Source organism: Martinezella sp. CNPSo 3959 (assembly GCF_057784355.1).
Window position 1 is genome coordinate 55,867 of sequence record NZ_JBXSOV010000008.1, and the last position, 108,371, is coordinate 164,237.

At 61.1% G+C, this 108,371-nt stretch carries 115 protein-coding genes and 1 pseudogene (2 of these 116 only partly in view); 45 read left to right on the plus strand and 71 right to left on the minus strand.

The features are described 5' to 3' along the window. The 3 genes from AC13RE_RS17905 to AC13RE_RS17915 all read right to left on the minus strand — a co-directional run. A protein-coding gene (locus tag AC13RE_RS17905; protein WP_132715574.1) for an aldo/keto reductase crosses the window boundary here: on the minus strand, positions 1-166 show its beginning. 785 nt of this gene lie to the left of the window's left edge; 166 of the gene's 951 nt are visible here — the first part of the coding sequence; the start codon lies at positions 164-166; its stop codon lies beyond the left edge, outside the window. 106 nt (positions 167-272) lie between these two features. Further along, positions 273-1,271: a GlxA family transcriptional regulator gene (locus AC13RE_RS17910; RefSeq protein ID WP_488563929.1), complete on the minus strand. Its 999-nt coding sequence runs from the start codon at positions 1,269-1,271 to the stop codon at positions 273-275. Further along, positions 1,268-1,837 (minus strand): isochorismatase family protein, encoded by a 570-nt coding sequence (locus AC13RE_RS17915; RefSeq protein ID WP_488563930.1) that lies wholly within the window; start codon positions 1,835-1,837, stop codon positions 1,268-1,270. Before AC13RE_RS17915 ends, AC13RE_RS17910 begins: the two co-directional genes overlap by 4 nt. Before the next feature lie 317 nt (positions 1,838-2,154). Between AC13RE_RS17915 and AC13RE_RS17920 the strand changes: the two genes are divergently transcribed. Next, positions 2,155-3,141 (plus strand): Gfo/Idh/MocA family protein, encoded by a 987-nt coding sequence (locus tag AC13RE_RS17920; protein ID WP_488563931.1) that lies wholly within the window; start codon positions 2,155-2,157, stop codon positions 3,139-3,141. A gap of 7 nt (positions 3,142-3,148) precedes the next feature. Here AC13RE_RS17920 and AC13RE_RS17925 read toward each other — a convergent pair whose 3' ends face one another. Beyond that, the gene (locus tag AC13RE_RS17925) at positions 3,149-3,535 is read right to left on the minus strand and encodes a GtrA family protein (RefSeq protein WP_132715578.1); all 387 of its coding nucleotides are present in this window, start codon (positions 3,533-3,535) and stop codon (positions 3,149-3,151) included. Continuing rightward, positions 3,532-4,545, minus strand: a complete 1,014-nt coding sequence (locus AC13RE_RS17930; RefSeq protein ID WP_488563932.1) for a glycosyltransferase — start codon at positions 4,543-4,545, stop codon at positions 3,532-3,534. Before AC13RE_RS17930 ends, AC13RE_RS17925 begins: the two co-directional genes overlap by 4 nt. Positions 4,546-4,784: 239 nt before the next feature. On the opposite strand from AC13RE_RS17930, the gene AC13RE_RS17935 reads away from it, so the two are divergent. Continuing rightward, positions 4,785-6,623 (plus strand): hypothetical protein, encoded by a 1,839-nt coding sequence (locus AC13RE_RS17935; protein ID WP_488563933.1) that lies wholly within the window; start codon positions 4,785-4,787, stop codon positions 6,621-6,623. A gap of 83 nt (positions 6,624-6,706) precedes the next feature. Here AC13RE_RS17935 and AC13RE_RS17940 read toward each other — a convergent pair whose 3' ends face one another. Beyond that, a complete protein-coding gene (locus tag AC13RE_RS17940) occupies positions 6,707-6,934 on the minus strand; it encodes a homogentisate export protein (RefSeq protein ID WP_132715581.1) in 228 nt (75 codons plus the stop codon). Positions 6,935-7,171: 237 nt separating this feature from the next. On the opposite strand from AC13RE_RS17940, the gene xseA reads away from it, so the two are divergent. Then, positions 7,172-8,788 (plus strand): exodeoxyribonuclease VII large subunit, encoded by a 1,617-nt coding sequence (gene xseA / locus AC13RE_RS17945; RefSeq protein WP_488563934.1) that lies wholly within the window; start codon positions 7,172-7,174, stop codon positions 8,786-8,788. Further along, positions 8,788-9,378 carry an NAD(P)H-dependent oxidoreductase gene (locus tag AC13RE_RS17950; RefSeq protein ID WP_488563935.1) on the plus strand — a complete coding sequence of 197 codons (591 nt, stop codon included), beginning with the start codon at positions 8,788-8,790 and terminating at the stop codon, positions 9,376-9,378. Before xseA ends, AC13RE_RS17950 begins: the two co-directional genes overlap by 1 nt. 73 nt (positions 9,379-9,451) lie before the next feature. On the opposite strand, the gene AC13RE_RS17955 is transcribed toward AC13RE_RS17950, so the two are convergent. From AC13RE_RS17955 to AC13RE_RS17965, 3 genes are all read right to left on the minus strand, one after another. Further along, positions 9,452-10,705 (minus strand): aminopeptidase, encoded by a 1,254-nt coding sequence (locus tag AC13RE_RS17955; protein ID WP_132715584.1) that lies wholly within the window; start codon positions 10,703-10,705, stop codon positions 9,452-9,454. 93 nt (positions 10,706-10,798) lie between these two features. Continuing rightward, the gene (gene ybaK, locus AC13RE_RS17960; RefSeq protein WP_488563936.1) at positions 10,799-11,272 is read right to left on the minus strand and encodes a Cys-tRNA(Pro) deacylase; all 474 of its coding nucleotides are present in this window, start codon (positions 11,270-11,272) and stop codon (positions 10,799-10,801) included. Positions 11,273-11,281: 9 nt separating this feature from the next. After that, positions 11,282-11,638 (minus strand): ArsC family reductase, encoded by a 357-nt coding sequence (locus AC13RE_RS17965; RefSeq protein ID WP_488563937.1) that lies wholly within the window; start codon positions 11,636-11,638, stop codon positions 11,282-11,284. A 127-nt stretch (positions 11,639-11,765) separates the two neighbouring features. On the opposite strand from AC13RE_RS17965, the gene AC13RE_RS17970 reads away from it, so the two are divergent. After that, positions 11,766-12,314: a MarR family winged helix-turn-helix transcriptional regulator gene (locus AC13RE_RS17970; RefSeq protein WP_488563938.1), complete on the plus strand. Its 549-nt coding sequence runs from the start codon at positions 11,766-11,768 to the stop codon at positions 12,312-12,314. 121 nt (positions 12,315-12,435) lie between these two features. Further along, positions 12,436-12,597 carry a hypothetical protein gene (locus AC13RE_RS17975; protein ID WP_165915179.1) on the plus strand — a complete coding sequence of 54 codons (162 nt, stop codon included), beginning with the start codon at positions 12,436-12,438 and terminating at the stop codon, positions 12,595-12,597. A gap of 6 nt (positions 12,598-12,603) precedes the next feature. Here AC13RE_RS17975 and AC13RE_RS17980 read toward each other — a convergent pair whose 3' ends face one another. The 3 genes from AC13RE_RS17980 to AC13RE_RS17990 all read right to left on the minus strand — a co-directional run bounded on the left by AC13RE_RS17980 (position 12,604) and on the right by AC13RE_RS17990 (position 16,207). Continuing rightward, on the minus strand, positions 12,604-13,665 hold the full coding sequence (locus AC13RE_RS17980; protein ID WP_488563939.1) for a M14 family zinc carboxypeptidase: 1,062 nt from the start codon (positions 13,663-13,665) through the stop codon (positions 12,604-12,606). Positions 13,666-13,783: 118 nt separating this feature from the next. Next, positions 13,784-14,965 carry an MFS transporter gene (locus tag AC13RE_RS17985; RefSeq protein ID WP_488563940.1) on the minus strand — a complete coding sequence of 394 codons (1,182 nt, stop codon included), beginning with the start codon at positions 14,963-14,965 and terminating at the stop codon, positions 13,784-13,786. 267 nt (positions 14,966-15,232) lie between these two features. Next, positions 15,233-16,207: a quinone oxidoreductase family protein gene (locus tag AC13RE_RS17990; RefSeq protein WP_488563941.1), complete on the minus strand. Its 975-nt coding sequence runs from the start codon at positions 16,205-16,207 to the stop codon at positions 15,233-15,235. A 91-nt stretch (positions 16,208-16,298) separates the two neighbouring features. Between AC13RE_RS17990 and AC13RE_RS17995 the strand changes: the two genes are divergently transcribed. Further along, a complete protein-coding gene (locus AC13RE_RS17995; protein WP_488563942.1) occupies positions 16,299-17,180 on the plus strand; it encodes a LysR family transcriptional regulator in 882 nt (293 codons plus the stop codon). Between the two features lie 89 nt (positions 17,181-17,269). Beyond that, entirely contained in the window at positions 17,270-18,913 is a 1,644-nt protein-coding gene (locus AC13RE_RS18000) for a SulP family inorganic anion transporter (protein ID WP_488563943.1), read from the plus strand. A gap of 22 nt (positions 18,914-18,935) precedes the next feature. On the opposite strand, the gene AC13RE_RS18005 is transcribed toward AC13RE_RS18000, so the two are convergent. Beyond that, a complete protein-coding gene (locus AC13RE_RS18005) occupies positions 18,936-19,547 on the minus strand; it encodes a 2'-5' RNA ligase family protein (RefSeq protein ID WP_488563944.1) in 612 nt (203 codons plus the stop codon). Positions 19,548-19,758: 211 nt separating this feature from the next. On the opposite strand from AC13RE_RS18005, the gene AC13RE_RS18010 reads away from it, so the two are divergent. Together AC13RE_RS18010 and AC13RE_RS18015 are read left to right on the plus strand one after the other, a co-directional pair. After that, positions 19,759-19,896, plus strand: a complete 138-nt coding sequence (locus tag AC13RE_RS18010; protein ID WP_162738229.1) for a hypothetical protein — start codon at positions 19,759-19,761, stop codon at positions 19,894-19,896. A 140-nt stretch (positions 19,897-20,036) separates the two neighbouring features. After that, the gene (locus tag AC13RE_RS18015) at positions 20,037-20,600 is read left to right on the plus strand and encodes a methylated-DNA--[protein]-cysteine S-methyltransferase (RefSeq protein WP_488563945.1); all 564 of its coding nucleotides are present in this window, start codon (positions 20,037-20,039) and stop codon (positions 20,598-20,600) included. A 297-nt stretch (positions 20,601-20,897) separates the two neighbouring features. Here the strand turns inward: AC13RE_RS18015 and mug are convergent, their stop codons facing one another. Beyond that, positions 20,898-21,479: a G/U mismatch-specific DNA glycosylase gene (gene mug / locus AC13RE_RS18020; protein WP_488563946.1), complete on the minus strand. Its 582-nt coding sequence runs from the start codon at positions 21,477-21,479 to the stop codon at positions 20,898-20,900. Positions 21,480-21,601: 122 nt separating this feature from the next. Beyond that, positions 21,602-23,106, minus strand: a pseudogene (locus tag AC13RE_RS18025) (FAD-dependent monooxygenase). A 322-nt stretch (positions 23,107-23,428) separates the two neighbouring features. Between AC13RE_RS18025 and AC13RE_RS18030 the strand changes: the two are divergent. Continuing rightward, positions 23,429-23,869, plus strand: coding sequence for a lipid-binding SYLF domain-containing protein (locus AC13RE_RS18030; protein WP_132715596.1), 441 nt, complete (start codon positions 23,429-23,431; stop codon positions 23,867-23,869). 121 nt (positions 23,870-23,990) lie between these two features. Here AC13RE_RS18030 and AC13RE_RS18035 read toward each other — a convergent pair whose 3' ends face one another. Further along, entirely contained in the window at positions 23,991-24,968 is a 978-nt protein-coding gene (locus tag AC13RE_RS18035; protein WP_488563947.1) for a LysR family transcriptional regulator, read from the minus strand. Between the two features lie 105 nt (positions 24,969-25,073). Here AC13RE_RS18035 and AC13RE_RS18040 point away from each other — a divergent pair, with 105 nt between their 5' ends. From AC13RE_RS18040 to AC13RE_RS18050, 3 genes are all read left to right on the plus strand, one after another. Then, positions 25,074-25,796 (plus strand): SDR family oxidoreductase, encoded by a 723-nt coding sequence (locus AC13RE_RS18040; RefSeq protein ID WP_488563948.1) that lies wholly within the window; start codon positions 25,074-25,076, stop codon positions 25,794-25,796. A gap of 19 nt (positions 25,797-25,815) precedes the next feature. Continuing rightward, complete coding sequence (locus AC13RE_RS18045; protein WP_488563949.1) at positions 25,816-26,925, plus strand: alkene reductase; 1,110 nt, start codon at positions 25,816-25,818, stop codon at positions 26,923-26,925. Between the two features lie 79 nt (positions 26,926-27,004). After that, on the plus strand, positions 27,005-27,382 hold the full coding sequence (locus AC13RE_RS18050) for a nuclear transport factor 2 family protein (protein ID WP_488563950.1): 378 nt from the start codon (positions 27,005-27,007) through the stop codon (positions 27,380-27,382). A 525-nt stretch (positions 27,383-27,907) separates the two neighbouring features. Here the strand turns inward: AC13RE_RS18050 and AC13RE_RS18055 are convergent. From AC13RE_RS18055 to AC13RE_RS18065, 3 genes are all read right to left on the minus strand, one after another. Continuing rightward, complete coding sequence (locus AC13RE_RS18055) at positions 27,908-28,768, minus strand: class I SAM-dependent methyltransferase (RefSeq protein ID WP_488563951.1); 861 nt, start codon at positions 28,766-28,768, stop codon at positions 27,908-27,910. Between the two features lie 26 nt (positions 28,769-28,794). Beyond that, entirely contained in the window at positions 28,795-29,595 is an 801-nt protein-coding gene (locus tag AC13RE_RS18060; protein ID WP_488563952.1) for an SDR family NAD(P)-dependent oxidoreductase, read from the minus strand. A gap of 79 nt (positions 29,596-29,674) precedes the next feature. Next, positions 29,675-30,568: an NAD(P)/FAD-dependent oxidoreductase gene (locus tag AC13RE_RS18065; protein WP_488564043.1), complete on the minus strand. Its 894-nt coding sequence runs from the start codon at positions 30,566-30,568 to the stop codon at positions 29,675-29,677. 285 nt (positions 30,569-30,853) lie between these two features. On the opposite strand from AC13RE_RS18065, the gene AC13RE_RS18070 reads away from it, so the two are divergent. Next, positions 30,854-31,501, plus strand: coding sequence for a TetR/AcrR family transcriptional regulator (locus AC13RE_RS18070; protein WP_488563953.1), 648 nt, complete (start codon positions 30,854-30,856; stop codon positions 31,499-31,501). 248 nt (positions 31,502-31,749) lie between these two features. Here the strand turns inward: AC13RE_RS18070 and guaA are convergent, their stop codons facing one another. The 4 genes from guaA to AC13RE_RS18090 form a co-directional block, all read right to left on the minus strand. Beyond that, positions 31,750-33,312, minus strand: a complete 1,563-nt coding sequence (gene guaA, locus AC13RE_RS18075) for a glutamine-hydrolyzing GMP synthase (RefSeq protein WP_488563954.1) — start codon at positions 33,310-33,312, stop codon at positions 31,750-31,752. Between the two features lie 162 nt (positions 33,313-33,474). Then, on the minus strand, positions 33,475-34,116 hold the full coding sequence (locus AC13RE_RS18080; protein WP_488563955.1) for a 5'-methylthioadenosine/S-adenosylhomocysteine nucleosidase: 642 nt from the start codon (positions 34,114-34,116) through the stop codon (positions 33,475-33,477). Further along, positions 34,113-34,574 (minus strand): PaaI family thioesterase, encoded by a 462-nt coding sequence (locus tag AC13RE_RS18085; protein WP_112336852.1) that lies wholly within the window; start codon positions 34,572-34,574, stop codon positions 34,113-34,115. The genes AC13RE_RS18080 and AC13RE_RS18085 overlap by 4 nt, the downstream gene beginning before the upstream one ends. Positions 34,575-34,813: 239 nt before the next feature. Beyond that, complete coding sequence (locus AC13RE_RS18090) at positions 34,814-35,611, minus strand: alpha/beta hydrolase (RefSeq protein ID WP_488563956.1); 798 nt, start codon at positions 35,609-35,611, stop codon at positions 34,814-34,816. 328 nt (positions 35,612-35,939) lie between these two features. Between AC13RE_RS18090 and AC13RE_RS18095 the strand changes: the two genes are divergently transcribed. Beyond that, positions 35,940-36,617, plus strand: coding sequence for a GntR family transcriptional regulator (locus AC13RE_RS18095; protein WP_488563957.1), 678 nt, complete (start codon positions 35,940-35,942; stop codon positions 36,615-36,617). A 21-nt stretch (positions 36,618-36,638) separates the two neighbouring features. On the opposite strand, the gene AC13RE_RS18100 is transcribed toward AC13RE_RS18095, so the two are convergent. From AC13RE_RS18100 to AC13RE_RS18140, 9 genes are all read right to left on the minus strand, one after another. After that, complete coding sequence (locus AC13RE_RS18100; protein ID WP_488563958.1) at positions 36,639-37,727, minus strand: DUF1513 domain-containing protein; 1,089 nt, start codon at positions 37,725-37,727, stop codon at positions 36,639-36,641. Between the two features lie 3 nt (positions 37,728-37,730). Next, positions 37,731-38,942, minus strand: coding sequence for an imelysin family protein (locus AC13RE_RS18105; RefSeq protein ID WP_488563959.1), 1,212 nt, complete (start codon positions 38,940-38,942; stop codon positions 37,731-37,733). Continuing rightward, on the minus strand, positions 38,942-40,501 hold the full coding sequence (locus tag AC13RE_RS18110) for a di-heme oxidoreductase family protein (protein ID WP_488563960.1): 1,560 nt from the start codon (positions 40,499-40,501) through the stop codon (positions 38,942-38,944). The genes AC13RE_RS18105 and AC13RE_RS18110 overlap by 1 nt, the downstream gene beginning before the upstream one ends. 45 nt (positions 40,502-40,546) lie before the next feature. Next, positions 40,547-41,836 carry an imelysin family protein gene (locus AC13RE_RS18115; RefSeq protein ID WP_488563961.1) on the minus strand — a complete coding sequence of 430 codons (1,290 nt, stop codon included), beginning with the start codon at positions 41,834-41,836 and terminating at the stop codon, positions 40,547-40,549. 248 nt (positions 41,837-42,084) lie between these two features. Beyond that, the gene (locus tag AC13RE_RS18120) at positions 42,085-43,374 is read right to left on the minus strand and encodes an RsmB/NOP family class I SAM-dependent RNA methyltransferase (RefSeq protein WP_488563962.1); all 1,290 of its coding nucleotides are present in this window, start codon (positions 43,372-43,374) and stop codon (positions 42,085-42,087) included. Between the two features lie 206 nt (positions 43,375-43,580). After that, the gene (locus tag AC13RE_RS18125; RefSeq protein ID WP_015338531.1) at positions 43,581-43,949 is read right to left on the minus strand and encodes a septal ring lytic transglycosylase RlpA family protein; all 369 of its coding nucleotides are present in this window, start codon (positions 43,947-43,949) and stop codon (positions 43,581-43,583) included. A 396-nt stretch (positions 43,950-44,345) separates the two neighbouring features. Next, positions 44,346-45,218, minus strand: a complete 873-nt coding sequence (locus tag AC13RE_RS18130; protein ID WP_488563963.1) for an SDR family oxidoreductase — start codon at positions 45,216-45,218, stop codon at positions 44,346-44,348. Further along, entirely contained in the window at positions 45,218-46,375 is a 1,158-nt protein-coding gene (queG, locus tag AC13RE_RS18135; protein ID WP_488563964.1) for a tRNA epoxyqueuosine(34) reductase QueG, read from the minus strand. Before queG ends, AC13RE_RS18130 begins: the two co-directional genes overlap by 1 nt. Before the next feature lie 12 nt (positions 46,376-46,387). Then, positions 46,388-47,080, minus strand: coding sequence for a glutathione S-transferase family protein (locus AC13RE_RS18140; protein ID WP_015338534.1), 693 nt, complete (start codon positions 47,078-47,080; stop codon positions 46,388-46,390). 151 nt (positions 47,081-47,231) lie between these two features. Between AC13RE_RS18140 and AC13RE_RS18145 the strand changes: the two genes are divergently transcribed. After that, a complete protein-coding gene (locus AC13RE_RS18145) occupies positions 47,232-48,029 on the plus strand; it encodes an undecaprenyl-diphosphate phosphatase (RefSeq protein ID WP_015338535.1) in 798 nt (265 codons plus the stop codon). A gap of 68 nt (positions 48,030-48,097) precedes the next feature. On the opposite strand, the gene AC13RE_RS18150 is transcribed toward AC13RE_RS18145, so the two are convergent. The 7 genes from AC13RE_RS18150 to dnaN all read right to left on the minus strand — a co-directional run bounded on the left by AC13RE_RS18150 (position 48,098) and on the right by dnaN (position 53,134). Beyond that, positions 48,098-48,262, minus strand: coding sequence for a hypothetical protein (locus AC13RE_RS18150; protein ID WP_165915182.1), 165 nt, complete (start codon positions 48,260-48,262; stop codon positions 48,098-48,100). Positions 48,263-48,550: 288 nt separating this feature from the next. Beyond that, positions 48,551-49,531: a complex I NDUFA9 subunit family protein gene (locus AC13RE_RS18155; protein WP_488563965.1), complete on the minus strand. Its 981-nt coding sequence runs from the start codon at positions 49,529-49,531 to the stop codon at positions 48,551-48,553. 113 nt (positions 49,532-49,644) lie between these two features. Further along, on the minus strand, positions 49,645-49,932 hold the full coding sequence (locus AC13RE_RS18160) for a DUF1330 domain-containing protein (protein WP_015338538.1): 288 nt from the start codon (positions 49,930-49,932) through the stop codon (positions 49,645-49,647). Positions 49,933-49,959: 27 nt separating this feature from the next. Then, positions 49,960-50,652 carry an orotidine-5'-phosphate decarboxylase gene (pyrF, locus tag AC13RE_RS18165; RefSeq protein WP_488563966.1) on the minus strand — a complete coding sequence of 231 codons (693 nt, stop codon included), beginning with the start codon at positions 50,650-50,652 and terminating at the stop codon, positions 49,960-49,962. A gap of 1 nt (position 50,653) precedes the next feature. Further along, entirely contained in the window at positions 50,654-51,241 is a 588-nt protein-coding gene (locus AC13RE_RS18170; protein WP_488563967.1) for a histidine phosphatase family protein, read from the minus strand. A gap of 19 nt (positions 51,242-51,260) precedes the next feature. Beyond that, positions 51,261-51,854 carry a phospholipid N-methyltransferase PmtA gene (pmtA, locus tag AC13RE_RS18175; protein WP_015338541.1) on the minus strand — a complete coding sequence of 198 codons (594 nt, stop codon included), beginning with the start codon at positions 51,852-51,854 and terminating at the stop codon, positions 51,261-51,263. 161 nt (positions 51,855-52,015) lie between these two features. Next, positions 52,016-53,134, minus strand: a complete 1,119-nt coding sequence (gene dnaN, locus AC13RE_RS18180; RefSeq protein ID WP_488563968.1) for a DNA polymerase III subunit beta — start codon at positions 53,132-53,134, stop codon at positions 52,016-52,018. A 252-nt stretch (positions 53,135-53,386) separates the two neighbouring features. On the opposite strand from dnaN, the gene rsmI reads away from it, so the two are divergent. From rsmI to AC13RE_RS18210, 6 genes are all read left to right on the plus strand, one after another. Further along, positions 53,387-54,295, plus strand: coding sequence for a 16S rRNA (cytidine(1402)-2'-O)-methyltransferase (gene rsmI, locus AC13RE_RS18185; protein WP_488563969.1), 909 nt, complete (start codon positions 53,387-53,389; stop codon positions 54,293-54,295). Further along, positions 54,288-54,668, plus strand: coding sequence for a YraN family protein (locus AC13RE_RS18190; protein ID WP_015338544.1), 381 nt, complete (start codon positions 54,288-54,290; stop codon positions 54,666-54,668). The genes rsmI and AC13RE_RS18190 overlap by 8 nt, the downstream gene beginning before the upstream one ends. Positions 54,669-54,768: 100 nt before the next feature. Continuing rightward, positions 54,769-55,764 carry an endonuclease/exonuclease/phosphatase family protein gene (locus tag AC13RE_RS18195; protein ID WP_488563970.1) on the plus strand — a complete coding sequence of 332 codons (996 nt, stop codon included), beginning with the start codon at positions 54,769-54,771 and terminating at the stop codon, positions 55,762-55,764. Positions 55,765-55,861: 97 nt separating this feature from the next. Further along, a complete protein-coding gene (locus tag AC13RE_RS18200; RefSeq protein WP_488563971.1) occupies positions 55,862-56,365 on the plus strand; it encodes a cupin domain-containing protein in 504 nt (167 codons plus the stop codon). A gap of 108 nt (positions 56,366-56,473) precedes the next feature. Continuing rightward, positions 56,474-57,421, plus strand: coding sequence for a glutathione synthase (gshB, locus tag AC13RE_RS18205; RefSeq protein ID WP_285175483.1), 948 nt, complete (start codon positions 56,474-56,476; stop codon positions 57,419-57,421). Positions 57,422-57,612: 191 nt separating this feature from the next. Beyond that, positions 57,613-59,145: a YifB family Mg chelatase-like AAA ATPase gene (locus tag AC13RE_RS18210; RefSeq protein ID WP_488563972.1), complete on the plus strand. Its 1,533-nt coding sequence runs from the start codon at positions 57,613-57,615 to the stop codon at positions 59,143-59,145. Positions 59,146-59,241: 96 nt separating this feature from the next. On the opposite strand, the gene cysK is transcribed toward AC13RE_RS18210, so the two are convergent. Next, the gene (cysK, locus tag AC13RE_RS18215; protein WP_488484279.1) at positions 59,242-60,210 is read right to left on the minus strand and encodes a cysteine synthase A; all 969 of its coding nucleotides are present in this window, start codon (positions 60,208-60,210) and stop codon (positions 59,242-59,244) included. A gap of 23 nt (positions 60,211-60,233) precedes the next feature. Next, positions 60,234-60,455, minus strand: a complete 222-nt coding sequence (locus AC13RE_RS18220; protein WP_488484278.1) for a hypothetical protein — start codon at positions 60,453-60,455, stop codon at positions 60,234-60,236. A gap of 129 nt (positions 60,456-60,584) precedes the next feature. Here AC13RE_RS18220 and AC13RE_RS18225 point away from each other — a divergent pair, with 129 nt between their 5' ends. From AC13RE_RS18225 to AC13RE_RS18235, 3 genes are read left to right on the plus strand one after another with little or no spacing between them, the layout of a single operon-like run. Continuing rightward, a complete protein-coding gene (locus AC13RE_RS18225; RefSeq protein ID WP_488563973.1) occupies positions 60,585-61,142 on the plus strand; it encodes a cysteine hydrolase family protein in 558 nt (185 codons plus the stop codon). Positions 61,143-61,166: 24 nt separating this feature from the next. Continuing rightward, the gene (locus AC13RE_RS18230; RefSeq protein WP_488484276.1) at positions 61,167-61,799 is read left to right on the plus strand and encodes a LysE family translocator; all 633 of its coding nucleotides are present in this window, start codon (positions 61,167-61,169) and stop codon (positions 61,797-61,799) included. Then, positions 61,799-62,425, plus strand: a complete 627-nt coding sequence (locus tag AC13RE_RS18235) for a hypothetical protein (RefSeq protein ID WP_488484275.1) — start codon at positions 61,799-61,801, stop codon at positions 62,423-62,425. Before AC13RE_RS18230 ends, AC13RE_RS18235 begins: the two co-directional genes overlap by 1 nt. A 2-nt stretch (positions 62,426-62,427) precedes the next feature. Here the strand turns inward: AC13RE_RS18235 and AC13RE_RS18240 are convergent, their stop codons facing one another. Further along, on the minus strand, positions 62,428-62,730 hold the full coding sequence (locus tag AC13RE_RS18240) for an NIPSNAP family protein (RefSeq protein WP_015338553.1): 303 nt from the start codon (positions 62,728-62,730) through the stop codon (positions 62,428-62,430). Then, the gene (locus AC13RE_RS18245) at positions 62,727-63,641 is read right to left on the minus strand and encodes a DMT family transporter (RefSeq protein ID WP_488563974.1); all 915 of its coding nucleotides are present in this window, start codon (positions 63,639-63,641) and stop codon (positions 62,727-62,729) included. Before AC13RE_RS18245 ends, AC13RE_RS18240 begins: the two co-directional genes overlap by 4 nt. A 108-nt stretch (positions 63,642-63,749) precedes the next feature. Here AC13RE_RS18245 and AC13RE_RS18250 point away from each other — a divergent pair, with 108 nt between their 5' ends. After that, complete coding sequence (locus tag AC13RE_RS18250) at positions 63,750-64,241, plus strand: Lrp/AsnC family transcriptional regulator (RefSeq protein ID WP_488564044.1); 492 nt, start codon at positions 63,750-63,752, stop codon at positions 64,239-64,241. Here the strand turns inward: AC13RE_RS18250 and AC13RE_RS18255 are convergent. Both AC13RE_RS18255 and dut read right to left on the minus strand, forming a co-directional pair. After that, entirely contained in the window at positions 64,213-65,106 is an 894-nt protein-coding gene (locus AC13RE_RS18255) for a GNAT family N-acetyltransferase (RefSeq protein ID WP_488563975.1), read from the minus strand. The two genes, AC13RE_RS18250 and AC13RE_RS18255, sit on opposite strands and share 29 nt — an antisense overlap. After that, a complete protein-coding gene (gene dut / locus AC13RE_RS18260) occupies positions 65,106-65,576 on the minus strand; it encodes a dUTP diphosphatase (RefSeq protein WP_132715627.1) in 471 nt (156 codons plus the stop codon). The genes AC13RE_RS18255 and dut overlap by 1 nt, the downstream gene beginning before the upstream one ends. A gap of 91 nt (positions 65,577-65,667) precedes the next feature. Between dut and AC13RE_RS18265 the strand changes: the two genes are divergently transcribed. Beyond that, entirely contained in the window at positions 65,668-67,251 is a 1,584-nt protein-coding gene (locus AC13RE_RS18265) for a peptide chain release factor 3 (RefSeq protein ID WP_488563976.1), read from the plus strand. Between the two features lie 46 nt (positions 67,252-67,297). On the opposite strand, the gene AC13RE_RS18270 is transcribed toward AC13RE_RS18265, so the two are convergent. Continuing rightward, positions 67,298-68,128 (minus strand): helix-turn-helix domain-containing protein, encoded by an 831-nt coding sequence (locus AC13RE_RS18270; RefSeq protein WP_488563977.1) that lies wholly within the window; start codon positions 68,126-68,128, stop codon positions 67,298-67,300. Positions 68,129-68,196: 68 nt separating this feature from the next. Next, positions 68,197-68,589, minus strand: a complete 393-nt coding sequence (locus AC13RE_RS18275) for a nuclear transport factor 2 family protein (RefSeq protein ID WP_488563978.1) — start codon at positions 68,587-68,589, stop codon at positions 68,197-68,199. Between the two features lie 305 nt (positions 68,590-68,894). On the opposite strand from AC13RE_RS18275, the gene AC13RE_RS18280 reads away from it, so the two are divergent. Both AC13RE_RS18280 and tsaA read left to right on the plus strand, forming a co-directional pair. After that, positions 68,895-69,920, plus strand: a complete 1,026-nt coding sequence (locus AC13RE_RS18280) for an iron ABC transporter substrate-binding protein (RefSeq protein WP_488563979.1) — start codon at positions 68,895-68,897, stop codon at positions 69,918-69,920. 23 nt (positions 69,921-69,943) lie between these two features. After that, positions 69,944-70,474, plus strand: coding sequence for a tRNA (N6-threonylcarbamoyladenosine(37)-N6)-methyltransferase TrmO (gene tsaA / locus AC13RE_RS18285; RefSeq protein ID WP_132715631.1), 531 nt, complete (start codon positions 69,944-69,946; stop codon positions 70,472-70,474). Positions 70,475-70,526: 52 nt separating this feature from the next. On the opposite strand, the gene betC is transcribed toward tsaA, so the two are convergent. Then, positions 70,527-72,041 carry a choline-sulfatase gene (betC, locus tag AC13RE_RS18290; protein WP_488563980.1) on the minus strand — a complete coding sequence of 505 codons (1,515 nt, stop codon included), beginning with the start codon at positions 72,039-72,041 and terminating at the stop codon, positions 70,527-70,529. Positions 72,042-72,061: 20 nt separating this feature from the next. Then, positions 72,062-73,009, minus strand: a complete 948-nt coding sequence (locus AC13RE_RS18295; protein WP_488563981.1) for a choline ABC transporter substrate-binding protein — start codon at positions 73,007-73,009, stop codon at positions 72,062-72,064. Between the two features lie 99 nt (positions 73,010-73,108). On the opposite strand from AC13RE_RS18295, the gene AC13RE_RS18300 reads away from it, so the two are divergent. Beyond that, complete coding sequence (locus AC13RE_RS18300; RefSeq protein ID WP_488563982.1) at positions 73,109-74,011, plus strand: choline sulfate utilization transcriptional regulator; 903 nt, start codon at positions 73,109-73,111, stop codon at positions 74,009-74,011. A 10-nt stretch (positions 74,012-74,021) separates the two neighbouring features. Here the strand turns inward: AC13RE_RS18300 and otsA are convergent, their stop codons facing one another. Then, positions 74,022-75,398 carry an alpha,alpha-trehalose-phosphate synthase (UDP-forming) gene (otsA, locus tag AC13RE_RS18305; protein WP_488563983.1) on the minus strand — a complete coding sequence of 459 codons (1,377 nt, stop codon included), beginning with the start codon at positions 75,396-75,398 and terminating at the stop codon, positions 74,022-74,024. 47 nt (positions 75,399-75,445) lie between these two features. Beyond that, positions 75,446-76,240, minus strand: a complete 795-nt coding sequence (gene otsB, locus AC13RE_RS18310) for a trehalose-phosphatase (protein WP_488563984.1) — start codon at positions 76,238-76,240, stop codon at positions 75,446-75,448. Positions 76,241-76,787: 547 nt separating this feature from the next. Here otsB and AC13RE_RS18315 point away from each other — a divergent pair. Then, a complete protein-coding gene (locus AC13RE_RS18315) occupies positions 76,788-77,603 on the plus strand; it encodes a class II glutamine amidotransferase (protein ID WP_488563985.1) in 816 nt (271 codons plus the stop codon). On the opposite strand, the gene coaBC is transcribed toward AC13RE_RS18315, so the two are convergent. Further along, complete coding sequence (gene coaBC, locus AC13RE_RS18320) at positions 77,590-78,801, minus strand: bifunctional phosphopantothenoylcysteine decarboxylase/phosphopantothenate--cysteine ligase CoaBC (RefSeq protein ID WP_488563986.1); 1,212 nt, start codon at positions 78,799-78,801, stop codon at positions 77,590-77,592. The two genes, AC13RE_RS18315 and coaBC, sit on opposite strands and share 14 nt — an antisense overlap. Positions 78,802-79,036: 235 nt before the next feature. On the opposite strand from coaBC, the gene AC13RE_RS18325 reads away from it, so the two are divergent. Next, the gene (locus AC13RE_RS18325; RefSeq protein ID WP_488564045.1) at positions 79,037-79,483 is read left to right on the plus strand and encodes a nuclear transport factor 2 family protein; all 447 of its coding nucleotides are present in this window, start codon (positions 79,037-79,039) and stop codon (positions 79,481-79,483) included. Positions 79,484-79,574: 91 nt separating this feature from the next. On the opposite strand, the gene AC13RE_RS18330 is transcribed toward AC13RE_RS18325, so the two are convergent. Further along, a complete protein-coding gene (locus tag AC13RE_RS18330) occupies positions 79,575-80,339 on the minus strand; it encodes an SDR family oxidoreductase (RefSeq protein ID WP_488564046.1) in 765 nt (254 codons plus the stop codon). A 119-nt stretch (positions 80,340-80,458) separates the two neighbouring features. Here AC13RE_RS18330 and AC13RE_RS18335 point away from each other — a divergent pair, with 119 nt between their 5' ends. After that, positions 80,459-81,415, plus strand: coding sequence for a LysR family transcriptional regulator (locus AC13RE_RS18335; RefSeq protein WP_488563987.1), 957 nt, complete (start codon positions 80,459-80,461; stop codon positions 81,413-81,415). On the opposite strand, the gene AC13RE_RS18340 is transcribed toward AC13RE_RS18335, so the two are convergent. Beyond that, on the minus strand, positions 81,416-82,291 hold the full coding sequence (locus AC13RE_RS18340) for a LysR family transcriptional regulator (protein WP_488563988.1): 876 nt from the start codon (positions 82,289-82,291) through the stop codon (positions 81,416-81,418). It lies immediately after the preceding gene. Positions 82,292-82,389: 98 nt separating this feature from the next. On the opposite strand from AC13RE_RS18340, the gene AC13RE_RS18345 reads away from it, so the two are divergent. The 5 genes from AC13RE_RS18345 to AC13RE_RS18365 all read left to right on the plus strand — a co-directional run bounded on the left by AC13RE_RS18345 (position 82,390) and on the right by AC13RE_RS18365 (position 85,378). Further along, positions 82,390-83,673, plus strand: coding sequence for an MFS transporter (locus AC13RE_RS18345; protein WP_488563989.1), 1,284 nt, complete (start codon positions 82,390-82,392; stop codon positions 83,671-83,673). Positions 83,674-83,688: 15 nt separating this feature from the next. Beyond that, positions 83,689-84,075: a VOC family protein gene (locus AC13RE_RS18350; protein ID WP_488563990.1), complete on the plus strand. Its 387-nt coding sequence runs from the start codon at positions 83,689-83,691 to the stop codon at positions 84,073-84,075. An 85-nt stretch (positions 84,076-84,160) separates the two neighbouring features. Then, a complete protein-coding gene (locus tag AC13RE_RS18355) occupies positions 84,161-84,502 on the plus strand; it encodes a metalloregulator ArsR/SmtB family transcription factor (RefSeq protein ID WP_132715643.1) in 342 nt (113 codons plus the stop codon). Next, positions 84,486-84,968 carry an SRPBCC family protein gene (locus AC13RE_RS18360; RefSeq protein ID WP_488563991.1) on the plus strand — a complete coding sequence of 161 codons (483 nt, stop codon included), beginning with the start codon at positions 84,486-84,488 and terminating at the stop codon, positions 84,966-84,968. Before AC13RE_RS18355 ends, AC13RE_RS18360 begins: the two co-directional genes overlap by 17 nt. 5 nt (positions 84,969-84,973) lie before the next feature. Further along, entirely contained in the window at positions 84,974-85,378 is a 405-nt protein-coding gene (locus AC13RE_RS18365) for a GFA family protein (RefSeq protein ID WP_488563992.1), read from the plus strand. On the opposite strand, the gene AC13RE_RS18370 is transcribed toward AC13RE_RS18365, so the two are convergent. The 11 genes from AC13RE_RS18370 to ubiE form a co-directional block, all read right to left on the minus strand. Beyond that, the gene (locus AC13RE_RS18370; protein ID WP_488563993.1) at positions 85,375-85,779 is read right to left on the minus strand and encodes a PIN domain-containing protein; all 405 of its coding nucleotides are present in this window, start codon (positions 85,777-85,779) and stop codon (positions 85,375-85,377) included. The genes AC13RE_RS18365 and AC13RE_RS18370 overlap by 4 nt on opposite strands. Continuing rightward, on the minus strand, positions 85,776-86,018 hold the full coding sequence (gene vapB, locus AC13RE_RS18375) for a type II toxin-antitoxin system antitoxin VapB (protein WP_132715647.1): 243 nt from the start codon (positions 86,016-86,018) through the stop codon (positions 85,776-85,778). The genes AC13RE_RS18370 and vapB overlap by 4 nt, the downstream gene beginning before the upstream one ends. Positions 86,019-86,083: 65 nt before the next feature. After that, positions 86,084-86,758, minus strand: a complete 675-nt coding sequence (locus AC13RE_RS18380) for a spermidine synthase (RefSeq protein WP_488563994.1) — start codon at positions 86,756-86,758, stop codon at positions 86,084-86,086. 125 nt (positions 86,759-86,883) lie between these two features. Further along, complete coding sequence (gene ertB / locus AC13RE_RS18385; protein WP_488563995.1) at positions 86,884-88,545, minus strand: thiourocanate hydratase; 1,662 nt, start codon at positions 88,543-88,545, stop codon at positions 86,884-86,886. 43 nt (positions 88,546-88,588) lie between these two features. Further along, positions 88,589-88,918, minus strand: coding sequence for a TfoX/Sxy family protein (locus tag AC13RE_RS18390; RefSeq protein ID WP_488563996.1), 330 nt, complete (start codon positions 88,916-88,918; stop codon positions 88,589-88,591). Between the two features lie 18 nt (positions 88,919-88,936). Then, positions 88,937-90,037 (minus strand): thiohydantoin desulfurase, encoded by a 1,101-nt coding sequence (gene ertC, locus AC13RE_RS18395; protein WP_488563997.1) that lies wholly within the window; start codon positions 90,035-90,037, stop codon positions 88,937-88,939. 3 nt (positions 90,038-90,040) lie between these two features. Continuing rightward, positions 90,041-91,315, minus strand: coding sequence for a Zn-dependent hydrolase (locus tag AC13RE_RS18400; RefSeq protein WP_488563998.1), 1,275 nt, complete (start codon positions 91,313-91,315; stop codon positions 90,041-90,043). Next, on the minus strand, positions 91,315-92,697 hold the full coding sequence (gene ertD, locus AC13RE_RS18405; protein WP_488563999.1) for a hydantoin-5-propionate amidohydrolase: 1,383 nt from the start codon (positions 92,695-92,697) through the stop codon (positions 91,315-91,317). Before ertD ends, AC13RE_RS18400 begins: the two co-directional genes overlap by 1 nt. A gap of 26 nt (positions 92,698-92,723) precedes the next feature. Then, the gene (locus tag AC13RE_RS18410; RefSeq protein ID WP_488564000.1) at positions 92,724-94,307 is read right to left on the minus strand and encodes an aromatic amino acid lyase; all 1,584 of its coding nucleotides are present in this window, start codon (positions 94,305-94,307) and stop codon (positions 92,724-92,726) included. Positions 94,308-94,516: 209 nt separating this feature from the next. Then, complete coding sequence (ubiB, locus tag AC13RE_RS18415) at positions 94,517-96,091, minus strand: 2-polyprenylphenol 6-hydroxylase (RefSeq protein WP_488564001.1); 1,575 nt, start codon at positions 96,089-96,091, stop codon at positions 94,517-94,519. A gap of 125 nt (positions 96,092-96,216) precedes the next feature. Next, entirely contained in the window at positions 96,217-96,993 is a 777-nt protein-coding gene (gene ubiE / locus AC13RE_RS18420; protein WP_488484251.1) for a bifunctional demethylmenaquinone methyltransferase/2-methoxy-6-polyprenyl-1,4-benzoquinol methylase UbiE, read from the minus strand. A 142-nt stretch (positions 96,994-97,135) separates the two neighbouring features. Between ubiE and mutM the strand changes: the two genes are divergently transcribed. The 4 genes from mutM (at position 97,136) to dnaA (ending at position 101,726) form a co-directional block, all read left to right on the plus strand. After that, a complete protein-coding gene (mutM, locus tag AC13RE_RS18425) occupies positions 97,136-98,026 on the plus strand; it encodes a bifunctional DNA-formamidopyrimidine glycosylase/DNA-(apurinic or apyrimidinic site) lyase (protein ID WP_488564002.1) in 891 nt (296 codons plus the stop codon). Positions 98,027-98,060: 34 nt separating this feature from the next. After that, the gene (locus tag AC13RE_RS18430) at positions 98,061-98,834 is read left to right on the plus strand and encodes an enoyl-CoA hydratase (protein WP_132715657.1); all 774 of its coding nucleotides are present in this window, start codon (positions 98,061-98,063) and stop codon (positions 98,832-98,834) included. Positions 98,835-99,027: 193 nt separating this feature from the next. Continuing rightward, the gene (rpsT, locus tag AC13RE_RS18435) at positions 99,028-99,303 is read left to right on the plus strand and encodes a 30S ribosomal protein S20 (RefSeq protein WP_132715658.1); all 276 of its coding nucleotides are present in this window, start codon (positions 99,028-99,030) and stop codon (positions 99,301-99,303) included. 872 nt (positions 99,304-100,175) lie between these two features. Beyond that, entirely contained in the window at positions 100,176-101,726 is a 1,551-nt protein-coding gene (gene dnaA, locus AC13RE_RS18440) for a chromosomal replication initiator protein DnaA (RefSeq protein WP_488564003.1), read from the plus strand. Between the two features lie 85 nt (positions 101,727-101,811). Here the strand turns inward: dnaA and gcvA are convergent, their stop codons facing one another. Further along, positions 101,812-102,708, minus strand: coding sequence for a transcriptional regulator GcvA (gene gcvA / locus AC13RE_RS18445; protein ID WP_488564004.1), 897 nt, complete (start codon positions 102,706-102,708; stop codon positions 101,812-101,814). Positions 102,709-102,863: 155 nt separating this feature from the next. On the opposite strand from gcvA, the gene AC13RE_RS18450 reads away from it, so the two are divergent. Then, positions 102,864-103,787 (plus strand): DMT family transporter, encoded by a 924-nt coding sequence (locus AC13RE_RS18450; RefSeq protein ID WP_488564005.1) that lies wholly within the window; start codon positions 102,864-102,866, stop codon positions 103,785-103,787. Between the two features lie 105 nt (positions 103,788-103,892). Here AC13RE_RS18450 and hemW read toward each other — a convergent pair whose 3' ends face one another. The 4 genes from hemW to rph are packed head-to-tail and all read right to left on the minus strand — an operon-like array spanning position 103,893 to position 106,905. Continuing rightward, positions 103,893-105,068: a radical SAM family heme chaperone HemW gene (hemW, locus tag AC13RE_RS18455; protein ID WP_488564047.1), complete on the minus strand. Its 1,176-nt coding sequence runs from the start codon at positions 105,066-105,068 to the stop codon at positions 103,893-103,895. Positions 105,069-105,104: 36 nt separating this feature from the next. After that, positions 105,105-105,749, minus strand: a complete 645-nt coding sequence (gene rdgB / locus AC13RE_RS18460) for an RdgB/HAM1 family non-canonical purine NTP pyrophosphatase (RefSeq protein ID WP_488564006.1) — start codon at positions 105,747-105,749, stop codon at positions 105,105-105,107. Between the two features lie 11 nt (positions 105,750-105,760). Continuing rightward, positions 105,761-106,177 (minus strand): VOC family protein, encoded by a 417-nt coding sequence (locus AC13RE_RS18465; protein WP_488564007.1) that lies wholly within the window; start codon positions 106,175-106,177, stop codon positions 105,761-105,763. Between the two features lie 11 nt (positions 106,178-106,188). Continuing rightward, the gene (gene rph, locus AC13RE_RS18470; protein WP_015338597.1) at positions 106,189-106,905 is read right to left on the minus strand and encodes a ribonuclease PH; all 717 of its coding nucleotides are present in this window, start codon (positions 106,903-106,905) and stop codon (positions 106,189-106,191) included. A 172-nt stretch (positions 106,906-107,077) separates the two neighbouring features. Between rph and hrcA the strand changes: the two genes are divergently transcribed. Continuing rightward, on the plus strand, positions 107,078-108,166 hold the full coding sequence (hrcA, locus tag AC13RE_RS18475; RefSeq protein WP_015338598.1) for a heat-inducible transcriptional repressor HrcA: 1,089 nt from the start codon (positions 107,078-107,080) through the stop codon (positions 108,164-108,166). A 135-nt stretch (positions 108,167-108,301) separates the two neighbouring features. Here the strand turns inward: hrcA and AC13RE_RS18480 are convergent, their stop codons facing one another. Further along, positions 108,302-108,371, minus strand: partial view of a GFA family protein gene (locus AC13RE_RS18480; RefSeq protein WP_488564008.1) — the 3' end only. It continues 365 nt past the right edge of the window; the window shows 70 of its 435 coding nt (coding positions 366-435); its start codon lies off the right edge, out of view — the gene reads right to left on this strand; the stop codon is at positions 108,302-108,304.

The following is a 108,371-nucleotide window of genomic DNA, read 5'->3' on the forward strand; positions in this document are numbered from 1 at the left end:
AGCGGGAATAGACATCGGCGGTATCGATGGTGTTGAAGCCGGCATCGAAGAAGGCATCGAGCAGTGCGTAGGAGGTTTTCTCATCGGCCGTCCAGCCGAAGACGTTGCCGCCGAAAACGATGGGGGCGACAAACAGATCGGTTCGTCCAAGCTTGCGCATGTCCATGATATCACTCCAAATCACTTGAGGGGCAGGCCGGCGAGCGGGCGCCGGTGCGAAGGGACAAGGCAAGGCTAGCGGCCTTTGCCGACAAAGACCACTAACGATTTCTTTATTCCGCCGTCGAACGCCTATAGTGGCTGGGCGGCAGCGCGTTGTATTTCGACCAGACACGCCGCATATGCCGCGGCGAGGCGAAGCCGGATTTTTCCGCCACGCGCTCCATATCCAGCCGCGAATTGGCAAGCACGTCGCGCGCCAGCGTCACACGCATCAGATTGACATAGGCCGTCACTGACAGGCCGGCATGTTCCTGAAACAGCCGCGAAATATGCCGCGCGCTCATGGCGCCGATGCCCGCAAGCTCGGTAAGCGACCAGCCATGGGCCGGATCGGCCATGATCGCATCCTGCACGCGATGGATGGCGGGGTGAACGTGGTTGCGGCCGCTGAGCCAGGGCGAGAGCTGCGGCTCGGCGCCGGTTCTGCGCATATAGACGACCATGTGACGTGCAATGGTCAGCGCCGTCACCGGCGAGGTCAGCTTGGAGGCGAGATGCAACATGAGATCGGTGCCTGTCGTGATGCCGGCGCTCGAATATCGATCACGGTCTTCGACGTAGAGCCGGTTGTCGAGAACCCTGGCCGTCGGTGCATATTGCGTGATTTCGTCGAGGCAGGCGGCGTGGCTGGTGCAGGCATAGCCATCCATCAGTCCGGCGCGGGCTGCGAGCACGGCACCCGAGCATATGGTGACGAGGGTGATGCCCGGCCGGATCGCACCTCTCAGCCATGCTGCAAGCGTGGCAATCTCCGGCTCGATATCTTCGGCATCGTCAGGCGGTGTGACGTTGCCGGACAAGATGACATAGGCGCCATCGGGAATGTGATCCGGCAACGGCCTGAGATCGGCAAGCGTCAGCCCAACCGAAGTCGTCTGCAACGGCTGGGCAGCGATGAACTGATAATCGAACAGGACGTCGTCCTGTTCGATATTGGCGCGACGCAACACCTCCACAGGCCCCGCCACGTCCATCAGCAGCGTATAAGGCGGCAGAAGCACGTAGACGGGAATGATCCGCCGATGGAGGCGCTGGTCGCTTTGAATCATGCGGCACTCCGGATCGATGCGTCGGCCAGCGCCTCTTCGACCGTTGCGATACGGGCGAAACGGCCCGACAGCACGAGCTCGCTGCGCTTCTTGATATCATCGACGCTGAAGACCGTGCCCGAGGCATGCGTCATCGGGAAGGTCAGCGTCGCCTCGGTGACATAGTCGACCTCATAGCCAAGATCGGAAGCGTGCCGGGTCGTCGTCTCGCAGCATTGCTCGGTACGGATACCCGAAACGATCACCTTGCGGATGCCGTTTGCCACCAGCCAGACATCGAGGCCTGAGCCGACGAGCGCCGAATGGCGGCGCTTGTGGAAGACGGCATCGGCCTCCAGCGAGATCTCATCGAGCTTGCGAACGAAGCCGCTCTTGAGGCTGAAATGCGCGTCGTTGTCCTCGACATGGAAAATCTGGACGACGGGAATGCCTTGCGCCTTGGCGCCGTCGATCAGCGCCTGCAGGCGGCTGGTGAAGGCTTGCAGGTCGTCCGTTCGCCAATAGGGACGCTGGCGAAAGGATTCCTGGACGTCGATGACGAGCAGTGCGGTATCCGTATGGGACATTTTCGTATCTCCTGTGCTTGAAGGATAGCTGAGATTAGGCGTCGCTTGAAAGCTTCGAAAGCCATCTGGCAGACAGAAAGGGGACAAATACGGACACGACGTGATGGTCATTACACCCTCCGGTTCGCGCCTGCGGGCCGTCTCGGGCGTTGCACCTTCGGCAAGGGCCGAATAAAGTTGACGTCGATTTCGTCCAGAGCGGAATGCCCTGTTTCGCTTTACCCCACCGTGTTCACAAAGGATCCCGCCGGAAAGGCCATGTTGCGATCATCGCCATGCGGCCGTCTGTTTGGGGACGATGCTTCAGGAGAAAGATCATGCTGCGTTTCGGAATTCTGTCGACGGCGAAGATCGGCCGGGATTTGGTCGTGCCCGCCATTCAGGATGCGGAAAACTGCGTCGTGGCTGCCATCGCCAGCCGCGATCTCGGCCGCGCCAGGCAGATGGCCGACCGCTTCTCCGTGCCGCATGCCTTCGGCTCCTATGAAGAGATGCTCGCCTCCGATACGATCGATGCCGTCTATATCCCGCTGCCGACTTCGCAGCACGTCGAATGGACGATCAAGGCTGCCGATGCCGGCAAGCATGTGCTGTGCGAAAAGCCGATCGCCCTCAAGGCGGATGAGATCGACAGCCTGATCGCCGCGCGGGATCGCAACAAGGTTCTGGTGACGGAAGCCTATATGGTCACTTATGCGCCGGTCTGGCGGAAGGTTCGCTCGCTGCTCGCCGATGGCGCCATCGGCCGTCTGCGCCATATCCAGGGTGCCTTCACCTATTTCAACCGCGATGCCGGCAACATGCGCAATATTCCCGCGCTCGGCGGCGGCGGCCTGCCCGACATCGGCGTCTATCCGACGATCAGCACCCGTTTCGTCACGGGCCGCGAACCGCTGCGCATTCAGGCGGTGACGGAGCGCGACCCCGAATTCGGCACCGACATCTACTCCAGCGTCAAAGCTGATTTCGGCGATTTCGAACTGACCTTCTATATCTCGACGCAGATGGCCAACCGTCAGGTCATGGTCTTCCATGGCACCGAGGGTTTCATTGAGGTGAAGTCGCCCTTCAATGCCGATCGCTATGGTGCTGAAGAGCTGGAGCTGACCAATCGCGGCCATTCGGAATCGCAGATTTTCCGTTTCCCCGACAGCCGCCAATACAGGCGCGAGGCTGAAGCTTTCGCCTCTGCCGCGCTTGGTAAAGGCGCCGAGGTCGTGTCGCTGGAAAGTTCGAAGCTCAACCAGAAGGTCATCGACGCCATCTACCGCGCCAGCGAGAAGGACGGCTGGGAGCCCGTTTGAGGGTTTGTCACAAATTCTGCCGGTGGCGGAAGACGAAGCGCGAATAGCCGAAGAAGCTGAACGCTGTCGCCGCCGCCGATGCCAGCGTCAGCGCAATGATCGGCCGCAATGACGGCTCGGTCATCAGCAGCGAGCTGAAGAGGGCGTAGTTCAGCAGAGCCGAGGTCAGCCCGACCGAACCGTAGCGAAAGCCCTCCGCCGCAAGCGAGCGGTCGGAGCGGCCGAAGGTGAAGTTGCGGTTGAGTACCCAGGTGGCAAGCAGCGCGCTCGGGATCGATATGGCGCGGCCGACGAAGGGTCCGAAAGGCGTGAACCAGAGCAACAGATGCAGCACGCCCGCATCGACCACGAAGCCGACACCGCCAGCGATCAGGAAGCGAAAGAGCTTCTTCATGCAGCCTTGGCCCTTTTCTTCCGGCTTGCCGGCTTGTCGATCTCAGCCATGTAAACCGTCCTGTCATCTTCGCTTTCGCGCGAGGAGGGCTTGGGCAGGCTCATATAGTGAATGCGCAACTGTTCGGCGCGGGCACGCGCCACGGAATCGAGGATGATACCAGCCGTGAACAGCATGAAGGCGATCATTGTCAGCGCTAGGGAGAGCATCCAACTCGGCATGCGCAAGACCTGTCCGGTTTCGAAATACTCGATGAAGACCGGAATGGAGAAACCAATGCTGAGCTCCATGGCGACGGCGCTCAGGATGCCGAAAAAGGCGAAAGGCCGCGTTTCCTTCATCAGCATCGCGAACATCCAGAGGATCCTCCCGCCGTCGCGGAAGGTCGAAAGCTTCGAATGCGAGCCTTCCGGCCGCCGTCCGTAGTCGAGTTCCAGCTCGCTGACGGGCAGCTTCAGCCTGGAGGCATGAACCGACATTTCCGTCTCGATCTCGAACCCGCCAGATACGGCAGGAAAGCTCTTGACGAAGCGGCGCGAAAAGGCGCGGTAGCCGGAAAATATATCGGTGAAATCGGCGCCGAAGATGCTGCGATAGAGCCAGTTGAAAATACGGTTGCCGAAGGCATGGCCCTGCCGGCCAGCGTCGTTGCGAACGTTGCGGCGAGTGCCGACCACCATGTCGGATCCCTCGGTCAGCAACGTGCGGATCAGCTCTTCGCCGTCTTCGGGCGCATAGGTGCCGTCGCCATCGGCCATCAGATAGATGTCAGCTTCGATATCGGCGAACATGCGGCGCACCACGTGCCCCTTGCCTTGCCGACGCTCGCGCACGACAGTCGCGCCGGCAAGCATGGCATGCAGCGCGGTGCCGTCCGTCGAATTATTGTCGTAGACATAGATCGCGGCCTGCGGCAGCGCCTTGCGGAAACCGCGCACGACCTCGCCGATCGTTGCGGCTTCGTTGTAGCAGGGCAGGAGGACGGCGATATTCAGCTTCTCATTCGACATGGTCTTGGCCGGTTGCTGCGTGTGAAGTTAAGTCGAGGCCCGATTGACGATCCGGACGAGAGCTTATCCCGCTGGCTGTTAATAAGACCCTATGGCTGCCCAATAAAAAAGGCGGGATACCGGCGCTGCGAAAAACATTATCGTGATAAAAGCGGCTGTAGGCAGCGGCTTTACTTTTTTTTGATCGGCAACCGTTAGCGTATCGCCCCGACTATCCTTCCAACATGGGGTTCATCGAGATGGCGCAAACGCTGGCAATGCCGCCCGAGGCAGCCGGAACGGCAGAAAAGAAGGCGCCTCTGCGTTGGTCTCATCCTGCTCTCACTGCTCTGGTCTATACCGCCATCGTCATCGTCGCGCAGCTCATCATTCATCGCAACCTCGCGGACTATGTCGGGCCGGATAATGACGACGCCATGCGTCTTGTCGAAGTGCGCGATTTTCTCGCGGGCCAGGGCTGGTTCGACATGATGCAGTACCGTCTCGGCCTCGCAGGCGGCACGCTGATGCACTGGTCGCGCTTCATCGATCTGCCGATCGCAAGCCTCATCCTCTTCTTCCGGATGTTCCTTTCACCGGAAGGCGCCGAGGCGGCCGCGCTGACGGTATGGCCTCTCATGCTCGTCCTGCCGCTGATGTTCTTCATGGGTCTTGCAGGTCGGCGCATCGCCGGCGTGGAAGGCATGCACTTCTCGCTGATCCTGACGGCGCTGTTTGTCCTGCTTTCGCCGCGCTTCGTGCCGGGCTCCATCGATCACGACAATGTTCAACTCGGCCTCGTTGCGCTTACCGTTGCAATGCTCGTCGATGAAAACTATCGCCCTCGCAATTTCGCCATTGCTGCTATCGCCCTTGCCATCCAGCTCGGTATCGGCGCGGAGACAACGCCCTTTGTCGCCGTCGCCTGCATGTCAGTTGCCTGTTTGTGGGCCTGGAAAGGCGAGATATTCGCACCCGCTGCCAAGGCTTTTGCCCTGACCCTGACGATCGCCGTCAGCGCCGCCTTCTTCTCGCTGGTGCCGCCGCGTCTTTATTCGATGGTCACATGCGACAATCTTTCGCTCGGCTTTTACGGCATCACCAGCGCAGGCTGCGTCGGGCTTCTCCTGTCGTCCATTTTTGCCAGCCGTCTGTCCCGGCCCTGGCGCATTGCAATTCTCGCGGTCAACGGCGCATTCGTGTTTGCGATAACCGTCGCACTTGCGCCGCAATGCCTGCGCAATCCGCTTTCCGATCTGGACCCCATGCTGGTGGATTTCTGGCTCAGCAGAGTGGCCGAGGCACAATCGATTATCTCCGTGGCCAACCGTCAGCCGGATACGCTCGGCGTCTTCTACGCAACGGGTCTTCTGGCGATGCTCGTCTGCGCCTTTCGTATCCTGCGAGGCACCCGGCCGAGCCTCCACGCAATGCTGATGGCGCTGATCGCGATCAATTGGGTGATCACGCTGGTGCAGGTACGCGGCACAGAATTCGCCAATCTCCTGGCCATACCGCCACTGGCATTGATGATCGCCGAATTGCGAAAAAACTACATGGCCGATCCCAAAAATCTGCGTGCGATCCTGCTTTATGCGGGGACATTATTGGCCTCTGTCCCAGCCGTTTGGGCCGTGGGCGGCGCGCTTGCAAGCAAGGGGGGCGTCAATGGTCTTATGGTCGCGGCGCCAGTCAAGGCGGAGGAGACTGCCAACTGTATATCCCAGCAGGCCCTGCGACCGATCGCGGGTCTTGCGCCGGGGGTGGTCGCGGCGGCTTCCAACCTGGGAGCGCCGCTTCTGCGCTTCACCCCCCATCGCACCCTTTCTGGTCCCTATCACCGCGATCCTGATGGAATGATGGCCGAGCTGCTTATTGGCCTTGCGGAGCCGCAACAGGCAGAAGCGCTTCTGCATGAGGCGAAGGTAACGATTGTTGCCTTCTGTAAGGGGGATCCGCAGGTGGAGTTAGTGAGTGAGCGGGCGCCGAAGGGACTTTATGCGCAGCTGACTGCTGGGCATATTCCCGTCTATCTGGAGCCGATTGCGGCGCCGGCGGAATCGGATGTGCAGTTCTTCCGCGTCAAGCCGCAGAATTGAGCTGGAGCTGTTCAGCTCTGCGCGGAATCTCCAAACCACGCCATTAGGAGCGAGAAGCCGCAGAATACTCTTAGATATTGTGTCTAAGCCCGGCGCTGTTCCAGCATATCGGCTGTCATGAGATAGCCGATAAAGCCGAGATTGTAGCCGCCGAGCGCGATAAACAATGTCGTTAGCGGCGGCGGAACGATCGATATCGCAACGGCCGCCATGAAGGCTATGCTCACCAATGCCACGCCGAACAGGGCGCCGATCGTCGAGCGCTGCAGGCCGGCGGCAATTCCGATGATCGTGGCGGTCACGAATATCATCGCTCCATATCCTCTTTACCAAGAACCAGTTTGCACAGGTTTACGCGCGGATGGCTAAGAAAGGCTTTGTCGATAAGGTTAACGCTTGATGATGCAATAGGCTCCGCGCCCTTTATGGGACATGCAAAGGAGGCGGCAGTACCTTAAATATGCGCACAATCCTGGCTTCGATCGATTCAGACTTAAGCGGTATGCGCAAGGCTCCGCATTTTCCGCGAGATCGGCTAGAAAGAGGACATGAGCAGCTTTTTTGAGAATGATTCGCCCTCGAACCTGACGGAATATTCCGTCTCGGAACTATCCGGATCGATCAAGCGCACAGTCGAAAATGCGTTCGATCAGGTGCGCGTGCGCGGGGAAATTTCCGGCTATCGCGGTCCACATTCCTCAGGCCATGCCTATTTCTCACTGAAGGACGATCGCGCCCGCATCGATGCGGTGATCTGGAAAGGCACATTTTCCAAGCTGAAATTCCGCCCTGAAGAGGGAATGGAAGTCATTGCAACAGGCAAGGTGACGACTTTCCCAGGCTCCTCGAAATACCAGATCGTCATCGAAACCTTGGAGCCTGCCGGGGCAGGCGCCTTGATGGCGCTGCTGGAGGAACGCAAGCGCAAGCTCGGTGCCGAAGGCCTCTTCGATCCCGAGCGCAAACGCCGGCTGCCCTTCATGCCCAAAGTGATCGGTGTCGTAACCTCGCCGACAGGCGCCGTCATTCGCGATATCCTGCATCGTATCTCCGATCGTTTCCCCGTGCACGTCCTCGTCTGGCCGGTGAAGGTGCAGGGCGAAGGCTCCGGCGATGAAGTGGCCAACGCCATTCGCGGCTTCAACGAATTTGGGGCCGGTGGCCCGATCCCGCGCCCGGACGTGCTGATTGTCGCACGTGGCGGCGGCAGCCTCGAGGATCTCTGGAGTTTTAACGACGAGGCGGTCGTCCGCGCCGCAGCCGCGAGCGAGATCCCGCTGATCTCGGCCGTTGGCCACGAGACCGACTGGACCTTGATCGACTATGCCGCTGACGTGCGCGCCCCAACGCCGACCGGTGCGGCGGAAATGGCCGTGCCTGTTCGGGCCGAATTGGAAGCGCAACTCGCAAGCCTTGCTGCCCGGCTGCAGGGAGGGATGACGAGACAGATGGATCAACGGCGGCAGGCCGTTCGCGCGCTGCTGCGCGCCTTGCCTTCCCTCGACCAGATCCTGGCCCTGCCGCGCCGGCGCTTCGACGAAGCGGCCGCCGGCCTTGGCCGCGGGCTGGGGCTGAATACGCTCAACAAGCGCCGCTCCTTCGAGCGCACCGCTTCGCAGCTGCGGCCGGATATCCTGTCGAACCGGATCACCGAGCGCCGGCAGCAGTTGAGCGAGCGAATGACCCGCGCGGAGCGAACCATCGAGCGCATGCTCGACCGCTCTCGTGCCCGTATCGAACGGGCCGATGCCGTTTTTGCTACCTTGCCGTCACGCCTCGAAGCGCAGACGGGCAGGGCGCGTGATCGCCTCGGCAATCTCGTCCGTCACGCCGATACGGCCATCCGTCATCAGCTGACGCGCTCCCGCAGCGAGCTTACGGCGCAGGAGCGTATTCTGCAGTCGCTCTCCTACAAGAACGTCCTGAAGCGTGGCTACGCCGTGATTCGTGACGAGGATGACCGCCCGGTGTCGTTGGCGGCAGCACTGTCGGCAGGTGCGGCTATTTCGATCGAGTTCGCGGATGGCCGCGTCGGGGCGGTCGCCGGCGGTGATGCCTCCCCACCTTCGTCTTCATCCACGTCATCAGGCGCTACGCCTGCGAAGAAGCGGGCAACCAAACCGGTAGAACCCACCGCTCCGCCGAAGCAGGGAAGCCTCTTCTGATGCGCATCCTGCTGGTGCTGGCTCATCCGCTGGAGGATAGTTTTGCCGCCGCCGTGGCGAAGATTGCACAGGAGACGCTTGTTGCCGGCGGGCACGAGGTCGCTCTGCTCGATCTCTATCGCGAGGGCTTCGATCCGCGTCTGTCCGAAGCCGAGCGGCGCGGCTATTTCGACCAGCCCTATGATACCTCTGGCGTCGATGCCATCGTCGCACGGCTGCAGGCGGCGGAGGGACTGATCCTCGTCTTTCCGCAATGGTGGTTCAATTTTCCGGCGATCCTCAAGGGCTTCTTCGACCGCGCCTTTGCGCCCGGCATTGCCTTCACCCACGATGTCGCCGGCGGGCGTATCGTGCCGAAGCTCACCAATATCCGCCTCTTCTGGGCGCTGACGACAACCGGTTCGCCCTGGTGGATCGTGCACCTCTATATGGGCAATCCGGTGCGGCGCCTATTGAAGCGCGGCATTGCCGCCTTCTGCGCCAAGCGGTTGAATTTCCGCATGCTGGCGCTGCATGACATGGATCGCGTAGCCGAGGCCGGACGCAAGGCGCATCTCGAACGCGTCAAGCGAGCGCTGGCGACGATCTGATCTCACGATTTCATAAAAAATATGCCGCGGCAGAGATACCGCGGCATGATCGCATTCGAGTGTCCGAAGTTGGTTATGCCCACTCGCCCTTGCGCATGACCGGCACGCGCGAGCCATCGGCATTGATGCCGTCGATATCGACCTTGTCGGAGCCGATCATCCAGTCGATATGGATCAGGCTGGAATTGCCGCCCTGCGCCTTGATCTGCTCCTGGCTAAGCTTGGCGCCGTCGATGAAGCACTTGGAATAGCACTGGCCGAGCGCAATGTGGCAGGAGGCATTTTCGTCGAAGAGCGTATTGTAGAACAGGATGCCGCTCGCCGAAATCGGCGAGGAATGCGGCACCAGCGCCACTTCGCCGAGCCGGCGGGCGCCTTCGTCGGTGTCGAGCACCTTGTTCAGCACTTCCTCACCGCGCGTTGCCTTGGCCTCGATGATCCGGCCGCCTTCGAAGCGTACCTGGATATTGTCGATGAGGGTGCCCTGATGCGACAGCGGCTTGGTGGAGGAAACATGGCCTTCGACGCGCAGCGCATGCGGCGTGGTGAAGACCTCTTCCGTCGGTATGTTCGGGTTGCAGGTGATGCCGTTCTTGGCCGTCGAGGCGCCGCCGTGCCATTCATGGCCGTCTGCAAGACCGACCGTCAGATCGGTGCCCGGTCCCTGGAAATGCAGGGCGGAAAAACGCTGGCCGTTCATCCAGGCCGAGCGCTTGTGCAGATTGGCATTGTGTTCGGCCCAGGCGGCGATCGGATCTTCGACGTCGACGCGCGAGGCCGAGAAGATCGCCTTGGCGAGCTTGGCGACTGCGATTGCCTCCGGGTCGTTCGGGAAGACGAGCTTTGCCCAGGACGGGTTCGGGTAGGAGACGATGTTCCAGTTGGTGTCGAAATTCGAGATTTTTTCCAGCGCCGGCTTGTAGGCGGCCGAGTTGGCGCGGTTGGCGCGCGCCACCTTGTTGGGGTCCTGGCTGGACAGGAGCATCGGATTGTCGCCGGAAATGGCGAGGCGTGCCGTATTGTTGGAGAAGGCCTTGGCCATGCCCTCATAGAGCCATGTGGCGGCGCGGTCGAAGCTCGCATCCTGGCCATATTCGTAGCGGGCGAGCGTGGTCTCTTCGTCGGAATAGAAGGTCGAGACGAGGCCGGCGCCGGCCTTGTAGGCTTCGCGCGTGATCAGCCGAACCAGCGGCATCGCTGCGACCGGCGCTGTTATCAGCAGATCCTGGCCTGCCTGCAGCTGCAACCCGACCTTTACGGCCACTTCCGCAAGCTTTTCCAGCTTGGCGTGATCGACGGGATGATGGTTGGGGGAGGCTGATGTCATGACAAAACCTGCTTGGCTGATATCGAAGATGGTCTGAAGACTTAGACCGGTTTGCGGCGAAATTGAAGGCGCTTTGTCCGATCTTGCAGATCGTCAGGCAATCAGGGGCGCAGCCTTGGCTTTGAGAGCAGCCAAGGCATCCTGGGGGCTGAGGCGCACCTGCAGCCCGCGCTGGCCGCCATTGATATAGACATAGGCCTCGGTCATCGCCTGCGCCTCGATCGCTGTGGGAACGAGCTTCTTCTGGCCGAAGGGGCTGATGCCGCCGACATGATAGCCCGTCAGGCGCTCGGCATCGGCAGGCTTCATCATATTAGCCGACTTGCCGCCGAAGGCTGCGGCGAGCTTCTTCATGCTGACTTCGTGATCAGAGGGGACGACGGCGCAGACCGGCTTGCCATCCACCTCCGCCATCAGCGTCTTCAACACGCGATGGGGCTCTTCGCCCAAGGCCTCTGCGGCCTGCAGGCCGACACGCTCCGCATTTGGGTCGTAATCATAGGCATGCACGGTGAAGGCGACCTTCGCCTGGGTCAGCACTTGCGTGGCGCGGGTGGTTTTCGACATGGCTTATCTCTAGGCGGCCTTGCCGAATGCAGCCGCATAAATATCCGGCTTGAAGCCGATGAGCAATTTGCCGTCCGCTTCCAGCACCGGGCGCTTGATCATCGAGGGCTGCGCCATCATCAGCTGAATGGCCTTGTCCTTCGAAAGATCGGCGCGGTCCGTTTCCGGCAGGGCCTTGAAGGTGGTGCCGGCGCGGTTGAGGACCACTTCCCAACCGGCTTCCGTCGTCCAGCGCTCCAGATGATCCCGATCGATGCCCACGGCCTTGTAGTCGTGGAATTCATAGGCGATGCCATGGCTTTCGAGCCAGGTGCGGGCCTTCTTCATCGTGTCGCAGTTCTTGATGCCGTAAATGGTGATCGTCATGGCGAATCCGTCTTTTGCTGTCCGATAGGGCATAACACGCGAACAAAGGCGGATGAAAGCCGCTCGGGCGGGGACGCAGTTCTCTCGCCCGTTGCAGTTGCCAGCAATAAGCGCATAAATATGCAGCATGCATACTTATGACGCAGGCTGGAGCATGGCGACGGACAAGGAAATATTGCGGCTGGAAAACCTCTTTGGCGCCATGAGCCTTGCCCTGGTGGACAAGATGGAAAAGGCCTTTGTCGATGAAACCGGCCTTGGCCCAAGCGCCATTGCCGCCATCGTTCAAATCGGCACCGAGCCGGGGCTGACGATCGAGACCCTACGCCGAATGATCGCGCTCTCCCATTCTGCCGCCGTGCGCCTTGTCGACCAACTGGTGGCGTCCGGTCTCGCGTTGCGCGCCGGAGGCGTCGAGGGAGACAAGCGTGCCCGATCGCTGCAATTGACCAAGGCCGGGCAGGTACTGTTCGACAAAAGCCTGGCGGCACGGCGTGCTGTCATTCATCGAGCTTTCGCCGTGCTCGGGCCTGAAGAGGCGATGCAATTCGGCCATCTCATCGAGACGCTGCTGCCGGCCTTGGTCGATCCCGGCGATGACCAGGACGTGGTCTGCCGCGTTTGCGATCAGGGCGCCTGCGACCAGGATCGCTGCCCGATTGCCTTCATGACATAGCCACGAGATAGGATCTTGACAGTTTCATCATATATATGCACACTGCATACATATATCTCGAAAGGCGATAGCTCCCGCCTTCGATGATCTGAACATTGCCTGCATCAATTCGATCGGAGGCATGATCGTGATGGAAAATCGTTCAATTATTATCCAGCTAACGAATATTGTGCGCGCGCTCCTTGCTGGCGGGCAGTGTCACATTCGCTATCTGGGTGCGCTTCTGCGGGAATCAGCGGCGATCGCCTTCACTATGCGCTGTAAGGTGATCGATCGCCGCTAGAGGAAATCAATCCTCAAGTGTTCCTGGTTTGCGGGCGACGGAGCTTGCTCTGTCCGAACCGATCTTCATAAGATCGCCGCGCCGGCGCACCAGCCGGTCCGATACGCGGGTGACGATCAGACCTGCTTGCGGCGCGCGGACGTCGATGGTCCCGTCAGGCATACCCGGGGTGGTGATGATCGTTGCCAGCAGATCACCTTCTTCAACGCGCTCGCCGATATTGCGATGGAAGAGCACTGTACCCGCCTGCGGGGCACGGATCATCTCGACATTGTCGAGCGGCACGGCCGGGCCGTCGAATGCACCGAGTGCGATGCTTTCGTCACGGACTGCGCCGCGCGAGGCCAGGAAACGCCAGAGCCCTTCGGCATCTTTCCTTGCCATCTCGGGATAGACGTCGCGTGTGCCGCGCAACTCGACCGTCACAGAGAGCTTGCCCGGCAGCCTTGCCTTCTTTTCCCCCGGCACTTCGTATTTCCAGGCGAAGCTGACGGCCTCCTCGAATGCCGAGCTTTCGCCATCCGACAGCAGCACGGCATCCATCTTCAGCGCCGCGGCAAGATCGGCGGCTTCGGGCCAGAAGGCCTCGTCGATATAGGCATATTGCAGGGATTCGTCATCGCAATGCAGATCGATCACCAGATCGGCACCGAGCGCCATATGGATCAGCTGGCGCTTCAGCCGGTCGACGGCGGGGTAGCGTTCCAGATTTTCGATGAGGAGATCGCGGTCGCGCAGCGAGATCAGCGGGAAATCGCGATTGAAATTGGTACGCGAGCCCAAGTCGAAGCGCCCTTGCATCTCGCCGAAATGCGATTGCGCCGCGCCGATCGGATTGGCATGCGGCACCACGACGATATCGCTGAGGATCGCGCCTTCGGCTTCCGCTTTCCGAAGCCGCTCGCAGAGGAAATGTACCAAGGCAGTCCCCGGCAGTTCACCGGCGTGCAATGCAGCCTGGATGTAGATCTTCGGGGTATCCGTCTTGCTGCCGGAAAAATGCAGGACGGGCAGCCGCCAGGCGATCCCCGGAGTGTCACCTTCGATGACGATTTCGGTGACGTTCATGGGCGGGCCTCCTGCTGATGATAATCAGAGACCCATATCAAGCCCTGCAGGCGGTCCGCAACCGTTTGTCACCACATGCCAGAATCAGGGCCGGGGACAAACAGCGCCAAAATGGCTTTCAGCGGCTGCCATTCCTGCGCAGGCAGAAGCTCAGGAGCAGGCTGAGCAGCACCGCACCAACACCGAAGGAGAAGGGTGCCGCATAGCCGAGATGATCCGCGAACAGGCCGGCGATCGGGCCAGTCGAACCGAGCGACACGTCGAGAAAGATCGAATAAAGCCCGAGCGCGACGCCGCGGTTCTGCGGCGGGATGCGCTCCATGGCCTCGTTGCCAAGTGCGGGGAAGACGGGCGCGAAGCCGGCGCCGGCGAGAGCCGCGCCGATGATGGCAACGGTCGGAGATGGCGCAAAGGCAAGCGCAGCCAGGCCGACGATCTCGATAACAAGGGAAATGCGCACCAGCGGCAGGCCCCCGAAGCGGGCGACAGCCTGGGCAAGACCCAGGCGCACGCCCATGAAGGCGAGGCCGAAAGCACTGAGCGCAAAGGAGGCGCCTTCCCAGCCGCGGCTATGGAAGAACAGCGCGACGAAGGCCATGACGACGCCGAAGCCGCTTGAGGCAAGCGCAAGCGCGACGCCGTATGGTGCAACGCGGCTCAGCACCTGGCCCGTGCCGATACCTTTTTCCTTGACGCCGGGAACCGGCGGCCGCGTTTGCGCCAGCATGAAGCCGGCAACCGCAAGGATGATGGTGACGACGCCGATAGCGAAGAAACCGTATTGCCCCTGCAGCCAGGCGCCGAACGGGGCGGCGAGCGCAATGCCGCCGTAGGTGGCAATGCCGTTCCAGGAGATGATGCGGACTGTTTCGCGCGATCCCATCAGACCGATCGCCCAGGTGATTGCCGCCGTGCTCACCCAGCTCTCGCCGATACCGAGCGCCAGCCGGCCCGCAAGCAGAAGAGCAAGGCTTGCCGCCGGGACTTGGATCGTAAAAGTGGAAGCGATGGTGAGTGCGCCCGACAGACCATAGGCGAGGAAGCCCAGGAAGACCGAACGGCGCGGCCCATATTGATCGCAGAGCCGGCCGACATGGGCGCGGCTGACGATGGTCGCCACATATTGCGTGCTGACGGCGATGCCGGCCCAAACAACGCCGAAGCCGAGGCTGCTGTCGACATAGGTCGGCAGAACCGCAAGCGGCAATCCGATGGCAAGGTAGCCGAAGAATGTCAGCGCGACGATCGAGATGAGAGACAGGGTCGAAGCGGACCGGATGGTCTGGGAAGCAGTGTTCACGGGATATCGCCTGCGGGCACCGGCAGCGGTGTCCATGCTGTTTGCCACGAAGGAAGCGGATTCGTATCGGATAGCAGTGACGGCGAAGGCCCGAGGGCCGTGCGTCGCCATGGGTAATGGCTATCAGGCAACAGCAGGCGAGGTCAACGAATTGCTGCCTTGCAGCAAAACCCATTGACGGGATGAATTGATTGTGCGTGGCGATTGTCATGGGGCGTACCAGTGGCACAAACCCATTCTCCCCGAAGGGAGAATGGGCAAAAGGCATCACATCGTCAGTATGACGCTGGCCGTCGTTCGTCCTGCTTCGAGATCGGCATGGGCTCGGGCGGCATCCTTCAGCTCGTATTCCGCACCGATCGGGTTGACTAGCCCGGCCTGCAGCGCTGCCATCAGCGACATGGCGCCTTGGCGGTAGAGTTCGGGATCGTTGGCGTAAGCCAATACGCTCGGGCGCGACAAGCCGATCACACGGGGTGCGGTCAGCTCCTCTATCTTGATCGGCGGAATGGGGCCGGCGACCTGTCCGAGGCTGGCGACCATGCCGAAGGGGCGCACCGCAGCAAGCGTCTGCGACAACGTGGTCCCGCCGATCCCGTCGACGGCAAGATGTACGCCGCGGCCATCGGCGATGCGGCGCGTTTCCTCGGCCCAATCCGCGGATGTATGCAGGAGAACCGCGTCCGCACCTGCTTCCTGGGCGATGCCGACCTTGGCTTCGGATCCCACGGTAGCGATGACGTTCGCGCCGATCCGCTTGGCAAGGCGTGTGACGAGTTGGCCGAGCCCGCCGGCGCCCGCATGCACCAGCACCCACTCGCCCGCCTTCACGGGATAGGTCTTTTGCAGCACCATCTGCGCCGTCAGTCCGCGCAGCATCGTGCTGCCGGCAATGCGCTCGCTAACACCATCGGGTAATTTCACCAGCCGGCTTGCAGGTAGCGTGCGCATCTCGGCATAGCTGCCGATCGGATGGCCGATATAGGCGACACGGTCGCCGACCTTCAGATCGCCGACATCAGCGCCGAGCGCTTCGATAATGCCTGCACCCTCAAAGCCCAACACATTGTTGCCGGGTTGCAGCGGGTAAAGCCCGGAACGGACATAAATGTCGACGAAATTGACGCCGGAGATACTTTGGCGGATCAGCGCCTCGCCGGGGCCGGGTTCGGTAGCTGGGAGATCGACGGCTTTCAGGACTTCGGGGCCGCCGGGGCTGGTAATAGCAATCGCTAGGGGCATGGGAAAATCTCCTTTCGGACGATTTTTGACCATGAATCGCTGTGCGAATAAATTCGGTATGAACTCACCATATCTGTGCAATAATGCACCGATGATCGACTGGCAGGACCTTCACCATTTCGCCGCTCTCGCTCGAACCGGCTCCCTCTCTGCGGCGGCGCGCGAGTTGAGTGTCGACCACGCAACGGTCGGCAGGCGCATTGCGGCGCTGGAACGTGCGCTCGACCTGCGCCTCGTCGACCGGCGGCCACGCACCTCGCCGTTGACGGCCGATGGCCGCGCCATCGCCGAACTGGTGGCGGGTATGGAAGAAAATGTCGAGGCGATCAGACGTTATTCGAAAAGCGCCGTTTCCGGGCTTTCCGCTGCAGTCAAGGTCAGCGCGCCGCCGTCGATCGCTGCCCATCTGCTGGCGCCGAAAGCCGCGCTGTTTCATACCCATCATCCGAACATCACGCTGACCATTGCCGGCATTGCTCGGAGCGTCGCGCTCAATTCCGGCGAGGCGGATATCGCCGTGCGCATGATCAGGCCGGAGGAGAGCGATCTCTTGGTCCGGCGTATCGGCACCATGCGCTTCGGTCTCTATGCGATCCCGCCCTTAGCGCAAATACCAGAGGAGGACTGGGTGTTCATCGGCTATGATGCGGCGATGGAGCATCTGACCCAGCAGACGTGGCTTCGCAGTCTGCTGGATGGTCGTCCGATCGTCTTCCGTGCCACCGATGTATTCGGTCAGCTCGAGGCTGCTCGCGCCGGATTGGGGGTTGTGGCGCTTCCGAGATTTCTGGGTGATCGTGAGGCAGGATTGGTGCACCTGCCGGCGGAGATCCCGTCACCGACGCGCGACCTCTGGCTCGTCACCTATCCCGATCTCCGTCGCTCGCCTGCCATCCGGGCGGTTATGGACTTCGTTGCTGATGTTGTCGGTCAAAGTTGTCCCTTGCGGGACGCCTCGGACAGCGCCGTATAAGTACCGATTCCAACCCGTATTTTTCTGTTGCGGCCTCGTGGCGAATCTCTATCCATAAAAGGATGGACCACACTTACGGTCGGTGATCGATGACGAAGCTGGGCAGTTGGTTCGTGGCGGATAGGGCAGATCTGGTCGCGGGCATATCGGTTGCCGGACTGATGCTGCCGGAAGCGGTCGCTTACGCCGGCATCGCCGGCCTGCCGCCGCATCGTGCGATCCTCGCCGGCATCGTCGGCTGTCTCGTCTATGCCATATTCGGCCGCAGCCGCTTTGCCATCGTCTCCCCCACATCCTCATCCGCTGCCATTCTCGCCGCAACATTGGCGGTTGTGCCGGGTGATGCGACGATCAAGGCGGGACTTGCCACCGTTGCCGTGGCGCTCGCCGGCATTCTTTTCGTCATCGCCGGTACCTTGCGCCTTGGCGGCATCACCGGTTTCATCTCGCGGCCGGTCTTGCGCGGCTTCGCGCTCGGGCTGGCGATCACCATCATCCTGCATCAGCTGCCGATCCTTGTCGGTGTGCCCGTGCAAGCCTCGAATATCCTGGCTTACGCGGCCGCACTCTTCGGCGCGATCCTCCAGTGGAATCCGATCAGCGTCGCCGTCGGCGTGGTCGCGCTAGCGGCATTGTTGCTGCTGAAGCGATTGCCCGGCATTCCCGCCGCCTTCTTTGTGCTGGCCGCCGGCATCTTCGCCTCCTATCTGTTCGGTCTGGAAGGCCATGGCGTCAAGCTGGTCGGCCCGATCGAGATCCTGCCGCAATGGCCCTCGCTGCCGGACGCCGGCTGGGCCGCCTATTCGCGGCTGGTGCAATTCACCGTGCCTCTTGTCCTCATCCTCTTTGCTGAATCCTGGGGCACCATGCGTGCACTCGCCCTGCGTTATGGCGAGACGCTGGAGATCAATCGCGAGCTTGGTGCGCTGGGCGCTGCCAATATCGCCAGTGCCGTCGTTCAGGGCATGCCGGTCGGTGCGGGTTTTTCCGCCGGCTTCGCCAGTGAGGCGGCAGGGGCAAAGACGCGGGCGACGACCGTCTTTGCCGCCATCGGCCTCGCGATCCTGATTGCCTGTGCCGGACCGCTGGTGGCGCTTCTGCCGGAGCCGGTGCTGGCCGCCGTCGTGATCGCGGCTCTGACGCATGCGCTCGACCCCAGCCCCATCCTGCGGCTGCGCCGTCTGCATCGCGATTTCTACGTGGCACTGGGCGCCGCCATCGGCGTGCTCGCTTTCGGCGTGCTCAACGGCATGCTGCTGGCAATCGCCCTTTCGCTCGCTGCCATGATGCATCGCCTGGCATCCCCGTATATCGCCCGTTTGGGACGGCTCAACAACAGCCATGACTTCGTCGATGTCATCAGGCATGGCGATGCCGCGGAGATACCGGGCATCGCCATCTGGCGCCCCGGCGAAACCCTGTTTTTCGGCAATGCCGATACGATCTTCGTCGAGATATTGTCCGGCAGCCGCAGCCAAGCCGGATTGCGGGCCGTCATCCTCAGCCTGGAGGAAAGCTCCGATATCGACAGCACGGCGATGGACGCCTTGATGGAGTTCGACGGCGCCATGCAGCGCGCCGGTCTCCGTCTACAGTTTGCTCGGGTCCATGACCGGGTTCGCGATCTCATGACGGTCGCGGGCGTCGCCGATGTCGATAAGCGCTGCAGCTTCAGCGTCGATGATGCTGTGGCAGCTGTGATGGCTACAGTTCAGCCTGTTCCGAAACCGTAAGCGCCAGATTTAGAACCCAGATTTAGAATAATGGCCAATGCCAGACGTGGCCATGTTCGCCGTCGCCTTGAAAGCTGTTGACCAGCGTGAACGTTTTGACTGTCCAAGCGATCGGCGCTTCCAAAATCACTTCGGGAAGAATGTGGTTGCAATAAAACAGCGTCATGTGAGGTTGGAACGACTTGGATATGCCGCTTTCGAAGCCCAAGCTTTGCATTGCAGCATCCAATTCCCGACGGAGTGTCGCTAGCCCCTCGTTTCCGTCCCTACACCAGAGTACATATTGACGGTTGTTCCCGTTGCCGAATGTGCCTGCACGATCGAATATCAAGGGAAACGACTTTAAGCAGATGGTTGACCCAGCCTCCAACGCAGCGAAGGTGGCTTCCTCCTGTGAGCGGGAGACAATGTCGATGGGATAAATGGTGGCATGGTAAAGATCATGCTTTCTCGCTGTGCGCATCAACCCGTTTCGTCGACTTTGGTCGACGGTCATTTCAGCAGCCAATTTAGCGATTTCTGGGTCCGGCAATGCCGCAAAATAGAGTGCTTGCCGGCGCTTCGGAGGGCTTTTGCCCTTGCGACTAATTGGCGGTTTGCCGAGATTAAATGACAACTGATCGACATGCTGCATGGCTTCATTCAAAGCCGGTTTGGCTCTGCCTCCTTTTGTTTTCCGATCTCCAAAGCATATGCCTCAATGGCGGCGATTTCAAGAACAAAACAAGAACATTCGGAATGGCGACATCCCTTGTTTCAAAAAGCGATCGAATAAAAGGACGGCCTGATCTGTTCATTCCAAGTTCGGGCCTGCGTGCCCAATCTCACCCAAAGGAATCACGATCATGTTCACCAGATCAGTCTTTGCGGCAGTTGCTTTCGCTCTCATCGGCCTTGGTATTGCTTCTTGCTCCACCTCGGGGGATCACAATTCTGGTGGCGGCATGACGCTGAACGCGCCTCCCACCGGCGGCGGATATTGATATCCGTGCTCGCGAACCCCTGAAGGCCCGTTAGGCCGGCATCAAAACGGTGGCAATTCTCATTGCGCGCAAGAAACGGGTTGAATTCGGCGCTCCCGAGGACGATTTTCATGGCAAGTGGAAACACGGGAGGTTTCGTCATGAACGAGACAAGCCAGAATTACCTGATCTTCGAAACCGCCGGCGGCTTCTGCGGCATTGCCTGGAATGATGTCGGCGTGCTGCGCTTTCAATTGCCGACGAAGGATGCGGGCGCGACCGAGCGCCTGCTTCTGCGCCGTTTGCCGAATGCGCAGCCCGGGACCCCAAGCACGGACATCGCGGCAGTGGTTGCCAAGGTGAAGCGCTATTTCGCAGGTGAGGAGATCGACTTTTCCGATGTCACGCTCGATCTCGGCGAGCAGGATGCCTTTTTCAGGCAGATCTACGATGCCGCCCGACAGGTCGGCTGGGGCCACACGACGACCTACGGCACATTGGCCAAGCAGCTCGGCGCAGGGCCGGAAGCTGCGCGCGATGTCGGGCAGGCTATGGCGAAGAACCCGGTGGCGCTGATCATTCCCTGCCATCGCGTTCTGGCGGCAGGCGGCAAGATCGGTGGCTTTTCCGCGCCGGGCGGTTCCAACTCCAAGGCTCGCATGCTGGAGCTGGAAGGCGTTCAGCTGGCGCCGCCAAAACCGGTGCAGCAGTCGCTGGGGTTCTAGAGCAGTTCCAGCAAAAGTGCGCAGCGGTTTTGCTTCCGGAACTGCGTAAAAACAAGAAGATAGAGCGCGTTCGCGATTCGAAGGAAAGCGGAATTACTCTAGACGAGGAAGACGGCGAGAGGCTTTGGTCGCTGGCTCTATCCATGAGTTTCTGGAAGTGAAGACGTATTGCCGAAGATATGTCCGGTCGGCACTGGCGGAACAATGGCTGCAGACGATCGGCATGCTCGATCCGCAAAAGGACAATCGCGATGACAGTCCGCCTTGGGTGATTGCCAACCGACCGGGAGGGGTCGGCTATTTGGCGCGACCCTTCTCATGTTCAACCGCCAGCTTTACCTCGCGATAGTGCTCTGTCAGTTTCGTCAGATCGAACGCCCGGTTGAGGCCGCTCGGGTTCGGCAGTACCCAAATCGAAGCGCCCGCAAATTTTTCTGCTTGCCGCCCCCATTCGACATCGGCCCGGAGGCTGATGGCGGCATAGGCCGCTTTGCCGAGAAACGCCAGATTAGCCGGCGCGAACTTCCTGATCTTGTCTTCGAGCACTGGAGCGGCGGCAATGTAATCGCTCCTTTTCAGCTCGCTGGCGCTTTTCGTCGGGCGGGAGACCGCCGATGTCAGGCCGAGGCGATATTGCAGCATTTCGCGCTCTTCCTCCGCCCGCAGCAGGCGAGGGGTGAAGCCGGCAAGGTACAGGACCCGCCAGAAGCGGTTGCTGCGGTTCGAGAAATTATGCCCGTCGCGATGCGCCGTAAGCGCAGGGTTCAATCCGCAGAAGACTACCGAGAGGTCCGGTGCCAGGATTTCGGCAAGTCTGCTCGCCTGCTCCGGTATGTCTATCGGCTCATTCAGGGTCTTCGTTGGGGCATCATCCTGCATCTCGGATTTCCTGCGAAAGCGGCGGCAAGCGCGCCGCCTTCGTCACGCTAGCCGATAAGCGCCTGATCGGCCAAGGGATAAGAGGCCCATCTGCCTGCCTGAATCCTGTCGGCCTTCACGCATCACACGACAGTGGGCGGGCCGAACCACGTGGTCAGCGCCTCCGGAAGCCCCAACCGGGTCTCCTCTCCAACCCAGGCCACATATCCGTCCGGCCGTATCAATACCGCAGTGGGTGCATCAACCGCGCCGATCGCAGGAAGTGCCCATGGTCCGGCATATTGGGCATCGATCGATTGCACCCGATCCGCCCAAGGGGCGATATCGAAGCTCTCAGGCCCGCCGAGATTGAGCAGCACAGGCTGGCCTCCGTGCAGCAGCTCGAAGAGCCGCAGCGGACCGTGGGCGGTAGTGAGGTCAAGATCGGGCATGCGGCGGCCGAGCAGCGGATGTCCCTCGCCGAGATCGTAGTGAATATCCAAACCCGACATCATCGCGGCGTAGCGCCGGCGCGGCTCGTCCATGGCGAGGCATTCGGCCATCGTTTCACGGAGGATCTGCGTGCGGTCGTCGGGGCGGCGGAGCGCGACCGAGACCAGGATATTGCGCAGCACCCGGCGGCGATCGGATGACGCTCGGCGTGATAGGTCTCGAGCAGGCTTTCCGGCGATATGCCCTTGATCACCTGGGCCAGTTTCCATCCGAGGTTCATGGCATCCTGCACACCGATATTGAGACCCTGTCCGCCATCCGGGGGATGGATATGCGCGGCGTCCCCGGCGAGCAGCACACGGCCCTTGCGATAGGATGCTGCCTGTCGCACTGCATCCGTAAATCTCGAAATCCAGTGGGGGTTATGGGCACCATAATCGGTGCCATAGACGGCAATAAGAGCATCGCGGAGATCGCTGAAGCTCGGTTCGCTTGAGGTTCTCAACTGCCGCTCGGTCAGCATCACGCCTATCGGCCCCTCGTCTGGGTAAACGACCTTTCCATCGCGGATTTCATATTCGAACCTCCCGAGGGAATGCATGCCGAGCGCATCATGACGAATGCCCAGCTCCGGCTCCTCGGTCATGTCCACCTCGGCGATCAGATTGCTGACGGTCGCGTCCCATCCCGGAAAATCGATGCCTGCTGCCTTGCGGATCACGCTGCGCCCGCCGTCGCATCCGACCAGATAATCCGCTCGCAGCGTCGTCCCATCGGACAAATGGACATCGACGCAGCTGGCGTCCTGCGCGAAGCCGGTAACCTCCATGCCGTAGTGGACCGGCACGTTGAATTCGCCGATCCAGTCGGCAAGGATGCGCTCTATATGTTTCTGACGCAGGCCCAGGCCGTAATTATGCCTGGTGGGGAAGTCGCTGATATCGAGGCGCACCGAGGCGAAGCTTGCGACCTGTGCTATCTGCCCCTGTGAGAGGAACCGGCCGGCAATGCCGCGCTGGTCGAGAATTTCTATGGTGCGCGCATGCAGACCGCCGGCGCGCCAGCCAACAAGCTCCTGATTGGCACGCCGCTCGATGATCGCGACGTCTATGCCCGCCAAGGCCAATTCGCCCGCCAGCATGAGCCCTGTCGGACCGGCGCCGGCAATAACCACCGCATGTTTCGTAACAGGCATAGTCATGTCCATGCTCCCGCTTTTTCGGTTTGCATCGGCATTTGTACGGGAGGAGCCGGGTCTTGACGCAAGTCCCTTGTGCGCCACATATGTAGACTAGAGAGAGCGAATATCTGCTCTCGCGGTCGAATATCGACCTGCGAAATCCTTCACGAAACGTCTGCCTCCCCATCCAATAAAATATTTAATCCGCGCCCTAACGCGTTGTTATTGCGCGCTTTGGAACCAAAGGTCCTGCGAGATCGTTTGTCTTTGACTTTATACGACGCTGACGTCGTGCCCGGCCGGCTGGGTAAGCGGCGCATTTGAGGAGCAGCTCATCATGAATATTTCATCTGGATTTCGGTCGGTCGCGGTTGCCGCCATCGCCGCTGCAGGAATTGGCTTCGCCAGCGCGGCACATGCCGATAGCGGCACCATCCGCTTCTCCGTCTACAAGGCGGCTTTCTTCGTCGGCGGCTCCGGAGGCGAGGGCACGGTGACCTTCCACGGCAAACGCTATCCGATCTCGATCGGCGGCATTTCGGGCGGTCTCGCCTTCGGTGCCTCTAAGACCTATTTCCAGGGCACTGTGCGCAATATCCGCCGCGCCCGGGATGTAGCCGGCGTCTACGGCGCCGCCGGTGGCGGTGGCGCGGTGGGCAAAGGCGCCCAGGTGATCGTCATGACCAATGACAAGGGCGCCAAGCTCGAGCTTACGGGCAGGCAGGTCGGCCTGCAGGTCAATGCCGATATCAGCGGCTTGAGCGTCACAATGAAATAAGAGCGCGTTCAGCTCTGATAATTATTGCCCGGAGGCCTGATTCGCAGGAATAGCGATCAGGCCTTCGTTGCGAAGCAGGCTACTCGCCCCCAATATACCCTCATCTGGACCGCACGCCACGCTACAGCAGGTCACCTGCGAGAAGCGATGATGACGAGCTATACTTCGCTCGTACTATCGCATCCCAAGCCGTCTCAGTTGGGAAAACCTCGCTCAAGAAATTGATAAATGCCTTGACGTTAGGGCTTGCCCGGCGGCTTTCGGGCCACAATGCGGTGATCGTGGAGCGCGGCTCGATATATTCCTGGAGAAGCGGGACAAGCTTCCCCCTCTCGACGTAACTCGCGGCGACGAAGTTGGGTGAAATTCCAATACCGCCCCCGGCAGCCAGGATCGCCGCGACTGCGTCGCTGACGTCTGTAATGATGGCTGCGTCGGGCAAAATGTCGAAGGTGCGATCGCCTTGCACGAAAGACCAGCGCAGGGCCCGCCCCGAGCTTTGGAAACGGAAATTCACGCAATCATGGTCGTCGAGATCGCCGGGACTCCGCGGTATTCCGCGCCGCGCCAGATAATCTGGAGATGCGAACGCGCAGACATTATGCGGAGCCAGTGATCGCGAGATCAGGCGGGAGTCTGCGAGATCTCCAACGCGGATAGCGACGTCGATGCCTTCCTCGATCAAATCGGCGAAGTGGTCACCCAGCCTCAGATCGATCGAAAGCCTTGGATAGCGCGCCCGGAAGCGGGGCAGGGCTGGTGCCAAAATATGCACCCCGATAGGCAGGGGCGCAGTGACTTTCAGGATGCCGGCTGGCTCGGATCGGGCGGCGAGCGCGGCTTGTTCGATTGCTTCCGCCTCGCGCAGCAGGCGAAGCGCGCGTTCGTGAAGGTCCCGTCCTTCCGGCGTGAGGGTCAACGAGCGGGTCGTCCGGCTGAACAGACGCACGCCGAGGTGATGCTCCAGGCGTTGCACGCTCTTACTGATCGCAGAGGGCGAAACGCCCAAAGCTCGCGCCGCCGCGGTGTAGCTGCCCACCGAGCCGGCACGCGCGAAGGCAATCAGGCCGGTGAGGCGATCAAGATTAATTTGTTCCATGGTGGAATAATTAAAGCGAATATCGCCCCGATTATCAAGTTATAATCTTCTTCGTAGGGTGATTTCACCGCGCTCGTTGCGTGCTTCAAACAAGGACACCTGCACATGACTGAAACACTCAAGGATCGCTCCGTCGTCATCTTCGGAGGCACCTCCGGCATCGGGCTGTCGGCAGCCCAGCAAGCCAAGGCTGCGGGTGCGACGGTGATCGTGATTGGCTTCGATGCCACCGGCGCCGAGCGCATTGCCGCCGAAAACGGCTTCGCCGGCTGGCGTTCTGCCGATGTGACCAAGCCCGAAACCATCGGGGCTGCACTCGCGGATATCGATCGCGTCGATCATCTGGTGCTTCTCGCCGGCACGTTCGTCGCTGGCACGATACTGGAGGCTGATGTCGGGCATCTGAGGCGAGCGTTCGACGAGCGCATTTGGGCAGCGGTCCATGCACTTCGCGCGCTGGGCGATCGGCTCGATGCCGATGGGTCGGTGACCTTCATCTCGGGTGCTCTGTCCGATCGTCCGACCGCTTATGGCACAGCGGTACTGGCTGCCGCCTCGGCAGCGATGGAGGCGCTCGGCCGCGGCCTGGCGCTGGAAATGGCGCCTCGCCGCTTCAACACAATCTCGCCCGGCACGACCGATACGCCGCTGCTCGCCCGCACCCTGGGGGACGCCCGCCAAGCATATGTCGAAGCACTGAAGGAAAAACTCCCCCTTCATCGGCTTGGCACGCCGCGCGAAGTCGGAGCCGCCATCGTCTTTCTCATGAGCAATGGCTTCATGAATGGCGAGGTCCTGCACGTCGACGGCGGTTCCCGCCTCGTCTGATCTTGGTCGAGGAATTGTCATGCCCAACCTTTTCGACCCGATCCGGCTTGGCGCCATCACGGCACCCAACCGCATCCTTATGGCGCCGATGACTCGCGCGCGAGGCACGCGCGAGCATATGCCAACGCCGATTATGGCCGACTACTATGCCCAGCGCGCCTCGGCTGGGCTGATCATCAGCGAAGCGATCGGCATCTCGCAGCAAGGCCTTGGCTGGCCCTATGCAACCGGCTTGTGGAGTGGCGAACAGATCGCCGGCTGGCGTCATGTGACGGATGCTGTCCATGAGCGAGGCGGGCGCATCATCGCGCAGCTCTGGCACATGGGGCGCGTCGTTCACCCAACTTTCCTCGGCGGCGCGCAGCCGGTGTCGGCTTCGGTCACGACCGCTCCCGGTTATGCCCACACCTATGTCGGCAAGCTGCCCTACGCGGCCGCGCATTGCCTAAGCGCATACGAGATTCCCGGCATCGTCGCGGATTACGCGGCCGCCGCCCGCAACGCGCGGAAGGCCGGCTTCGACGGCGTTCAACTCCACGCATCCAATGGCTATTTGATCGACCAATTCCTGCGCGATAGCTCCAACTTCCGCAGCGACGCCTACGGCGGATCGATCGCCAACCGGGTGCGCCTGCTCGCCGAGGTGACGCAGGCTGTTGCCGATGCCATCGGCGCCGATCGAACCGGCGTCCGTCTCTCTCCCAATGGGGAGACGCAAGGCGTGCGGGACAGCGAACCGCTGCCACTGTTTATCGCGGCGGCTGAGACGCTCTCTGCGATCGGCATCGCACATCTTGAACTGCGCGAGCCGCCGCTCAATGGTACTTTCGGTGTCGGCTATCTTGATCCGCTCGCTCCGCAGATCCGGCCTCATTTCCGCGGGCCGCTCATCCTAAATTCGGACTTTGACGCGACACGCGGAAACGCTTTGATCGAGGCAGGCATCGGGGATGCCGTTGCCTTCGGCCGACCTTTCATCGCCAATCCCGATCTGCTCTCTAGATTGATGGAAGGGGCGCCCCTCTTGCCCGACGATCCTGGAACGTGGTTCACACAAGGACCAGAGGGCTATGTCGACTACCCTTTCATGGGAGATGCCGCTGAGGCGCGCTCCGGACGCTTGAACTAGGAATTCCGCAACCGACAGTCCGGGGCCATTGATGGCACGAGGCTGCCGCTCGATCCCCACACCAAGAGGCAATAGGCAAATGTCGATCAATGAGCTTGATTTTGACGCGCTGCTTGGCAGCAATCTCGCGCGCGTTTTTAACGAGCGCGATAGCGCCCGACGCGAAGCGGCCATCAGCGAACTGTTCGTTACGGATCCCATCATGTACGAGCCGGACAATGTCGTGGAGGGTCGCGCAGCAATCTCCGCCGTCGCCGGTGCTCTTCTGGAACAGTTCGGCCCCAACTTCCGCTTCACGCCTATCGGCAACGCGGTAGGGCACCACGGCATGGGTGTGTTGCATTGGGAGGCCGGCCCCCAAGGCGGACCGGTTGCCGTGACGGGAGCTGACGTGGCCGAAGTCGTCGATGGGAGAATTTCACGCCTGTGGGTATTGCTCAATAGAGCAAGCGGCTAGAGCAGTTCCAGCAAAAGTGCGAAGCGGTTTTGTGTTCGGAACGGCGTAAAAACAAGAAGATAGAGCGTTTTCGCGATTCGAAGAAAAGGGGAATTGCTCTAGAGTGCCCCATGCAGCAGTCAGAGCTGCCGAAAGTCATTGTATTTTCTGCGAAATTCTACTCCAGAGTTGCCAATTCTCCTATTCCCACTCCGTTGTTCTAGCTCTAGTTAGGCCATTGATAGAGTTAGACGTTCAATTCTTTGCCGCACAAGAAGCCGACCGTCAAAACGTTACAATCTTGATTTTAAAGGAAAAAATAGCACGAAATTTTTTGTGCGGTTTCGGCATCTATCGAAGTCGATCGCCCTTCCGGACCCACTTTGGGCAACTCAGGTGGGTTTTACAGCGAAGGAAGAAAGTACCGTCACCCCTTTGCGGACCGGCCTGAGCCTAGGAATCGTTTTGCTCAACTACCCTTCGAGGCGGCTGACCGGCCAAAGACACCCCATCCACCGAGCGGGGCGTCTCCGCTGCTAATCCCTGTCAGCTTGCCGGATTGCGCGCGGTGACGATCCACGCTGCGCCGTCGATCATCACCGACCGATCGCCGGGGCGGTCCGCGAAGGCGGCCCGAACCGCGGCCGAGGCGCGGGCGCGTATGTCGTCGGGCTGATCAGCGAGCGCGCGCGACAGCGGGCCGACCTCGACCGCCATCTGCACCGCGTCGTCGATCGCCGCGTCCCGCGTCGCGCCCTGGCCAAACGGGACGGAAGCATCGAAGGGCGCGATAGCGATATCGGTGAAGCCGGCCGCCGTCAGGATGCGCGCCACCCGCCCCCGGTCGCCGAACGAAAACGGGCCGGGCGCTTTGGGATCGGGCGGCGCGGTCGGCGGGACGATGCCTTTGATTGCGCCCATCGGCAGGCGCATCCAATCGTTCTCGGCCGCGCCGCGCCAGCAGACGAAAGCGACCCGCCCGCCTGGCTGGAGCGCGCGGCGCATATGCGCGAACGCCCCTATCGGATCGTCGAAGAACATCACCCCGAAACGCGAGAACAGGATGTCGAACGCGCCCTCGGGCAGCTCGGTGCTGCTGGCGTCGGCCACTCGGAATAGGGCCGTCGTATCCTGTGGCGCAAGCGCGCGCGCTCGGTCGATCAGCGGTTCGGATATGTCCACGCCCAGCACTTGGCCCCGCCGGCCGACGAGGGCGGCCAGTGCCAGACTCGACGCACCCGCGCCGCAGCCAACGTCCAGCACGCGCTCGCCCGTCGCGGGTGCGGCCGCTTCTATCGCGGCCTGGCCGAACACCGCCAGCATGGCGTCGAGCCGCGCCTGATTGGCGACCCAGCGCTCCCCGCTTTGGTCATTCCACTGGACCTGAGCGCCACTTTGCTCTGTCATCGTATATCCTGTCTGGTTTATTCCTACTAAGCGTCCACTATTCTTTTCATTGTGGCCCTTTGCATTGATCGCGGCGTCAGGCGATTGGAAAAGGCCACCATCTTGTTCGACAGGCCCGCGATCACGATAGCCTTTCCTCGCAACAACGCCCGAATGCCGCTCGCGGCGACCGGACGAGGCTTCATGGTGAGGAGGCGCAGCAAGGCCGATGTGGTTGCGCCGGCCGCCTCGTCGAAGCCCGTCGCGGTGTGCCCCGGGCAAAGCGTCGTAACAACCACACCCTGCGGGCGGAGTTCGTTGTGCAGGGCCTCGCCAAGGGCGAGTACATATGCCTTGGTCGCCGCATAGGCCGCGTAGCTGGGAACGGCTTGGAAGGCCATGAGGCTGGCGACGAGAAGTATATGTCCAGATCGCCGCTTGGCCATATCGCGGCCGAAGAGATAGGTCAGCTCTGTGAGCGTCGTGATGTTGAGCTGGATCATGTTCGCGGTGCGCTCGATCGGCGTTTCCAATAAGTCGCCGTGCAAACCGTATCCGGCATTGTTCAACAAGATCTCGACGATCACCGACTTCGCGTCGAGACTGCATTTCAAGCGGGCGGCCGCGCCCGGCGAGGCAAGATCGATCGCCTCGACCAGCACATCCACCCCGTATTTGCGACGGAGATCGGAGGCAAGCTTTTCCATCGGCTCCTGCCGTCGAGCCGCCAATATGAGATTGACTTTCTGCGCAGCCAGCAGATCTGCGAATTCAAGGCCGAGGCCACTCGACGCCCCGGTGATCAGAGCCCATTTCCCGGCGAAGCTGTTCATTGGTTCTTTCGACATCGTTCTCTTGCTCAACTCTTCGATCCCAAGATCGCATCCCGGGTCCTCTGGTCGATCCTCCGGGATGGAATCAGCGCTCTCAAACCAGCATCGACTGCTGGGCGAAGATACCCGCCATCGCGCCTTGCGATGATGCCGTGGTGACCGAGGGCATGCCGGCGTTGGCGAGGTCGCCAGCGGCGTAGACGCCGGGCATACTGGTTTCGCGGCGCTCGTCCGCCTTGAGAGCAATGCCGAGGGGTGTATCGATCGTGGCCAAGCCCAGTGATTCATGCAGGCTCGCGGACGGCTTGTTGCGCGGATGCGCGAACAGGATGTCGACGGTGACATCGGGGCTGGTATCGAGCTTGACTGTGGCGCCATGGACCCCGTGACGGGCGATTTCAGTGATCCGGCCGTCGACGACAGGTATGTTGCGGTGCGCCACATCGGCCCGGATATCGGGCGGGATGTCGTGACCATCGGCGAAGACTGTCAACCTGTCGGTCCAATCGTGGAACAGTCTGACCTGATTGTGCGACTGCGGGCCGGACCAGACGAGGCCCCAATGCTGGCCGGCGACTTCAAAGCCGTCGCAATAGGGGCAGGGTACGATGGACGTGCCCCAGCCTTCGGCAAAGCCCGGAACATCAGGCATTTGGTCGGTGATACCGTAGCTCAGGATCAGGCGGCGCGCCTCAAGGCCTTCGCCATCGGCAGTGAGGACGGAGAAATCGTCGATGGCGCCGGAGATGCTGTCAGCCCGAGCATTGACCAGCCTGACCGTCGGATAACGCGTCAGCTGCCGCCGCGCTTCGGCCAGGATGTCCAGCGGCGGCTTGTGATCGTGGCCGAGTAAGCCATGCGAGTGGCCGGCGAAGCGATTGCGCGGCAGGCCGGTATCGAGAACAGTGACCTTGCGACGGGCGCGGCCGAGCTGCAGAGCGGCTGCGAGGCCGGCAAAGCTGCCGCCGATGATGATGACGTCATCCATGGTGATGGGCTCCGAGTTGTGAGTGGAAGGGGTGGGGCTGGGCTTGGCTTGGCACACAATGGCGTCCACAGATGCGCGCTTGAGAGGGGCAGCGAGCAGGGCTTCGGCATCTACGAGAAAGCCGCCCCTCACTGTGTTGACCGACCGGATAATGCCGCATTCGATATCGCCGAGGTGCCCGGATTTCCAGGACATGGTTGAAACCTACCCAATGGCTTGCAGATTTTAGATACTATATGGTATCGTAATTCACCAATTAAGATACTGTCAAGGACTGGAATTGTCGTGACCGAAAATAGCCAGGGCCGGCGCGGCCGGCCCGCCAATGAGGCGCTTGGCCAAACGATAGTCGACGCCGCGGGCGAACTCTTTGCGGAATTGGGTTTCCAAGCGACGACATTGGACAAGGTCGCCCAGCGAGCGAAGATATCCAAGCTCAGCATTTACAGGCACTTCGAGAGCAAGGAGGCGCTGTTTGGCGCGGCGTTTGCAGCCCGCTGCCAGCAGTTAATCCCGCGGGCCCTTTTTGAAGGCGTCGACGGTTCAGCCGAAGATCAGCTCATGGCGGTGGGATCATCGCTGCTTCGCACATTGTTGCGCCCCGACGTCCGCAATGTCGAAGCCATGGTCACGGCCGATATGACAAGTCAAAAGTCGTTAAGCAAGCTCCATTACGAAGCCGGCCCCGCCCATATCATCGCCCAAATCGAGGCCCTGTTACGTCAGTTGCACGCGAAGGCGGTTCTGAATGTGCCCGATCCTCTCCGGTCCGCCCGCTTGTTTGCCGCGCTTTTCAAAGGATCCGACCTTCTGATTATCGCACGCTTCGATGAGGCGGGAGCGGAAGACGACAACGAAATCGAATCCTATTGCCGGTCGGCCGTCGCCATGTTCATCGCGGCGCACGGGGGCAACGACCACGCGGGGGGATAGCCTAGAGCGGTTCAGTTTTTCACGGAATCTCTGAGCCGCTCTATCTCTTTGTTTTCACGCAATCCCGGACGGAAAACCGCTGCGCACTTTTCCTGGAATTGCTCTAGACGAGGCCGCGAAGGAGGGCGGCGAGCAACGGATAACGCCCGCTTTCTTGGGAGGCGGCATTCAAGCACAGCCCAAATGGATGAAACAGGCACGGCAGTGAAAATTGGCGCTTAGACTGCGCCATCACCACCGTTCCCCCCTCACTCCCACTCGATCGTGCCGGGCGGCTTCGAGGTGACGTCGTAGACCACGCGGTTGATGCCGCGGACTTCGTTGATGATGCGGGTCGCGGCGCGGCCGAGGAATTCCATGTCGTAGTGATAGAAATCCGCCGTCATGCCGTCGACGGAGGTGACGGCGCGCAGCGCGCAGACGAATTCATAGGTGCGTCCGTCGCCCATGACACCGACAGTCTGGACCGGCAGCAGCACGGCAAAGGCCTGCCAGATCGCGTCATAGAGGCCGGCCTTGCGGATCTCGTCGAGATAGATCGCATCGGCTTCGCGCAGGATTTCCAGCTTCTCGCGGGTGATCCCGCCCGGGCAGCGGATGGCGAGGCCAGGGCCGGGGAAGGGATGACGGCCGATGAAGCTGTCGGGCAGGCCGAGTTCTTTGCCGAGTGTGCGCACTTCGTCCTTGAACAGTTCGCGCAGCGGCTCGACGAGCTGCATCTTCATGCGTTCCGGCAGGCCGCCGACATTGTGGTGCGACTTGATGGTGACCGAAGGGCCGCCGGTGAAGGAAACACTCTCGATGACATCGGGATAAAGCGTGCCCTGGCCGAGGAAATCGGCGCCGCCGAGCTTCTTGGCTTCATCCTCGAAGGTTTCGATGAAGAGCCGGCCGATGATCTTGCGCTTCGTCTCGGGATCGGAAACACCCTCGAGCTCGCCGATGAAACGGTCGGAAGCATCGACATGGATCAGATGCAGATTGTAGTGCTCGCGGAACATGGCAACGACGTTTGCCGCCTCGTCCTTGCGCATGAGGCCGTGGTCGACGAGGATGCAGGTTAGCTGATCGCCGACAGCCTCGTGGATCAAAAGCGCGGCGACTGAGGAATCGACGCCGCCTGACAGAGCGCAGATGACGCGCTTGTCGCCCACCTGATCGCGGATCGCCTGAACCGCCTTGGCGCGATAGGCCGACATCGACCAGTCGCCCTTGATGCCGGCGATGTTGTGGATGAAGTTGCCGATTAGCTTGGCGCCGTCGGGCGTATGCACGACTTCCGGATGGAACTGCACGCCGTAATATTTGCGCTTCTCGTCAGCGATGAAGGCATAAGGCGCGTTCGAAGACGTGGCGACCACTTCGAAGCCTTCGGGCAGCATGGTGACGCGGTCGCCGTGGCTCATCCAGACCTGATGGCGCGAACCGTTCGACCACAGACCTTCGAAGAGGGCGCAATCCTTATCGACTTCCAGGAAGGCGCGGCCGAATTCACGGTGGTGGCCGCTTTCGACCTTGCCGCCGAGCTGCATGCACATGGTCTGCTGGCCGTAGCAGATGCCGAAGACCGGGATGCCGCTGTCGAAGATGATCTGCGGCGCCCGCGGCGAGCCTTCGTCCACGGTCGAGGCCGGACTGCCGGAGAGGATCACGGCCTTCGGCTGCAGCCGCTTGAAGCCGGCTTCGGCGGATTGGAAGGGGACGATTTCGCAGTAGACGCCCGCTTCGCGCACGCGCCGTGCGATGAGCTGCGTCACCTGGCTGCCAAAATCGACGATGAGAACGGTATCTGGATGTGCTGTCTGGGTCATGGCGAGCCTTTAATGAAAAGCGCTTTCCCTGGCAATCGGGCAAATCACGCAAACGGCGATTTTATTGTCCCGATTGTCCTACATTCTCTGTCTTTTCTCGTAATTCCGGACGGAAAACCGCCATGCACTTTTCCTGGAATTGCTTCGGTGGTTTCCAGTCCCTCAAAACCAGAATACGCCGTCTTCGAGCGCCGTAAACAGCCCATCGACCGCGTAGGAGAGTTTGCGGTCGATCACATGCAGATATTCCGTCCAGTCGGAAATGTGCTGAAGCTCAACCTTGCCATCGGAAATGCCACGCAGGCCGATCAGCGGCAGGTCACAGGTCTGGCAGGCGCGCAGCACCGCGAAGGTTTCCATGTCGACCATGTCGGTGCCGATGCGCTCATAGGCTTCGGAGCCGGAGACGATGTTGGCGCCGGTTGAAAGGCTGCCCTCAGCAATGGTGGGGATGCGCAATGGCAGCTCGATCGTTGCCGGCAGTTCCAGGAAGGGCGTGCGGCCCTTCTCGAAGCCGAGCGGCGAGGCATCCATGTCGCGGTAGGAAACCGAGGTGACCTGGTATACCTCCGTCTGCTCCAGCTTGGCGGAACCGGCCGAGCCGAGCGACACCACGAGATCGGGAAGATCGCCCTGGGCTTCGAGCTGCGCGAAGGCGCGGGTGAGCGCGATCGCAGCCTCGACCGGGCCGACGCCTGTCATCAGCGGATCGATGCGTGAGCGCAGGAAGGGTCCATACTCGGCCTCGGCCGCCATGACGAACAGGATCGATTTGCCCGATACCCGTTTCAATTCGAATTTCATCCGCTAATTCCCTCTCTGCCCCGGATGACCATCATCGTTCCCGTCATCGAGGCGATCAGCTTGGCCGGCCCGTCGCCGATGGCATAGCCGCGGCCGTCGGCGACGATGATCGTCGTGCCGGGCTTGGTGACATCGCCCCGAAACAGGAAGCGCTCGCCGCGCCCAGGCGACATCAGGTTGACCTTGAATTCGATCGTGAGGATCGACGCGGAAGGATCGATGACGCTGTACGCGGCAAAGCCGCAGGCGGAATCCAGCGCGGCGGCAATGATCCCGGCATGCAGGATGCCGTGCTGCTGTGTCAGCTTGACGTCGAACGGCAGCTCGATTTCGACCGTACCGTGTTCGACGCGCGTCAGTTCCGCACCGATTGTCGCCATCGCCGCCTGCCGCGCGAAGCTCGTTCTGATGCGGGTCCGAAAATCGCCGCCGGTCCCCGTGTCATCTGCCCCTGTCATGCCGTCCCCTTCTTTCGCGGGTGCGAAATTGGCATGGAGCAGCCATTTGGACAAGGGTTATCCGGTGGAAAAAGGAAAGCGCCCCAAGCTGCTGCGCCGGCATCGAATTTCCACGATCAACTCGCCGTGCTACCCGACGCAAGGAAGCTTGTCGTGAGGACACAGATGGCCACGATTTGGCAATCCGCGACAGCCGATGAGAGCTGGATGCGGACGCAGCTCGCTGCCGATTTGGTCGATCAGTGCCTGGCGGCCTCCAAGATCAGATGGGCAATCGTATCGGGATGCGAGATCAGCGAAAGGTGACTGGCCTTCACTTCGATGGTCTTCGCGCCCATACGCTTGGCCATGAAGCGTTCCAGATCCGGATTGATTGTTCTGTCTTCGGTGGAAACCGCATACCAGCTTGGCTTGCTGCGCCAGGCGGCCTGAGTGGTCTTTCCGGTCAGCAAAGCCTTCTGGAAGGGCTGCTGCACGGCATAAAGCACTTCGGCTTTGGCCTTGGGCAGGTCGCCGGCGAAGTCGCGCAGGAAGGCTTCCTCGGTGAGCCGTCCTTCGTCGCCGTCGAAGACGATACCGGCCGAGGCAGGGGGCGTCGGATATGTCTTGGCGAGCGCCGTATAATCTTCGCCGGCATCCGGTGCGCGGGCTGCGACATAGACGAGCGCCGAAACCTTCGGATGAACGCCGGCTTCCGTCACTAACATTCCGGAGAAGGAATGGCCGACAAGGACGGTCGGGCCGTCCTGGCGGTCGAGCATGCGCTGTACCGCCGCGACGGCTTCGGGGAGAGTCGTCAATGGGTTCTGCACGGCCGTGCAGTTCAGCCCCTTGGCCTGCAGCCGGGCGATGACTTCCGTCCAGCAGGAGCCGTCTGCGAAAAGTCCATGCGCAAGAACGACGTTGCGGGCCTTTAACGGCGCAGAGGCAGCCGCACCCGTGGTCGAGCTGCCGGCGGCCATGCCACGCGTGGACATGAGGGTGGCAGCGGCACCGGCAACAATGGCGGTCGCGAAATTTCGTCTGGTCATCATCATCGTGATACCTATCGTTTAGAGATAAATTAGCACCAGAAAGCCGTCGTGCCGGATGCCGGAACGGTAAAGCTTCTGAAATTTTGTATGTCTCGGGGACGGCATCTGCCCGGATCCTAAGGATCAAAAGCCCCATCTGCATTCCGATTGAGCGTCAAGCTTATTTTGTGCATGCAAAAGCAAGCTCAATGCCTATCTTTGTATTCTTCATATCGACTTCAGTCAATAATTGTATGTGTAACGGTTGCGTGATAGATAAATTGTATGCAAAGCTCGGATTGAAGTGATATTCTGCATACAAGTTGCAACGAGTGTCGGAGAGTTGGGAGCGATGGATGGACTAGATGGTGCGGCCGACGATCGCGAGTTGTTGTCCGACCGCATTCGCAACGCGCTGGAAGATGAGATCGCGACCGGCAAGCTTGAGGCGGGCGCAGCACTGGACGAACAGCAGCTGGCCGATCGTTTCGGTGCCTCGCGCACGCCGGTTCGCGAGGCACTGAGACAGCTGTCGGTAAGTGGTCTGGTCGAAATGCGAGCGCGGCGCGGGGTGGTCGTTGCCCGCATGACGCCTGAACGTATCATGGATATGTTCGAGACGGTTGCCGAAATCGAATCGATGTGTGTAAGGCTCGCCACCTATCGCATGACGCCGCTCGAGCGCAGCCACCTGATCGAACTGCACGATGCATCTGAAACGCTTGTGAAAACAGGCGATTTCGATGCTTACGATGTGTTCAATCGCGCCTTCCATGAGGCGATCTATCTCGCCACCCACAACAGCTTTCTTGCCGAGCAGGCGATCATGATCCGCAATCGCCTGGCGGCCTTCCGCCGGGCTCAATTGCAGCAGGAGCAGCGGCTCGAGCGATCGCGGGCAGAGCATGAAGCCATTATGCAGGCGATAGCCGAGGGAGACGGGGAAATGGCGTCGCGGCGCATGCGGGCACATATGCTCAATGCAGCGACGGCGTTGCGGCGCTTCATCGAAGCCAGCAAGCTTATTTAGGCAGTCCAGTCAAAATCCGGATCAGCCGCGGGCGATGCGGACGATGTGCTGGTCCCAGGCGACATCGTTGTGTTCGCCCAGAAAGTTGCCGTCATAGGACGAGACGGCAAAGCCATGCCGCGCCGGTGCGATGCCCGCTGCATCGGCGATGCTTTCCACCTTCAGCACCTTGCCGGTCTTCGCATCCAGCGTCACCGAAGTCCCTTCGACCGGCGATGTGACCCCGACGAGATTCTCGGCACGGTTGACTGCGATGGCGCCGACATAATTGCCAAGCGCCCGTGTCGTGTCGTCGGGCAGGGTGACGAAACTCAGGTCCTCGCCCCTCGCGAAATGGCCGACAAGCGGCGGCAGGTCGCTGCGGTGGCCTTCGTACTGGCAGGCGAACCAGACGCGGCCGCTGGCATCGATATCGACATGGCGTGTCGAAACTCGAGCATATTGCGACGGCAGCGTATGCTTCTCGATCAGCCGGCCGCTCGCGGCGTCGATCAGTGTCAGCGACGGTTCCATATGGTCGAGATTGAGCTTGGTACGGCCAAAATCCGGATGCGTCTCAATGCCGCCATTGGCGACGATCAGGAACCGGCCGTCATCCGAAACCGTCATGTCATGCGGGCCGACACCATAGGTTTCGTATTCGCCGAGGCGGGCAAACCGGTTGCCCGCATCATAGAGCCCGACGATGCCGCGATTATTGTCGAAATCGTTCTCGCTGGCATAGAGAAGCCTGCCATCAGGCGAAAACGTGCCGTGTCCGTAGAAATGTCGGCCTTCTCTGGCGGAAATGACGATCGGCTCGGCCTTGTTCCAGGGATCGAAAATCATCGCGTAGGTGCCGGGCCGGCGCGCGAAGGCGACAGTCTTGCCGGTCGCCTTCGAAAAGGCCATGCCGTGGGCGCGTGCGGGTAGCGCCACCTGATCGATGATGCGCCCCTGTTCGGTCACCGTCGCCACTGCAAAGGAGCCGTCAGCGGCGCGGATACCGGAAGCATAGACCGCATCGGCCCGCTCCAGCGCCATCAAGGCACCGGGCTTGAGCGCTGCGAGGAAGGTCAGTCCCGCTGCCTTGACGAAAGCTCTCCGATCGATGAGGCCGCTGCGCATCATGTTCTAGTCTCCGTCTGCGAAGGAGAAGCCGGCCGAAAGGCCGATGGCACCGCCATACTCGTCGCTGAAGCTGGTGGCGAGATCGCGGCTGACGGAGAGCAGCTTGTCGATCTTGGCCCGCTCCGCATCATTGCCGATGGCCGCCTCGATATCCGGATTGATCGTCGGTGCCGTTGTCGCAAGCTCGTTCAGCAGGCCGTCGATCTTGGTGGCAACAGCGCGCTTGTCCGCCGGCAGCAGGCTTGCCATGTCGGCTTTCTCCCAGAGCGTCTTCAGGCCCCCAATATTGCCCGTGAACGAGGTCCACGTATTGGCCGAGCGCCAGTAGATCGCCATCTTCGGCCGCGCCGTTGCCGGATCGCCCTTGTAGAAGGTTTCCAGCCGCTGGTCGCGGACATTGGCCGCGCCATGCACGAGGATGCCGAGCAGTGCGGTCACGGCCTCCTTGTTATCCATGAAATCGTCGCTGGTCTTGCCCGGGAATTTCCAGGATTTCTGCACGCCATCTGGCGCATCCCATTCGTCGGCGATTTCCTTGGCGGTGTTCTCGATATTGCCGGCGACAGCGGCGCCATAGCGGCAGCGGAAGCTTTGCTTATCCTTCCCGAGGACATCGGAGCCGTTGCCGAAGAGCACATATTCGAGCGCCGTCATGCTCATGAGCGCCACGCTTTTGCCGGCGACGGCTTCGACGGTCGTGTCCTGCTCGTCGGCTTTGGTAATCAACACCTGCACCTGTTTGAGGCCTACGCCCTTGCGGTCGGGATAGAACAGGATGTGCTCGAAGCGGTTCTTTTCGATGATCGGGCCGGTATCGACGATTTCGACGCGCGACCAGCTCTTCACGGTGTCGCCGAAAGCCGATTTGGCGCCGGAAAGGGTGGCGTCTGTGGGGTCGGCGCAAAGCGCCTTCATCGCGACAGTCAGTTTCGAGGCGGAGTCGTGCATGGCGCGATAGCCGGGGCGGATCACGTCATCCACCGCCTTCTGCAGTACGGCCGGCACCGCCGCCTCGTTCAGACCGGGGCCATTGGTTGTCGCATCCTCGGCGTGGGCAGGCAGGGCGGCAGCGGTAAGCAGCAGGCTGGCGGCCAGAGCAATTCCAGCAAAAGTGCGCAGCGGTCTTGCGTCCGGAATTGCGTGAAAACAATGGGACGGAGCATTTGCGTGACTCCGTTTAGAGCTGAAATGCTCCGGACGTTTCCAGTGGCGCATCAGAGGGACTCCAGAAAGTTGATGAGGGCTTGCCGATCGTCCTTCGGAAGACCGGCGAATGCATTGCGGGCTTTTTCCGCCTCTCCTCCATGCCAGAGGATGGCTTCGGTCAATGTGCGGGCGCGGCCGTCATGCAGATAGGCCTGCCGGCCGCTCACCGTCTGTGTCAGGCCTATACCCCAGAGCGGCGGCGTGCGCCAATCGCGGCCGGATGCCACGCCCACCTGCTGTCCATCCGACAGGCCTTCGCCCATGTCGTGCAGCAGGAAATCGGAATAGGGCCAGATCAGCTGGAACGCCTGCGGCGAATCCCTGCCGTCGCTGCTTTTCAGGCCGTCGCGCGTCACGAATTTCGGCGTATGGCAGGCGGCACAGCCGGAGCGGTAGAACATGTCCTTGCCGTGCAGCACCGCGGGCTGGCTCGTCGAACGGCGGGCCGGCACGGCAAGATTTTCGGAATAGAAGGTGACGAGAGGGAGCACCGGGTCCGGCGCTTCCGTGACGCCCAGGCGCTTCTGCACGCCGGTCGGCATGGTCAGACATTGCGATTCCTTGGCGGTGCAGTCGCCGTACGGGTTCGGTCGGTCCGGCGTCGAAATGCCGATATCGGCGGAAAAGGCGTCGGCCACCTGGTCGCGCACGGTTGCATTCTGGGCCTTCCAGCCGAAGCGCCCGAGCGCGAGTTGACCCGTGCGATGATCGCGGACGATGGCGGGGCGGCCGCGAATGCCGGTGCCCTTCTTATCGTCCGGATCGGCATTGGCGAGAATATCGGCATCCGGAATGGCCTCGATCAGGCCGAGGCCGATCATCGGCGGCGCAATGCGCGCTGAAAGCGTGGTGCTCGCATCCATCGGCCCATAGGCGAGATCGCTCACCCCGTATGTCGGCTTGCGCAAGGTCACGGTCTCGCCGCCGGTAAGCGTCACCGTCTCGTCGCTATAGCTGAGGGTTACCTTGCCTTCGGCGGCGAGGCCGGGAACGGCAAGATCCTGCAGCTGTGCTCCATAGGTCGAATCCGGGAAATTGAGCGCGTGAAAATCCTTGACGGCCTGCTGCTCCTCCGGCGTCACGGCGGGCCGTGCCAGGCGCAAGACCATCGAGGTCGCGGCAGCTCCCGCTTCTTCAGGCGGATGGCCGCGTCCATCGCGGATATGGCAGCTCTGGCAGGAGCGGGCGTTGAACAGCGGCCCCAGCCCATCGGAAGCCTGGGTGGAGGAGGGGGCGGAGACCCAAAGCTTGCGAAAGAGCGCGTTGCCGAGATGAAAATCCTGCCCCTGCTCTTGGTCTAGTTTGGCTGAGGGCTGGGAGAAAATATCGCGCGTGACCTTATCGATCGCAGTCAGGCCTCCGCCCTGCATCGTTTCATAGGGTTCGGCCTTGAGAAAATTGCCGGTCGCGCGGGTCGCATCGCGCACACGCTTCAGCTCTTCGGCCGAGAGATCGCTGCGATTGCTCGGAAAATCGAGGATGTCGGCAACGGCGAGCGTGATGGAAAAAACCAAAATACCCGCAGCGAGGGCGGGCAAAAGGGCGCGATTGGCCGGTAGAGCTGTCATGGGTATCGGGGTGGCGGCGCCTAATCGCGCTGCCACCCTCCCTTATTACTTCTTCTTGAAGACGGAGTTCGGATTGTCCAGGCTGTCCGAACCTTCGAGCTTGATCGTGCCGAGATCGAGAGCGGCGATGACGCGCTGGATGCTCTTCGTCTGGTCGAGTAGGCCGTCGATGGCCTTCTGAACCGTCGCGTTGCCTTCCTTGTTGCCCTCGCCGATCATCTGGTCGTATTTCTCGACCGTCTCGCCGCGATGCACCATCGCCTTCATGGCGGCAAGCGTGGTGTCGAGCTTGCCTTCCATTTCCTTGTCGAGCGCCGGATCCTTGGCCTTGACCAGATCGTGCAGCGACGGACCCTTCAGCCTGGTGCCGTCGGCGCGGGTATAGTTGCCGTTATAGGCAGACGCGATGCCAACGGCATCGCCATTGTGTTCGTTATAGGTATTGTCGGAGAAGCAATCCTGTTCTTCTTCCGGATCGTGCAGCAGCAGGCCGAGCTTCATGCGCTCGCCGGCAAGTTCGCCATAGGAAAGCGAGCCCATGCCGGTCAGGATGGTAGTGAGGCCGGCCTTCGGATCAGCTTCGACATGCTTGGTGGCTTCGCCGTCCGGCGCCCACTTGTCCGTTATGTCCTGCAGGTCGGCAACGAGCAGTGTCGAGGCGGATTTCAGATATTCGGCGCGGCGGTCGCAATTGCCGTGCGTGCAATTCTTCAGATCGTAATCGGTAGCGGGACGCTCGCCGGCGCCGGCATCCGTGCCGTGCAGATCCTGGCCCCACAAAAGGAATTCGATGGCGTGGTAGCCGGTCGCGACGTTGGCTTCGATACCGCCGGCCTGATGCAGTGTGCCCGACAGGAATTCCGGCGTCAGATGCGATGCGTCGACGTCCTTGCCGTTGATCTTGATCGTCTTGTTGGCGATGACGTTGGCGACATAAAGCGAGTTCTCGTCGCTTTCGGTGCCGTAGGAGGCATCGACATAGTCGATCAGGCCTTCGTCCAGCGGCCAGGAGTTCACCTTGCCTTCCCAGTCGTCGACGACCGGATTGCCGAAGCGATAGACTTCCGTCTGCGCATAGGGAACGCGAGCCTTGATCCAGGCCGCACGTGCCGCCTTAAGCGTCTTGTCGCTGGGGTTGGCGAGCAGAGCGTCGATGGCCTTGTCGAGTGCTTTCGCCGTCGTCAGCGCATCCTGATATTTGGCATGTGCCAGTTCCGCATAGTGCTTGAGAACGGCAGCCGGCTCGGGAGCGGCTGCGCGAGCCGGCAGGCTGAATGCGGCGGTCGTGACAACGGCCACCGCGAGCGCGGCGCCAATTCTGTTTTTCAGTTTCATGTTCCTCTCCTGTGACAGCGGGGGGCACCGTCAAAACTTGGCAATTTGTGTCATGTATGAAAAACAAACTTGTGTCAAACGCTCTAGTTTAGAACGATTTTAAGGCGATGGACCAAGGATTCAACGGCACAGGCGAAATGGATTCGCCTGTGAGTGCGCGGATATAGGCGGCTTGGCATGGGGTTGGCAGGGTAGTGGAACCGGGGTAACGACAGAACGGCTCTAATCCGCTAGTCGATCCCGCCAGCTCACATCTTCCGTTGCAGACGGCTGAAGAAGAAGCCGTCGGTATCGGTGGAGGCCGGCGTCAGCGTAATGGTCTTGCCATCCGAGGAGCGGGGCTTTGGGGCATCCTTGCCGAACAGCTTCCCCCAGGAGCCCAGAGTTTCCACCACCTCGAAGTCCGGATTCTGGGCGGCGAAACGGTTTACCTGCGCTTCATTCTCTTCCGGCAGCACCGAGCAGGTGACATAGAGCAGAGCGCCGCCAGGACGGACGAATTCGCCGGCCTGGGCAAGGGCTTCCTGCTGCTGGCTGGTGCGCTCGTCGAGGTTCTTCTGCGTCAGCCGCCATTTGGTATCGGGACGGCGCCGCCAGGTGCCGGTCCCGGTGCAGGGAGCGTCGACCAGAACCTTGTCGAACTTGCCGCGCAGTTGGAGCAGGCCGTTGCGGTCGTCATGGACTTGGACGTTGCGGGTGCCGGCCCGCTTCAGGCGCTCGATGATCGGCGCCAGCCGTCGCCGGTCGCTGTCATAGGCATGGACCTGGCCCTTGTTATGCATCGCGGCCGACATGGCGAGCGTCTTGCCGCCACCGCCGGCGCAATAGTCGAGCACCTGATCGCCTTCTTCAGGCAGAACCAAATCCGCGACGATCTGCGAACCTTCGTCCTGCACCTCGAACCAGCCCTTCTGGAAGGAGAGCTCGGCTGTGACGTTCGGCAGGCGCGAGGCGCCTTCGCCGGCGGGAATCCGGATGCCGAACCGGGCGATTTTCGATGCCTGGCCGCCAGCGCGTTCCAGCACCTTCACGACCTTGGCACGGTCGGCCTTCAGCGCATTGGCGCGGAGGTCGAGCGTCGGACGTTCGGCGAGAGCTTGCGCTTCCAAAAGCCAGCCATCGCCGAAGGCTTGGCTGAAGGAGGGCTCGACCCATTCGGGAATATCGCCCTGAATGTGACGAGGCGCATCTTCGAGATTGCGGGCCGCAAAGGCGGCCAATGTTTCGGCGCTCGGCGCCTCGGGCGCAAATTTATCGCCGTCCAGCTCGGCAGCCAGCGCCTCCGGCGTCAGGCCCCATTGGCGGAAGAGGACTGCATGGGCCAGCGCGGACGCACTGTCGTCTCCCATCAGCCAGGCATGCGAAAGCCGCATGCGCAAGGCGTCGTAGACGATGTTGCCGATCGCGGCTCTGTCGCCGGAGCCGGCGAAGCGATGGGCAAGGCCCCAATCCTTCAGGGCATCGGCCACCGGTCGCTTGCGCGCTTCGATATCGGCAAGAACTTCGATGGCCCCCTGCAATCGGCCGCCCAGACGCATTCACACTCTCCTGCTCGCGCATGACCCGGAACCCGTTGGAGCTCATCTTGGGAATCTGCGCCCTACCAAAACCGCTGACGCCTCGCCGATCCGCGCAGACAATGTCCATGGCGGCGGATTTCGAGACGTTTCAATCGCGTGGTAGCCGCGATTGGCCGAGAGAGCAAGCGTCATGCCGATTTGCCGGTGGTTCCGGCTTCCGGCGATTACTTGGAGGCGACGACCTCGTAACAGACCTTGGCGGTACCCGAAGCGACCATGCCGATGTTCTGTGCGGCAGCGCGGGAGAGATCAAGAACACGTCCGCGAATGAAGGGCCCACGGTCGTTGATGCGAACGACGACGCTGCGGCCATTGTGCTTGTTGGTGACCCGCAGGCGCGTGCCGAAGGCAAGCGAGCGGTGGGCTGCAGTAAGATTTCTGGAACTCATACGTTCCCCGGAAGCAGTCTTGGAGCTTCCCCCGTACCATGAAGCGCCTCCGCAGCCAGCGGATGCAAATGCCGGAGTCGAAACGACAGCAATGGAGGCGGATATAGTTGCGGCGATTGCCAAAGAACGTGCGATTTTCTTCAAACCGATTTTTCCCTCAAGCTATTGAACTTGCGCCCTGGGTAGGCGGCGGGCTTAAATCAGGCCAAAAATGGCGAAAAAGTGCCACTATCGATCACGGAATGTTACGACATGTAACATTTGTGATGTTAGGGGAATACTGTGACTATTCAGCGGATTTGCTTGATTGTGAAAAAAACCCAATAAAATCAGTTAAAAATGGAACGAATTTTCTCGTGGGCGTCGGGCGATGCCCGACTTCACAAAAATCGGAAAAATAATTTTCCGACTTTGCCATAATTGCTGCCGCATTTGTGCAATTTTAGAGGTCGTTAACCATAAATGCGGAGTAAATAGAACTAGAGCAGCCGGCTAAGTAGGAATTTTCATGCGGTGTCGTCTGGCATGGGGAGCGCTTTCTCAGCCGCGCCACGCTCCCGAGGACCATAATTCGGCAAGTGACATTCGATACTCTGGGTAGCGGAACTGGAAGCCGAGCGCGCGCAGTTTCGCGTTCGAAACGCGCTTGTTTTCGCCGTAGAAAGAGCGTGCCATCGGCGTCAGTTCAGCCGTTTCGAAAGCCTGTTCCGGTGGCGGTTCGACGCCCATCAGGCGGGCGGCCTCGGCAATGACATCCTGTGGCGGCGCGGGCTCATCATCGGTGACATTATATATGCCGCCGAGCTTGCGATTGGATAGGAAGCGGGCGCAAGCGCCGATATCCTCGACGCGGATGCGGTTGAACACCTGGTTCGCCTTGATGAGCCTCCGGGCGGTTCCCTTTTCCAGATTGCAGAAGGCATTGCGGCCGGGGCCGTAAATGCCGGAAAGGCGGAGCACGGCGACGGGAAGGCCGAGCCGGACGCCGACACGCAGCCAGCCGTCTTCCGCTTCTACCCGCTCGACGGAGCGGTCCGCGACCGGATGCAGTGGGGTCTGCTCGCTGACCCAGGCGCCCTTGTGATCGCCATAGACGCCGACGGTCGAGAGATAGCAGATCCATTCCAGCTTCGGCATCAATGCCATGAGATTGAGCTGCGCCAGCCGCAGCAACGGATCGCCCGATTTGCCGGGCGCGATCGATTGCACCAGATGCGTTGCCGTTTGCATCGCCTCAGCCAGAGCCGGATCGATCGTTTCACCGTCGAAGACGAAGGCTTCGATGCCTTCCTTCGTCAGCTGTTCGGCCTTGTCGGCGGAGCGGGTCGTGCCGGTGATGCGGATACCAGAGCCGGCGAAGGCCTTGGCGATGGCCGTTCCGGAATAGCCGCAGCCGAAAATCATCACATGCATCACGATACCCCTGCCAGTTTCCACTCGGCGCGGACGTCTTCGTCCGCCTCGCCATGTCTTTGTGCCGCAAACGCATGGAATTCGCCAGCCGTCATCAGCCGCGATAGAGTCCAGATCGCCATGCCGCGCACGGTGGGCGAGGGATCTCCGGCCAGTTCGCGACATTTCTCGATAAAGGAACGCTCACCCGAATTGCCGGCAGCGATCAGCACATTGCGGATGAAGCGGTCCCGGCCGATGCGCTTGACCGGCGAGCCGCTGAAGAAGGTGCGGAAGCTTGCATCATCCAGATTAAGCAGAAAGGCGATAGACGGTTCCTTGAGATCCTCCCGCGCCACCAGCTTCATCTCCGAGGCGGCGCTCGCGAACTTGTTCCACGGGCAGGCGGCAAGGCAGTCGTCGCAGCCGTAGATGCGGTTGCCGATCAACGGCCGAAGCTCGGGATCGATCGGACCTTTGTGTTCGATGGTCAGATAGGAAATGCAGCGCCGGGCATCGAGCTGATAGGGGGCTGGGAAGGCAGCGGTCGGGCAGGCGTCGAGACAGGCTCGGCAGGAGCCGCAATGGTCGATCTCCGGCTCATCCGGCTCGAGATCGGCCGTGGTGAACATCGAACCGAGAAAGAGCCAGGAGCCGAAGCTGCGGCTGACGAGATTGGTGTGCTTGCCCTGCCAGCCGAGACCGGCAGCCTCTGCGAGTGGCTTCTCCATGACAGGCGCCGTATCGACGAAGACCTTGACATCCTCCTTCGAGCGCGCCGCGAAGCGAGTAGCGATCTCCTTCAGCCTACCCTTGATGATGTCGTGATAGTCGCGGTTTCGGGCATAGACGGAGATCGCCGCCTTGTCCTGCTTTTCCAGAATGCCGCGCGGATCTTCGCCGGGACCATAATTCAGGCCGAAGACCACGATGGAGCAAGTCTCGCTCCAAAGCACGCGCGGATCGCCCCGGCGGTCGCGGGTCTCCCCCAACCAGCCCATGGTGCCGTGATAGCCCTTGTCAAGAAACTGGCCAAGCCGCACGGCCGCTTCGGGAATGGCGTCCGGCCTGGTAATGCGACAGAGATCGAAACCATGGGCACGCGCTTCCTCTCGCAAGAAAGCGGTCAGCGTGTTTCTTCGCTTGTCAGTTTTTTCCGCTTCGCGATCATCGGGCATATCGAGCCCTCGTCAGAAATCCAGATCGGCATAGTGCGAAACTGGTGTGACTCCACGCACGCGCTCCGCCAGGATCGGCCGGAAGGATGGGCGCGACTTCAGCCGCTGATACCATTCTTTGGCAACAGGCGATTCCGTCCAGTCGATCTCACCTAGATAGTCTAGCACGGAAACCGAGGCTGCGGCGGCGAGATCGGCGTAGCTCAGGCGCTCACCGGCCAGCCACTGCCGCGAACCTGCAAGCCAGGACAGATACTTCATATGCTGGCGGATATTGCCGCGCGCCATGCGCATGACCTTGGAATCGGGCGCGCCGCCACCCTGTTCGGCGGTCATCTGCAGCTTGAAGACGCGCTCGCGCGTCAGCGGCCGCGTCACATCCTGCTCCATCTTCTGCATGAACCATTCCGTCAGCCGGCGGATTTCGGCGCGCTGGAACGGATCTTCCGCAAGCAACCGACGGTCGCGCTTCAGAACGCCATGCGTCTCGTCAAGATATTCGGAAATGACCGACGCGCCACAGAGCGCCCGCATGCTGTCATCGACATAGACAGGCAGGGTGCCGGCGGGGTTCAGTGCCAGGAAATCGCGTCGCTTTTCCCAGGTCTGTTCCTCGATCAGCTCCGTCTGATAGCCATATTCCGTCAGGATCAGACGAACGAACCGGGAGGAAGATGACATTGGGTGATGATACAGCGTCGGCATTGGTACTCGGGTGTTTCTGATTGATGCTACGGAAGTCTTTTGGGTCGCGATTCTGCGGCCCTAGTCATTTGTCATCGGTTGAAGCTATAGGATCTTGGCCTAGTTTGCACAAGCGAATCGGGCCGCCCTGCCGTTAGACAAAGGACACGATATGGCTGAACAAATTATTATCGCGTTGGTTTTAGGCCTTGTGGAGGGGCTTACGGAGTTCATTCCGGTCTCCTCCACGGGCCATCTGATATTGCTTGGACATTTTCTCGGCTTCAAATCGGCCGGTACTTTTGAAGTTTTGATCCAGCTCGGCGCGATTCTCGCCATTCTGCTTGTCTATTTCAATCGTCTCGTCCAGATCGCCAAGGCGCTGCCCGTCAGCGTCAAGGCTCGTCACTTCGTTCTCGCCGTCCTGTTCGGCTTTCTGCCCGCTGCCGTCATCGGCGCTCTGGCGCATGATTTCATCAAGACCGTGCTGTTCGATTCGCCGAAGGTCATCTGTATCTCGCTGATCCTCGGCGGCATCGTCCTGCTCGTCATCGACAGGATCGAGTTCAAGCCGAAATATACCAGCGCCTATGAATTTTCCTGGCCGATGGCGGTCAAGATCGGCTTCTTCCAGTGCCTGGCGATGATTCCGGGAACGTCACGCTCCGGTTCCACTATCGTTGGAGCCTTGCTGCTCGGCGCCGACAAGCGTTCTGCCGCTGAATTTTCCTTCTTCCTCGCCATGCCGACGATGGTCGGCGCCTTCACGCTGGATTTGTGGAAGAGTCGCCATGATCTCAGCTTCGCCGATGGTCAGCTGATCGTCATCGGCTTCTTCATGGCCTTCATCTCGGCGTTGCTCGTCGTGCGCGCGCTGCTCGACTTCGTGTCCCGCCGGGGTTACGCCCCCTTCGCATGGTGGCGCATTGCCGTCGGCACGATCGGTCTTATCGGCCTCTATTTCGGCTGAGACCCATCATCCGCGCTGATATCCTGAAAAAGTGAAGGCCGGTCAAAACCGGCCTTTTTCATACCCGATTAGTTTCGGGAGGACGTGTCGATGGAACCCGTCGTGCAGGGGTCGACGCCGTAGGTCGGCGCACATTCGCCCTTGATCGAGGAGATGCTGCCGCGGGCCACGAAGGAGCCTGCGAGAATTACCAGTGCCGCGCACGCAAACAAAAGCGCGATAGACTTGCCCATCGAAGAATGCCTTTCCGCAGAAGTGTGAAGCGCGCCGCGGACTGGTTTATTGTTCAAGCCTGAGACGCGCGGCTGTGTTAGTCAGTGAGATGAGCAATAGCAATAAATGTTCATATTAAATTTGACGTTAATGCTACTATTTCCGCACTGCGTCTTTTGAGCAACGCTGAGCTGTGAATGGCGGGGCTCTGCCAGCGTTTTAAAGTACGATTCTGTCTTCGCGAGGCAATAAAAAACGCCGCTCGGCAAAGCCGGGCGGCGCGTGAATTTCGTGGAACGGCCGAATCGTCAGGCTGCTTTGCCCGAGCCCGTGAACTGGCCCTGCGGGCGGTAACGCACCAGATAGGACGGCAGCACGGAAATGAGCAGCGTCGGCAGCAGGCCGATGCCCTTCAGGGTGCGTCCTTCCGCTTCCGCCTGCTTCGAAACGACGTTGTCGCTCTTCAGCAGCGTTACCTGGTCGGCGGTGATCGGCGGCTTGATGAGCGGCACCAGCGACGCGACCGAGCCGATCAACGAAGCCAGGCCGAAGGGGATGGAGACGAAGGACTTCTTGCGATTGATGACGGCAAGCGTCGTCTCGAGACATTCGCGGAAGGACAGCACTTCCGGGCCGCCGAGCTCATAGGTCGTGCCGGCCTTCAGTTTGCCGTCGACGCTGCGCGCGACGGTCTCGGCGATGTCCTGAACGTAGACCGGCTGGAACTTCGTTTTGCCACCGCCGATCAGCGGCAGGAAGGGCGCGGTGCGGGACATGTCTGCGAACTTGTTGAAGAATTCGTCCTCCGGTCCGAACACGATCGAAGGGCGCAGGATAATCGCGTCCGGCTTGATCGACAGGATAGCCGCTTCGGCGCGAGCCTTGGTGCGCGCATAGGCCGAAGGCGAGTTGGCATCGGCGCTGAGTGCGGAAATATGCGTCAGCGAGGCGCCGGCGCCGCGGGCGGCTTCCGCAATCGCCTTGGCGCCGAATTCCTGCACGGCGTCAAAAGTGTTGCGGCCGCTTTCGGCAAGGATGCCGACGCAGTTGACGACATGCTGCGCGCCTTCGACGGCGCGGTCGATCGAGTTGCGGTAGCGCACATTGGCCTGGACGATCGAAATCTGGCCGAGATTGCCAAGCGGCTGCAGGAAACCGGCAAGATCGGGACGGCGAACGGCGACACGAATGCGATAGCCGCGCTTGGCAAGCGCGCGCACGACGTGCCGTCCGATGAAACCTGATCCTCCGAACACGGTGACGAGCGGCGGGAGGTTGGACAGGGTCATGGCAGGCTCCTCGAAAGGCTTTGAATTGGGCTTATCTGGTTTCGTCTTAGCCGATCCGCGCGCCGAGGTGAAGTGCTATCGCGCTGCATTGCAGCGTCGGCTTTTCAAGGGGTTTAAACCCCTTCGACGACGACCATTTCGGCATCCGCCACCTGCTGGCGGATTTTGGCCGCGATCTGGTATTCCGGCGAGTTGTAGCAATCGACGGCGTGCTGCAGCGACGGGAATTCGATGACGACGTTGCGGCCGCGTGCCTGTCCCTCAAGCGGCGTGAACGCACCGCCGCGGGCAAGGAAATTCGCGCCGTATTTCTCGAAGGCAGGCTTCGCAGCGGCGACGTAATCCTTGTAGCGCTCGGGGTCGCGGACATCCACGCGCGCAATCCAATATCCCTTTGCCATATCGACCTCCCTGATTTTTGCGGTGGTTTAAAGTGCGGCGTTCATCTCGGCGAGGATGGCGCGGGCAGCCTCCTTCGGATCGGCCGCCTTGACGATCGGCCTTGCGACGACGAGATGGCTGGAGCCGGCCTTGATGGCTGCGGCAGGCGTCATCACACGCTTCTGGTCGCCCTTGTCGCTGCCTGCCGGACGGATGCCGGGGGTCACCAGCGCCATATCCGGCCCGATGATCTTGCGGACCGCGGCGGACTCTTCCGCCGAACAGACGATGCCGCCCATGCCCGCGAGATGCGCCTGTTCGGCCCGGCGCAGCACCAGCGTATGCGGATCATATTCATAACCGGCGGCGATGAGATCACCTTCGTCCATCGAGGTCAGTACGGTGACGCCGAGCAGGCAGAGGTCCGAGCCCTTGGCCGCCGCGACGGCCGCCTTCATCGCTTTCGGATAGGCGTGCAGCGTCAGCATCGACATGCCCATCTTGACGATATTCTCCACGCCGGAGGCCACCGTATTGTCGATGTCGAGCAGCTTCATGTCGAGGAAGATCTTCTTGCCGCTGGCGGCCAAATCGCGCGCGAATTCCAGGCCGCCGGCAAAGGCGAGCTGATAGCCTATCTTATAGTAGAGAATATCGTCGCCGAGGGCGCCGACCACTTTTTCGGCCTCCTGAAGGTTTGGAACATCTAGTCCAACGATCAAGCGGTCGCGTGCGGTCATATCAAGCCCATCCCATCCAGTCTTCCATGGGTGTCCAGTCGCATGAGACGGCGCGCTTCGCAAGATCGAAACAGAAAAGATTGCCGCCACCCGGCGGCTGATCGCCTTGGCGCGCTATCGGTTTCCCCTCCAGATGGCATTTTAGCAGCGTGCCGACGCCGCCATGGCCGACAAAGGCGAGCGGCACGTTCGGATCGTGACGCGCAAGAACGGCCTCGACATTGGAGACGATCCTCGCCTGCGCATCGATGGCGCGCTCCCAGCCCTTGAAGCTCTCATGCGGATTGGCAAAGAACCAGTCCGCAGCTTTTTCGAACTCCGGCGGCGGCAGAAAACCTGTGGCGCTGCGATCGTTTTCATGCATGGCTTCGATGACCTCGATCGGCGCACCGCTTGCCGCTGCCAAGGCCTCCGCCGTTTCGATCGCCTTGCGCTCGCCGCTGGAAACGATCAGGCCGAGCTTGCCAGCCCAGGACCGGCTCGCCGCCAGTCGCGCCCGCTCGGCGCCAATGTCGGACAAGCCCCACTCCGGCACCGGCACATTCGGGTCGATCCGCACCTGTGGGTGCGTAACATAAAGAGCGTACATGGATTTCTCAGCGATTGTCTCAGCCGCGGCTATAGACCCAGAGCTGGGCCGGCGGAATGTTGCGGACGATGAAGTCGTAATGTCGGATATGATAGCGATCCGGCTTGGCGATGATCGGCGAGACCGGGCCGTAGGAAATCTGAACCACCGGCCTGCCGGGCGGGATGCGATCCAGCAGGCTCTCGAGAAGCGCGACGCGCGCCTTCATCGGGAAGTTGAGGAGGGGAATGCCCGAGACGACAGAATCGAAGGTCTGTCCGCGCAGCACGCCCAGCGTCTTATCGAGATCGAAGGCGTCGCCATTGATGAAGTTGACGCCAGGGTAACGGCGGACGAGATGATTGTAGAAATCGGTGGAATACTCGATGGCGACGAGATTTTGCGGCTCGACGCCACGTCCGAGGATCGCCTTGGTGATCGCCCCGGTTCCCGGCCCAAGCTCCAGCACGGGCAGGCCGGATTGCGTGTTGATGACACCAGCCATCTTGCGAGCTGTGATCGACGAAGTAGGAACGATCGACCCCACGGTCTTCGGCCCTTGCATCATGCCCTTGAAGAAACGGATCTCCTCGTCGAATTTCTTGCCAAGCCGTTCCTTGAGACGCAGCGCCATGCTCTCCCCCCATCAGATGTTACCGTCGCGACTTACATATTGCTTCTCTAGGATCTTGCAACCGAATGACGCAATAACAAGAGAAAATGTCGCAATCGACAAAAGACCAAATAAAAGCGCCCTTGCGTGGAATAAACGCATTAATGGGCGCTTTGGTTTCGCTACACGCGCATCGGCATCAGCACATAAAGCGCATCGTCCCCAGCCGTGTCGCGAATGAGCGTCGGCGAGCCGGCGTCGGCTAGCAGGAATATGGCTGCATCGCCGGAAAGCTGTGCGGTGATGTCGAGCAGGTACTTGGCGTTGAAGCCGATTTCCATCGGGTCCATCTCATAGCCGACGGCCACTTCTTCCGTCGCGCTTCCCGAATCCGGGTTGTTGACCGTGAGGAGCAGTTGGCCGTCAGACAGTGCCAGCTTCACGGCGCGGCCGCGCTCCGACGAGATCGTCGATACGCGGTCGACGGCCTGGGCGAAGGTCTCGCAATCGACCCGCATTTCCTTGTCGTTGTTGGCCGGAATGACGCGCTGATAGTCCGGGAAGGTACCGTCGATCAGCTTCGAGGTCATGACGATCGAGCCGATCGTCAGGCGGATCTTGGCGTCGGAGACTTCAACCGTGACCATCGCGTCCGGCGTGTCCACGAGCTTCTGCAGTTCTCCCACAGTCTTTCGCGGGATGATGATCCCAGGCATGCCTTCGGAGCCGGAAGGCGCACTGACATCGGCGCGCGCCAGGCGATGGCCATCCGTGGCGACAGCCCGGAGCTTCAGGTCGCCGCCGCTTTCGATCGTGTGGAAGAAGATGCCATTGAGGTAGTAACGCGTCTCCTCGGTGGAGATCGCAAACTGCGTGCGGTCGATCAGCATCTTCAGATCGGACGCCTTCAGCTTGAAGGAATGGCTGAAGCTACCGGCAGTGAGATCGGGGAAATCGGATTCCGGCAGGCACTGCAGCGAGAATTTCGAGCGGCCGGAGGCGACCGTCATCGAGCTGCCGTCGGTGTTGGTGGCGAGAAGCACTTCCGAACCATCGGGAAGCTTGCGCACGATATCGTAGAGCAAATGCGCGGGAACAGTGGTGGCGCCGGCCTGTTCGACATTGGCGGGCGTTGCCTCAGTGATTTCGAGATCGAGGTCGGTCGCCTTCATGTCGAGGTTCGTGCCGTCGGCTTTGAGCAGCACGTTGGACAGGATCGGAATCGTGTTGCGACGCTCGACCACGCGATGCACGTGGTTCAGCGACTTCAGGAGGTTCGACCGCTCTATTGTAATACGCATGGATGCTACCGCTTTCGACCGTGACTTGCCGGGCGGCCCGAGGCGCCCGAGCGACATGTTTTCGGACAAGGCCCGAAAGATTGGACAGGCAACTTGGCAGACTTCTCCATCCGAATGCAAGAGGCATAGGCGATTTGTCGGGCGCCAATTCGCCATTTCGTCGGCAATGCTCCACAGGAATTGCACCGCTCTTGCTGTCCGTGCGTGCCTCGCCCATAAAGGCTGCTTATCCCAAGTGAATTCAGGACCGGCATGAACGAAGAGCAATCAGGCGGCGGGACACGCAGTTTCCGCCTGCATAACAATCAGATCCCGGCCCGCCCCCTTGAACCGGCGCTCTATCTCGTCGCGACGCCGATCGGCAATCTCGGCGATATCACTTTGCGGGCGCTGGAGACGCTGGCCGGTGCCGACGTGCTGGCCTGCGAGGATACGCGTGTCACCCGTGTCCTGCTCGACCGCTATGGCATCCAGAACAAGCCTTATGCCTATCACGAATACAATGCCGATGAAGCAGGCCCCCGGCTGCTGCAAGCTCTGGAAGCTGGCCGATCGGTGGCGCTGGTATCGGACGCCGGCACGCCGCTCGTCTCCGATCCCGGCTACCGTCTTGCGGTGCAGGCGATCGAAGCGGGATATAAGGTTGTTCCCATCCCCGGCGCCTCCGCACCGCTCGCGGCCCTCGTCGGCTCCGGCCTGCCCAACGACGCCTTCTTCTTTGCCGGTTTCCTGCCCGCCAAGGACAAGGGCCGGCGGGATCGGCTGGCCGAGCTGGCAGGCATCCCCGCAACCCTCATCCTCTTTGAATCGCCGCATCGCATCGCTGCGACTCTTGCCGCCGCTGCCGATGTGCTGGGGGGCGAGCGTGCCGGCGCCGTTTGCCGCGAACTGACGAAGACCTTCGAGGAATTTCGCCGCGGTACGCTATCCGAACTCGCCGCATTCTATGATGCCGTTGAGAATGTGAAGGGCGAGATCGTCTGGCTCGTGGGCCCACCGGCGGAAAATGTCGCGGCGGAGGCCGATGTCGATGCCATCCTCGCCGATCTCTCAGGGACCATGCCGACCGCCAAGGCGGCAACGGAGGCTGCGCGCTTGACCGGCTTGCCGCGCAAGGAGCTTTACCAGCGCCTGCTCGACATGAAGGAGCGCCATGGCTGATACGAAGCCCGGGTCCGGCGAGAAGCTGAAGCGGCAAAAGGCCTGGCGGCGCGGCCATGTTGCCGAATATCTCGCCGCCGCCTTCCTGATGCTCAAGGGCTATCGCATCCTGGCGATCCGTCATCGCACCAAGCTTGGCGAAATCGATATCGTTGCCCGCAAGGGCGATCTCGCTATCTTCGTGGAGGTCAAATCCAGACGCGGCGCGCAGGAGGCGATCGACGCCGTTTCCTTCTCTTCGCAAAACCGCATTCGTGCCGCGAGCGATCTCTGGCTCGCGCGGCAACCGGATTTCGCCCGTCTCTCGCAACGCTATGACATCGTCGCCATGCTCCCCGGCCGCTGGCCGCAGCATTTTCCGGATGCCTTTTGAGCGCGGCGTTACAGGACCGTCACAAAATCAGCCTATTGCCGGACCGATAAGCGCTCGCGACTTCCACCGCACACACAATGCTATTTCGACAGGCCCCATCATGATCCGCAACACCGTTTCCGCCTTTGCCGTTCCCTCGCAGGAGGAACGCAAGGGTTTCCTTTCGCTTGAAAAGACCCCGGCCGTTCACGCCGAAAAGCTTGCGTCGCTCGCCTGCCTGAATGCGGTGCGCATCGGCGGGACGGGTGCCACGGTCGAGGTTCTGTCTTTCCCCTTTACCGTCGCTGCCTGGAATCTCGAGCGCTGCCTCTTTCCCGAGGAAAGTGCGGCCAAGCTGCGGGAAACCGGTGCGCCGCTCATCCTGCTGTCGGAAATGGATCTGGGCATGGCCCGTACCGAACAGCGCGACGCGACCGCGATCATCGCCGGCGAACTCGGCATGAATCATGCCTATGGTGTCGAGTTTCTCGAACTCAGTCTTGGCTCGGAAATCGAGCGCTCCTACTGCCGCGACGATTTTAATGAGAAGGGCTTTCATGGTAACGCCCTAATGGCCTCCGTCGCTCTGAAGAATGCTTTCATGATCCGTCTGCCCGGTGAGGCCGTCTGGTTCAACAACGGCAACGAGCAGCCGCGCATCGGCGATCGCTGCGCCGTCGGCGCCATCGTCGAGACAGAGGCAGGCCCCATGGTCGCGGTTTCGGTTCACCTCGAAAGCGTCGCAACCGCTGCCTATCGCGAGCGGCAGTTGGCGGCATTGATCGATGAGGTCGAGGCCTTCGCGCCCGGTCTGCCGATCCTGGTCGGCGGCGATCTCAACACCGGCAACCACACCGGCGGCGATTATTCGACGGATACGCTGTTCGCCATGGCCGAAGGCCGAGGTTTCGAATGCCATGGCGGCCCGCTCGATCAGACAAGCACGCGCCCGAGCCTGATCACACGTTTCCCCGATCGTACCATGAAGCTCGACTGGTTCATTACCCGCGGCTTGAAGATCGGCGAAAGCCATCTTGTTTCCTCCCTCAACGGAGAAGGCAAGCCGCTCTCCGACCACGATATGGTCGTCTGCGCAATCGAAGGTTTTTCCGCCTGATCGCTGCAATCGTTAAAATGCGCGCGGTTTCATGAACCCTGCCGTTACCCCTTCCATGCGAATGAGATCGCAGACGCGCATGGAATTGGGGGATTGCATGGTCTTGAAACTGATGTTGGCGAGCATGGCGGCCTTTGCCGCGCGTGCCGTCCCGGCCGTGGTCGCGCTGCCGCGGTCGAAAAGCTTCGTGGCTGGCGCCAGCAACGAAATGGAGATGAAGCCGGCGCCGATCGAGCCGTCCTGGGTTTTGTCGGGCAATCCGGTTGCCCGCATCGCCGAGCATTCGCGCGGGCAGGACGATGCAGCCATGACGGCGCTGTGGGATTGCACGGCGGGTGAATTTCGCTGGTATTTCGGCTGGGACGAAACCGTGATGATCCTCGAGGGCGAGGTGCATATCACCACCGAAGACGGCGTTGAGCGCACGCTCAGCGCCGGCGATGTGGCCTATTTCGCCGGCGGCACCTGGGCGACATGGCGCATCGATCGCTATCTGCGCAAGGTCGCCTTTTTACGCAAGCCATTCCCGAAGCCTTTGACCATGGCCTATCGCCTGCGCAACTTCGTCCGCCAGGGCGGCACACAGGGTCTTGCCGCCTGAGCGCGGCAAGGCCAGGCCGAACAAGCCCCTGACGGAAGCCTTGAATAGCCGTTGCGTTTGGATGCGGGCGGACCTACATCTGTCCGCAAATTCGAGCGAGGGCTGACTATGGCTGGTATCAAGAATGTTGCGGTCCAGATGGACCATGTGAAGAGCATCAACATTGCGGGTGACTCCACCTTCGCCATGAGCCTCGAGGCGCAGAACCGCGGCTATAAGCTCTTCCACTACACGCCCGAGCGGCTGAGCATGCGCGACGGCAAGGTCTATGCCTCCGTCGAGCCGATGATCCTGCGTGACGTCAAGGGTGATCACTTCGAGCTCGGCGAGCCCGAGCGTGTCGATCTCTCGACCATGGACGTGGTGCTGCTGCGCCAGGATCCGCCCTTCGACATGGCCTACATCACCTCGACGCATCTACTCGAGCGCATCCACCCGAAGACGCTCGTCGTCAACGATCCGGCCTGGGTGCGCAATTCGCCGGAAAAGATCTTCGTCACCGAATTCGCCGATCTCATGCCGAAGACGCTGATCACCCGCGATCCGGCTGAAATCCGCCGCTTCCGCGATGAGATGGGCGACATCATCCTGAAGCCGCTCTATGGCAATGGCGGCGCCGGCGTCTTTCATTCGACCCGCGACGACCGCAATCTCTCGTCTCTTCTCGAAATGTTCGGCCAGCTCTTCCGCGAACCCTTCATTGCCCAGCAATATCTGCCTGACGTTCGCAAGGGCGACAAGCGCATCATCCTTGTCGATGGCGAGGCGGTCGGCGCGATCAACCGCGTGCCGGCAGAGCATGATGCCCGCTCCAACATGCATGTCGGCGGCCGTGCCGAAGCGACCGAGCTGACGGCGCGCGAAAAGGAAATCTGCGCCCGCATCGGACCGGCCCTGAAGGAACGCGGTTTCCTGCTCGTCGGCATCGATGTCATCGGCGACTATATGACCGAGATCAACGTGACGTCGCCAACCGGCATCCGCGAAGTCAAGCGTTTCGGCGGCGCCGATATCGCCAGCCTGCTCTGGGATGCGATCGAAGCCAAGCGGGCCTGACCGGCAGTTTCCCCACGCTTTCGGCTGAACGATCATATTCACCCAGGCATGTCGATAATTTCGACATGCCTGGGTGAAGTTTTTGTTCGTTTATTGTTCTTGTTTCATTCCTTGTCTTGTGCCAGATTGCAACCCGAAGTTTGCTGGTCGGGGCACGTAACGGCAAACGGGTTCGGCGACAGGGGATAAGCATGGTAGCGCGCGTCAGTACGGTTGCGTTTCAGGGCATTGAGGGCGTACCCGTCGAGGTGCAGGTGATGATCGCGCCGGGCAAGGTGCTGATGCACATCGTCGGCCTTCCGGACAAGGCGGTGGCCGAGAGTCGGGAGCGGGTGCAGGCGGCATTGCACGCCTCCGGCCTTGCGCTGCCGCCGAAGAAAGTCACGGTCAATCTCGCGCCGGCGGATCTGCCCAAGGAGGGCAGTCACTTCGACCTTGCGATCGCGCTTGGTCTGATGGCGGCGCTCGGCGCGATCCCTGCCGATGCCCTGTCCTCCTACACTGTCATCGGCGAACTCAATCTCGACGGCACGATCGCGCCCGTTGCCGGCGCTCTTCCCGCAGCGATCGCCGCCAATGCCATGGGCAAGGGGCTGATCTGCCCTGCCGAAAGCGGGCCGGAAGCTGCCTGGGCGGGCAAGGAGATCGATATTCTGGCGCCACGCAGCCTGATCGCGCTCGCCAATCATTTTCGCGGCACGCAGGTCCTCTCGCGGCCGGAGCCCTCCATTCGTGCCAGCGTTGCCAATCTGCCCGATCTTGCCGATATCAAGGGGCAGGAAAGTGCCAAGCGCGCCCTGGAAGTGGCCGCCGCCGGCGGGCACAATCTACTTTTCGTTGGACCGCCGGGTTCGGGCAAGTCGATGCTCGCCTCGCGCCTGCCGTCGATCCTGCCGCCCCTGTCGACGAACGAGCTGCTGGAGGTGTCGATGATCCATTCGATCGCCGGCCAGCTTTCCGGCGGCAAGCTCTCCGATCGGCGGCCCTATCGCGCGCCGCATCATTCGGCGACCATGGCTGCGCTCGTCGGCGGCGGTCTGCGTGCGAGGCCCGGCGAGGTATCGCTGGCCCATCACGGTATCCTTTTCCTCGACGAGCTACCGGAGTTTTCGCCGCAGGCGCTCGATGCGCTGCGCCAGCCACTGGAGACCGGGGAATGCGTCATTGCGAGAGCAAACCACAGGGTTTCCTATCCGGCCGGTATCCAGCTTGTCGCGGCAATGAACCCGTGCCGCTGCGGCATGGCCGGCGAACCGGGCCACACCTGCGCCCGTGGGCCGCGTTGCGCATCCGATTATCAGGGGCGTATTTCCGGTCCGCTGCTCGATCGTATCGACATTCGCATCGACGCGCCGGCAGTCTCCGCCGCTGACCTCATCCGGCCGACATCAGCGGAAAGCAGTGCCGATGTCGCGCTCCGTGTCGCCCGCGCCCGCGAACGACAGCGGGAACGCTTCGAACGAGCCGGCATGAAGGATGTCAGCACCAACGCCCGCTGCTCGACCGCGATGATCGAAACCATCGCCGAGCCAGACGCCGCCGGCTTGCAATTGCTGCGCGATGCTGCCGAGAAGATGAAATTCTCCGCCCGCGGCTATCATCGCATCCTCAAGGTCGCGCGAACGCTTGCCGATCTGGACGATAAACCGACCGTCGGGCGCATCCATCTTGCGGAAGCCATCTCCTATCGCATCGCCGGAGAGCGGCTGGCCGCGCACGCCTGAAAATTCGAGCCCTTCGCAGCGCCTGATCGTCTCTAATCCGCACAAACAAAAAGGGGTGCCGCAGCACCCCTTTCCCAATTAGTTGCTGCCGTTAGTTCAGCCGCCCAACCCTTCGAATAGCGCCGTCGAGAGATAGCGCTCGGCGAAGGACGGGATGATGACGACGATGGTCTTGCCTTCATTTTCGGGACGCTGGCCGATCTTAATGGCCGCCGTCAGAGCGGCGCCTGAGGAAATGCCGACCGGCACCCCTTCGAGCTTCGCCACGAGCCGGGCAAGCTGGAAAGCCTCGTCATTGCTGACGGTGACCACCTCATCGTAGACATGCGTATCGAGAACTTTCGGTGCGAAGCCGGCGCCGATGCCCTGGATTTTGTGCGGGCCGGGATTGCCGCCGGAAAGAACGGGCGAATCCGCCGGCTCGACGGCGATGACCTTGATGTCAGGCTTACGGGCTTTCAGCACCTGGCCGACACCGGTGATCGTGCCGCCGGTGCCGATACCGGAAACGAAGATATCGACCTTGCCTTCGGTGTCGTTCCAGATTTCCTCGGCCGTCGTCTTACGGTGGATTTCCGGGTTGGCGGGATTTTCGAACTGCTGCGGAATGATAGCATCCGGCAGCGACGCGGCCAGCTCTTCGGCCTTGGCGATCGCGCCCTTCATGCCCTTCGGTCCCTCGGTCAGCACCAGCTCGGCGCCGAGCAGCGCGAGCATCTTGCGGCGCTCGATCGACATGGTTTCCGGCATGGTGAGGATAAGGCGATAACCCTTGGCGGCGGCGGCAAAGGCGAGCGCAATACCCGTATTGCCCGAAGTCGGCTCAATCAGCACGGACCGGCCGGGAGCGATCTTGCCCTGGGCTTCGAGGCTCTCGATCATGGCGACGCCGATACGATCCTTAACGGAGGCAATCGGATTGAAGAACTCGAGCTTTGCCAGGATGTTGGCCTTGACGCCCTTCTCCTTCGCCAGCTTGTCGAGGCGCACGATCGGCGTATCGCCGATAGTATCGGTGATCGAGGCGTAGACGCGGCCGCGGCCGGGTTTGCGGGTGTCGGACATGGGTAGCTCTCCCTAAATTGGATTTATGCAACGACAATAGGATCAAACGCGTGCGGAAACCAGAGTGCGCACCCGCTCCTCGCGTGAAGCACGTGAGAAAAGAATCTCCCGATGGCCTTTTTTGAGGATGTTTTTTTCAGGCGGCGCGCGGCGATGAAGGCAGCGGTGGCGACGAGGCCCGCGCCGGGAATGGCTGCAGCGACAAAGAGCGCGCCGCAATAGGCAGGTAGGGCCGCAAGCGTCATGAGGCTTTCCTCCTGAGATGGTATCGGCTCTATTGCACTACCTTTGCGTTTTCAAGCGATTGCGCCGATGGAGCGAACATATTACCAAGGTGTTAACGGCCCATCGCAACTGCTTTGCCCAAGGATATCATGTCTTCCGCATTGCTCCTGATCGATCTTCAGAACTCCATCCTGACGGGCCTCGGCACGCCGGATCGCCAGCCGGCTATCGATGCCGCTCTGGAGACGGTCGTTGCGAAGCTCGCAGCGTTGAAACACAGCGCCCGTGCTACCGGTATTCCCACCTTCATCATTCAGCATGACGGCGGCCCGACCCATCGTTTGGCCAAGCGCAGCGAAGGCTGGCAGCTGCGCCGGGAGATCGCGCCGGAAGCCGGAGATGTCGTCGTGCACAAGACGAGCTGCGATTCCTTCTTCGAGACGGATCTGGAGGCACGGCTCAAGGGCCGTGGGGTCACTCACCTCATCGTTGGCGGCTGCATGACGCAGTTCTGCGTGGATACGACTGTGCGGCGCGCCGTTTCGCTGGGCTTCGACGTCTCACTGATATCAGACGGACACACCACGGCGGATATGGGCAAACTGAGTTTCGAAGACATTGTCACCCATCACAATATGCTGCTTGACGGTTTCGATGCCGGGCCGCATGAAATCAAGCTGGTCGCATCGACCGAAATCTCCTTCTGAAGCGCTTTCTCCGCCGGAGCCTCCATGCCGCATCTGACCAGCATGATCACCTTTGCCCTGATCGCTCTCGGCATGGTACTGACGCCCGGGCCGAACATGATCTATCTGGTGTCGCGCTCGATCTCGCAGGGACCAGCGGCGGGGTTGATCTCCCTTGGCGGTGTCGCCTGCGGCTTCCTCTTCTACATGTTCTCGGCTGCGCTCGGCATTACCGCCTTCGTCTTTGCCGTTCCTTTCGCCTACGATGCGCTGCGGCTGGCGGGTGCGGCCTATCTTGGATGGCTCGCCTGGAATGCGCTGAAGCCCGGCGGCCGCTCGGTCTTTCATGTACGCGAGTTGCCAAAGGACAGCACCCGCCGGCTTTTCACGATGGGGCTGGTGACGAGCCTGCTGAACCCGAAGGTCGCGATCCTCTATTTGTCGCTGCTGCCGCAGTTCATCGATCCCGCCGCCGGCAGCGTTTTCACGCAATCCATTGTTCTCGGCTTCGCGCAGATCATTATCAGCGTAACATTCAATGCCATTTTCGCGCTGAGTGCCGGCTGGATCGCGATGTTTCTCACCCAGCGCCCATCCTTTGCCCTGGTGCAGCGCTGGCTGATGGGTACGGTGCTCGCCGGGCTCGCCGTGCGCATGGCTTTCGAGGCACAGCGTTGATGCGGAGCGTTTTGCTGCCGCTCGCCGCCAGCCTTCTGGTGCTCGCATCGTTCTGGAGCGCTGCTTCGGCGGCGGGGACGGGAACGCAGACGATCGTCTTCATGCGTCATGGCGAAAAGCCCGAGGCGGGTCTTGGCCAATTGAGCTGCCAGGGTCTCAACCGGGCGCTGGCTTTGCCGCCGGTGCTGACAAAGCTCTTCGGTAAGCCGGCTGCGATCTTTGCGCCTGATCCATCGAAGCGAAAGGACGATTCCGGCACTTCCTACGATTATATCCGGCCGCTCGCGACCATAGAGCCGACGGCGATCGCCCTTGGAATGCCTGTCGATACCAGCTTCGGCTATGAGGATATCGATGATCTGAAAGGCGAGCTGAAGAAGCCTGCCTATGCCGGCAAGCTGATCTTCGTCGCCTGGGAGCACAAGCAGATCGTCGATCTCGCCCGCCAGCTGATGAGCGAGAATGGCGGTGATGAAAAAACCGTGCCGAAATGGCATGGCAAGGATTTCGACAGCCTCTATGTGCTGCGCATCAGCGGGGGCAAGGCCGGATCAGGCGCGACCTTCGAGAAGATGGTCGAGGGTCTCGACGGTCGCTCCGATGTCTGTCAGAATCCGGCTAAATAATTTTAGAACACCGGCCGCATGAAGCTGCGCTCATAGCTGATGATGCAGCGTGTTTCCTCACCATAGGCAAGGGCGGCCTGGCATTCCGCATCTTCAGGTATTTTCAGCCGATATTCCTCATAGGCGGCAAGGCTCGGGAAGCTGAAAAGCGCCAAGGCGATGTTATTGGCACCCTCGTGCGGCATGAAATAGCCGTGATGCGTACCGCCCAGCCGGTTGACCAGCGGGATCCAGAGCTTGGCGTAATGCTCGAACTGGGCAAGCTTATAGGGATCGATGACATAATGCAGGTAGCAAGTGATCATTCGGCGGCCCCCTTCGAAAGACCACCGTTTCTATTCCAGGGCAGGGGGAGCGTCCAGCCGAGATTCATGCCGGCAGCAGCCGCGAGAATGATGACTGCGCCGAGGATCTGCGCCGGGCCAAGCACATGGCCGAAGGCGAAGCGATCGACGATGATGGCGGCGATTGGATAGACGAAGGAGAGTGCCCCGGTCAGATGCGTCGGCAGCTTCTGGATGGCGCCATAGAGCAGCACATACATCAACCCGGTATGCACGATGCCCATGGTGACGAGGATCGACCATCCCCCGACATCCTGGGGTGCGGCCGAGAAATCGGTGAAGGGCGCCAGCATCAGGATGCCGGTGGAGACCTGGATCAGCGCAATCAGATGCGGCGGCGTGCCCTTCAGCCATTTGGCAGCGATTGCTGCCAGCGCATAGAAGAAGGCTGCGCCCAGCGAAAGCAGTATGCCGATCGCATAGCTTCCCGAACCGGCGGCTTCGGCCGGCTTGCCTTCGACGATCACGACCATGCCGGCGAAGGCGAGGCCTAACCAGAAGAGCTTGGTGAAGGTGATCCGCTCGCCGAGGAACAATGCGCCGAGACCCAGCAGCATGAAAGGCTGCGTATTGTAGACGGTTGTGGCGATGGAAATGGAGGCGTGGGAATAGGCGGCGAAAAGCAGCAGCCAGTTGAGGACGATGGCGATTCCGCCACCGACGGCGATGGAAAATATCTTGAGATTGAGGATGCCTGGGCGCAGCAGGCCCATGGCGCCGCAAATAACGAGCAGCGTCAGCGCGCCGAAGAAGCAGCGCCAGAAGACCACACCGGTCACGGCCTGCCCGGACATCAACACGAACCAGCCGATCGTGCCTGAAATCAGCATTGCTGCCGTCATTTCCACCGTGCCGCGTTTAATCTCGTTCATTGCCTTGGCTCCCGTCTATCTACCCCAATCATATTGCGGCATCGGCGCTGATGATATAGATTTAGTAAGGTAAATTAGCCAAGATACCTAAATAAATGAGGTTTAATGATGAGTGTTCCTAATGCGAGCCTTGGCCTCGATGAGATCGATCAGCGGATGCTGGAGGCGCTGGCGCGCAATGCCCGCATATCGCTGAAGGAACTGGCGGAAGCGGCCAGCCTGTCCTCGCCGAGCGCGGCGGAACGTCTGCGCCGGTTGGAGGAGCGCGGCATCATCTCGGCCTTTACCGTGGATATCGCGCCGGAGGCGATCGGCTATCCCCTGCAGGCGATCGTCCGCATCCGGCCTCTGCCCGGTCAGTTGCACGTCGTCGAGCGGATCATTCAACAGACGCCGGAATTCATAGAGTGCGACAAGGTCACCGGCGACGATTGCTTTATCGGTCGGCTGGTGGTGCGCTCGATGGGTGAACTCGATGGCATATTGGATAAGATCACCGAGCGGGCCGAGACGAACACGTCGATGATCAAGGCGACGCCGGTCAAGCGCCGCCTGCCGCCGCTTAACGGCTCTAGAATTCCGCCATCGGCGAAAGCATGAGCGGCCCGACAATATCGGCCGCCGCTTTGCCGCGCACCATCAACATGGTGTAGCCCTCATAAGGCTCAAGCGATATCTCGCAATCCAGGCGGTCCGGAGAAAAGCAGATCTCGATGCGCTCGGGTTCGATATCGAGCGCTGAGACGATGGTCGCCAGCGAGGGGATGGCAGCTCCTACAATGTCGAGAAGCCAGAAAGTCGCGCCGTCGAACGTCCATGCAACGACCGTGTCATCCCCAAGCGCCGTCAGACGGATCGCGGAGTTGAAGGAGGCATTCAGCAGAAACATCTCCATCTGCCTGACAACGGCAAATTGGGCGGAGACAGGTTGACGGTTTTGCAGGAGCGTCTTGATGAGGCGCAGATCGCCACGTGCTTCCAGGGAGAGCTGCCGGGCTGAGAAATCAGATTTCTGAAGCGTCGGCGTCTGCACAACGAAGATATGCTGCGGCAGGATGCGAAAGCCAAACCGTTCATAGAGGGCCGGCTTGTCGGTGAGCAGAAGATCGAGTTCGCAGTCCTCAGTCGCGGTGTGGGCAAAGGCGCGCTGCATGAGGTCGCGATAGAGGCCGCGCTTGCGCCATTCCGGCCGGACTGCGCCGGATTGATAGCCCGCCGCCTTGACGACCCTGCCATTGAGGATCATCGGCATGGAGAAGGCAGTGAAATTGGCGACGCAACGGCCCTCGCTATCGAAATAGCCGAACGGCATGCTTGTCCGGTCCGGGCCGCCAAATTGGCCCAGGAGGCTGACATCGATCGAAAACGTGTCCTGCAGCAGATCGACAAGCGCATTCCAGGCGGCGGGATCGTCGAAATAATCTTGCCGGAGCGTCAGTCCGTGGTCTCGTCCTAGTTCGGACATCACACGCCGGTCGAGCCGAAGCCGCCGGCGCCGCGTGCGGTTTCGCTGATCTCGGAAATCTCGGCGACACGCACTTGCGTCACCGGCGCGATCACCATCTGGGCGATGCGCATGCCGCGCGTGATCTCGAAGGGCTCATCACCGAGGTTGGCCAAAATCACCTTCACTTCGCCACGATAATCGCTGTCGACTGTGCCGGGGGAGTTCAGGCAGGTGATGCCGTTCTTGAACGCGAGCCCGGAGCGCGGGCGGATCTGCGCCTCGAAGCCTTCCGGAACTTCGAAGATGAAGCCCGTGGGAACGAGCGCCCGCTTGCCGGGCGCAATCGTCAGCGTCGCGCCTTCTTCGACGGCGGCGCGCAGGTCCATGCCGGCTGCACCCTTGGTCTCATAGGCGGGCAGCTCCAGGCCCTCGCCGTGCGGCAGGCGGATGAGCTTCAGGGTCGGGCTGATATCAGTGTGAATGGTCATGCGGCATTAGTTTGCGCGCGAAGGCCGGAGGTCAATTGCATTTAGGCCTTTGAGTCGCTAGATACGGCGCCAATTCACAGGATTCACACGCATGGCCGAAAGTCTCGCCGAGGCGGTCTCCCGCCGCCGCACATTCGCTATTATCGCTCACCCGGACGCGGGCAAGACGACGCTCACCGAAAAGCTGCTGCTGTTCGGCGGCGCCATTCAGCTTGCCGGCGAAGTCAAGGCCAAGAAGGATCGCATGCAGACGCGCTCCGACTGGATGAAGATCGAGCGCGAGCGCGGCATCTCGGTCGTAACCTCGGTTATGACCTTCGAGTATGAAGGCAATGTCTTCAACATTCTCGATACGCCCGGCCACGAAGACTTCGCCGACGACACCTATCGCACGCTGACGGCCGTCGACGCCGCCGTCATGGTCATCGACGCCGCCAAGGGTATCGAGCCGCGGACGCTGAAGCTGTTCGAAGTCTGCCGCATGCGCGACATCCCGATCATCACCTTCATCAACAAGATGGACCGCGAAAGCCGCGATCCCTTCGAAATCCTCGATGAAGTCGAAGAGAAGCTGGCGCTGGATACGGCTCCGATCACCTGGCCGATCGGCCGCTCCAAGACCTTCTGCGGCTCCTATCATATTGCCGCGAACACCGTGCGCGGCTCCGATACCGAGGTTGAGGTGACCAAGGTAAACGGCCCGCAAGCCGTTGCCGACCGGTTGCCGGAAAACGAGCGTCAGGCCTTTATCGATGAGACGGAACTGGCGATCGAGGCCTGCCGTCCTTTCGATCGGGAATCCTTCCTCGAAGGTCATATGACGCCGGTCTTCTTCGGCTCGGCCCTGCGCAATTTCGGCGTTCGCGATCTTATCAACGCGCTCGGCGACTTCGCGCCGCCGCCGCGTGACCAGGTTGCCGACATCAGAACGGTTCACGCCACCGACGACAAGATGACGGCCTTCGTCTTCAAGATCCAGGCCAATATGGATCCGAACCATCGCGACCGCATCGCGTTCGCCCGCATCTGCTCCGGCAAGCTGGAGCGCGGCATGAAGGCTCGGCTGTCGCGCACCGGCAAGCAGCTTGGCCTGACCGCGCCGCAATTCTTCTTCGCCTCGCAGCGCCAGCTCGCCGACACCGCCTATGCAGGCGATGTCGTCGGCATTCCGAACCATGGAACGCTGCGCATCGGCGATACGCTGACCGAAGGCGAATCGCTGGTCTTCCAGGGTGTGCCCAACTTCTCGCCGGAAATCCTGCGCCGTGTTCGTCTTGAAGACGCGATGAAGGCGAAGAAGCTCAAGGAAGCGCTGCAGCAGATGGCCGAAGAAGGTGTCGTGCAGCTCTTCTCGCCGGAAGATGGCTCTCCCGCCATCGTCGGCGTTGTCGGCGCCCTGCAGCTCGACGTCTTGAAGGAGCGGCTGATGGCGGAATACGGCCTGCCGGTTTCCTTCGAAATGTCGCGCTTCTCGGTGTGCCGCTGGATCTCGGCCGACCAACCCGCCGATCTCGAAAAATTCGTTACCCAGCGCCGCGGCGATATCGCCCGCGATCTCGATGGCGATCCGGTCTTCCTCGCCCAGGACGGCTTCTCGCTGCGCTACGAGGCGGAACGTTATCCGGCTATCAAGATGGTCGCGATCAAGGAATATCACGCCGTCAAGGCGGCGTGATCCGGGAGACCTTGCAGCCACGGGCCTCCGCCTGTGGCTCACAGGGTTACCGCTCTGCGGTGGCATTCATCAGTTCCGCGTACCGAGCCTCCGTGGCGTCATCCAGCGGAAACATGCCTTCGACCCGCAGCTCCTGGGTCGAGATCATCCGCGGCGTTCCCACCGTCGTCACCAGTGAGAAAAATTTCAGAACATGCCCGTTCTTCACGAAGGAGAGGGGAATGATCGGCGCAGTCTCGATCGCCGGCGATGTCTGCCATTCAGCATTCACGTCGGGGTAAGCGAGCAGACTGTCGATCAGCTCCTTCGTCCTCGCGTCGATGACGCGGCCGACCGACTCGCGGAAGACTCGTCCCAATAAGCTTTCGGCCGTCTTCTCCCAATCAGCAATAAAGGGCCGCATGCCCGAGGGGTCGAACATCAGATGCAGGAGATTGCGCGGTTTCGGGCGCGCGGCCATATCGGTGAACTGGCCGAAGAAGCGCAGCGTTGCATCGTTGGTCATCAGTACATTCCAGTAGCGATCCATCACGACGGCCGGGAATGGCTCATGCTGACGCAGCATGCGTTTCAGCGCATTGGTGACGCCCTGCATTTCCTGATCGTCAAAGCTTCCTTCGGAATAGATCGGTGCATAGCCGGCGGCGAGCAGCAGCGTGTTGCGCTCGCGGAATGGCACATCGAGGGCATCGGCGAGACGCAGGACATTCTGGCGCCCGGGCGTGCTCCTGCCGCTTTCGATAAAGCTGATCTGGCGTTGCGAGATGCCGGTGTCGAGCGAAAGCTCGAGCTGGCTCTTCCCGCGCGTGTCGCGCCATGCGCGCAGCTGCTGTCCCAGCTCGTTCGGCAATCTCAGTTCGGCGCGAAGGGAACTCATCCTGTAAAGCCTCGCTTCGTTCGTTTGGTATGGCGGGGCTGCGTTCGGCAGCCCCGCCGGATCAGTTCTTATGAGAAGGCAACAGGCCCGACCGAGCCGTACCAATGGCGCACTTTCGTTGGGTCCGCCTCGTCCATGTAGAAAAAGTGCGTCATGACCGGTTTGACCACCGCCTGGGTGCGATCGTTGGGCGTCATGGTCACGGTCCCGCGGAACACCTTCAGCGATCCCGCGTCCCAATATTCGGTGACATCATGCAATGCGGTAAAGCCGGTGTCGATGAAGGCGCGCAGGTTCCGGCGAATGGTGTCGCGCCCCTTCCAGTCGGCAATGCCGAGATTGCATGTGGCGTCTTCCGCGAGGCAATCAAAACCTTCGCCAAAGGTCTTGTCGTCGATTTCCCGCCAGAAGGCGAGCAGCCATTGCGGGGCTTCTGTCTTGGTGAATGACATCGTTGTCATGGATTTCTCCTGGGCCTGCCGTTGGAATGACGCCGTGGCCATCGACGTCAAGCCGGGTGAAGGCTCCTTTTGGTTGAAGGGCTGAATAAGCTCTTCCTGCAAGAAGACAGTCTTTAAATACGCCGGGACGAATGCCGCTCTCAATTACATCGGATGTAATGAAGACCGGCCGATCGCGTCTCATGCTGATCCGATCGGTTCGGATGCGTTTCGTTTTGGAATACTGCCGCCGCGATGTTCCATCCGATATAGCGCTATGCCATAGTGCCGCCCCGAGGTCCCCTCGATCAGAATGAGCAGCTTTCATGATGAGATTTCTTGCGGTTCTTGCTCTGGCCTTCGTCGGCCTGATGCCGGTCGCAGCCGAGGCGCGAATCATCACCGATGCGGCCGGACGCACGGTGTCCGTGCCTGATAAGATCAACCGCATTCTGGTGGCCGGACCGCCAGCCGCCGTCCTGGTCTATGTGCTTGCGCCGGAGAAGCTGGTGGGCTGGGTGCATGCGCCTGATGATGCCGCCAAGGCCTACATGATGCCGTCGGTGCGATCATTGCCGACAATCGGGCGCCTGACGGGCAAGGATGGCGCGATCAGTTCGCAGGCGGTCACCGACGCCAAGCCCGATATCATCCTCGATGCCGGTACGGTCGATCCCATCTACAAGGCGCTGGCCGATAAGGTGCAGTCCGACACGCATATTCCCTATGTCCTTATCGACGGCAGCTTCGCCCGCACCGCCGATACGGTGCGCGATGTCGGCGCGCTGATCGGCGTCGAGGATCGCGCCAACAAGCTGGCCGATTATGCCGATTCGGCGATCAAGGACCTGAACGAAAAGCTCGCGACATTGCCGAACGACCCGCGCCCGCGCGTCTATTACGGCCGTGGTGCCGATGGCTTGGAAACCGGGCTTTCCGGCTCGATCAATCTGGAAATCCTCGATGCCGTCGGCACGATGAATGTCGCTGCCGCTGCCGGCAAGGGTGGCTTGACCAAGGTGACGCCGCCGCAGGTCGCCGGATGGAATCCGGATATCATCATTGCCGAGAACCCTGACTTTGCAGCCTCGGTGAAAAGCGATCCGCAATGGGCTGGGATCAAGGCGGTCAAGGACGGCAAGATCTTCGTGCCGCCGTCTCTACCTTTCGGCTGGTTCGATTCCCCGCCTGGCATCAACAGGCTGCTCGGCGTGCGCTGGATGGAGAAGCTCATTTATCCGAAGCTCTTCCGCAGCGATTTTTCCGACGATGTGAAGCAATTCTACAAGCTGTTTTATCAGGTCGATCTGACTGACGATCAGCTGGCGGCGTTGCTAAAGGGCATGAAATAACCGCTCTGGTAAGGAAGGCATTCATGGTCCGGGAAAACGAAATTCGCGAAAACGAAGTGGCCGTCGAGCCGCCCGCAGCCTCGGATGCTGGCCTCACCTTCATCGGCCGCATTTCGACACCCTGGACCTCGCGCATGGAAACGCCGCGCCAGGGCCGGCATGATGGCCCGATCTGCCGGATCGAAATCTTCGAGCCCTGGGTAGCGGCGCTGCAGGGTGTGGAAGCCTTCGAGCGGCTGGAGGTTCTCTATTGGCTGGATCGGTCCCGCCGAGATCTTGTGCTGCAGAGCCCGGCCAACAGCGGCAAGGTACACGGCACCTTTTCGCTGCGCTCGCCGGTGCGGCCCAATCCCATCGGCACATCCATTGTCAAGCTGGAAGCGGTCGAAGGGGCCGTACTGCTGGTGCGCGGCCTCGATTGCCTTGACGGCACGCCCTTGCTCGATCTGAAGCCGGATCGCACGCTGTTCAAACCGATCGCGCCGCCGCAGCCCGGAGACTTCCAGACCGGCGACGGCGAGACGGCGCGTTATTGCCAGAAGCGAGATGCCTAGAGCGCTTCGTGAAACCGCTCCAAGCTATTGCCATCAGTCCACCATCGAAATCCTATTCGCCGCGCGGATAGCGCTGGTTTTCCTCCAGCACGTTGAGATCCATATGGTTGCGCATGTAGCGCTCCGACGCTTTCTGCAGCGGCTGATAGTCCCAGGGATAATAGGCGCCGTTGCGAAGGGCCGTATAGACCACCCATCGCCGCGCCTGGCTCTCGCGCACGGCAGCGTCGAAGCTTGAAAGATCCCAGCGCGCCATGGCCTGCGCCGTCAGTCTTTCCAGCGTTTTCGCATAAGCCGGGTCACCGGCCAGATTGGTGAGCTCCTTCGGGTCCTCCCTAAGGTCGAAGAGCATCGGCGGATCCTTTTCGCAAAGGGTCAGCTTGTATTGGCCGTCGCGCAAGCCGACGAGCGGTGCCTCGGAACCTTCCGCCGCATATTCCATCGGCACGGGGCTGCGGCTTCCGGTTCCACGAGCCAGCGGCGTCAGATCTTCGCCATCCGTCCAGCGGCGCAGCGATGCTATGTCGATCCCGGCAAGGGCTGCCAGCGTCGGAGTAACGTCCAGCGTCGAGACCGGCTGGTCGATCCGCTTCGGCTGCCAGCCGGGCGCTGCGATCATCAGCGGCACGCGGGCCGATCCTTCGAAGAAGTTCATCTTGAACCAAAGGCCGCGTTCGCCAAGCATGTCGCCATGGTCGGAGACGAAGAGGATGATCGTGTTGTCGGCCATGCGGCCGCGCTCGAGCGTTTCGAGGATCTCCCCGATCTTCTCGTCGACATAGGAGATATTGGCGAAGTAGCCGCGCCGCGCCCGGCGGATTTGCTCTGGCGTGATGTCGAAGGCGGTGTGATCGCAGGCCTTCATCAGCCGCTGCGAATGCGGGTCCTGCCGCTCGAAGGGGATTTCGCCGACTTCCGGGTCGAGCGCCGGGCAATCCTCATACAGATCCCAGAAGCGGCGACGCGCGACGTAAGGGTCATGCGGATGGGTGAAGCTGACGGTCAGGCACCAGGGTCTTTCGTCTTGGCGGCGCGAGAGATCGTAGAGTTTGCGGGTCGCGTGATAAGCGACCTCGTCGTCATATTCCATCTGGTTGGTGATCTCGGCAGTGCCCGCGCCGGTGACCGAACCGAGATTGTGATACCACCAGTCGATGCGCTCGCCCGGCTTCGTATAATCAGGCGTCCAGCCGAAATCGGCAGGGTAGATGTCGGTCGTCAGCCGCTCTTCAAAACCATGCATTTGATCCGGGCCGACGAAATGCATCTTGCCCGAGAGCGCCGTCTGATAGCCGGCGGCGCGCAGGTGATGGGCGAAAGTCGGTATATCCGAGCAGAATTCGGCAGCATTGTCGTACACGCGCGTGCGGCTCGGCAGCTGCCCCGACATGAAGGAGGCGCGCGCCGGCGCGCAGAGCGGGCTTGCCGTATAGCTGTTGGCAAAGCGCACGGAGCGCTTCGCCAGAGCCTTCAGGACCGGTGCATGTAGGAATTCGGCCGGGCCGTCCGGGAAGAGCGTGCCGTTGAACTGATCGACCATGAGGATGAGGATATTCGGGTGGGACATGCTGGTGTCTTTCTCGGAAATCAAAGGCCGATGGCGGTTTTGACGGCCTCAAGGCCGGGCTTGCCGTCGATAGTGGTGACGCCGGCAAACCAGGGCGTCAAGGCATCCGGATGCGCCTTCAACCAGGCGGCCGCCGCATCCTTGGCGCTGTCACCGCCAAGGATCGAGCCCATCAGTGAATTCTCCATGCCGATGTCGAAGGTGAGATTATGGAAGAGCTTGGCGGCATTCGGGCATTGGGCGGCCCAGCCGGTGCGCGCCAGCGTATAGACTTCGGCGCCGCCGTAATTCGCGCCGAAATAGGCATCGCCGCCGGAAAGATAGGCGATCTTGAAGCGCTCGTTCATCGGATGCGGCGCCCAGGCGAGGAAGACGATCGCCTGCTTGTCTTTGGAGGCGCGCTCTACTTGCGACAGCATCGCCTGCTCGCTCGATTCCACCAGTTCCCAGCCTTTCAGACCGAAATCGTTGGTGTCGATCATTTTCTGGATATTGGCATTGGCCGGTGCACCCGGCTCGATGCCGTAGATCTTGCGGCCGAAATCGTCGGCATGCTTCTGCAGGTCGGAAAAGTCCTTGATGCCCTTGTCGGCAACATAGGTCGGAACGGCCAGCGTGAACTTGGCGCCCTCAAGATTGCGGTTCAGCACCTCGGCCGCCTTCGCCTTGTTGAGATCGTCGACGAAAGCCTTCTGCGCTGGCATCCAGTTGCCGAGGAAAACATCGATCTCGCCCGTCTTCATCGCCTGATAGCCGATCGGCACGGAAAGAGTCTTGATGTCGGGCTCATAGCCAAGGGCGGTCAGCAGTACGCCGGTCACGCCATTGGTCGAGGTGATATCGGTCCAGCCGGGATCCGACAGGTGGATCGTCTTGCAGCTGTCGCCATCAGCCCGGGCGATGCCGGCAAAGGAAAGGACGGAAAAGATAGCGCCGGCAGCGAGCCGGCCCATTGCAGACATGCGCATGACCATAGTTCCCTCCTGTTATTGGATTATTTTATTGAACATCAGTAGAGTTCCTGCTGTGAAGCAGGCATTTTTCGATGGATGCCAAAAGGAAATTTTATGGCTGAACGTCTCGTCGATCTTGGTTGGCTGCGGATATTCTTGGAAGTGGGTCGTTCCGGCAGCCTTTCTGCCGCCGCTGCAGCGCTTGGCCTGACGCAACCCGCCGTCAGCTATCAGATTCGCCGCATCGAAGAGCAGGTGGGCGTGTCCCTGTTTCATCGCCAGCATCGCGGTGTCGTGCTCTCGCCCGAGGGGCAGCGCCTCTTCGAAATCGTAGAAAAGGCGGTCGGCGGTGTCGATAATCTGGTGCGCAGCTTCCGCGTCGAGGCGGAGCGCCCGTCCGTTCGTTTGCGCACGGATTATGCTTTTTCCGCTCTGTGGCTCATTCCGCGCATGCATGCGTTCCGCCTGCTTCATCCCGAAGTCGATATCCAGATCGTCGCCACGCAGCGGCTGGATCGCGGCGCTCCGGAAAGTGGCGATATCGCCGTCTTCTTCGGGACACGCAACGAGTTCGGTTCGGGCGCAACGCTGCTTCTGCCGGAGAAAGTCGTGCCGATCTGCACGAGAGGTTTTGCAGAGCGGCACGGTCCATTCACCGATCCCTCGCAGCTTGCCGGCACCACGCTTGTTCACCTGGATACCGAAATGCCGTCGCCATGGTTCGACTGGCAGAGCTATCTTGCCGCCCTCGGTGTTGCCCGGGATGCCTATGCCGGCCGCGGCGACCTGCGCTTCAACACCTACTCGCTCGTCGTGCAGGCGGCCCTCAGCGAACAGGGCGTCGCCATCGGCTGGATGGGCCTTGTCGATTCCCTGCTCACAGCGCGGACCCTGGTGACGGTGGGTCCCATGCTGGAGGCGCCGGAGCGCGGCTATTGGCTGCTGCCGCCAGCGGCCGCAAACCCGGAGGCGGAGCAGCTGGCGCAATGGCTGCTCACAGAAGCCGCTGCCGGATGATAATCATGCTCTATTCCGCCGTAAGATCGGCAAGAAACGTCTCGCACCAGCGCGATACGTCGTTTTCGAGCAGATAATCCATCATGCCGCGCCAGCGCTCCTGCCGCTCCTGCAGCGGCATGTTGATGGCGCGCGCCAGCGCATTGGCGGTGCCGTCGACATCATAGGGATTGACCAGCAGAGCGCCCTTCAGCTTGCGCGCCGCGCCGGCAAAGCGCGAGAGCACCAGCACGCCCGGGTTTTCAGAGTCCTGCGCCGCGACATATTCCTTGGCGACCAGGTTCATGCCATCGCGCAGAGGCGTCACCAGCCCGACCTTGGCGAGCCGATACAGACCCGCCAGGATTGGGCGGCTGATCGAACGGTTGATGTAGCGGATCGGCACCCAGTCGACCGTGCCGATCGCGCCATTGACCCGGCCGGCCTGTTCGGCAACCGCGTTCTGCATCGCCTCGTATTCGGGGACTTCCGAGCGGGATTTCGGCGTGATCTGCAGATAAGTGATGCTGCGCTGATGAGCGGGGTTGTTGGTGATGAAGCGTTCGAAGGCATCGATGCGCTGTGTGATGCCTTTGGAGTAATCGAGCCGGTCGACGCCGAGGATCAGGTCGCGGCCTTCGATGCTTTGGCGCACTTTCTGCACCATGCTGTGCGACGCTGCCTTGCGGGCGAATTCGGCAAAGCCCGCCGTCTCGATACCGATCGAATAGGCGCCGCCGCGAAAATCATGACCATGAGCGCTGAAATGGCCGGGACTTTTCTCGATACCCATGCCCTCGCGCTTCAGGCAGCCCGCGAAGTTTTCAAGATCGTAATCGGTTTGGAAGCCAAGGAGATCGTAGGAGGAGAGGCCGCGCATGATCTCCTCATGCACCGGCATGGCGAGCACGACATCGGCGGGCGGCCAGGGAATATGCAGGAAGAAGCCGATGCGGTTCTTCAGGCCCATCTGCCGCAGCTCCGCTGCAAGCGGGATGAGATGATAGTCATGCACCCAGATGATGTCGTCAGGCTCGATCAGGGGTGCGAGCCGATGGGCAAAGAAGCGGTTGACGCGGAAATAGCCTGTCATTTCCTTGCGGGCATACTCTGCGAGATCGAGCCGGTAATGGCAGATCGGCCATAGCACGCGGTTGGCAAAGCCCTGATAATATTCCTCGACATCGGTCTGGGTCAGATCGGTAAGCGCATAGGTGATATTGCCGTCCTGCGTCATCCGCAGCGGCTCAGGCTCCGCGTCGCCGCTCGATTTGCCGGACCAGCCCATCCAGATGCCGCCGCGCTCGGCGAGCGCCGCCTGCAGCGCCACCGCGAGGCCGCCTGCCGCCGCGGCACCTTTATGGTCGGGTACGGAAACACGATTAGAAACAATGATGAGTCGACTCACGAATTCTTCCTTTCGAGAAGGCTGGGAGACATCGCCATGATCGAAAATTACTTGACGAGCGTTCCCAGCACGTCCCTTAAACGCGCAGGTGAGCCAATGGATGCACGCGCCAGTGTTTTTCCGTTGGCATCGCCGATGCGCACGGATTGGCCGCCGAGACGGTTGGCGGCGGCAAACATCGTCTCGTCGGTCACGTCGTCGCCGATCGCGACCGGACGGCGTCCTTCGAAGGGCGCTTCTGACAGAAACGCCTCGACGGCATGTCCCTTGCTGGCGTGGGAAGGGCAGATTTCTAGGACCATTTTGCCACGTTGAAGGTTCCAGTCGGGACCCGCTTCCTCCAGATGGCGCTGCATGACTTCGCCGATCTCGGCCTCATATGCGGGTGCATAGCGAAAATGAACCGCGACGGCCGCCCCCTTGTCCTCGACGATGGCGCCGGGCCAGGCTTGGGCCTCGTAGGCGATGGTCTGCTTCATCGCCTGAAAGGCGGGCGGAATATGCGCCCGCCGCAGCCGTCCGGCCGCATCACGCCGTTCTGCGCCATGGAGGCCTGCGACGGGAAAGCGGAAGGGCGCAAAAAGAGGATCGACGAATTCGATGGCGCGGCCGGTGACCAAGGCCAGCGCGCCGCCGAGCTGGCGGGAAAGCGCATGGAGGGTACCGGGCAGATAATCGGGCACGACAATCGCTTCCGGCCTTTCGGCGAGATCGAGCAGGGTTCCGTCGATATCGAGGAACAAGGCCCAGTCCTGCGGATACAATGAGAGTGCGGTAAGGGCCGGCTCGTTCAGCGGCCTCGGCTTGGCTTCACCCTGTTCGGGCTGTTCCTGAGAAGACATGCTGGGTTAGCTAAGGCGCTCTTCCCGTTTGGCAAGGAAAAAACGAACGATTGAAAATCAAAAGGGGCCGCTTTAAGCGACCCCCCATGAGCTTTGGCCCGTAACTGGCCTGAAGCGGCAAACGCTTCGGGAAGGTGTTGATCAGAGCGAGGGCTGCCTCGCGACGCTCACAACCATTTCCATGCCGTATACAAAGACCGAAATCTCACTAGACATTGGATCACCTTCCTTTCGTTACGTTTCAGACAAGCTAAACGTAGCTCAAATTCGAGCTGATGCAAGGGGTTCGATCCACGGAAGCTTCACACTTATTGTCGCAGTGAAATGTGTTGCCCGCCGCATCTTGAGCAAGAGCGCTGCCGCAGCGGCCCTTACAAAAAAATGTTGCGATGCGAAATGTGAACGGACGAGGCGTCAAATATCTGTCATCTTGCGCCGCACGGCATGGAAAATTAAGACTTTATTACCCATTCCGCATAAACAATCGTCCAAGATTTGCCATTCTCCCGCGGGACAGGAAGACAGCAGGAATCGGAGTGAGAGACGCATGTGTCGCTGGGCAGCCTATCGTGGAGACCCCCTCTATCTGGAGGAGCTGGTGTCTTCGCCTGCCCACTCCCTGATCGAACAATCCCATTGCGCCACGCGCGCCAAGACGGCGACCAACGGCGATGGCTTCGGTATCGCCTGGTACGGTGATCGGCCAGAACCGGGCCGCTACCGCGATATCCTGCCGGCCTGGTCCGATTGCAATTTGAAAAGCTTGGCGCGGCAGATCCGCTCGCCGCTCTTCCTCGCCCATGTCCGTGCGGCCACCGGCGGCGGCACGCGCCGCGACAATTGCCATCCCTTCGTCTTCGAGAACTGGTCGTTCCAGCACAACGGCCAGATTTCCAATTTCGATCGCCTGCGCCGGCCGATGGAAGCCATGCTCGACGACCGGCTGTTTCATGCCCGCAGCGGCACGACCGATTCCGAGCTCCTGTTCCTGCTGGCGATGCAGTTCGGTTTGGCGACCAATCCGATTGCGGCGATCGCTCAGACCATCGGCTTCGTCGAAGGGCTGTCGTTGCATCTGACTGGCTCGGTGCTGGTGCGCTTCACTGCGGCCTTCTCCGACGGAAAGTCGCTCTACGCCATCCGCTATGCGACCGACCGCAAGGCGCCGACGCTCTATGCCTCGCCAGTCGGTGCGGGATACTGCCTCGTGTCGGAGCCGCTGAACGACGACATCGATGCCTGGCGTGAAATTCCCGATGGCAGCGCCGTCATGATCGATGATACCGGCGTCCATGTCACGCCCTTCCAGCCGGAAGAGCGCGCGTCCGCAGAGCGCCCGCCGATAGCCGCTATCCCTGCGTAAACTGAGCCGCTATCAGCGTCGCCAGCCGCACGGCCACTTCATCCTTGTCGAGATCCGGCCATTGCTCGACACCATCATGGCTGATGATCTTCACTTTGTTTCTCGCGCCGCCCATGATTCCGGTCGCGGGCGAGACGTCGTTGGCGACGATGAAGTCGGCGCCCTTGCGCTCCAGCTTGGCGCGGGCGTTGCTCTCGACATCCTGCGTTTCGGCGGCAAAGCCGATCACGAGTTTCGGCCGCTGCGTGTGATGTCCCACAGTCTTCAAGATGTCGGGATTTTCCGTGAGCGCCAGCGTCGGGATCGATTCGCCGGGATGCTTCTTGATCTTCTGGTCCGATGCGGAGGCGACGCGCCAGTCGGCAACTGCGGCCACCATCACCGCGATATCGGCCGGAAGGGCCGCTAAAACGGCATCGCGCATCTCATCAGCCCGCTCGACATGGATGACGTGCAAGCCGACTGGATCGGGAATGGTGACCGGGCCGGAAACAAGCGTGACGTCGGCGCCCAGCGCCGCAAGTGCTGCGGCAATCGCATGACCCTGCCGTCCCGACGAGCGGTTGGCGATATAGCGCACCGGGTCGATCGGCTCGTGTGTCGGCCCGGAGGTGACGACCGCCTTCTTGCCGGCAAGCGGCTTGGCGCCGTCATCCAGCCGTCGCTCGGCTGCCGCGACGATATCGAGCGGTTCCGCCATCCTGCCAGCGCCGCTTTCGCCGCTCTCGGCCATTTCGCCGGTCATCGGGCCGATGAAGGCAATGCCGTCGCTGCGTAGAGTTTCGATGTTCCGTCTGGTTGCCGGATGCGCCCACATTTTCGGGTTCATCGCGGGCGCTGCAAGCACAGGCCGGTCTGTGGCGAGCAATATGGTCGAGGCGAGATCGTCCGCCAGCCCGTTTGCCATCTTGGCGAGTAGATCGGCAGTTGCCGGGGCGATCAGCACTAGATCGCAGTCGCGCGCCAGCCTGATATGGCCGACATCCTGCTCGTCCTCTCGCGAAAATAGATCGGTGAAAACATGGTCGGCGGCAAGCGCGCCGACGGCAAGTGGCGTGATGAACTCCTGCGCGCCCGATGTCATGACGGGCCGCACGCTCGCGCCGCGCTCGCGCAGCCGGCGAATGAGATCGAGGCTCTTATAGGCCGCGATGCCGCCGGAGATGATGAGAAGGATGCGCTTATCCGCGAGAACCATGCCTGAACCCGTCGCCTGTTCTTTTGCCAATAAGCCTAAGCCTTTGGTGTGTCATAGGCAATCGTCGCGTGCTTCCATCGAGCCCGGCGTGTTGGTGATTGCGACGCAAGTGATCGGATTTTCCGCTATTGCAGCCAATGACCACGTCGGCATCACCAACTTGTCATTTGCGGACATCTTCGCCCTCGACAAAAGTGAATATGTTAACGACAAAAGGAGCAACGCCTTGAAATTGATGAAAGCCGCTGTCATCGCCCTGCCAATCATGGCCGCTGCCATGCCGGCCTTTGCCGAACGCGCCTATTCGCCGCAAGAGCTGAAGAACAAGGAGATCGTTCTGGATTTCTACCAGAAGGCGCTGAACGACAAGGATTTCGACGCGGCTTCCAAATATCTCGGCAAATACATCCAGCACAATCCTCTTGCCGCCGATGGTCCCGAGGGTCTGCGCGGCTTCCTCGAGTACCTGAAAAAGAACTACCCGCAGTCGAAGAGCGAGATCAAGCGCGTGATGGTCGACGGCGATTATGTGATCCTGCGCGTCCACGCTGTTCGCCAGCCGGGCGACCGCGGCAGCGCCATCGTCGATATTTTCCGTGTGGAGGACAACAAGATCCAGGAACATTGGGATTCGGTGCAGCCGATCCCCGAGACGTCGAAGAACGATAATACGATGTTCTGAGTGGAGGGGCCGCCAGGGAAGTAGGATCCGCGGCCCGTCCTTATTCATTCAAAGCATTCCGACGCGACAATTGCGTCGGCTAAATACTCGGTCAGGTCCGCGTGATCGAGAGGCCGCCGTCAACGAGAGAAGCCGTGCCGCTGACGAAGCTTGCATCATCGGAGGCAAGATAGAGGACCGAGCGAGCGATCTCTTCCGGACCGGCGACGCGCTTCAGCGCATGTAGATTGGTAATGAAGGCCTGCTTTTCGGCGGTGTCGTTCATGTCGCGATACATGTCGGTATCGACGGCACCCGGCAGGATGGCATTGACGCGAACATTCTGCGGGCCGAATTCGGCGGCCAGCGTCTGCGTCAGGCCGATCAGGCCGGATTTGCTGGCGGCATAGGCGGCAACGCCGGGGAAGCTGACGGTGTGGCCGACGAAGGTCGACGTGAAAATCACGGAGCCGCCGCCGTGCTTTACCATTTCACCAATCTGGTGCTTGGCAGCTAGGAAGGATGCGGTAAGGTTGATCGCCAGCGCATCCGCAAAGCCTGCCTCCGAAACCTCGGTGCTGGGACCGGCCTCGCCGAGCGTGCCGGCATTGTTGAAGGCAATATCGAGCTTGCCGTAGCGCTCGACAGCAAGGGCGACCAGCGCCTTGTGATAGTCTTCCGAACGCACGTCGCCAGCCAGTACGGCTGCTTCTCCGCTGGCAGCCCTGATTTCGGAGGCAAGGCTTTCTAGTTCAGCGGCGCGGCGAGCGCCGACGACAACCTTGGCGCCTTCGGCGGCGAAAAGCTTGGCCGTGGCGCGGCCGATGCCGGAGCTGGCACCGGTGACGATTGCGACTTTTCCATTCAAGCGGTTCATCATTCCATCTCCTATGTGAGGACGTGTCTTTCGGTTTGTCCGATACATGGAAGATGGCCTTTTCCGATCGTTCGGATTAGTCTGCAAATAGTGGAATTCGAATTCGGAATTGCCGAACGATGTTGAAGATCGATGGGATAGTGACCTTCGTGACCGTAGCCGAAGCCGGCTCGATCAGCGAGGCGGCGCGACGGCTGCGTCTGTCGAAATCCGTCGTCAGCGAGCGCCTGTCGGAAATGGAAAAGGCGTTAGGGGCGACCCTGCTTCACCGCACGACCCGCAAGCTGACCCTGACCGAGGATGGCACTGCCTTTCTGCAGCGCGCGACCCGCATCGCACAGGAAGTTCGCGAGGCGGCGGCCGATCTCGCCGAGCGGCGCGGCACGCTGATGGGACCTCTGCGCATCGCAGCTCCCGTCACCTTCGGCCGCCTGCATCTGGGGCCGGCTCTCTATCCGTTTCTCGCCGCGCATCCGGAGATCGAACTGACACTCGATCTCGACGACCGCCGGGTCGATGCCGCCTCGGACGGTTACGACGCGATCATTCGCCACGGCCTGATTGCCGACTCGCGCCTTGTCGCATGGAAGCTTGCCCGCAGCCGCCGCCTTCTCGTGGCTTCGCCGGATTATCTCAGCCGCAACGGCAAACCTGCTTCGCTCTCCGATCTCCAGGGTCATCGCGGTATTTTTTACACCAATCGCGGTGTCGCCGACTGGCGTTTCGAGGGACCAGAGGGCGCGGTGGTCATCCGTGGAAAGCTGGCGCTGGGCGTGAACAATGGCGATGTCCTTCACGATGCCGCGATAGCCGGCCTCGGTATCGCATTGCTGCCGGCCTTCATCGCCGGACCTTCGGTGAGGGAGGGGCGGCTTGTCGAGATCGACGTCGGCTACCGGCCGGAGCCGGAATTCATCTTCATGGCCCATCCCGAAGGGCGCAACCCCTCGGCCAAACTGCGCGCCATGGCCGATCATCTAAAGAAGGCATTCGGCGATCCGCCTTATTGGGAGCGGGAGCAATTCCAGCAAAAGTGTGAAGCGGTTTTGCGTCCGGAATTGCGTGAAAACAAATAGCTAAGCAATCAGGCTCATGAGATTGGCGATGACGGGCGATCGCTGCGCCTTGAGACTGGCAAGGCCGAGACGCGCCACGACCGGCGGCCCGTCGATTTGCCGATAGGCCACGCCGTCGAGCTTGATCTGTGCGATCGAAGCCGGAACGATGGAAACGCCCAAGTTTGCGGCCACGAGATTGACGACGGAGGGGATCTGCGGCGCCTCCTGTGTCACCACGAGGTCGAAGCCCGCCTCGCGGCAGGCGGCGACGATATCGTCATAGAGGCTCAGCCCCACCATGCGCGGGAAGAGGATGAAGGGTTCGCCCACGAGCGCCGCAACCGGCACGCGTTCCTTTTTCGCCAGCGGATGATGAGCCGGCAGCGCGATCAGCATCGGCTCATCGGCAAAACGCTTCAGCCGCACGTCTCTCGGATCTTCAAGGCCCGGGCGAATGAAGGCCGCGTCGATCTCGCCGCGCATCAGCCGGTCCATCAGCGCATTGGTGTTCATCTCGGTCAGCGATATCAGCACTTCCGGCCAGTGCCGGCGAAACTCGCGAATGGTTGAGGTGACGATGGTGTTGAAGGCGGAAGAGGCGGTGAAGCCAAGCGACAGGCGGCCGATCTCGCCGCGATTGGCGCGCTGAGCCGCGAGCTTTGCCTTTTCCGCCGCATCGACGGCCATTTTCGCTTCCGCGAGAAATGCCTCGCCGGCCACCGTCAGTTCCGCACCATGCGGCACGCGGTGGAACAGCTGCGCACCCACCTCGTTTTCCAGGTCCCGGATCTGCTGGCTGAGCGGCGGCTGGCCGATGCCGAGATTGGCGGCCGCGCGGGTAAAGTTTCCGGCTTCCGCCAGCGCCAGAAAATAGCGGATATGACGCAGCTCCATCGCTATCTCCAAAAGCTATTGAGATCGCCTGTTCCATATATTGGACTAATGGAGCTCGCCTGGCTAGATTCCAAGGCAAGAAAGGTCAGGTGCCACCGATGTTTCGCGCCGCAAGCAAGCAGCAAACCACTGTGTCCGAAGTTCCCTCCCGCCCCGAATTGACACTCGTCAGAAACGAGCCGCCGACCGAGCCCCGCAAATTCCTGACGCGCGGCACGCCCGCTTTCCGCCGCGCAACCATTGGGCTGTTTCTCTCGGGCTTTGCCACCTTCTCGTTGCTTTATTGCGTGCAGCCGCTGATGCCGATCTTTTCTCAGGATTTTGGCGTTACGCCTGCTGCAAGTTCGCTGTCGCTGTCGCTTTCGACGGGCTTCCTGGCCTTCGCGATCTTCGGCGCCGCCGCCATTTCCGAAAGCCTCGGCCGCCGCAGCCTGATGTTCATTTCGCTGCTTGGCGCGGCCATCTGTACGCTCGTCTGCGCGGTATCGCCGAGCTGGCATATGCTGCTTGCCGTCCGCGCTCTTGAGGGCTTCCTGTTGGGCGGCGTCCCGGCCGCCGCCATGACTTATCTGGCCGAGGAGATCGAACCGCGCGGCCTCGGCGGCGCCATGGGCCTCTATATCGCCGGCAACGCCTTCGGCGGCATGGCCGGGCGCGTGGTGACCGGCACGATCGCCGAATATCTGAGCTGGCGGCCGGCTTTGGCGACCGTTGGCATTCTCGGCCTGATCGCCGCCATCGGCTTTCTCTATCTGCTGCCGCCGTCGCGCAATTTTACGCCGCGAAAGGGCTTCGATGTCGGCTTCCATGTGAAGGCCTGGAGTGGTCATTTTGGCAATGCAGCACTGCCGCTGCTCTTTGCCATCGGCTTTCTCGTCATGGGCTCCTTCGTAACGGTCTATAACTATGCCGGTTTCCGTCTCGTCGCCGATCCCTATGATCTCAACCAGACCGAGCTTGGACTGATCTTCACCGCCTATCTCTTCGGCATCGTCGCCTCGTGGGCGGCAGGCCTCCTCGGCGATCGCATCGGCCATTTCATCGTGCTGCCGATTGGCGTTCTGATCGCCGCGCTCGGTGCGGCGGTGACGCTTTCCAGCTCCTTGCCGCTGATCATTCTCGGCATTGTCCTGGTGACGATTGGCTTCTTCATGGCCCATTCCGTCGCCAGTGCGCTGGTGGGACGGCTGGCCGATGGCTTCAAGGGGCACGCCTCCTCGCTCTACCTGCTCGCCTATTATCTCGGCTCCAGTATAGCAGGCTCGGTCGGCGGCTATTTCTGGCTTGCCGATGGCTGGAATGCCGTGGTTGCCTTCATCCTGGTCATGCTGGCACTCTGTCTGGCCAGCGCCCTTGCCGTTGCCAGGCTGGCGCGTCGCTGAGCCCAGGAGGCCACCATGATCCGTATCGACCATCTCGATCATCTGGTGCTCACGGTTGCGAGCATCGAGGAGAGTTGCGATTTCTATACCCGTGTCCTCGGTATGGGTGTCGAAACTTTCGGGGAGGGCCGCAAGGCTCTCATCTTCGGCAACCAGAAGATCAATCTGCATCAAGCCGGCCATGAGTTCGAGCCCAAGGCCGAACGGCCGACACCGGGTTCGGCCGACCTCTGCTTCATCAGCACCACGCCGCTCGATGAGGTCGTCGCTCACTTGCAAGCTGAGGCCGTCGCGATCGAGGAAGGCCCCGTGCGCCGAACCGGCGCGACCAGCCCCATTCTCTCCGTCTATTTCCGCGATCCGGACCAGAACCTGATCGAAGTTTCCAACGTCATTTCCTGAGATTGCGTGCCGGCAGCAGCTTCTTGACATCGCGTGCCTGCGTCATATATTAAACCAATAAGTTAATTAACTATATGGTTTATAAATGGACACGTTGAGCGCGACCCTTTCGGCCCTGGCCGATCCCACCCGCCGGGCAATCTTGGCGCGGCTGACGACCGGCGAGGCATCCGTCTCCCAACTGGCCGAACCCTTCGAGATGTCGCTGGTCGCCGTCTCCAAGCATTTGAAGGTGCTGGAGAAGGCCGGCCTGATCTCGAAGGGTCGGGAAGCGCAATGGCGACCCTGCCGGCTGGAAGCGAAGCCGCTGCGCCAAGTCGATGACTGGCTGGAGAGCTATCGCCAGTTCTGGAACGACAATCTCGATCGCCTAGAGGACTACGCGGCACTATTGCAAAAGGGAGGAAAGAATGACCCCAGCAACTGAGGGCGGCAGCGTGCGGCCGCCGCGGGAGATCGTGCTGACCCGCGACATTGCCGCGCCGCGTGTCCTGCTGTTTCGCCTCTGGACGGAACCGCAGCATCTGATGCGCTGGTGGGGACCGCAAAACATGACGGCCCCATCCGTTTCCGTCGACCTGCGGGAAGGGGGCGCCTGGCGGCACTGCATTCTCACGCCGGAGGGCAAGGAATATTGGAGCCATGGCCGCTATCTGGAGATCGTTCCGCCCGAACGCCTCGTCTTCACCTTCGCCTGGGAAAACCAAGAGGGGAGGCCTGAACATCCGATGCAGGTGACCGTGGAATTTCACGAGCGTGGTGAGAAGACACGCCTCGTCTTCCGCAAGGTCGAGCTGCCTGACGATACAGAGCTGAGATTGCAGACCGGCGGCTGGGAACAGGCGCTCGACAAATACGCCGCCTACGCAGAAGCCACCTCAAGGGAAGGATGAGAGTAATGAAGAAGACCTATCACGGAAGTTGCCATTGCGGCGCGGTGAGCTATGAAGCTGATCTCGATCTGCAGAGCGGTACCTTCAAATGCAATTGCTCGATCTGCAAGAAGAAACGCAACTGGCTGGCCGTCGCCACGCCCGCCGATTTCCGCCTGACCTCGGGCGAAGACAACATTGGCGAATATCAGTTTGGCCCGCGCATCCTGCATCACCTCTTCTGCAAAAATTGCGGCATCAGCTCCTTCAACTGGGGTGAAAATCCAGCCCTCGGCGGCAAGTTCTATGCGATCAGCATCAGCTGCCTGGATGATGCCACCGATGAAGAGCTCGCCTCGCTTCCCGTCGGATATTTCGACGGCCGCGACGACCGCTTCGATCGCGCGCCGGAGGAAACGCGCTATCTTTAGCCGCTCGGCAAGGACTCCCAGTCTTCAAAACGCAGCCGGTCAACGCGTTCGAACTCTCTGACATTGTGCGTTATCAGGATCAGATCGCGGGCGACGGCCTGCCCCGCGATCAAAACGTCATAGGCACCGATCGGTGTGCCAAGGGAAGAAAGGTTTGCGCGAATTTCGCCGGCTACACGGGCATCTTGCCCATCGAAGTCCAACGTCTCGAACTGAAGGGCTTCCACACGCGCAAGATTCTCGGCGACGCGCTGGCCCTTATAGGCGCCATAAAACAGCTCGTGTGCCACGATGGCCGGAATGGCGAAATCTTGCGGCCTGTGTCTGCGCAGCTCGCTGACGAAGCCGAAATGTCCTTTCATCAGGGCGATGACGGCATTGCTGTCGAGCAGATACTTCACTTGAAGATATCCAGCTCGGGGCGTTGCTGCTCAGCGGGCTCTTCTTCGGTCGCTTCTACGAAGTCTTGATCAACCGGCCCTGTAACAGCTTCCAACCAATCCCAATCTTCGGCGATCGGCTCCAGAATGATTGCTTTTCCCTGCCGGCGGATGCGCACTTCCTCACCATCGAGGCGGAATTCCTTGGGCAAGCGCACGGCCTGCGAGCGGCCGGACCAGAAGATCTTTGCGGTGTCCATGCCATAACTCCTTTGAGATATGACATTGATATATAGCATCTCGAGCGCTATTTCAATTCGACGCGTTATGATCCCGATTTTGTGGCGAGCCAGATGACATGACGCGCGCCCGTTTTGCCATTGGCACGCGTATTGACCACCTCGGCGGTAAAACCACTGTCGCGCAGACGTCTTGTGAAGCGCTCGTCAGGCCCTGAAGACCAGACCGCGAGCACGCCGCCGGGCCGCAGCGCATCACGCGCTGCCTTCAGGCCCTGATAGTCGTAAAGACCATCATTGGCTTCGGACGTAATGCCGTCCGGGCCGTTGTCGACATCGAGCAGAATGGCGTCGTAGGCCGCCTTGCGGGCGCGGATAAGTGGACGCACATCGCCCTCGTGAATGGCGACGCGCGAATCGTCGAGACAACCGTCAAAGACGGTCGCCATCGGTCCGCGTGCCCAAGCCACGACCGCCGGAACAAGCTCCGCGACCCTAACCTTGGCATCCGCATCAAGTTCGCCGAGGGCCGCGCGCAAGGTAAAGCCCATGCCGAGGCCGCCGATCAGTATGTGCGGCGCCTTCCGGCCCTTGATCTTCTCGCAGGAAAGCGTGGCTAGTGCCCGCTCGGAGCCGCTCAAACGGCTGTTCATCAGCTCGTTGGTGCCGAGCATGATGGAAAATTCCTGGCCGCGCTGCTTCAAACGCAGCTCGCCGCCGCCAGGGATTTTCGCAGTGTCAAGCAAGGTCCAGGGGATCACGGGCAACTCTCCAAAGCAATTCCAGGAAAAGTGCGCAGCGGTTTTCCGTCCGGAATTGCGTGTAAAACAGGTCGACTTTAGTTGCCCGGACCATAGTCTTTCAATGTCGGCAAGAACAGACGCGCTTATCCCAAACGAATATAGGGCACATCCTTTTTTGCAACTTCGTCCAGCGCTTCCTCATAGCCGGCATCGGCGTAGCGCATGACGCCGAGCGCGGTGTCGTTGGTCAGCGCATGGTCGAGTCGTTCGTCGGCGGCAGCCGTGCCGTCGGCGACCACGGTGACGCCGCAGCTCGTCATGTAGCCGGCATAGCCGCCGCCGCCGGAATGGACGACGACGAGGTCCGCCATCGACGAGCAGAGCATCATGGCGTCGATCAACGGCCAGTCGGCGATGGCGTCGGAGCCGTCCTTCATGCGCTCGGTCATGATGTTCGGATGCGCCATGGCGCCGGCATCGAGATGGTCGCGTGAGAAGGCGATCGGCCCCTTCAGCTCGCCGTTCGCCACGAGCTCGTTGACGCGGCGGGCCAGCGCCGTGCGCTCGCCATGGCCGAGCCACGCGATGCGTGCCGGCAGACCTTCGAAAGGCACGTGCTGGCGGGCAAGCTTGATCCAGTTGGTGATGATCTTGTTGTCCGGGAACATTTCCAGCAGCAGATCGTCGATGCGGGCGATATCGCTTTCCTCGCCTGATAGCGCCATCCAGCGGAATGGACCGATGGCGCGGCAAAAGAGCGGTCGTAGATAGGCTTCGGTGAAGATTGGGATATCGAAGGCATTGGCGACGCCGCCTTCCTTCGCCTGGGTGCGGATCAGGTTGCCGTTGTCGAAGACTTCGGAGCCCTTTTTCTGAAAGTCCAGCATGGCCTTCACGTGCTCGACGATCGAGGCGCGGCTTGCTGCCATCAGCTGCCCCTGGCCGTCATCGCGCAAGTCCCGAACCTGTTGCAGGTTCATGCCCTTCGGCACATAGCCATAGACGAGATCGTGCGCCGAGGTCTGGTCCGTGACGATATCGGGCACGATGCCGCGGCGTGCAATCTCGGGATAGATCTCCGCCGCATTGCCGACCAGCCCGACGGAAAGCGCCCGCTTTTCCTTGACGGCAGCATCGATCATCGCCAGCGCGGAATCGAGATCCGGGGCGATTTCCTGCAGATAGCCGATTTCCTGGCGCTTCCTGGCGCGCTCCGCATCGATATCGACGCAGAGGATGGCGGCACCCGCCATGCGGCCGGCGAGCGGCTGCGCACCGCCCATGCCGCCGAGACCGGCTGTGAGTACGAAGCGGCCGAAGAGGTCGCCGCCGAAGCGACGCTCGGCGATGCGCATGAAGATTTCGTAGGTGCCCTGGATCACGCCTTGGCTGCCGATATATTGCCAGGCGCCGGCCGTCAGACCACCCCAGCAGATCAGGCCCTTGCGCTGCAGTTCGTAGAAGACTTCCGCCTTAGCCCATTGCCCGACGATGTTGCAGTTCGCCATGATGACGAGGGGCGCCTTGTCATGCGTACGGATGAGGCCGATCGGTTTGCCGGATTGGATGAGCAGCGTCTGGTTCTCCTCCATTTCGGTGAGCGCCTTCACGATGCCCTTATGCGCAGCCCAGTTGCGCGCCGCCTTGCCGAGAGCGGCGTAGACGACGAGATTGTCCGGATCTTCGCCGACCGAGAGCACGTTTTCGAGCAGGCGCAGCAGAGCCTCCTGCCGCCAGCCTTTGGCACGCAGCTCCGGGCCGCCCGGAATGGGGAATTTCGGATGACGTGGATTGGCTTTCGGCATGGATTTCCCTTCCCTGTCTCAATTGTTTGTTTCGGTGGCCCGGCTATTTCGGCGGCAGGCCTTCGACGAAATTCAGCGCGGCCAGAAGCAGCCGCTTGCGCAGCATATCGTTGCCATAGGCTTCCGGCCCGGCGCGCACCCAGCCCTGCATTGTCCGGCCGCCCATCTGCATGCGGTTGACGTCGTGCTGCTGAACCGCCCAGCTATCGTTGCCCTTGCCGAGGCGGATCAGCATCCCGTCTTCGCGCGCGCCGCACAGCAGATGGCCGTTGAGAAGAAAGGCCCAGCCGCCGAACATCCCTTTTTCGCTGAGCCCGGGTCGTTCCCCGAGCTCTTCTCTCAGCAATTCTTCGAGACCTGCGTCACGCGCCATCTGCGCCTCCCGCGCCTTTCAGCCTTTCTTGCCGGCCAGAGCGTATTTCGCGATCTCGATCCCCATGGCCTTTTCGACGGAGGGATAGACCGTGGGGTCGAGCACGCTGGCAGACAGCGGAATGATATCCATCGGCACATGCAGGATGAAAACCTTCATGCCTTCGTGCAGCTGGCCGACGCTCAAGGGTTCGCCTTCCGGCGACAGCGTGGTGATGACGGAGGGGAAGGTCGCCAGGCGCTTGCCGCCGGCATCTTCGACCGCCATGTATTCGTTCATCACATGCATGGTGACGGCCCTGTCGCCGCTACCGACCGTGATAGTGCCGATGTCGAAGGCTTCCTTCGTGTAGACGACGTCCTTCTTGGCGATGGTGCCTTCGGCAAGGATATGGCCACCGGTGGTCTTGCAGATGGCGTCGATGACAGCGCTGCCGCCCTTCTTTTCCGCCTCGATGATCGCTTCGCCGAGCGAGAGCGCCATGGAGATGCCGCCGAGCGCCGCATGTGTACGGACATAAGAAGCGCGCAGCGGATTGCGGCAGGAGGCGATGAAGCCGCCGGACTGGTCGGATGCCGCACGTAGGATCGGCGAAATCTTCGCCGTCGCGCCCTTCACGACGAGCTCGATATAGCGGTTTTCGGCCCGGTTGCCGCCGACGGCGGTCTGGATCATCTGCTCTGGCGAACCCGCCATGCCGATCGAGCCCATATCGCCAGTCGGATGGGCGCGGATGTCGCCGACCGCATCCACCACCTTCGTTCCGAGGATCGCCGATGGCAGCCAGCCGTTCAGCGTCGAGGACCGGCCGTTCTGGCCGATGATCAGGCCGGAAAGCTTTTCGCCAAGCTCGTCCTGCAGCAGTTGCGCGGCCTTCACATAGTCGATGCCCTGCATTTCCCAGGGGGTCGTGGAGGCCGGTGCGCCGATGGCGGCTGCCGTGGCGATCCAGTCGTTGTCGTTGAGTTCCTCGATCGACACCAGCTCCGGCTTGCCGACATTGACGGCCGCATAGCCGAGCATGCGGCCGTGATCGGCCCAGCCGCCACCGCCCGCGGCGTAAACGGAGCCGCCCTTGACAGCCGCTTCCACATCCTTGGCAACGAGTACGCGTCCCATTGGCTACTCCCGGTTCTGTTTGAGGTTCTTGTCCATGTCGCGCACCGCTTCGAAGAGCACGGCAGCACCCATGGCGATGTCGTCATTCTCGGCCCATTCCTCGGCGCAATGGCTGCGACCTTCCTTGCAGGGCACAAAGATCATGGCGGCAGGCGCGACCTTGGCGATCCAGGCTGTGTCGTGGCCGGCGCCGGAGGCCATGCGGCGATGCTTTGCACCAACCGTATCGCAGGCGCGCTCGAGCGTTTCGAGCAGCACCGGAGCACCCGGCGTCGGCATGTTGTCGGAGACACGCACCGGCGGGTTGATCGTGACGCCATAATCGGCGGCGATGGTCTTCACCTCACCGTCGAGCCAGGCGAGGAAATCCTCCATGTCGCTGCGGATTTCGGCGCGTCCGTCGATCAGCAGCACGACCTTCGAGGGCACGACATTTGCCGCGTTCGGCTCGATACGGAATTCGCCGACCGTCGCAGCAAAATGACCCGGCGTCTTTGCCTGTTCAGCCGCGCGGCTCCTGATGTCGAGTACGAGCTGCGAAGCTGCCACCAGCGCGTCGGCGCGTCGGTCCATCGGCGTTGTGCCGGCATGATCGGCGCGGCCTTCGACGGTGATTTCGATGCGGGTGATGCCGGCGATCGCGGTGACGATGCCGATATCCTTGTTCTCGGCTTCCAGCACCGGACCCTGTTCGATATGCAGCTCCAGGAAACCGGCAAGATCCGGACGCTTCTGGGAGAGCAGCACGGCGGGATCGCCGCCGACTTCGCCAATGCCCTGCGACAACGTGCGGTCGCCGCTGACACGGGAGAGCCACGCCTCGGGGATCTGCCCGGTCATGCCGCGGCTGCCGATGCAGGACACGCCGAAGATGCTGACTTCTTCGGCGAGGAAATCGACGATCTCCAGATCGTGATCGAGCTCGATGCCGCGATCCTTCAAGGAACGTGCGACTTCGAGCGCGGCGATCGTACCGGCGATGCCGTCGAAGCGGCCGCCATCGGGAACGGTGTCGGAATGCGATCCCACAAGGATCGTGCCGAGATCTGGCTTGGCGCCGGCGCGCCGGCCGATCAGATTGCCGGCGGCGTCGATGCGGGTCTCAAGCCCTGCCGCCTTCATCCGAGCGTCGATATAGGCGCGGCCTTCGAGGAAGAGAGGCGAGAAGGCGCGGCGCGTCCAGGGATGGCCCGGCTCGGTAATGCCGGCCAGCGCATCGATATCCTCGGCGATACGATCGGCATTTACGGGCAGGTTGTGGCGCTTGGTTTCGGTCATCAGGCTGCATCTCCGGCAAGAATTTGGCGAGGCAAGGGACGGACGAAGCTGCCTGAGCCGGGCTCGGCGAGCACTTTCTGTCCCTCGGTGATCTGCTTGCCTCTAAGGTAGGCGGCGGACACCGTCCAGGGCAGACGGATGCCGTTATAGGGGCTCCAGCCGACGACATTGTTGCCGCTAGCAGCCGCATCATAGATCGTTTCACGCGGTTCCAGTACGACGATATCGGCGTCCTTGCCCGGCGTCAGCGCGCCCTTGATATGATCGAGGCGGAAATGCTTAGCCGGGTTTTCCGCCATCAGCTTTGCAGCCCAGGTCAGCGGCACGCCGCGTTCGAGAGCACCCTTGACGAAGAGCGGCACCATGACCTCCAGTCCCGGCACGCCCGAAGCATTCGCCAGCATGTCCGGATTGGTCTTGCGGTTTTCCGACCAGCTGACGTGATCGGTCGAGACGAGCCAGACATTGCCTTCCGCCACCTTGCGCCACAAGGTTTCCACTTCGGCGCGCGGGCGGATGGGCGGATTAATTTTCGCCTTGCCGCCAAGGCGCCGCACATCGTTTTCCTCATCGAGCGTCAGGTAATGGATGCAGCATTCAACGGTCGCTTCGAAGCCGTCGCGGCGATAGGCACGGGCGATGTCGTAGCCGCGGCCGAGCGAGCAATGCACGACGTGCGCCGGGCAGCCGGTATTCGCACCCGTCTCGAAGATCGTGTGCATGGCAAGCAGTTCAGTGATTGGCGGGCGGGAAAGGCCGTGAGCGCGGTAGTCGGTGACGCCGCTCGCCTTCACCTGCTCCATATAGGTGCGGACCGCTTCGTCATCCTCGTTGTGGACGCCGGCGGTGAGGCCGGTCGGCGCGATCGCGGCAAAGCAGGCGTCGAGCAGGGCAGGCGGGATGCGGGGAAAGCGCTTGGGGTCCGTGCCGAAGGTCGAGAATTTGAAGGCGGCGACACCGGCCTCGACCATTTCGGCGATGCGCGCCGGGCCTTCTTCGGGATCGACGGTGCCGTAGAGGGCGAAGTCGACGCGCGATTGCGGCGCTGCGTGGTCGATCTTCTTCTTCACCGCCGCTGCCGAGCAGACGAGATCGCCTTCGTCATAGGGCATGTCGACGATGGTGGTGACGCCGCCGGCGGCTGCAGAGCGCGTCGACCAGATGAAATCCTCCTGGTCCTTCTGGGAAAGGGAATGGACCTGCGCGTCAATCGCGCCAGGCAGGATCAGCGCCTTGCCGAGCAGGTGCCGCTCACGCGCTGCCGGCGGCACGCCAATGCCGACCTCGGCGATTTTGCCGTCGCGCACGGCGACATAGCCGGCTTCCACGATGCGTTCAGGCAGAACCACGGTGCCTTGCAGAACAAGATCGAAATCGGCCATGTGCGTTCCCTCCGCGCGTCGTTAATTCAGATGGCAATCGTGTCGCGATAAAGCCGCTCTTCGACCCGCTCCAGCGAGCCGAGCGCGAAGAAATCATCATAGGCGAGGATCGGCTTGTGAGCGATCAACTCTGAAACGAAAGCCTCCGAGCCCAGTTCCTCCTCGATCGCTTCGACTTCGGCCGAAAGGGGACGATCGACGACATAGAAGTCGGCATGCTTGCGCACGACGTCATAGAGCATACGCGCCACGCCTTCCGGCTTGTCGCCGAGAATGTCCATCGCCTGGGCCGACAGCAGGGCTTCAAGAGCGGCCAGACGCTTCAGTGCCCGCATCTGCCGCTCGAAGCGCTCGATGACCAGTGGCAGGAAGGCGGCCTCGTCTTCCATGCCGGCCGCAACCACCAGCGACTGTGCCGAGACCGGATTGGACATGGAGAGAACACGCGAGAAGATCTCGCCGGCGAGCTTGATGATCGGGCCGAAGCCGGTCGCGATCCTGCCTTCCGGCACGAGATTGACGGGAAGGCCGCGCCGCTGGCCGTTGCCGAGCAGGACGCAGCGATTGAAGGCGTTGCGGGCCGCATGGGCCATGCAGATGACGGCCGCTTCCAGAAGCACGGTGACATCGAGCGGGAGGGAGCCGCCGGAGGTCATCACACGGCCATCGACGATGACCGGATTGTCGTCCGAGCGGCCGGTGGCGGCCAGAATCTTGTGGCCCGCCGTCAAAAGGTTCTCGATAACGGCGCCGAAGACTTGGGCGATCATGCGCAGGCTCAGCGGGTCCTGCACATGGGTTGCGACCGGCCAGGGCCATTCTTCAGAGGCGTTGCAGAGCCAGGCGCCGATCAGTGCCTCGCGGGCGGTGCCGACATGGCGCACGGAAATCCACGGATCGCGCGAGGCGCCGAGCGCGCCGGCCGCCATCATGCCGGTCGCAAGCAGCACGCGGATCGAGGCAGCAGCATTGCGGGTTGTCTCCGCGGCGGCGGCGAAGCTGACCGCATTGACGCTGAGCGAGGCAAGGCTGTCGCGCGGCATCATCCTGACGGGAGCGATACCGGCGGCATCGAAGGCATCGGCAGCCTGCATGCGGCGACCGCGATAGACAGCCTCGCCAACGCCGGTCAGAACCGCGCCGATCTGGCCCATCAGGCCGATATCCGCGCAGCCGATCGAACCCGTGCGCCTGACGACGGGAATGACATCCGAGCTCAACAGCTGCAGATAGGCTTCGATCAGTTCCTGCGAACAACCTACCTGGCCGGTGAGCGCGGTGTTGACCCGGATCGCCATGGCATTGCGCACGACCGACATGGAGAACGGAGCGCCAGTACCGAAATGATGAGCGCGCACGAGGCCGAGATTGAAGGCATCGAGATCTTCAGGAGACCATTCGACATCTTTCATCGCACCGACACCGGTTGTCGAGCCATAGACCGGCATGCCGGATTGGATCGTGCTTTCGAGAACGCTGCGCGCCAGCCGCACCCGGGCCATGCCGCTTTCCGATGCCGACGGCAGGACGGCTCCCGCGCCAATCCGCACCAGATCGCTGAACCCAAGGGGTTGCCCGCTGAGCTCGATACCGGCTCTCTGATGCTCCATCTCTGCTGTTCTCCTTTTTTGCAAGGCTATGCGAGCCTTATCGTCAATGGGATATCCCAAATGGCGAACACCTTGATCCGTGCCAGACAGACTGATTTTGAGGCGAGTGCATATATTGCGCAACTCTATGTTTGCGCGCGCATATGGCTTCGTGCCCCGGCCGAGTTATTTGGGCCAAGGCGAGGAAGAAGCATCAGAAAGCTTGGCGATCAGCTCAGATGCCAGGCGACATAGAGAAGCGTCAGCGCAATCACCCACAGCGCAAAGCGGCCGGAGCGGCTGTGCTTGGCCTCGGCCTTGCCGATCGCTTCGGCGGTCTGCGGATCGAAACGCAGGCCGTTTTCGCTCATATGCAGCAGTTCGTGATGGAATTTCTCGGTCTTGGCGGCGATCTCGGGTGCGGCTTCGGCGAGCTTCACGGCCGCTTTCAAACCGTCCTTCAAATCTGTCATGATCCGCTTCGGGCCGAGATTGGTGCGAATCCAGTCGCCGACGACCGGTTCCGAGGCCTTCCACATGTTGAAGCGCGGATTGAGCATGCGCGATACGCCCTCGACCACGACCATGGTCTTCTGCAGCATCACCAGCTCGGGCCGCGTTTCCATGTCGAAGAGCTCCGTTACCTCGAAGAGCAGGGTCAGAAGCTTGCCCATGGAGATGGTTTCGGCCGGTTGGCCATGGATCGGCTCGCCGATGGCACGGATGGCCTGCGCAAAACTCTCCGTGTTGTGATGCGCAGGTACATAGCCGGCTTCGAAATGCACTTCGGCCACCCGGATATAGTCGCGGGTGATGAAACCGTAGAGGATTTCGGCCAGGAAACGGCGTTCCTTCTTCCCTAATCGCCCGACGATCCCCATGTCGACAGCGACGATCATGCCCGCTGCATCGACGAAAAGGTTGCCGGGGTGCATGTCGGCGTGGAAGAAGCCGTCGCGCAGCGTGTGGCGCAAGAAGGACTGGATCAGTGTATCGGCGAGCGCGTTGAGATCGTGGCCGGCCGCCTTCAGCCCATCGACGTCGGACATCTTCACGCCGTCGATCCACTCCATGGTGATGACGTCGCGGCCGGTGCGTTCCCAGTCGACTTTCGGAACGCGGAAGCCCGGATCCTTCTCGGTGTTTTCGGCGATCTCGGAGAGCGCGGCCGCTTCCAGCCGCAGATCCATCTCGACCTTGGTGGTCTGCTCGAGCGTCTTGGTGACTTCCACCGGGCGAAGGCGCCGGCTGGAGGGCATGAACCGCTCCTGCAGCCGTGAAACCAGATACATCGCCTTGATATCGTTAGAAAAGCGCTGACGTACGCCAGGCCGGACCACCTTGACGGCAACGCGCTTGCGGCCCTCTGCCGTCTCGATTTCGGCCGGATGCACCTGCGCTATCGACGCGGCGGCGATCGGCGCGTCGAAGCTGGCATAGAGATCGTCGATCCGCCGGCCGAGCGAAGACTCGATGGCTGCCGTCGCCGTTTCATGCGGGAAGAAGGCCATCCGATCCTGAAGCTTGGACAGGTCGTTGGCCATATCCACGCCGACGACATCGGGCCGGGTCGCCAGGAACTGACCGATCTTCACATAGGAGGGGCCGAGCCGCTCAACCGCTTGTGCAAGCCGGTCGCTGCGGGCCTGGCTCTTCGCCTTCCGGCGCGCAAAGATGCTGACGAAGGACTTGGCGAGACTGACGGAGGGCGGCAGCCCCTCCGATGGCAGCGCCATGACCACGCCTTCGCGCACGAGCACCCAGCCGACCCGAACAAGGCCGAAATATGCGCCGAAAGCACTCATGGAGCAATTCCAGGAAAAGTGCGTAGCGGTTTTCCGTCAGGAGTTGCGTCAAAGCAAAAAGATGGCACCTCAAAGTCCTGACGAGCGGAAACCTTCGGCCGCGTCATGTGGCTCGACATCATGCTTCAGAGCTTCCAGCCGGAGTGCAGCGCGGCGATGCCGCCGGTGTAATTGGTGAAGCTCACACGCGAGAAGCCGGCCTCGCGGATCATCGTCGCGAAGTCCCGCTGGTTCGGGAACTTGCGGATTGATTCCACCAGATATTGATAGGGCTCGGCATCGCCGGTGATCGCCTTGCCGAATTTGGGAATCGCGTTGAAGGACCAGGCGTCGTAGACGCGGTCGAGCAGCGGCAGATCGACTTCGGAGAATTCGAGCACGAGCAGCCGGCCGCCGCGCTTCAGGACACGATAGGCCTCCTTCAAAGCAACATCGATGTGCGGCACGTTGCGGATACCGAAAGCGATCGTATAGGCGTCGAAGGAGTTTGGCTCGAAAGGCAGTTCCTCGGCATTTGCCTCGACGAAGGTGAGGTTGTCGGAAAGCTTCTTTTTCTCAGCACGCTCGGCGCCGACGGCCAGCATCGAGCCGTTGATATCGAGCACCGTTGCATGCGCCAGGCGGTTCGAGGCTTCCACGATGCGGAAGGCGATGTCGCCCGTGCCGCCGGCAACGTCGAGCACCTTGTAGCCAGGCTCCTTGCGTGGGTTGAGCGCTGATATCATCGCGTCTTTCCAGGCACGATGCATGCCCATGGACATGACGTCGTTCATGACGTCATAGCGCTTGGCGACCTTGTGGAACACCTCGTTGACGAGGCCCTGCTTTTCGCCGTCGGCTACTTCGCGAAAGCCATAGGATGTTTCCATGCCGCCATCGGCGGAGGTGCGGCTGTCTGCCATCGGCTCAACTCCGTTACACAATTAAGCGGCGGACCATAGCGAAATCGCGTTTGCCACGCTATCTCATCAGCCAGATCACCAGCCGCAATGCCTTGGGCTATAGCTCAGATCATAAGCGGTTGAAACATAAAGATGGATAGCCATGCCGGAATTACCAGAGGTCGAAACCGTCAGACGCGGCCTTGCTCCTTCCATGGAGGGTGCCGTTCTGAAGGAGCTGGAGCTGCGCCGCAACGATCTGCGCTTTCCTTTCCCGGCCGATTTCGCTCGGCATGTTGCGGGCCGCGGCATCACGTCGCTGTCCCGCCGCGCCAAATACCTGCTGATCGATCTCGACGACGGCAACACAATTATTGCGCATCTCGGCATGTCTGGTTCGTTCCGGGTGGAGGAAGGTGCGGCGGCCGAGACGCCAGGAGCCTTCCATCATCCCCGCTCCAAGGACGAGAAGCACGATCACGTCCTCTTCCATCTGGCGGGCGCAAGCGGCGATGCGCGCGTCGTCTATAATGACCCGCGCCGCTTCGGCTTCATGGATCTCGTCCGGCGGGCCGAAATGGCCAGCCACCCCTTCTTCCGTGATCTCGGGCCGGAACCCACGGGCAATGAACTGAGCGCCGATTATCTGACTAAGCGCTTTGGCGGCAAGGCGCAGCCGCTGAAGAGCGCGCTGCTCGACCAGAAAAACATCGCGGGCCTCGGCAATATATATGTATGCGAGGCGCTGTGGCGTTCTCACCTGTCGCCATTGCGCGCCGCCGGGACGCTGGTCACGGATGCCGGACAGCCGACGGAGGCGCTGTTCACGCTCGTCGAGGCGATCCGCGAGGTCATTGCCGATGCGATCGCCGCTGGCGGCTCGTCGCTGCGTGATCATATCCAGACGGACGGTTCGCTCGGCTATTTCCAGCATTCCTTTTCCGTCTATGATCGCGAAGCGCAGCCTTGCAGTACGCCCGGCTGCGGCGGTACGGTCAGTCGCATCGTCCAGGCGGGGCGCTCTTCTTTCTACTGCGCCTCCTGCCAAGGGTGATTGACGGGCCAAAGCTGATAAAAGGGAGAGAGAAGTGGCCTACGAAACCCTCATTGTCGAGACACATGGGGCCGTCGGCCTCGTCCGGATCAATCGGCCGCAGGCGCTGAACGCGCTGAACTCAACGGTCCTGTCCGAGCTGAAGCAAGCCTATGCCGCTCTTCATCTTGACGATGCCATCGGTGCGATCGTGCTCACCGGTTCGGAAAAGGCCTTTGCTGCCGGCGCCGACATCAAGGAAATGCAATCGCTCGATTTCGTTGACGCTTATAAGAATGACTTCTTCAGCGGCTGGGCCGAGATTGCCAATGCCCGCAAGCCTGTCATCGCGGCGGTCAGCGGCTTTGCGCTCGGCGGTGGCTGCGAAGTGGCGATGATGTGCGATTTCATCATCGCCTCGGAAACCGCCAAATTCGGCCAGCCGGAAATCACGCTCGGCGTCATCCCTGGCATGGGCGGTTCGCAGCGCTTCACGCGTGCGGTCGGCAAGGCCAAGGCGATGGACCTCATATTGACGGGCCGGATGATGGATGCGGCAGAGGCGGAGCGTTCCGGCCTTGTGGCGCGCGTCGTACCGGCAGACAAGCTGCTCGACGAGGCACTGGCGGCCGCCGCCAAGATCGCTTCTTATTCCGGTCCCGCCGTGATGATGGCCAAGGAGGCGGTCAACCGTGCCTTCGAAACCACGCTCGAGGAGGGACTGCGCTTCGAACGCCGCCTGTTCCATAGCCTGTTCGCCACAGAGGATCAGAAGGAGGGCATGGCGGCCTTCGTCGAGAAGCGCAAGCCGGCTTTCAAGAACCGGTAGGGACCAAGATTCCGGAATTACGCGGGTTTGGCGAGAATCCGCGTTGACGCCGCGGCTCATTCCGGTTATATGCCCGCCACAGTTTGGAAAGCCGCTCTGGTTTTCCGCAATTGCTCCCGCATTGCTGGATGAAGTGGCCATGGGGCCTACGCCGCAACGATGGAGTTTTGTTCGAATTCTAAGAGAGGCATACATGGCCAATACTACCTCGGCGAAAAAAGCGACCCGCAAGATCGCCCGCCGCACCGATGTCAACAAGGCTCGTCGCTCGCGCGTTCGCACGTTCGTTCGCCAGGTCGAAGAAGCCATCGCATCGGGTGATGCGGATCGCGCAAAGACAGCCTTCGTCGCGGCCCAGCCGGAACTGGCTCGCGCAGCAAAGAAGGGCGTGCTTCACGCCAACACCGCTTCCCGCAAGGTTTCGCGTCTTGCCAAGCGCGTGAAGGCCCTTTCGGCCCCGACTGCATAATCTTTCGTTAACGAGTCTATCGTTAGTATTAAGCCCGGCCCTCGCGCCGGGCTTTTTGGATTCAGCCAAAAAAACGCCGCATTGCCAAAATTGACTGCTCGATCATGTCAGTGCCGTGACAGAAATATACATTTTAAAACAATGGCTTACGGCAGGATATCTCAGCGCTGGGTGATCTGCATGACGCATTGCCGGCTCACAACTGAGTCAAGGGATATTTTATTTTTTTTCTTTTGAAAGCTGTGAGAATCGCGTTCGACAGGAATCTCTTTGATTCAACAGCGATTCTTTTTTGAAGGGCTTGTGACAGTCAAAAATGGCCTCCTGAGTCAATGGCCGCCTCTTAATTTTGTGTAAAATTCATCGTTGATATCTGCCTTCGATCCTGCCTAAATGGATTTCAACAAGGGGCGCGGATTTCACCTTAAACGGCTTCGGCAAACACCGTTACGTATGGCGGTGGAGGTGGTTTTGTCTCTTGTGACGGAGCGGTTCAGTTCCGTTTTTTCAAACAGTTGACGAGTAAGAACCGGAAGCGGCGACGCTTGCGGAACGAGGAAGCTTGTCTGTCCTTTGCGGCCCAAATTATTGGCGCGGCTGCGGGGAGGGGAGAAAAATTGACAGCCATTGGAGCGGTCAATCGGAATACGAGGGCCGATTGATGCTCCGGTTACAGACGCCGAGACGAATGCTGCTTTAAAGAGCGGTTTTCGCCACAGTGTTCCTGTAAAGCCCGCTGGCCGGGCGTGGCTGATGAACCGGTATGCGGCGCTGCTTGGGACAACGAGCGCGATCGTCATGCCATGGCGAAGAACCAGGGGCGGCAGTGATGTGCTCCCGCCCTATAAAGAGACTTTGGAAGGCGGCACTATATGCAGATACATACGAGGGCGACGGGTGCGTTGGAAAATGGGGACAATGCGCAGGCGTTCGGTGCGGTTTGCTTAGAAGCGGCGGGGGAAAAGGGCGACGTGGCGCGAAGTAATTTGTTCGAGCGCGTCAGCGCGCGCTTGAAGGCTCAGGTCGGACCCGATGTCTATGCCAGCTGGTTTGCGCGGCTCAAGCTTCATTCGGTATCGAAGAGCGTCGTTCGCCTCACGGTCCCGACGACATTTCTGAAGTCGTGGATCAACAACCGCTATCTCGATCTTATCACTAGCCTGTTCCAGGCTGAGGACGCCGAGATCCTTAAAGTCGAAATTCTGGTGCGCACTGCAACCCGGCAGGGCGCGAAGCCATCTACCGATGAGCAGCCAGTGGTGCCGGACCAGGCGGCTGTCGCGCCGATCCGTCGCGCCGTCGCCCAGCCGGCCGGCCAGGTCGTTGCCCAAGCCGTGAGTGCGGCTGCGGCTGCGCGGCCCGCAACGGCAGGTTCGCCGCTCTTCGGCTCTCCGCTCGATTCTCGCTTCACCTTCGATACTTTTGTCGAAGGCAGCTCGAACCGCGTCAGCCTTGCCGCGGCAAAGACCATCGCCGAAGCCGGCTCCGGTGCCGTGCGCTTCAACCCGCTCTTCGTCCATGCAACGGTTGGCCTTGGCAAGACCCACCTTCTGCAGGCGATCGCCAATGCAGCCGTGCAGAACCCGCGCGGCCTGCGTGTCGTCTATCTGACGGCGGAATACTTCATGTGGCGCTTCGCAACCGCGATCCGCGACAATGATGCGCTGACGCTGAAGGACTCGCTGCGCAATATCGACCTGCTCATCATCGACGACATGCAGTTCCTGCAGGGCAAGATGATCCAGCATGAGTTCTGCCATCTGTTGAACATGTTGCTCGACAGCGCCAAGCAGGTCGTCGTCGCTGCCGATCGTGCTCCCTGGGAGCTGGAATCGCTCGACCCGCGCGTGCGTTCGCGCCTGCAGGGCGGTGTGGCGATCGAAGTCGAGGCGCCGGACTATGAAATGCGCCTTGAGATCCTCAAGCGCCGTCTCGATGCTGCCCGCCAGGACGATCCGTCGCTGGAAATCCCGGCCGAGCTTCTCTCGCATGTCGCCCGCAACGTGACCGCCAGCGGCCGCGAACTGGAAGGAGCCTTCAACCAGCTTATCTTCCGTCGCTCCTTCGAGCCGAACCTGACGGTCGAGCGCGTCGACGAACTGCTGGCGCATCTTGTCGGCTCCGGCGAGCCGCGCCGCGTCCGCATTGAGGACATTCAGCGTATCGTCGCACGTCACTACAACGTGTCGCGCCAGGAGCTGGTTTCGAACCGCCGCACGCGCGTCATCGTCAAGCCGCGCCAGATCGCTATGTATCTGTCGAAGACGCTGACGCCGCGTTCCTTCCCGGAAATCGGCCGCCGCTTCGGTGGTCGCGATCACACCACGGTTCTGCATGCCGTGCGCAAGATCGAGGAGCTGATTTCCGGCGATAGCAAGCTGTCGCACGAGATTGAGCTGCTGAAGCGCCTCATCAACGAATAGGCCGGGTATCGGCGTTCACCACACAAGCTACGGCCGGCTTCATCGCCGGCCGTTTCTTTTGGGCGATCAGGCGGGCGAAGTACGCCTATGCCGATGGCGTCGTGCGTGAGACCTCGGAAAATAGCCACGCACGCAGCGCCGCTATCGCCGGCCTTTCCAGCGCACCGGGCTGATAGACAAGGTGATAGGCAAGCGCGCTTGCAAATCCCGTCGGAAATGGCGCAACAAGCGTGCCGTCAGCCAGTTCCTGCTCCACGAAGGAGCGGCGCATCAAGGCGATACCAAGGCCAGCCTTCATGGCGTGGTAGGCGCCCATGCCGTCGGTAAAGACCGGCCCATGCATGGCATTCACCCGCGTTGCCCGGACGGCCTTCAGCCAGAGCTCCCAGTCACGCCGGTAGACATCATGGATCAACGTCAAGGTGGCAAGATCGTCAACCGCAGGGGAGGGGCCGAGTGCAGCCGCCATTTCCGGCGTACAGACCGGAACATATTCGTCATCGAGAAATCGTTCGCTTGCCAATCCCTCATAGCCGCCGAGGCCGTGGCGGATGGCAAGATCGATCCCATCCCGCTGGAAATCCATCATGCGATAGGAGGCGCTGATGCGCAGGTCGATATCGGGATGGGCCTCCTCGAAGCGCCGCAGCCGCGGCACCAGCCAGTGTGTGGCGAAGCCGGCTGTGCAGGTAAGGGTCAGCACCGTATCCTTGGAGCGCATTGCGAGAGCCGCTGTCGCCTCGCGGATGAGGCGGAATGCCGTTCGCATCGTCGCAAAATATTCGGCACCTTCACTCGTCAGCGCCAGGCTCCGGGCTCGCCGCTCGAAAAGCCGTACGCCGAGGGTGCTTTCGAGGTCGCGGATCTGCAGGCTGATGGCGCCCGGCGTCACATGCAGCTCATTTGCCGCCAGTGTCATGCTGAGATGCCGGGCGGAGGCTTCAAAGGCGCGCAGCGCCGAAAGGGATGGCAATTGATCCATGATGATTGAGCTCAGCTAAATCATGATTTGAAAAAGACTCGCTTGTCAGAGCCCCTATATAGCGAGATTATTCCAGCAATATCGGTGGTTGGCAATGATGTCACGATTGGTCACTGATAAGCAAAACTCAATCAGCTGATGCTGGAGATAGTCTCATGCTACAGAAATCCATGGGCGCGGTCGAATGGAGCATGCTGGTGGGGCTATCCATCCTGTGGGGCGGCTCCTTCCTGTTCAACGGCATTCTGGTGCGCGAACTGCCGCCCTTCACCATCGTTACCGCACGCGTCGCGCTCGCCGCCATTGCCTTGCATGTCATCGTACGCGCCACCGGCCATGCCATGCCGAAAGACCGCCAGACCTGGCTCGCCTTCTTCGGCATGGGCTTCCTCAACAATGTCATTCCCTTCCTGCTGATCGTATGGGGGCAGACCCATATCGCCAGCGGCCTTGCATCCATCCTCAATGCCACCACGCCGCTCTTTGCTGTCGTCGTCGCCCATTTCCTGACCGAGGATGAGAAGATGACCGGTAATCGCCTGATCGGCGTCATCGTCGGCTTTGCCGGCGTCGCCCTGATGATCGGCCCCTCGGTGCTTGCAAGCCTCGGCTCTAACGTGCTGGCGCAGCTTGCCGTGCTGGGTGCCGCCTTCAGCTACTCGCTGGCCGGCATATTCGGCCGCCGTTTCCGCCGCATGGGGCTGGCGCCGATCATTCCCGCCGCCGGTCAGGTGACTGGATCGGCGATAATGCTTCTGCCAATCGCGCTCTTCGTCGATCGTCCCTGGACGCTGGCAATACCGTCCACTGAGACCTGGCTGGCGCTCGCCGGCCTGGCAATCCTGTCGACCGCCATAGCCTATGTGCTGTTCTTCCGCATTCTGGCAACGGCTGGCGCCACCAACCTGATGCTGGTCACCTTCCTCATTCCCGTCAGCGCAATCCTGCTTGGCGCGCTCATTCTCGGCGAGAGCCTGCAATCGAAGCATTTTATCGGTATGGCGCTGATCGCGGTGGGTCTGGCGGCAATCGATGGAAGGCTATTCACCCTCTCCTTAAGGGGGAGGGTCGGCACGTAAGTGTCGGGGTGGGGTGATCATGTTTGGAACTGAAGGCTCAATTGTGCCTTCAGCAATCACCCCCGCCTGCCGCTTCGCGGCGACCTCGCCCTCAAGGGAGAGGTGTTAACAGGCGAGATCGGCGACGACCGAGTCGAGAACCAGCATTCCCGCCGGCGTGCAGCGCAGGCGGGAATTGCCGATCCGCTCTATGAAACCGTGTTCCAGTAAAAACGCCTCGCGCTGCGGATCTGGATCGCGGCCGGACAGCTGCTGCCAGCGGGCTAGATCGACGCCCTCCCGCAGCCGCAGGCCCATCAGCAGCAATTCATCGGCCTGTTCGTCAAACCCCAGCATTTCCTGGTCAATCATGCCGTGGCCGTCGCGCTCGACCATCTCGAGCCAGCTCTCCGGCTTACGTTCGGTCGCCGTCGCCAGCTTCTGTGGGCCACGCGTCAGGCGGCCATGGGCGCCGGGGCCGATCCCCGCATAGTCGCCATAGCGCCAATAGGTGAGGTTGTGCCGGCTCTCTGCGCCGGGACGCGCGTGATTGGAAACCTCATAGGCCGGCATGCCCTCGCGCTCGGTAATCTCCTGCGTCGCCTCATAAAGCAGCGCCGATTGATCGCCATCGGGCACGATCAGCTTGCCGGCCTTGTGCAGGCCATAGAAGGGTGTGCCTTCCTCGATCGTCAGCTGATAGAGCGAGAGATGATCGACCGCATAGGAGATCGCCTCTTTCAACTCGCGTTCCCATTCCTCGACGGTCTGGTTCGGGCGAGCATAGATAAGGTCGAAGGACATGCGCGGAAAAATCTCGCGCGCCAGTCTGATTGCCTTCAGCGCATCCTCGACATTGTGCAGCCGGCCGAGGAATTTCAGGTCGCGGTCGTTCAGTGCCTGCACGCCCATCGATACGCGATTGACCCCGGCGGCGCGATAGCCTCGAAAGCGCTCTGCCTCGACGCTCGACGGATTGGCCTCCATGGTGATCTCGATGCCGTCAGGCACATGCCATGTCCTGGCAATGCCATCGAGGATCGCGCCCACCGTTTCCGGTTTCATCAGCGACGGTGTGCCGCCACCGAGGAAGATGCTGGTCACGGTTTTGGGGCCGCTGATCATCCGCATCGTCGCCATTTCCTTCAGAAAGGCGGCGGCGAAACGCTCCTGATCGACAGGCTGATGGCGGACATGGCTGTTGAAATCGCAATAGGGACATTTGGCTGCGCAGAAAGGCCAATGCACGTAGACGCCGAAACCGGGTTCGCCGGTATCGGGCAGCAATTGCGCTCCGCGCATCAGATCCTGCGTATCTACGACTTCCACGGGGTTAGCTTACGCCTCCAGGCAGGTTTCGACAAAGATCTTGAAGGCGCGGGCGCGATGCGAGAGCGCCTGCTCGTCACCGGGCTTCCAGCCATGCTTCTGCTCGGCGCTCATTTCGCCAAACGTAGTCTCGTATCCCTTAGGCTGGAAGATCGGGTCGTAGCCGAAGCCTTGGCCGCCGCGCGGCGGCCAGACGACCGTGCCTTCCACTTCGCCGCGGAAAAGCTCGGTATGCCCGTCCGGCCAGGCGAGGCAAAGCACGCTGACGAAGCGAGCGGTGCGGCTCTCCGGCGTGATGGCGCCGGCCTTTTCCAGGGCGGTTTCGACCTTCTGCATTGCCATTGCGAAGTCACGCGTGCCGTCAGCCGTTTCGGCCCAATTGGCGGTGTAGACGCCGGGATCACCGCCGAGCGCATCGATCACCAGGCCGGAATCGTCCGAGAGTGCCGGCAGGCCGGAGGCATTGGCGGAGGCGAGCGCCTTGATCGTCGCATTTTCCTCGAAGGTCGTGCCCGTCTCGTCCGGCTCGATGAAGTTCAGATCGGCGGCGGACTTGGCGGTAAAGCCGAGCGGGCCGATCAGATCGCGGATTTCCTGGATCTTGCCGGCATTGTGGCTGGCGACGACAATGGTCTTGGTGTCGAGCTTGCGCATGTGCTGTCCTGTCATAGGCCCCAGATGCGGGGTTCGGCGCATTCCAGGCTGTTGCCGGCCGGATCGCGGAAATAGATCGATCGGCCGCCATTCGGCCAGTGAAAATCGGCTTCGATATCGACACCGGCTGCCTTCAACCTCTCGGCCATGATCCCGATCTCGTTGCCATCGACGCGGAAGCAGACATGACCCTGCCCCTTCGTGCCATGCGGCGGCACGGGAAGGGCACCCGGCTCGTGCGGCTTAACCGTTTCCTCGCCGTTGAAGATCAGCAATACGCCCGGTCCGCAGCGATAGAAGACATGACGGTTGCCGCCGCGCGAGATCTTCTGCAATCCGAGTATGCCGCCATAAAAGGCCTCGGCTGCATCGAGATCGTCCGCATAGAGTGCGGTTTCAAGGACGCCTGCGAGGGCCGGGTCAGCCATTCAAAATATCCTCAGGCGATAGCCTGCTTCTGCAGCTCCACCAGTTCGGCAATGCCGTTCTTGGCCAGATGCATCAGCGTGGCGAATTCCTCTTCGCTGAAGGGGGCACCCTCAGCCGTTCCCTGGATCTCGACGATGCCGCCCTTGCCCGTCATGACGAAATTTGCGTCGGTCTCGGCCGAGGAATCCTCAAGATAGTCGAGATCGATGACAGGCTGATCGGCGAAGATGCCGCAGGAGATGGCGGCGATGTGATCCTTCAGCACGCGCTCGACCTTCACCATGTTGCGGCTTTCCATCCACTTCAGGCAGTCGTAAAGCGCGATCCAGCCGCCGGTGATCGAGGCCGTGCGCGTACCGCCATCGGCCTGGATGACGTCGCAATCGACGGTGATCTGGCGCTCGCCGAGTTCCTTGAGATCGACGACGGCGCGCAGCGATCGGCCGATGAGGCGCTGGATTTCCTGCGTGCGGCCGCCCTGCTTGCCGGCGGCAGCTTCGCGCTTCATGCGCTCGCCCGTGGCGCGCGGCAGCATGCCGTATTCGGCCGTGACCCAGCCCTTGCCGCTGTTGCGCAGCCATGGCGGCGTCTTGTCTTCCAGGCTTGCCGTGCAGAGCACATGCGTATCGCCGAATTTCACCAGGCAGGAGCCTTCCGCATGCTTGGAAAAATTGCGCTCGAACGACACCTTGCGCATTTGGTCGGTTTTTCTGCCTGAAGGCCGCATTCCACTCTCCTGAATGTTCGTTGACCGCTTCTACGACCCGCAGGCCGCTTTTGCAAAGGAAAAGCAGGCTGCAAAGCCCCTCGGCAGCCATGGCGACATTTTTCCCTTTTGCCATTGCTAACTGAATGATTATATTTTGCCTAAGGCTCAACGGAATGGATCTGACAGCGAAATGGTATTCACGACATCGTCGGTCTCGGATGTCATTGCTGCACTGGACGAACGCTCCAAGGAAATCTTCCGTCGCATCGTCGAAGGCTATCTTGAGAACGGCGAGCCATTGGGCTCGCGCAATCTCTCGCGCCTCTTGCCCATGTCGCTGTCGCCAGCTTCCGTGCGCAATGTCATGAGCGATCTGGAAGAGCTGGGGCTCATCTATTCGCCGCATGTGAGCGCCGGGCGATTGCCGACCCAGGTGGGCCTGCGCTTCTTCGTCGATGCTTTCATGCAGGTCGGCGATCTCTCGGCCGAGGACCGCGCCAATATCGACCGGCAGGTGCGCGGCAGCAATCGCGACCAGCCGGTGGAATCGATGATGTCGGAGGCAAGCCGGGTGCTATCGGGCATCTCGCGCGGCGCCGGTCTTGTCATCACCTCCAAGAGCGATCCCGTTCTCAAGCATGTGGAATTCATCCGGCTGGAGCCGACCAAAGCACTCGCCGTGCTTGTCGGCGAGCACGATCAAGTGGAAAACCGCATTATCGAGCTGCCGGCCGGCACCACATCGTCGCAGCTGACGGAAGCCGCCAACTTCCTCAATGCCCATATGACCGGCCAGACGATGCCGGAATTGCGGCGGCAGTTGCAAACTCTCAAGGAAAGCGTGCGCCAGGAGCTGGATAGCCTCTCCCATCAGCTGGTCGAGCGCGGCATCGCCGTCTGGTCCGGCGGCGATGACGACGGCAAGCCGACGCAGCTTATCGTTCGAGGTCATTCCAATCTACTCGCCGAAATCGGCGGCGCGGAGGATCTGGATCGTCTGCGCCTGCTTTTCGACGATCTGGAGAAGAAGGACAGCCTAATCGAGATCCTCAATCTCGCCGAAAGCGGACCAGGCGTGCGCATCTTCATCGGCTCGGAAAACAAGCTCTTCTCGCTGTCCGGCTCCTCGTTGATCGTGGCGCCCTATCGCGATGATGATGACCGCATCGTCGGCGCCGTCGGTGTCATCGGCCCGACGCGGCTGAACTATGCCCGCATCGTGCCCATGGTCGATTATACCGCGCAGCTGATCTCGCGGCTTTCGCGGCCCGGAATCTGACTGGAATCTGAGGAGAGGATCTAGAGCAATTCCAGGAAAAGTGCGTAGTGGTCTTCCGTCCGGAATTGCGAGGCAACAAAGAGATAGAGCGGTTCAGGGATTCCGTGGAAAACTGAGCCACTCTAGCGGCTAAGGTCAATCGGGAAGCAAGGTTCCCGATCCGCCCATCTCGGCTGGTAAATCCTTCTGCTTCGGCAGTCCGTCC

What these genes read in the sequence shown, in the direction of transcription:
- xseA (WP_488563934.1), top strand. Translation starts at nt 7,172, where the DNA reads ATGAGCAGCTTTTTTGAGAATGATTCGCCCTCGAACCTGACGGAATAT.
- AC13RE_RS17935 (WP_488563933.1), top strand. Translation starts at nt 4,785, where the DNA reads ATGGCGCAAACGCTGGCAATGCCGCCCGAGGCAGCCGGAACGGCAGAA.
- AC13RE_RS18060 (WP_488563952.1), bottom strand. Translation starts at nt 29,595, where the DNA reads ATGTCGAAAGAACCAATGAACAGCTTCGCCGGGAAATGGGCTCTGATC.
- AC13RE_RS17915 (WP_488563930.1), bottom strand. Translation starts at nt 1,837, where the DNA reads ATGTCCCATACGGATACCGCACTGCTCGTCATCGACGTCCAGGAATCC.
- cysK (WP_488484279.1), bottom strand. Translation starts at nt 60,210, where the DNA reads ATGTCCGACACCCGCAAACCCGGCCGCGGCCGCGTCTACGCCTCGATC.
- AC13RE_RS17940 (WP_132715581.1), bottom strand. Translation starts at nt 6,934, where the DNA reads ATGATATTCGTGACCGCCACGATCATCGGAATTGCCGCCGGCCTGCAG.
- AC13RE_RS18015 (WP_488563945.1), top strand. Translation starts at nt 20,037, where the DNA reads ATGAACGAGACAAGCCAGAATTACCTGATCTTCGAAACCGCCGGCGGC.
- AC13RE_RS18055 (WP_488563951.1), bottom strand. Translation starts at nt 28,768, where the DNA reads ATGACAGAGCAAAGTGGCGCTCAGGTCCAGTGGAATGACCAAAGCGGG.
- AC13RE_RS18270 (WP_488563977.1), bottom strand. Translation starts at nt 68,128, where the DNA reads ATGAGTTCCCTTCGCGCCGAACTGAGATTGCCGAACGAGCTGGGACAG.
- dut (WP_132715627.1), bottom strand. Translation starts at nt 65,576, where the DNA reads ATGACCATTCACACTGATATCAGCCCGACCCTGAAGCTCATCCGCCTG.
- AC13RE_RS18210 (WP_488563972.1), top strand. Translation starts at nt 57,613, where the DNA reads ATGGTAGCGCGCGTCAGTACGGTTGCGTTTCAGGGCATTGAGGGCGTA.
- queG (WP_488563964.1), bottom strand. Translation starts at nt 46,375, where the DNA reads ATGCCCGATGATCGCGAAGCGGAAAAAACTGACAAGCGAAGAAACACG.
- AC13RE_RS18345 (WP_488563989.1), top strand. Translation starts at nt 82,390, where the DNA reads ATGTTTCGCGCCGCAAGCAAGCAGCAAACCACTGTGTCCGAAGTTCCC.
- mutM (WP_488564002.1), top strand. Translation starts at nt 97,136, where the DNA reads ATGCCGGAATTACCAGAGGTCGAAACCGTCAGACGCGGCCTTGCTCCT.
- AC13RE_RS18390 (WP_488563996.1), bottom strand. Translation starts at nt 88,918, where the DNA reads ATGGCGCGTGACGCAGGTCTCGAAGAATTGCTGAGAGAAGAGCTCGGG.
- AC13RE_RS17995 (WP_488563942.1), top strand. Translation starts at nt 16,299, where the DNA reads ATGATCGACTGGCAGGACCTTCACCATTTCGCCGCTCTCGCTCGAACC.
- AC13RE_RS18145 (WP_015338535.1), top strand. Translation starts at nt 47,232, where the DNA reads ATGGCTGAACAAATTATTATCGCGTTGGTTTTAGGCCTTGTGGAGGGG.
- AC13RE_RS18295 (WP_488563981.1), bottom strand. Translation starts at nt 73,009, where the DNA reads ATGCGCATGTCTGCAATGGGCCGGCTCGCTGCCGGCGCTATCTTTTCC.
- pmtA (WP_015338541.1), bottom strand. Translation starts at nt 51,854, where the DNA reads ATGGCGCTGCGTCTCAAGGAACGGCTTGGCAAGAAATTCGACGAGGAG.
- AC13RE_RS18105 (WP_488563959.1), bottom strand. Translation starts at nt 38,942, where the DNA reads ATGCGCCACTGGAAACGTCCGGAGCATTTCAGCTCTAAACGGAGTCAC.
- AC13RE_RS18150 (WP_165915182.1), bottom strand. Translation starts at nt 48,262, where the DNA reads ATGGGCAAGTCTATCGCGCTTTTGTTTGCGTGCGCGGCACTGGTAATT.
- rdgB (WP_488564006.1), bottom strand. Translation starts at nt 105,749, where the DNA reads ATGCGCAAGCTCGACACCAAGACCATTGTCGTCGCCAGCCACAATGCC.
- AC13RE_RS18410 (WP_488564000.1), bottom strand. Translation starts at nt 94,307, where the DNA reads ATGGAGCATCAGAGAGCCGGTATCGAGCTCAGCGGGCAACCCCTTGGG.
- AC13RE_RS18040 (WP_488563948.1), top strand. Translation starts at nt 25,074, where the DNA reads ATGACTGAAACACTCAAGGATCGCTCCGTCGTCATCTTCGGAGGCACC.
- AC13RE_RS18300 (WP_488563982.1), top strand. Translation starts at nt 73,109, where the DNA reads ATGGCTGAACGTCTCGTCGATCTTGGTTGGCTGCGGATATTCTTGGAA.
- AC13RE_RS18225 (WP_488563973.1), top strand. Translation starts at nt 60,585, where the DNA reads ATGTCTTCCGCATTGCTCCTGATCGATCTTCAGAACTCCATCCTGACG.
- AC13RE_RS17950 (WP_488563935.1), top strand. Translation starts at nt 8,788, where the DNA reads ATGCGCATCCTGCTGGTGCTGGCTCATCCGCTGGAGGATAGTTTTGCC.
- rph (WP_015338597.1), bottom strand. Translation starts at nt 106,905, where the DNA reads ATGCGGCCTTCAGGCAGAAAAACCGACCAAATGCGCAAGGTGTCGTTC.
- AC13RE_RS18265 (WP_488563976.1), top strand. Translation starts at nt 65,668, where the DNA reads ATGGCCGAAAGTCTCGCCGAGGCGGTCTCCCGCCGCCGCACATTCGCT.
- AC13RE_RS18365 (WP_488563992.1), top strand. Translation starts at nt 84,974, where the DNA reads ATGAAGAAGACCTATCACGGAAGTTGCCATTGCGGCGCGGTGAGCTAT.
- AC13RE_RS18155 (WP_488563965.1), bottom strand. Translation starts at nt 49,531, where the DNA reads ATGACCCTGTCCAACCTCCCGCCGCTCGTCACCGTGTTCGGAGGATCA.
- dnaA (WP_488564003.1), top strand. Translation starts at nt 100,176, where the DNA reads ATGCAGATACATACGAGGGCGACGGGTGCGTTGGAAAATGGGGACAAT.
- rsmI (WP_488563969.1), top strand. Translation starts at nt 53,387, where the DNA reads ATGAACGAAGAGCAATCAGGCGGCGGGACACGCAGTTTCCGCCTGCAT.
- AC13RE_RS18030 (WP_132715596.1), top strand. Translation starts at nt 23,429, where the DNA reads ATGAATATTTCATCTGGATTTCGGTCGGTCGCGGTTGCCGCCATCGCC.
- coaBC (WP_488563986.1), bottom strand. Translation starts at nt 78,801, where the DNA reads ATGGTTCTCGCGGATAAGCGCATCCTTCTCATCATCTCCGGCGGCATC.
- AC13RE_RS18325 (WP_488564045.1), top strand. Translation starts at nt 79,037, where the DNA reads ATGAAAGCCGCTGTCATCGCCCTGCCAATCATGGCCGCTGCCATGCCG.
- AC13RE_RS17970 (WP_488563938.1), top strand. Translation starts at nt 11,766, where the DNA reads ATGCATACTTATGACGCAGGCTGGAGCATGGCGACGGACAAGGAAATA.
- AC13RE_RS17990 (WP_488563941.1), bottom strand. Translation starts at nt 16,207, where the DNA reads ATGCCCCTAGCGATTGCTATTACCAGCCCCGGCGGCCCCGAAGTCCTG.
- AC13RE_RS18245 (WP_488563974.1), bottom strand. Translation starts at nt 63,641, where the DNA reads ATGAACGAGATTAAACGCGGCACGGTGGAAATGACGGCAGCAATGCTG.
- AC13RE_RS18160 (WP_015338538.1), bottom strand. Translation starts at nt 49,932, where the DNA reads ATGGCAAAGGGATATTGGATTGCGCGCGTGGATGTCCGCGACCCCGAG.
- AC13RE_RS18045 (WP_488563949.1), top strand. Translation starts at nt 25,816, where the DNA reads ATGCCCAACCTTTTCGACCCGATCCGGCTTGGCGCCATCACGGCACCC.
- AC13RE_RS18400 (WP_488563998.1), bottom strand. Translation starts at nt 91,315, where the DNA reads ATGACCGAAACCAAGCGCCACAACCTGCCCGTAAATGCCGATCGTATC.
- AC13RE_RS17980 (WP_488563939.1), bottom strand. Translation starts at nt 13,665, where the DNA reads ATGAACGTCACCGAAATCGTCATCGAAGGTGACACTCCGGGGATCGCC.
- AC13RE_RS18350 (WP_488563990.1), top strand. Translation starts at nt 83,689, where the DNA reads ATGATCCGTATCGACCATCTCGATCATCTGGTGCTCACGGTTGCGAGC.
- AC13RE_RS18190 (WP_015338544.1), top strand. Translation starts at nt 54,288, where the DNA reads ATGGCTGATACGAAGCCCGGGTCCGGCGAGAAGCTGAAGCGGCAAAAG.
- AC13RE_RS18355 (WP_132715643.1), top strand. Translation starts at nt 84,161, where the DNA reads ATGGACACGTTGAGCGCGACCCTTTCGGCCCTGGCCGATCCCACCCGC.
- AC13RE_RS18315 (WP_488563985.1), top strand. Translation starts at nt 76,788, where the DNA reads ATGTGTCGCTGGGCAGCCTATCGTGGAGACCCCCTCTATCTGGAGGAG.
- AC13RE_RS18000 (WP_488563943.1), top strand. Translation starts at nt 17,270, where the DNA reads ATGACGAAGCTGGGCAGTTGGTTCGTGGCGGATAGGGCAGATCTGGTC.
- AC13RE_RS18100 (WP_488563958.1), bottom strand. Translation starts at nt 37,727, where the DNA reads ATGATGCGCAGCGGCCTCATCGATCGGAGAGCTTTCGTCAAGGCAGCG.
- AC13RE_RS18170 (WP_488563967.1), bottom strand. Translation starts at nt 51,241, where the DNA reads ATGTACGCTCTTTATGTTACGCACCCACAGGTGCGGATCGACCCGAAT.
- AC13RE_RS18005 (WP_488563944.1), bottom strand. Translation starts at nt 19,547, where the DNA reads ATGCAGCATGTCGATCAGTTGTCATTTAATCTCGGCAAACCGCCAATT.
- AC13RE_RS18360 (WP_488563991.1), top strand. Translation starts at nt 84,486, where the DNA reads ATGACCCCAGCAACTGAGGGCGGCAGCGTGCGGCCGCCGCGGGAGATC.
- AC13RE_RS18330 (WP_488564046.1), bottom strand. Translation starts at nt 80,339, where the DNA reads ATGAACCGCTTGAATGGAAAAGTCGCAATCGTCACCGGTGCCAGCTCC.
- AC13RE_RS17955 (WP_132715584.1), bottom strand. Translation starts at nt 10,705, where the DNA reads ATGACATCAGCCTCCCCCAACCATCATCCCGTCGATCACGCCAAGCTG.
- ubiE (WP_488484251.1), bottom strand. Translation starts at nt 96,993, where the DNA reads ATGGCAGACAGCCGCACCTCCGCCGATGGCGGCATGGAAACATCCTAT.
- AC13RE_RS17920 (WP_488563931.1), top strand. Translation starts at nt 2,155, where the DNA reads ATGCTGCGTTTCGGAATTCTGTCGACGGCGAAGATCGGCCGGGATTTG.
- AC13RE_RS18090 (WP_488563956.1), bottom strand. Translation starts at nt 35,611, where the DNA reads ATGATGATGACCAGACGAAATTTCGCGACCGCCATTGTTGCCGGTGCC.
- ertC (WP_488563997.1), bottom strand. Translation starts at nt 90,037, where the DNA reads ATGGGACGCGTACTCGTTGCCAAGGATGTGGAAGCGGCTGTCAAGGGC.
- AC13RE_RS17910 (WP_488563929.1), bottom strand. Translation starts at nt 1,271, where the DNA reads ATGATTCAAAGCGACCAGCGCCTCCATCGGCGGATCATTCCCGTCTAC.
- AC13RE_RS18195 (WP_488563970.1), top strand. Translation starts at nt 54,769, where the DNA reads ATGATCCGCAACACCGTTTCCGCCTTTGCCGTTCCCTCGCAGGAGGAA.
- AC13RE_RS18235 (WP_488484275.1), top strand. Translation starts at nt 61,799, where the DNA reads ATGCGGAGCGTTTTGCTGCCGCTCGCCGCCAGCCTTCTGGTGCTCGCA.
- AC13RE_RS18200 (WP_488563971.1), top strand. Translation starts at nt 55,862, where the DNA reads ATGGTCTTGAAACTGATGTTGGCGAGCATGGCGGCCTTTGCCGCGCGT.
- hemW (WP_488564047.1), bottom strand. Translation starts at nt 105,068, where the DNA reads ATGCGCGGAGCGCAATTGCTGCCCGATACCGGCGAACCCGGTTTCGGC.
- gcvA (WP_488564004.1), bottom strand. Translation starts at nt 102,708, where the DNA reads ATGGATCAATTGCCATCCCTTTCGGCGCTGCGCGCCTTTGAAGCCTCC.
- AC13RE_RS18035 (WP_488563947.1), bottom strand. Translation starts at nt 24,968, where the DNA reads ATGGAACAAATTAATCTTGATCGCCTCACCGGCCTGATTGCCTTCGCG.
- AC13RE_RS17925 (WP_132715578.1), bottom strand. Translation starts at nt 3,535, where the DNA reads ATGAAGAAGCTCTTTCGCTTCCTGATCGCTGGCGGTGTCGGCTTCGTG.
- AC13RE_RS18010 (WP_162738229.1), top strand. Translation starts at nt 19,759, where the DNA reads ATGTTCACCAGATCAGTCTTTGCGGCAGTTGCTTTCGCTCTCATCGGC.
- guaA (WP_488563954.1), bottom strand. Translation starts at nt 33,312, where the DNA reads ATGACCCAGACAGCACATCCAGATACCGTTCTCATCGTCGATTTTGGC.
- AC13RE_RS18095 (WP_488563957.1), top strand. Translation starts at nt 35,940, where the DNA reads ATGGATGGACTAGATGGTGCGGCCGACGATCGCGAGTTGTTGTCCGAC.
- dnaN (WP_488563968.1), bottom strand. Translation starts at nt 53,134, where the DNA reads ATGCGTATTACAATAGAGCGGTCGAACCTCCTGAAGTCGCTGAACCAC.
- AC13RE_RS18240 (WP_015338553.1), bottom strand. Translation starts at nt 62,730, where the DNA reads ATGATCACTTGCTACCTGCATTATGTCATCGATCCCTATAAGCTTGCC.
- AC13RE_RS17975 (WP_165915179.1), top strand. Translation starts at nt 12,436, where the DNA reads ATGATCGTGATGGAAAATCGTTCAATTATTATCCAGCTAACGAATATT.
- AC13RE_RS18335 (WP_488563987.1), top strand. Translation starts at nt 80,459, where the DNA reads ATGTTGAAGATCGATGGGATAGTGACCTTCGTGACCGTAGCCGAAGCC.
- AC13RE_RS18120 (WP_488563962.1), bottom strand. Translation starts at nt 43,374, where the DNA reads ATGCGTCTGGGCGGCCGATTGCAGGGGGCCATCGAAGTTCTTGCCGAT.
- hrcA (WP_015338598.1), top strand. Translation starts at nt 107,078, where the DNA reads ATGGTATTCACGACATCGTCGGTCTCGGATGTCATTGCTGCACTGGAC.
- ubiB (WP_488564001.1), bottom strand. Translation starts at nt 96,091, where the DNA reads ATGAGTGCTTTCGGCGCATATTTCGGCCTTGTTCGGGTCGGCTGGGTG.
- AC13RE_RS18110 (WP_488563960.1), bottom strand. Translation starts at nt 40,501, where the DNA reads ATGACAGCTCTACCGGCCAATCGCGCCCTTTTGCCCGCCCTCGCTGCG.
- AC13RE_RS18280 (WP_488563979.1), top strand. Translation starts at nt 68,895, where the DNA reads ATGATGAGATTTCTTGCGGTTCTTGCTCTGGCCTTCGTCGGCCTGATG.
- AC13RE_RS18220 (WP_488484278.1), bottom strand. Translation starts at nt 60,455, where the DNA reads ATGACGCTTGCGGCCCTACCTGCCTATTGCGGCGCGCTCTTTGTCGCT.
- vapB (WP_132715647.1), bottom strand. Translation starts at nt 86,018, where the DNA reads ATGGACACCGCAAAGATCTTCTGGTCCGGCCGCTCGCAGGCCGTGCGC.
- ertB (WP_488563995.1), bottom strand. Translation starts at nt 88,545, where the DNA reads ATGCCGAAAGCCAATCCACGTCATCCGAAATTCCCCATTCCGGGCGGC.
- tsaA (WP_132715631.1), top strand. Translation starts at nt 69,944, where the DNA reads ATGGTCCGGGAAAACGAAATTCGCGAAAACGAAGTGGCCGTCGAGCCG.
- AC13RE_RS18130 (WP_488563963.1), bottom strand. Translation starts at nt 45,218, where the DNA reads ATGCATGTGATGATTTTCGGCTGCGGCTATTCCGGAACGGCCATCGCC.
- AC13RE_RS18255 (WP_488563975.1), bottom strand. Translation starts at nt 65,106, where the DNA reads ATGTCCGAACTAGGACGAGACCACGGACTGACGCTCCGGCAAGATTAT.
- AC13RE_RS18050 (WP_488563950.1), top strand. Translation starts at nt 27,005, where the DNA reads ATGTCGATCAATGAGCTTGATTTTGACGCGCTGCTTGGCAGCAATCTC.
- AC13RE_RS18450 (WP_488564005.1), top strand. Translation starts at nt 102,864, where the DNA reads ATGCTACAGAAATCCATGGGCGCGGTCGAATGGAGCATGCTGGTGGGG.
- AC13RE_RS18340 (WP_488563988.1), bottom strand. Translation starts at nt 82,291, where the DNA reads ATGGAGCTGCGTCATATCCGCTATTTTCTGGCGCTGGCGGAAGCCGGA.
- AC13RE_RS17965 (WP_488563937.1), bottom strand. Translation starts at nt 11,638, where the DNA reads ATGACGATCACCATTTACGGCATCAAGAACTGCGACACGATGAAGAAG.
- AC13RE_RS18275 (WP_488563978.1), bottom strand. Translation starts at nt 68,589, where the DNA reads ATGACAACGATGTCATTCACCAAGACAGAAGCCCCGCAATGGCTGCTC.
- AC13RE_RS18085 (WP_112336852.1), bottom strand. Translation starts at nt 34,574, where the DNA reads ATGACAGGGGCAGATGACACGGGGACCGGCGGCGATTTTCGGACCCGC.
- pyrF (WP_488563966.1), bottom strand. Translation starts at nt 50,652, where the DNA reads ATGACCGCACGCGACCGCTTGATCGTTGGACTAGATGTTCCAAACCTT.
- betC (WP_488563980.1), bottom strand. Translation starts at nt 72,041, where the DNA reads ATGTCCCACCCGAATATCCTCATCCTCATGGTCGATCAGTTCAACGGC.
- ertD (WP_488563999.1), bottom strand. Translation starts at nt 92,697, where the DNA reads ATGGCCGATTTCGATCTTGTTCTGCAAGGCACCGTGGTTCTGCCTGAA.
- AC13RE_RS18080 (WP_488563955.1), bottom strand. Translation starts at nt 34,116, where the DNA reads ATGAAATTCGAATTGAAACGGGTATCGGGCAAATCGATCCTGTTCGTC.
- AC13RE_RS17930 (WP_488563932.1), bottom strand. Translation starts at nt 4,545, where the DNA reads ATGTCGAATGAGAAGCTGAATATCGCCGTCCTCCTGCCCTGCTACAAC.
- AC13RE_RS18140 (WP_015338534.1), bottom strand. Translation starts at nt 47,080, where the DNA reads ATGCCGACGCTGTATCATCACCCAATGTCATCTTCCTCCCGGTTCGTT.
- rpsT (WP_132715658.1), top strand. Translation starts at nt 99,028, where the DNA reads ATGGCCAATACTACCTCGGCGAAAAAAGCGACCCGCAAGATCGCCCGC.
- gshB (WP_285175483.1), top strand. Translation starts at nt 56,474, where the DNA reads ATGGCTGGTATCAAGAATGTTGCGGTCCAGATGGACCATGTGAAGAGC.
- AC13RE_RS18465 (WP_488564007.1), bottom strand. Translation starts at nt 106,177, where the DNA reads ATGGCTGACCCGGCCCTCGCAGGCGTCCTTGAAACCGCACTCTATGCG.
- mug (WP_488563946.1), bottom strand. Translation starts at nt 21,479, where the DNA reads ATGCAGGATGATGCCCCAACGAAGACCCTGAATGAGCCGATAGACATA.
- AC13RE_RS18065 (WP_488564043.1), bottom strand. Translation starts at nt 30,568, where the DNA reads ATGGATGACGTCATCATCATCGGCGGCAGCTTTGCCGGCCTCGCAGCC.
- otsB (WP_488563984.1), bottom strand. Translation starts at nt 76,240, where the DNA reads ATGTCTTCTCAGGAACAGCCCGAACAGGGTGAAGCCAAGCCGAGGCCG.
- AC13RE_RS18250 (WP_488564044.1), top strand. Translation starts at nt 63,750, where the DNA reads ATGAGTGTTCCTAATGCGAGCCTTGGCCTCGATGAGATCGATCAGCGG.
- AC13RE_RS18115 (WP_488563961.1), bottom strand. Translation starts at nt 41,836, where the DNA reads ATGAAACTGAAAAACAGAATTGGCGCCGCGCTCGCGGTGGCCGTTGTC.
- ybaK (WP_488563936.1), bottom strand. Translation starts at nt 11,272, where the DNA reads ATGTCGAAAACCACCCGCGCCACGCAAGTGCTGACCCAGGCGAAGGTC.
- AC13RE_RS18230 (WP_488484276.1), top strand. Translation starts at nt 61,167, where the DNA reads ATGCCGCATCTGACCAGCATGATCACCTTTGCCCTGATCGCTCTCGGC.